Genomic DNA, 115,343 nt, shown 5'->3' with positions numbered 1-115,343 from the left:
AAAGGCACCATATCGGAATTGCCAAATATTAAGCAAAAAATAGGTGAGATGGAACTTCTGATTTTAGAATCTAAAAACTTCCTTTATTCGATTGCCAATAAGTGGGATGAAAGTGATGAGGTTACAAGATTAACGATGGGACCCGAATTGGGTGCCGTTAAATTATCAGTTGTTAATAAAGCTTTGGAAGTAGTTGACTTAGCGATGAGAATTGTTGGTGCAAGAAGCTTATCACAAAAAAGTGATCTCCAACGTTATTATCGTGATGTACGTGCTGGTTTACACAATCCACCGATGGACGATATGATTATTATGCAGCTTGCTGGAAAATCTATCTCTGATAAGGTCGAATAAATGCCAAAAACCAATCCCCGGTTTCCAAACCGGGGATTTAACAAAATTTATTTGAGTTGTACCTCTATCTCCATTTCATTTAAAAAGTACCTTTATTTAACCTTCGTTGCAATTCTTTTACTACTAATGAAGATGGTCTGCTTAAGGCGCCGTCAACCGGGGTACCGAGATATCTTTGTAATTTTCGTATGGTCTCTGGTCCTAAATAACCATCTGCATTAGCACCAATTTTCTTCTGTAACGCTTTAATAACTAAACTCCCGCCAGAACCAAATGTGACACCGCCATATAACGCATTTGTCACGCTATTTCTCAACTGCTTACTTATCACACCATCTACGACTGTGCCTAATGCTTTTTGTAATGCTCTCGTAGTTGATGGACCCCATTTACCGTCTACAGTTAAATTAGCTTTAGCTTTAGGGGCAGGAGCAGTAGCTGGTTGAGATTTAGCATTAGCTTTTGTTTTAGGAGCGGGAGCAGTAACTGTTTGAGATTTAGCATTTGACTGTCCTGTTGGTTTAACTGCTGCGGTTCCTTTTTCAACATCCATTTTGAACTGTGCTCTAGAAATGCCAAAGGATGCTAGATAAGCATATGGGTCACTGTGAACTGTACCACCAATATTCCTTCTTATCCAATCGTGTGTTTTAATCCCTTTATCTGTAACCCTTGAACCAGTATCTAACTTTATCGGTATTCCTGCATCATTAGCAAGCTTTCGTAATAACCATACATATGCAGCGTAATCTTTTTTAAACGTTTCTATATTATTTGTTCTCGCTAATTCTACTTGAGCATAAGCATAGGGATTGGCTTTCGGACCAGCTCCATACTGTAATCTACCCACTTCAGCTACTTGAACAATTCTTCCTCCACCGCCAACCCAATGGGAAACAAAAGCGTTTTTCCAATTTCTAGTCATGAAATTAACTTCTCTTTCCAAAGAACCTGGTGTGACATTGCTAGGATTACCAGAATCATGAGCAACTATAAAGTTAGGAGCGATTAAACTTCTTTGGTTTAGCCCCGGGATGATTTTCTTCTGAATATTATAAGGCATTCAAATCCTCCCCTCCTTTACTATATATCTATTTTTTCGCAATCCTTTTCGATTGGTCGAATAAACCACTTCTGAGAAATCCAATCATTAGCCCGTACATAATTTTTTTAATAAGTTTCCCTTGAAAAAAAATATCCCTGCTACTAAGCCAAGTAACAGGGACATAACGAATAGGTAAAAAAATAAAAGTCGTTTAACCATCAAAAATGACAGTTAAACGACTTTTTTATAAGTATTTAATTCCGAATCATATAATCAAATGCACCTAAAGCGGCTGTTGCACCTGATCCCATGGAAATGATAATTTGTTTGTATGCACTATCTGTACAGTCACCTGCTGCAAAGATTCCAGGAACATTTGTAGCGCCTGTCTTATCTACAACAATTTGACCGAATTTATTAAGTTCAACTTCACTATCTTTAAGGAATCCTGTACTTGGCACTAAACCAATTTGTACGAATACTCCTTCTAACTCAATATGATGTTCTTCCTCTGTTTCACGGTCTACATAACTAATACCGTTTACTGTTTCATCACCTGTAATTTCTTTTGTTGCTGCGTTTTTGATAACAGTAACATTAGGTAGACTGTAAAGACGATCTTGAAGTACGGAGTCTGCTTTAAGCTCTGGTAAAAATTCTAGTACCGTAACATGTTTGACAATACCCGCTAAGTCAATTGCAGCTTCGATACCAGAATTACCTCCACCAACAACAGCTACATGTTTACCTTCAAATAACGGACCATCACAGTGCGGGCAGTAGGCAACCCCTTTAGTTTCATATTCTTTTTCACCTGGGACACCTATGTTACGCCACTTAGCTCCTGTTGAAAGGATAGCCGTTTTACTTTTCAGAACAGCTCCATTTTCCAATTCTACTTCAACGAAATTATCTTTCTTCTCGATGTTTTTAACCGTTTGTAGATTCATTATATCAACATCGTATTCTTTCACATGTTCTTCAAGGCTAGCAGCGAGTTTCGTTCCTTCTGTATGTTTTACACTAATAAAGTTCTCAATAGCTGCTGTGTCTAGGATTTGGCCACCGAAACGTTCAGCGACAATACCTGTACGAATTCCTTTACGTGCGGCATAAATCGCAGCACTAGCTCCAGCTGGGCCACCACCTATAACAAGCACATCAAATGGATCTTTATTTTCTAACTCTGATGCATCCGGACCACTACCAAGTTTGGCAAGAATCTCTTCAAGTTCCATACGTCCATTACCGAAGGATTCCCCATTTAAGAAGATGGTTGGCACTCCCATGATGTTTTTACTATCTACTTCGTCTTTGAAAGCTCCACCCTCAATCATGGTGTGAGATATGTTAGGGTTTAGAACACTCATAATGTTTAGTGCTTGTACCACAACAGGACATTTTTCACAGCTAAGGCTGACATATGTTTCAAAATGATATTCGTCTTCAATTGCTTTAATTTGGTCAATTACTTTTTGTTCTACTTTTGGTGTACGGCCACTTACTTGAAGTAATGCTAACACAAGTGAAGTAAATTCATGACCTAACGGAACACCAGCAAAAGTAATTCCAGTGTCTTCCCCAATACGATTCACACTGAAGCTTGGCGTTCTTTCTAGTTGTGTATGTTCTATTTTTATTTTAGTAGAGATAGTAGCTAATTCATCTATTAGTTCGAGCATTTCTCTAGATACTTTATCAGAACCAGAGCTAACTTTTAGTAAAATATCATTTTCTAAAAGGCCTAGATACTGCTCTAACTGTTGTTTTATTTCTGCATCTAACATATTATAATCGCTCTCCCCTTAGATTTTACCTACTAAATCAAGACTTGGCTTAAGAGTTTCTTCTCCTTCTTTCCATTTAGCTGGGCAAACTTCACCAGGATTGTTACGTACATATTGAGCGGCTTTGATTTTATCAATAAGAACAGATGCGTCACGACCAATTCCTTCAGCATTGATTTCAACTGCTTGAATAACGCCATCTGGATCGATAATGAATGTTCCACGATCGGCACGGCCTTCTTCTTCTACTAATACTTCAAACATACGAGAGATTTGATGAGAAGGGTCACCAATCATAGCGTAAGTGATTTTACCAATGGCTTCTGAATGGTCATGCCAAGCTTTATGTGTAAAGTGAGTATCAGTTGATACGGAGAATACTTCTACACCTAGCTCTTGTAATTTTGGATATTCGTTTTGAAGGTCTTCTAATTCTGTTGGGCAAACGAAAGTAAAGTCTGCTGGATAGAAACAAACAACACTCCAATGTCCTTTAAAATCTTGTTCAGAAACTTCAATGAAATCTCCGTTTTTATAAGCTTGTGCTTTGAATGGTTCAATTTCTTTTCCAATTAATGCCATAGTTATATCCTCCTAAATATTTATTTATAATAATTTTAATTCAATACTTATTATTGTATATATTTGCCATTTAGTCAACTAATTAGGTTGCAATATTTTTGAACAATATCGTAATAATAACGGAATTTTCTCTCAATAATAATATTATCATTTACATATAAACAGAATAGATGCTATTTTTTTATTCTTTCTTTTTTTGTCTTATCTTTCCTACTATCAGAATAACCAACGGAAGACATAGTCCCATTGTAGCTGCGAAAAACACCCAATAATACGCAATCATTTCTTGATAATAAATAATATTCGGGTAAGATATTAACCCAAGAATAATCAGTATAAAACTTAATGGAGTAGAAAGGGTTGAGACATTTTTCAACTTAAAAAAGTGGCTAAAGCCTAAGGAAAGAACATAAAAGTTTACAGTAATTTTAAAAAAGATTGTGAAGAACCAAGCAATTGCAACCAAAATCTCGATTCGTTCTAAGAAATTGGCAATACTAATTTTTTTACCTAAAATATATGTCGGATAAACTTGTCTGCCGGTAAATTCAGCTCCTAATACAGCTAAACACATAAGAGTAATTAGCAATATCATAAAAGAAGCAACTATCGTGCCAATATAAAATCCCTTTTTAGCTTTTTTAAAGGCATTAACATATGGAATAATAGCGAGAAATACAATGAGTTCGAAATACGGGATTCCTAAAGTTGGAATGACGGTAGCAAATGCTGCACTCGCTCTATCTTCCAGAATTGGTTTAATCTTAGTAAAATCTGCTTCAGGAGATACTAAAACTATTAACAAAATTAACGAAACAATAGCATAAGGAAAAAAGATTTCACAACTTCTACCAATCACTTCTAGACCTAATTTTATTCCATATAAACTAGTTAAGGCAAAAAGTAACATAATAAATTGAATCGGAGTATCTACCATAATTTGAGTCGTCATAAAGTCACCAATTTGTCGTAAATTGGTTGCAGTAAGAAATAACATAAAGAATAAAAACAGTAAAATGACGACTTTACCAATAAATTTTCCCAATGCGAATTCCATTAATTCAAATAAATTCTTCTTTTCATCCATTGATGAAACTCGGATTAATAAAAAAACAATGCCAACCCCAATGATGGATGAGATAATGCATGTAATCCAAGCATCCATACTCGCATAATACGCGGTTAAGGATGGGTTTACAATAATACTTGTCCCTAAAGAATACATAAAAACTAATAACATGAATTGTCTGGCACTAATTCTTCCTTTTTCTAGCAATATTACACCATCCATTCTTAGCTCATTATGTGACCTTTTACAAATAACTTTCCAGTAATTTCCGTAAAGGGGTGGCTAGCGGTTCATAAATCCATTTCCATCCCTCTGTTGGATTTAGAAGAGGGACATCAAGGATATAGAGAAGAGTAATACTAAAGGCAATAACAGAAAAAACGAGATGAAATATTTTATCTTTCATGGAATTTGAATCTTTTTTTATTAAATATTTATCCAGTTTAAAAATCAATCCAGCTAAAATGATAATGAATATTGCCTTAACCACTTTACTCCTCCTCTTGATCCATATTACCTTCTATTTCTTCAAAAAAGGATTGATTGGTCGTCCCAGTTCTTCTGATTTGAACATCCACATTTATATCCACTTCTAATTGATCTGAAAAGACTTCATCCCATTCATCCTCAACTGTTTTCCAGTATTTAAAATTACTCATTTTAAACTTTTCGCCAAAACCAAATAGATCTACACCCATTTCCTGTATTTCTTTAATACTATCTCTCGTAGTTTTTTCTATATCTTTTTCATGCTTTTTCTCTAACTTGGTAATTTCATTTGGATCGGTTAGGTCTACCGTACAAGATACATCCGCTATATTAGATTCAACTCTTATATTCACTTCCATTTTCGGAGTATCACCTTTAACTTTCGCTTTCTTCTCCACTTTGGTATTAAACACTTCTAGACTCAAGTCCCCGTTTTTTCCACAAGGAATGGTAGTTACCGTACTTTGAACCTTACCGTTAATGTTGTTTACCGTTCTTGTTTGGGCCTCCGTTAACCAATCCACCAATTTATCATTTCGAAATGCACTTTCGTTATATGTTTCAATCCTCGTATATGGTAAAGATTTCTCTAAGTTAGTTAGTTTGGAACCAACCTCTGGGTCGTCAGTAATACTAAGTCCTGTAATGCTAGCCTCTTTCCCTTTGGAAGTAATAGAAGAAACTAAATCATCAATGTTTACGGAAGTAACCCCCGCCCAAATTTTTTCAGAGGTTTTGATCATCCCCCATATATTATTTCCAGGAATTTGTTCAAGAGGAGTTAAAATTTTCAACACGTCTTCCGCTGCGTAATCCTTGGCTACTGCGAAGAAGAAGTCAGTCCTCATCTCATGATCTCGCGAAAGAAAGTCTAATACTCCTCCAATCCCTTCTCTTGCAAATTCCTCTCCAAAAATAACAATTCGTAAATGACTTAAATATATTTTTCTAGGGGCAATACTAGTTAATCTTCTGATTGCTTCTATTAATGTATTTCCAGTTTCTGTGTACGTATTAACAGCAGGTTGAGTCGTTCCCGTATCCCCAGCAATTTCACCTGGGTTTAATATTTGTACGGTTACTTTATATTTATCATCTTCTTTATCAATACCTAGTATCGTGACAATCGATATATCGGTTAATTCTTTGGAATCCCAACAACCGGATAAAATTATGATCATGAATAGGATGATGCTAATTGGAATCATTCGCTTCAATGTCACTCACCATCACTTTCTATTTGGCGAAGGTTTATCCGTGTTTTCTCGAACAATATTTTTTTGATTCATTAATCTAGGCCTCGTACTTAATCTATATAACGGCAAACGAATAAAAGCATCTTTTTGATCTTGTAAAATCAATGGCCCCATTGGAGATAAGTATGGGATTCCAAAGGAGCGCAAACTCGCCAAATGCATAACCATAATAATCACTCCAATAATGATGCCAAGTAATCCAAACATTGCCGCTAAAGTCATAAAAGGGAATCGCAATAACCGAATAGAACTTGATAAATCAGGACTAGGAAAAACAAAACTACTAATAGCGGTTAATGATACAACAATAACCATCGCTGACGAAACAATACCTGCCTCTACAGCAGCTTGTCCTAACACCAAAGCCCCCACAATTGAAATAGCAGACCCTACCGCTCTGGGCATTCGTGTACCAGCCTCACGTAAAATATCGAACGTAATCTCCATGATTAAGGCCTCTACGAATGCTGGAAATGGGACCCCTTCCCTTTGTGCCGCTAAACTAATTAACAGTTGATTAGGAATCATTTCTTGGTGAAATGTTGTTAAGGCAATATATATAGATGGTGTTAACAGAGCTAAGAAAAATCCCAAATAACGTAATAGTCGTAAGAGCGAGCCAATATCCGCTCGTTGATAATAATCTTCACTAGATTGAAAAAAGTCTACTATGAACGTAGGAACAAGTAATACAAAGGGAGTACCATCCACAATGATTGCTACTTTTCCTTCAAGTAACCCCCCACAAATCGCATCCGGCCTTTCCGTATTGTACACCGTTGGAAACGGGGAATGGGGGTAATCCTGTATGTATTCTTCGATATAACCACTTTCCAAAATAGCATCCGCATCAATTGCATCTAACCGCTTTTTTACTTCTTTAACAATCTTGTCACTGACAATGCCGTTCATATAACAGATAGCGACGTCTGTTTGTGTTTTTTTCCCAATGACTTTACTTTCGATCCAGAGATTCGGATCTTTAATTCTCCTACGAATAAGGGAGGTATTCGTTCTTAACGTTTCAGTGAAACCTTCTTTCGGTCCTCTTATAACCGTTGTAGAGGATGATTCTTCTACTGATCTCGATTCATAGTCTTTTGAACCAATAGCAAAAGCTGTTTCATACCCATCCATTAAAATAATCGAATCCCCAGCAAGAATAAAACTAAATAGCTCTTGATAATCCTTACACTCCTCCACCTCACTATTCGCTAACGTTTGATCTTTCATCACTTTAAAAAGATCACTCTCTTGAGGATTAACTTTTGGCTTTATCCATTTTGCCTTTTTCCGTACATTTCCTTGATTTGGGGATGATCCCTTTCCGGAGCTATCTGCATTATTTCCAGTTGGTAAATCAGTTAGACGTAAATCAATCATCAATGTTTCCGTAATATAATCTTGAATGAACATTTTACTAGCCATGCCATCCATATAAAGTAAAGCAACCTTTACTAGTTGAGTCGAACCGATTTTAAATTCCCTTACTACAAAATCCGAGCTATTCCCAAGTATAGACTTCACATTTTCAATCGTTTGATCAATGTCTTTATGTAAGGGAGTAGCCAAATCTGAAGGTATATTCTCTACTTCCATTGGTTCTTTCTTCTTACTTAACCATTTCCTCATATACCAAAAGCTCCTAATCAAGATAATAATTTGTATATTATCTTTCCAAAATGTTGAATAATTATGTAAAGCACAAAGATGGAATTGCCGTTGAGTAGAAAATGGGTTTCATTTACTGAATATCGGGATTCACGTGATGGGTATCGGGATTTGGACCCGGGATATCAGCACTCATACAAGAGATTTCGGCGTTCGCACTCGGGATATCAAGATTCATACGAGAGATTTCAGCATTCAAACTCAGAATATCAGCATTCATGTACATAAGAAAAACCCGAATATCAGACACTTTTTATCGGTGTCCATTATTCGGGTTTCATTCTTCACCATATCAATAAAAACTCTTTTTCTAACATCTATAATTTAATTATTATCCTACTAGACTCTCCTTTTGCCAACATATCAAATCCTTCATTTATTTGATCCAGCTCGATCATGTCACTCATTAGCTTATCTACAGGTAAACGCCCTTGTTTCAATAAGTTAATGAATTTCGGAATATCCCTTTTCGGGACACAACCACCTACATAGGAACCTTTCAAAGTTCTCTCTTCCGCAGTTAAACTCACATATGGAAACGAGAAATGGTGTTTTGGATCTGGTAGTCCTGTTGTTACGGTGGTACCGCCACGTTTCGTAATTCCGTAGGCTACTTCCATTGCGGGAACGGCTCCAGCAGTTTCAAAGCTATATTCCACTCCTCCACCAGTTGCTTCACGTACTTTTTCAATTACATCCATATCTGTGGAATTAAATGTATCCGTCGCTCCCAATTCTTTAGCAAATTCCAATTTAGAGTCATTAATATCAATGGCAATGATTCGTTCCGCACCTGCAGCAATAGCACCGATAAGCGCACTTAAACCAACTCCCCCTAAACCGACAACTGCAACTGTACTACCTAGTTTAATATTTGCAGTATTAATTACCGCTCCTACCCCCGTAATGACAGCGCATCCAAATAAGGCTACTTTTTCAAAAGGAATATCCTTGTCCACCTTAATCAAGGAATTCCTAGATACAACCGCATATTCAGAAAATGCCGAAACACCTAAATGATGATTAATTTTTCCTTCCTCATTATGTAAACGTATATCACCGTTTAACAGTGTACCTTCCGTGTTAGATTTTGCTCCTTCTTCACATAAAGCTGGGCGCCCTTCTTGACATGGTAGACAGTGACCACAGCTAGGAACAAATACACATACTATGTGATCGCCAACCTCTAAATCATCTACCCCTTCCCCTACTTGCTCCACAATTCCAGATGCCTCGTGTCCCAAAGCCATTGGCAATGGTCTAGGTCGACTCCCATTCACAACAGATAAATCAGAATGACAGAGACTAGCAGCTTTTATTTTAATAAGCACTTCCCCATGTCCGGGTGGATCAAGATTAAGCGTTTCTATTTGAATAGGTTTACTTTCTGCATATGGTAATTGCTTCCCCATTTCACGTAATACAGCTGTTCTTACTTTCATATTGGCAACCTCCCCTAATAAAACGTTTTCTTTATTCTTGTATTAAGTGCTCTTCTAGTTGCAGTCTAATTTCATCTGGTATTGGTTCTGTGGCTTGCTTTTTACGATTAAAATTGACATATACAGCTCTTCCTTTTGCACAGAGTTCTTCATTTTGAAACATCTCTTCATACAAAGTAAAACTAGAATTCCCAATTTTCTCGACGTGCGTTTTTATGATTACATCTCTTCCGTAATAAATTTGTTTCAAATAGTCCACGTTCATGTTTAAAATAATACAACGCCAATCTTCAAAACTTAAATCACTAGTAAACATTTTGAAAATTTCATTTCTGCCGGCTTCGAACCATATGGGGATGGTTGTATTATTGATATGACCTACACCATCTGTTTCACTGACGCGTGGGGTGATGATAGTTTTTAGCAAGACATCTGCCCCTCTCCCTTTCATTTTGATTCTATTATATTATAACACATTGGAATAGGAATTTTCAGACTATTACTTCAATCTGCTAAGAACTAAATGACTTTACCGTTTTATTCCACCTAAGACGATAATACTCCGAGTATATTCATATATAATTAATTCTTATGAAATCGTTTTTTTATCTTGTCCACAATATATTCAGGCACTTTTTAAATACATTATTTAGAAACGGAGGATTTCAGATGCATGATGTTTTGGAAGTAATCCTTAGAAGTATCGGCGCCTTCTGCTTATTATTGATAAGGGCTAAAATTTTAGGAAAACAAACCATTTCAAAAATGACCACTTTCGATTTTGTTGCCTCGATATCACTAGGTGCAATTGCAAAAGACATTAATAAAGATGATGCAGCCTTATGTAAAACGTTCTGTAAGGAAAAATGGGGATAGGCAACCTATGCACTATCTCCATCTCACCTACATTTCACCATTTACATGTTCTTTTATCTTTCTTACATTATCCGGTCACTTCACCTCAAAACGCTTTTAGAAAAACTCCCTCCTTTTCCACCTTTCTATTATTTAGCAAGTTCCTTTTCACTTGCGTAAACAACTCTTCCATCCATTATTGTCATAATCACTTCTGTTTCTGGTATCATTTCGATTGAATTTTCAAATAAATTTTTATTTAAGACAACCATATCTGCTAATTTCCCTTCCTCAATGGTGCCCAGCTCGTTTTCCCTAAATGAGCCATATGCGGGAGTTGTGGTATATGCCTTGATAGCCTGCGCAAGACTTATCTTTTCAGATTCCTCCCATGACTGACCATTTAAATCTATTCTTGTCATTGCATGATAGATTCCTAACAAAGGATTTAAAGGTGCTACTGGGAAATCCGTTCCAAAAGTGATAGTAGCTTCTGTATCCATAATCGTCTTTACAGGAAAATATAAAGGTTGTTGTTGTTCACTTATTCTGCTTGTATATGCTTCCTTAGGCATTAAGGCAACATGGGACGGCTGAAATGATGCAATTACCCCTAGTTCTTGGAAACGTTGAACATCATCTGGATGGAGTACCTCTACATGTTCTATGACGTGTCTGGAATCTCTTTGACCGTTTTCTCTTTTAGCTTCCTCAAAAGCGTCCAACGCTAAGCGGACAGCTCCATTTCCAATCGCATGAAATCTAATTTGAAATCCATGCTTATCTGCCTGTTTAACCAATTGTTTGATTTCCTCAGGCTTCTTCGTAAGATCCCCTGCCGTCTCTGGACGATCTTTATAACTATCAAGTAAATAAGCCGTGTGACTAGTAACGACTCCATCAATAAATTGCTTAAGTCCAGAAAAAGTTAATTTATCTGACTGATATTTTTCTTTTAATCTATTTGCCTCTTCCATATCCTTTTGTAATTCTGGATAAAAATGAATGCGAGTCGTTAGAATTCCCTGTTCTTCAAGTTGGGAGTACACTTTTAGATCCTCTTCCTGTTTCGGCCCAATATTTCCACCAAACAAATCATTAACGGATGTAACCCCGTATTTTGCCGCCTCCTTGAGCAGGCCTTTAATCAATGACACTCTTTTTTCTTCTGAAAACCGGTAAGCAAATTCTGTCACATAACCAACCGCATCTTCAAACAAAAGTCCGGTTAACTCACCTTTTTCATCTTTTCCTATTTTACCGTAATCCGGGTCAGGTGTATCTTTCGTTATTCCACAAACTTCAATTGCTTTGCTATTGATCCAAGCATAATGAACTTCTGCATTAAACAGGATAACTGGGCGGTCCGGAATATATCTATCCAATACCTCCTTATGTGGGAATTCCTTATGTTGCCAGCTGGTATGATCCCAGCCAAGGCCGATAATCCACTCCTCATTCGGTCTCGATTCCGCATATGCTGCTGTCATTTTAGCGGCTTCTTCTGCCGACTCTGAATCATGTAAATGAACCATATCATTTTGCACTAAACTACCCATCATAAAATGAACATGGAAATCCTGAAATCCAGGAACAATTAGCTCATCCTCGAACTGATGGACAATAGTTTGTTCTCCAATCATTGGCTGTATTTCCTCTAACGTACCTACAGCAGCAATTTTATTATTAATAATGGCAATGGATGCCTTTTCAGTTGTCTCTTTCAATCCGGTAAATACATGATTACCAGAAAGAACTAAATCCGCTTTCACCATAATATCCCTCCTTGAATTTTAAACTACCTCATCATCTATTTGATCAATCGAAAGCTCCGGTGGTTTCTTGGTAAACATCTTCGTAATAATCAATAGCAACACAACACCGATAGCAAACCAACCTAGCCCTAATAGAAATGCATGTTGATCCAAACTGGTCCAAATCCATGCCGTAAAGGCCGCACCAATAAGTGGTAATATTAAATATTTCACTGTATCCATTCCCGTTCGTCGTTTGCCTTTGATATAATAATGAACGACTACAGATAAGTTAACAAACGTAAAGGCGACTAACGCCCCAAAGTTAATAAGAGAAGATGCTTGCACTAAATCAACAAACAGTGCAGATAAGGTGAATACGCTTACAATCAGTAAGTTTAAAGCCGGTGTACGAAACTTCGGATGGATATAACCAAATATTTTCTTTGGTAATACACCGTCCCGCCCCATCGCATATAGAAGCCTTGACACACTCGCGTGGGAAGATAAACCAGAAGCTATACCGCCTGTAATATAACCTGCTAAAAAGATAGACTGAAATAGGTTTCCACCAATATAAAACGCAATTTCTAATGCAGCAGAATCTGCATCTTGGAAAGAACCAAAGTTAGGAAATACAATATGACTGACATAAGAAACTAATATAAAAAATCCTCCACCAATCATCGCGATTAAAAATATAGCTTTCGGAAGCGTCCTTTTAGGATCCACAGTCTCCTCTGCAAATGTTGTAACGGCATCAAAACCAAGAAAAGACAAACATAATATCGAAGCCCCTGCCATTACCAATTCAAATGGAACTTCTCCATTTACAAAAGGGGAACTCATCAATAAAGTACCTGAACCCAGACCGTTCATAACACCTCTAACGGATAAGATGGAAAACAGGACAATAATAAGAAACTGACAAGAGATGAGAAGGATATTCACTTTTGTTGCTACTTTTACACCAACAATATTGACTACCGTTATGAGCGAGATAAAAGCAATTAACCAGACAGGAAACGGTACCTGTGGGAAATAGGCGTTTAAATAAATACCTATTAATAACCCATTAATCATAGGAAGGAATAGGTAATCTAAAAGAATAACCCATCCCACTATGAAGCCAACATGAGAATTAAATGCCTTTTGTGAATAAGTATAGGCAGAACCAGAGATTGGAAAAGCCTTTACCATCTGACCATAACTATAAGCGGTAAACAGCATCCCAATTAGCGCAACAATATATGCTGCTGGCACCATTCCTCTTGTTATTTCAGCAACAACACCATATGTGGAAAATACAGTGGTTGGAGCCATATACGCTAAACCGAATACAATTAGCGGGAAGACAGTTAATGTACGTTTAAGTTTCACATCCATATATCATTCAGCCCTTCTAAAATAAATCATGATTTTACCGTTATTTCCTTTGCTACCGCTTCTTCCGTTTTAATTTGATAAAGATCACTTCTCCTGTCATGTAAAGGAGTGACCGTACCATTTAAACGATTTCGTCGCAATAACTCCAGATCCACTTTTCCAACCACCATTGTTTCCACGTTAGGATCACACTCGCTAACCACACCATTCTCCGATAAATCATAATCAATTGGTGAATAGATTCCGGATTGTGCATTTTGACTATTCATATGATGCACTTGCGTTAGATTTCCTGTAGAACCAGCCGTAACGACAAAAACTTGATTTTCTATAGCTCTTGCTTGTGCACAGTGTTTCATTCTTAATGATTCTTGTTTATCAGGAGCCGTGAATGGTGTAACCAAGATATCTGCTCCACGGTCTACCGCCATTCGAGCTGCTTCAGGAAACAGTACATCGTATCCTAAGAGTATGCTAATTTTTCCACAATCCGTATCAAATACGTTTAATTCATTCCCAGGATGGATGCCCCACCACTTTTTCTCATAAGGAGAAATATGCAGTTTGTACTGTTTATCTACCTTCCCGTTTCGATGAAATAAAAAAGCTGCATGGTAGAGAGAATCATCTTTTTGAACAAAATTAGAACCCGCAACAATGTTAATACTGTAACGAATAGCCAAATCAGAAAAGAGTTCTTTATATTCATCGAGGTGCGATGTTAATTGACGTACCTGTTTACTTGGGACCTTTTCATTAAGGTAGGATTGAAGCTGCATGGTAAATGCCTCAGGAAAAACAATGATGTCGGAACGTATTTTCGAACTGGCATTCACATAGTACTCACACTGTGCCGCAAATTCCTCAAAGGATGAAATCGGATTTATATTGTATTGAACCGCCGTAATTCGTACTGGTAAAGATTTTTGATACCTTTGATTCGTATCCGCAATATATTCTGGATTTTTCCATTCCATCAATGTGGCATATTCCAATGATGCCTCATCTTTAGCTAAATAGTTTGGCATTACTTTTATCAGTTCAAAATCATTCATTAACTGAAAGGTTAGTACAGGATCATATAAATTCCGTTTGATCACCTGTTCCACATATTGTTCCGCGGTGAGGCGATTCGCATAATTATGATAATTCGGTATACGTCCCCCAAACAAAATACTCTTCAAATTAAACTTACGGCAAATTTCCCGCCGCGCCTCATACAAGCGGCGTCCGATTTTCATATGTCGGTAATCAGGATGAACAACGACTTCAATTCCGTATAAATTTTCCCCATTTGGATTGTGATTGCGGATAAAACCATCATCCGCAATCTGACTAAACGTATGATTCACCCCATAATCATCAAAATTTACAATAATACTGGAACAAGAGCCAATGATCTCGCCTTCATATTCAATACACACTTGACCTTCTGGAAAAATCGACAGTTGGCTTTCAAAATGTTCCCGTTTAAATGCTATTTCAGGATTTCCAAAGCCAAGCTGATTCATTTTTATAATACCTTCTATATCTTCATATCTTGTGTTTCGTACAATCAATTTTTTCTCAAATTCTGCAGTGTCTTCATTTGCCATGTGTCCTCTTCACTCCTTTAAAAATGCATTCCTCTTCCTCTGTCTTATTTTGTATTTACTGAAACAAGTTTCTCTTCCAAATAATCATCAAGGCCATACTTTCCGCCTTCTCTCCCCATACCACTTTCCTTCACTCCGCCAAATGGCGCTTGGACAGTAATAGGTGCAGCATCATTAATCCCTACAATCCCGTATTCAAGTTCTTCCATCATACGGAATCCACGACTTAAATCTTTCGTAAAGCAATAACCTGCCAAACCATAGGTAACGTGATTCGCCTTTTCAATCACTTCTTCTTCGGTTTTAAATGGAAAGATAGGCGCTACAGGACCAAATGTTTCCTCCTCTGCTATCTTCATCGATTCAGTGGCACCTTGAATTACCGTTGGTTCATAAAAATATCCTTGACCCTCATGATTCGAATAAACTTTTCCGCCACTTAACACCTTGCCGCCATGGTTAACAGCATCCTGTACATGGGTTTCAACTTTCTCCAATGCGTGCTTATTAATAAGCGGACCAACATCTGTACCTTCTTCCATTCCATTACCAACCTGTAGATGTGCTACTTTTTCAGCAAGTTTTTTACCGAATTCCTCTGCAATATTTTCTGCAACATAAACCCGATTCGTACTGATACATGTCTGACCAGCATTTCTGAACTTTGATGCCAATACGCCTTCTACCGCCATTTCAATGTCTGCATCTTCAAATACGATTAATGGGGCATGACCTCCCAATTCCATGGATACTTTCTTGACTGTGTCAGCACTGTCACGAAGCAGTTTTTTTCCAACAGCTGTTGAGCCTGTAAATGTAATTTTTCGAACATCCGGATTACTGGTCATTTCTGCACCAATCTCTTCTGCTGGCCCGATAACAAGATTCACTACACCTTTTGGTATTCCGGCCTCATGAAAGCATTCAAAAACCTTTATTGCTGATAGCGGTGTCGCTGGTGCTGGTTTTAAAACGACAGTACATCCTGCTGCAAGAGCTGGTGCAAGCTTACGCGTAATCATTGAAAATGGGAAATTCCAAGGTGTGATTGCTGCTGCAACCCCGACTGGCTGGCGAAGTACTAAAATACGCTTGTCAGGATGGGAAGCAGGAACTGTGTCTCCATAAACTCTTTTTGCTTCTTCGGCATACCATTCTAAGTACTTGATCCCACTAATTACCTCACCAGTTGCATCTACTAATGGTTTTCCATTTTCTTTCGTAATGGTTTCTGCTAATTCAGCTTGACGTTCTTTCATCAGTTCTACAACCTTCGCAAGATATTCGCCTCGTTTTTCACCAGTTTCTTTCTTCCATGATTTAAATGCCTCTTTCGCTGATTGAATGGCTTCCTTTGTTTCCTTTTGTCCTACGGATGCAACTGCTTCTATTACTTCACCTGTTGCAGGGTTGATTACATCTATTGTTTGATTGGACTCTCTCCATGCTCCATTGATATAGACCATTTCTCTTCACCTCACAAAATTTCTTCAAATTGACTTTCTGATGGTTTTCCAACACATAAGAACATTTTTCGTTTTGATAGATTCATAATAATCGAGAAGACCGTTTCCATTTGTCGATGTTCTGGTGCCATATGATTTGGAAAATGATTGATGGAATTTGGCTTATTGTATGTGTCTGCTAGCCAAGTTTTAAATAATTCCTCATCAAGTGTTTGATTTGAAGCCCTCGCTATTTGAATCAGCTGCTCCGCTCGAAACTTACGCAGCATGGAATCATCCTGACGAAATTCATTCATATCTTTTAAGTGTTCTTTGACAACGTTTGAACAAATATGATTTGTATGTACCAATGTACCATTATTCTCTGTCACATAATCCATTCCAAACGGGGATACCTCTCCATTTACAGCCATTCCATTTCCATTACCGTCATCACTTCCAATTAAAAAACTAGCAGCAGAAGCCATTTGTTCTCCTTTTATTTTTGAAATTGCCTCCGGTAACGAATGAGAATTCAGAACCGCGCGTAAACCCAAATGAATTGGAATGGCATCAGATTTTTTATCTGTTATTAAGGCATTAAAACAAACCCCAACACCTGCAGAGTTAAAGCCAATTTTTCCAATAATGCCGCCTTCCGTTACCATTTTTATGCTAGGTTTATTTTCACTGTGGATATCCAATAGCAGCAAGCTTTCCTTCTGCCGACCTTTCCAATCCCAGTTTTGTCCAATGATGGTCTCGGATGCCGCTGGTGGCATAACCCCAATTGCCGTACAGCCATCAGAAAAGGAGGTTCCCTTATATCCAGCAAGGGCTATTTCACTGCGCGCATTAAGAGCAAGAATATCCTCAAAGTCTACCCCCGCGCCAATTGCAATCCCTTCCATTTCTTCTATCATTTCTGCATCATAGCTTTCAATCGCCTTTAAATGAGGTAGTGCTCGTTCTCTGGCTTCTTTCCAGCTAATTCCCTGATAACCATGGAACAATTTTTCATAGGTTTCAAGACTTTGAAAGACTTGTTCCTTCCCCTCGCTCCCATGTGCTTTTCCTATTTCTTTTGAAGACCCCCGAAGTTCTAGTCGTTTAATCATGATTCACTCCTCTTTCTTTCATAATGGGAAGAATTATTCATTCCTCCCATCTATAATCACTAACCTAATTTTTTCACAAATGCTGTAATCGAATCATCAATAATTCCAATCATCTCTTCTATTTCCTGTTTATTAATAATAAGTGGTGGTGCTATGGCAATGATTTCTCGGTGCGACCCCAAGGTACGAAGAATCAATTTGCGGTCGAAACATTCATCCACCACTACCGTTGCTGGTTGAACAGCATCATCAAATAAAGTATTAGTTTCTGGATCCTCATATAGCTCAATTGCTGCTAATAAGCCAAGTGATCTCGTATTTGTGACATGCTTATGCTTATCTTCTAAATAACGGAATCCATCTTTCAGCACTTTTTCCATCGCCTGAACATGCTCAATGATATGGTCTCGTTCAAGGATTTCAATATTTTTCAAGGCAACTGCACATGCTGTTGGATGTCCGCTATACGTGAATCCATGACTTAATACTCCATCATACTGTACGAGCGTATTGCGAATTTCATCACGTAACATCACGCCACCTAATTGCGAATAGCCGCTTGAAATCCCTTTAGCCATACTCATTAGGTCTGGAACTACATCCCAATGATCTACTGCAAACATCTTTCCTGTACGGCCAAAGCCACAAATCACTTCATCTGCAATCATCAAAATACCAAATTCGTCACAAAGCTTGCGAACTGCTTGAATGTAACCTTCTGGTGGTATATGAACCCCGCCAGACCCTTGTACTGGTTCCAAAATGACAGCCGCAATAGTATCCGCACCTTCTTTTTCTATAATACCTCGAATGGAACCTTCATAATTCGGATCACTCTTATCCCCTAACTCACAATTAGTCAGATGGGCCTTCGCATGGTACACCTCACCAATATTAGATCCAGCAAAATTATGAAATGCAGGAATTCCCGTAGCAGTTTGCGCTGCAACTGTTACACCGTGATATGCATTATGAAGAGCTATAATTTTTCTCTTAGATGGCTTCCCTTTTAATTCCCAGTAAAATCTAGACAATTTGAAGGCGGTATCATTTGATTCTGATCCACCTGAAGTATAAAAGACTGAGTTTAAATCCCCTGGAGCAATTTCTGCCAACTTCTTTGAAAGTTCAATTGCAGGCTCATTGGAATATCCTTTAAACGAAGAAGAATAAGCCATGTTCATCATTTGATCATAAGCTGCTTGAGCAAGTTCTTTATTTCCATGTCCTAAATTCACGTTCCATAACATTGCTAGACCATCTAAATATCTTTCTCCATCTGTACTTGTAGCATAAACACCATTGCCACTTGAAAAAATAAGAGGCGATCCATCTGTAGCTTGGGCTTTTGCTGAAGTAGTTGGATGGATATAATGTTTCTTATCCCATTCTACTAATCTAGCCGTTTTATCTGTTGTAGTTTGTATATTTCTAGTAGTCATAATATAAAAACCTCCCAATTTTTATTGCTTGATAAAGTCCATCTCACATTTATATATGCAAAAACTATGCCAACAGAAGGTGTTTTTTCTTTAAAACCTTCTCAAATACCAATTAATTGGTATTTAAAAACTTTTTCTTTTAAAAAACATGCCTTTTCCTACTATTATAAATACTCTTTATTATGTAAAAATGCATACCATTATGCAGTGAAGCATAACGGTATGCATTCATTAGACAGGTCTTGATTGATTCTTACGTTCCTGAATCTTCTTATATTTACGACTAACTGCAGATTGACTTATTCCTAGTGCCCTAGCCGCTTTAGTTGTTGTTTTATACTGCTGGATTGCCAGTGTAATTAATTGTTCCTCTACATATTCTTGCGCTTTCTGGAGCGGCATTATCCCCGTAATCATTGGTTTAGACTTACCAGAAACATCGAACCGTAAAAATTGACTCACAACATCAGAAGTAATCACATCATCCTCCGCTGTAATAAATAACCGCTCAATTAAATTCTGCAACTCTCTGATATTCCCCGGCCAAGCATATAACTCTAGTAGACTAAGTGCATCTGGTGAAAAATGATATTTCTTCTGATACTTTTTATTTAGCTTTTGAATAAAATGATGAGCAAGTAAAGGAACATCTTCTGGACGCTCCCTTAACGGCGGAACGTTTAGTGGAATAACATTAATCCTATAATACAAATCCTCCCTAAAGGTTCCTTCCTCTACCATTTTCTCTAAATTCTTATTGGTTGCTGCGATAATTTGCACATCAATTGGAACCGGATCGGTACTACCAATTGGAACAACCTCATTTTCTTGAAGGACACGTAATAACTTCACTTGCAACTGCTGAGAAATTTCTCCAATCTCATCAAGAAATAAAATTCCACCATTCGCCCTTTGAAAATAACCGATTTTCCCGTTGTTATCCGCACCCGTAAAAGCACCTTTCGTATAGCCAAACAATTCACTTTCCAACAAATTTTCAGGTATAGCCCCACAATTTATCGTAAGGAAAGTATTCTTTGACCGGCTTCCACGTTTATGGACTTCCTTTGCAATCAATTCCTTACCAACGCCGGATTCTCCCTGAATAAGTACAGTGGAGGAGAATTTGGCTAGCTTTTCAATTTGCATGATGATCTTTTCCATTTTTTGACTGCTATAGATAATACGATCGGAAGGACTTTCTTTATTTTTCAAATGATTTAATTCTTCCTTATATTTATCTGACTTTTCTTTTGTCTTCTCAAGCTCCGACTTTAGCTTCGTATGTTCTGTAATATCCCTTGAAGCAATCACAATCCGAAGAAGTTCTCCGTCTTCGTTAAATATTGGATTCCCGATGGATAAGATTTTCAATCCGGAATCCGTCTCTTGAACTACCGAAACTTTTTCCCTTTTCTCCATTACTAGTCTCGTAACGGATGGAGTAAACAAGCCTGCCTGTTCTAAATCAAGTAAACTTCTTCCAATCAATTCCTTTAAATCGATTCTCCAAAAATCAGAAATATAATTTTCACTATGACGAATAAGCTCTCCTTCACCATTCACAATGAGAATTTCATCATAAATTGTAGCCAGAATAGCATTTAGATCGTGATTTAGGTTTTTGACAAAATCCATTTCCACAGCCATTTCTTCGACCATCGGTAAATCCTGGACAATAATGACCGCCCCGTCCACTTTTTCCTTTTCACCGTCTCGGACCATAACAGGGCTGTAATCGACTAGCACCCCCATTTCATCTGTAATGTGAATTTGGTTTAGCATGGTTTTCCCTGTTAAAAAAACACTATTTAAATGCTCCTCCGAAAATATGAACCTAGCATCGGCACCAAGAACATCTTCTTTTTGACTGCGAATCATTTTCAACCCAGAATCATTATAATTTACAATTTTATTATCCCGATCAACAATGAACATTCCTAACGGTATCGAAGTTAATAAAAGCTTTATAAAATCCCCATTCTGGTTCTCTCTTTTAAGCAACTCAATAAGAATATCCTCCCGATGAATATAGCCAATCAACTTACTATTTCTATCTTTAACCAAAATAATAGGTTGCCCTAACACTTGGAAAATAAAGGGGAAAGAGAGATCTTTTCCTTCATGAAAAATAACTAGTTCTTCTATCGGATTTGCATAGGATTGGATTTCTTCCCAATTCGCATCATATTGCACCTCTTTTGTATAAACATAAGCATAAAGCTCATGATTCCTTTCCAAGAAGACATAATCACTTTGATCATCGATGAGTTTTTCCTTTATTTTCTGATTTTCCGGTATGACGATTATCGGCTTTAATTTACTTTGAATGGCTTCGAACATTTTGTACAGTCCCCCATTTCTTGTACATAAAATGAAAAGTATCTTCATTTATTCAAAAGTGAATAGCTATGCTTTCTTGCATAAACATTAACAGAAAAATCATATTATTTGAAGTTATGTTTACAAATATATTATTCGTTATATTTAGTATTTTATCACAACCATCGGAAACCGCTTACAAATAACACTAATAAATTTGAATTTGGCATACTTTTTGCAAGAAAACTGTATAGGAAAATTTACGAGGGGGAACGAAGATGAATTCAGAAACACAAAAAAAGCCCACGCTTTATGTAGCATTGATTCCGATTATCTTTATGGTCATTGCTCTAATAGTCGGGATTGGAATCTATAAAACTGATCCACATATTCCTTTATTCTTAAGTGCCATTGTTGCATCCATTACTGCACTTTCTTTAGGATATTCTTGGAACACGTTAGAAAGAGGAATAATTAAAGGAGTTAGTTTATCATTACAAGCTATTTTAATTTTACTTGTAATCGGTATCATAATCGGAACATGGATTGCAGGCGGTATTGTTCCGACAATGATTTACTATGGGCTGGAAATTCTGTCACCAACCTATTTTCTATTTGCAGCCTGTCTAATTTCTTGTATTGTTGCACTTGCATCAGGAAATGCTTGGACTGCCGCGGGTACCATAGGAATTGCACTTATGGGGGTTTCAGAAGGACTAGGGGTTAACCCTGCTATGGCAGCTGGTGCCGTCATTTCTGGTGTCTACTTTGGAGACAAAATATCTCCGCTATCTGAAACAACGAATCTTGCGCCGGGAGTTGCTGGTTCTGAACTTTTCGAGCACATTAAACATATGTTATACACCACCATTCCATCATTAATTATCTCATTAATCATATACTTCATTTTAGGTTTCTTTTCATCTGGAGAGGGATCAGATATCGAACAAGTTGCACTTCTTCAGGAAAATCTATCACAAATCTATAATCTATCTCCATGGCTTCTCGTTGTGCCTGCAATCGTTATCATGATGATGATCCGTAAAATGCCAGCCATGCCAGCACTAGCCATCGGTTCACTTATGGGAGCTGTTTGCGCAATTCTCGTACAAGGGATATCTATTGAAGAGACCCTTACAACCATGTATTATGGATACTCTATCGAAACAGATATGGAGGTTTTAAATAATCTACTGAATAATGGTGGTGTAGAAGCCATGCTATGGACTGTATCATTAATTCTAATCGCCATGAGCTTTGGAGGAATATTGGAAATAGCAGGATTTTTCGCCGTTATTGTAGAAAGCCTAATGAACCTAGTAAAATCTACTGGAAGTCTTATTACAACAACAGTCGGAACATCGATCGCCTCCAATATTGTTGGCTGTGACCAATACCTATCCATCATTATTCCTGCAAGAATGTATGCAGCAGAATATAAAAGAAGAGGGCTCAAGCTAAAAAATCTATCACGAACTGTGGAAGACGCCGGAACCATGACATCCCCACTTGTCCCTTGGAATACCTGTGGTGCCTTTATGTTTGCAACACTGGGAGTCAGTGCCCTTAGCTATGCACCGTTCGCTTTTTTATGCCTTTTAAGTCCAATCTTCGCTATTATTTATGGATTCACAGGTTTTACGATAGAGTATGAAGAAGGTCATCAGGAACAAGAAAAGAAGGCTTTAAGTAATGTTCAGTAACTATAAAAAAGAATCCGTTTTGAAAAAATGTTCAAGACGGATTCTTTTTTTGTTAAGGTGAATACCATTTTAACAGGACCACCTCGATTTTCTTTTATTTTAATGCATGTCATTAAAATATAACAACTTAAGAAAGTGCAATTTTTCCTATAAAGGCAATTCGGCCCCTATTTTAAGTGGCTGTAAACCTTTAGACAAAATCCAAAGGGGTAAAGAGTTCTATCTCAATATCAAAACCACATTAATATGACCATTTGCTCTTTGTACATTTTATAAGCAACATTAATATACACTATCTCCATCTTACCTAATTTCCACCATTCAACTTTTCTTTTATCTTAATCCATTTTTTACACTTATTCCCGATAATTCCGCAATTTGTTCAACGGGCAGGACCTTTTTCAGCATGTTTTGAACTACTTTTTCTCGTTCGTTTTCTTTACCTATTTCAATCCCCATTTCCAAATAAGAATTAGGTAATTCTAGAAAGCGATCCGCTTCTTCTTTTGGTAATTTCGCAACTTCCTCATTCATTTGTTTTTCCCCTTTTCGTTTAACTTCAGGTAAGTTTCGAAAAATCCATAAATTAACTCCATCTTTGCTGGGTTTAATCCCATTTTACATAGGAGTGCTGCTACTACTGGATTTTGCTTATCGATAAAAGTATCGGGCTTACACCTGCAATAGCTAAACCAATGGCAATCATCATGACTGGCAAACCAATAGAGCTTAGCTAGAGTTGTCTATTCGAGATTAGGTCCACTCATAACTTATCCATATCGAGGGAATAATGGTGGTACACAAAATGTTGGAGGAGTCCGATTATGCCAGAATTACCCGAGATGGAAACGTACAAATCTTTACTACAACCATTAATTGGCGGCAAAAAGATCACAGAAGTAACGATTAATCGCGAAAAATCCATTAATGTTCCAATCAACCAATTTAAAGCTCAAGTAGAAAACCAGAAACTAAAAACCATTCAAAGACGGGCAAAGTATTTAATATTTAAGCTTCAAAATGGGTCATGTTTACTTTTACATCTTATGCTAGGTGGAAAAATGTTCTACGGAGATGGACATGATAAGCCAGATCGGACGGTACAAGTGCGGTTATCTTTTGGAAATCAGCATCTTTATTTTATAGGTCTTAGGCTTGGTTACTTGCATCTTTTATCACAAGAAATGGTTGACCAGGAATTTCAAGACATTGGATTTGAACCACTTAATCCTAATTTTTCTTTGGATTTATTTAGGGACATGATGAATAACAAAAGAGGCAAACTAAAATCTACACTGCTAAATCAGGAGTTTATAGCCGGTATCGGAAATCGTTACTCCGATGAAATTCTTTGGCATGCACAATTATTGCCAGATAAAAACATACCAGATTTAGATGTAGCTCAGATTAACAACCTATACGAGTCAATGCGATATATCCTTCACCTTGGCATCCAGCAAGGTGGGTACATGGATCCCCTTTATAAGGAAGATAATAAAACAGGTGGTTATCAAATGTTCGTTCATAACCGGGAAGGAGAAGCATGTCCACGATGTCATGCACCCATTGTCCAAAAAGAAATATCATCACGAAAAACATACTTTTGTAACAACTGCCAGCATTAAACAAGGAGAATAGATATGAAATTTGGTTGTCATCTTTCCATTGGAGACGGATATTTAGGAGCAGCAAAAAAGGCATTCAAAATGGGGGCTGCAGCATTTCAATATTTCCCGAAAAACCCACGAAGTCTGTCCATCAAAGACTTTAATCAAGATGATGCTGCTTTATGTAAAACGTTTTGTGATGAAAATAATATTTTATCTGTCAGCCATACACCATATCCAACGAGTATAACTCCCCATGACGCGAAAAAGCGTGAGCAGGTTATCCGTTCCCTCTTAAATGATTTGGAAATAACAGAAGCCTGTGGTTCGATAGGTGCAGTTGTTCATTTTGGTAAACACCTTAAAAACAAAACGTTAATCGAAAGCTATCAATTAATGATCGAAGTACTTAATGAAGTTTTATCCGAGTGGAATGGACAGGCTAAAGTATTGCTAGAAAACAACGCAGGAGTGCCAGGAACAATTGGTACGACATTAGAAGAGCTCGTACAAATTCGAAAACTTTGTGATTACCCAGAAAAGATTGGATTTTGTTTGGATACATGTCATGCCTTTTCTTGTGGTTTATGGAATGGAGATAATTGGGCGGAAGTTATTCAAAAAGGAAAGGACTTAGGCTATTTTGATGAACTAAAAGTTATTCATCTTAACAATTCCAAGTATCCAAGCGGAGAAGGAAAAGATCGTCACGCTCCTATTTTTCAAGGTGGGTACATTAAAGAAGACCAATTTGATCAATTAATGAAAACCCCTAAGTTGAAAGGAATTCCCTTTATTTTGGAAACTCCTAAAGAAGTAGTGCCGCATGAGAAGGAGATTAAGCAATTGCAGGAAAAATGGGGATAGGAAACATTTGGGCTAGTCCTTCCCCTTATCCCACAACGACATCTTACAGTTTAGGTCAATCTTATAGGAGTAACTCTCCATATTGCTTTTCTTCTCTTTTTCTGTCATTATGTATAATCGGAGCAGAAAGAAGGTTAATAGCGGGTTTGATACGATTAAATAGTTAAATAGAAATATAGTGTCCAGCCTTTCAATGAAAATGGTACAGATCAAAGGTAAAGCCATTATAATTAAAACTAATAAAAACTAAGCATAATCTTAGTTTTATAGATTAAAGAAAAGGAAGTGTGTTGTTTGCTACGCCGTTTTTTCTCGTATTACAAGCCGCATAAGCGGTTATTTATTATAGATTTTACAGCTGCAGTCATTGTTGCGATTTTGGAACTGGCATTTCCGATTGCTGTACAGTGGTTTATTGACGAACTGCTACCAGGGAATGACTGGAATCTGATTGTAACGGTTAGTGTTTTATTGTTGCTCGTCTATTTATTAAGTAAATTTTTACAATATATTGTAACGTATCTTGGTCATAAACTTGGCGTGAACATCGAAACAGACATGCGAGAGGACTTGTTTCGCCATGTTCAGCGACAGTCATTCCGATTTTTTGATAATACCAAAACTGGACATATTATGAGCCGCATCACCAATGATTTATTTGATATCGGTGAGCTCGCACACCATGGGCCAGAAGACTTTTTCATTGCTATCATGACTTTTGTCGGTACATTTATTATTATGTTTACCGTCAACCCATTACTTGCTTTCATTATATTAATTGCCGTTCCTATTCTTATTTTCCTTATCGCTTTTAGTAATATAAAGATGAACAAAGCATGGAAGAAGATGTATGAGAAGATAGCCGGTGTTAATGCCCGTGTGGAGGATGCGGTGTCTGGCGTGAGAGTTGTCCAATCTTTCACGAATGAAACATTTGAAATGGACCGTTTTATAGAAGATAACAATAGTTTTCGAAAAACAAAAATTGGAGCATATAAAGTGATGGCGCTCGTCCATTCCAATATCTATATGCTGATGCGTCTGATTACACTACTCGTCCTTGTCGTTGGAGCATGGCTAACCTTTAATGGACAACTATCCTACGGGGGACTTGTCAGTTTTGTATTATATGTTAATGTACTATTCAATCCTATCCAAAAAATCACCGCGTTATTGGAATTGTATCCGAAAGGGATGGCTGGCTTTCAGCGTTTTGTTGATTTACTGGACGTTTCCCCGGATGTGAAAGATAAAGAAAACGCGAAAGAAGTTGAAACGTTAAAAGGAGACATTTCCTTTCATAATGTGACATTTGGTTATGAAAAAACGCAAGCTCCCGTGTTGAACGAGCTGAGCTTTGACATTAAAGCAGGACAAACCATCGCCTTTGTAGGATCTTCCGGAGCTGGAAAAACAACAATATGCTCGCTGATTCCAAGATTCTATGATGTCACAGGAGGTAGCATCACCATTGACGGGATCGATATTCGTGATATAACGAAAAAGTCATTGCGGCAGCAAATTGGTGTTGTCCAGCAGGATGTCTTCTTGTTTACAGGTACCCTTCGTGAAAATATCGCCTATGGAAATCTACATGCGACAGATGAAGAAATTGAAGCCGCAGCAAGACAGGCACATATGGAGGAGTTTATTAGGGAATTACCAGATGGATACGAAACACAGGTCGGTGAGCGTGGTTTGAAACTGTCTGGTGGCCAGAAACAGCGGATTGCCATCGCCCGCATGTTTTTAAAGAACCCGCCTATTCTAATCCTAGATGAAGCAACATCTGCATTAGATACGGAAACAGAAACAATCATTCAAAAAGCACTAAGTGATTTGGCAAAAGACCGTACAACCTTAGTCATCGCCCACCGGCTGGCAACGATCAAGAATTCCGACCGCATTATGGTGGTAAGCAAAGATGGAATTGAGGAAGAAGGCAGTCATGAAGAACTACTTGCACGTGATGGGATGTTTGCACACTTGCATCATGTACAGATGAGTTGATATAAGAAGAGAATTTCCTACATAAATAGGAGATTCTCTTTTACTATTACTCTAATGTCTGTGACAACAATCATTTTTTAAGCAACTGAAAACTAGTCAATGGCCCTATTCGAGCGGTGGCAAGCACTACTTAAAAGCACGGGGACAGGATCCATATTTCAAAATATTTCTTTAAGGTTTATTTCTAGTCCTCCAAAAAAATAAGATTTTATATCGTCTTCTATCGTAAAGAAGAGTGGCTTACCATATTGATTTTTACTATCCAAATAATAAACTTCTATAAGTTTGTTCAGTATATCTACTATCCAATATTCCTTTACGTTTGCCTTCTCATACAAATTCCTTTTCACTATTTTGTCCATTTTTACACTTGAAGGTGAAAGAATTTCAATAATGAAGTCTGGTGATCCTATACATCCTTGGTCATCAAGCTTATTTGTATCACAAATAACAGAAATATCTGGCTGCACAACATTAAATACCTCGTCATTCTTTTTCCCTTTAGAAAATAATCGTACATCAAATGGGGCAGCAAACACCTGGCAATTTCTCTCTTTAAAGAAATTCATAAGTTGAAAAGACAAATTCATAGATACCTGCTGATGTTTTGTAGAAGGTGCAGGGGACATGTTGTAAGGGATACCATCAATAATCTCAATACGTTCTTCATCATCCCATAATAAGTAATCAGAATATGATAGTTTTCTATCAAATTGGGGAGTACTCATGAGTTTACCCTCCTTAAAAGATAATAAATCATAAGGATGAAAATAAAACCACTCAGAAGATTCGTTTAGTGAAAAAACAATATTTATTGTTTACCACATCTACCATATGCTTTTATTGTAATGCAATACAATAAAAAATGACAACTTAAGAAATGGATTTTTCTAAGGAATAATGATTAGTTGTATACACCTAGACTTCTTTCCAAAAATCATTCGTTGGTTTGGTTGTCATGTTGACCTGTGGATTTTTTAGGGAAATGCGCTTCCCATTTTTACTCCAACCTTCGTGGATTACCGCATGATGGACTTCATGACTTGTTTTTTTAGACCCACCTTTTTATTAATAATCCACTATTAAAAATCCATAAAAGAAAAGAGAGAATACCCTTTATCATGTATTCCCTTAAAAAATACCTTAATAGATCTAATTATATTTGAACTTTTATAGAATACGGATCTTTTTCTAAACCTCATTCTTGTAGACATTAATAGTATTTTTTAATCCTTTATCATAAGGTGTTTTCGGAATCGGAGCGATATGCTCTTCAAACTTTCGTCCATCTAAAACAACAGGATCTTCGTTTAAATACTGCATTTCCACAAATTCACGCATCTGCTTATTAAATAATCCGATAAAACGGAGCATATTTTTGGTTACTAAACCTACCTTCTTCGTATATCCTGTTGTTTCGCGAATTAGCTTAATAATTTCCTCTCCTGTAATCACATCATATGCAGGAATATTCCAACACTGCCAGTAGGAATCCTCACGTAAAGCAAGCTCAACAATAGCCTTTGCCCCATCAGGTGTATAAATATGCTCTCGTAATACATCTTGTTTTCCTATAAATCTAGCCTTTTTACCAGCTACGATTTGTCTAATCATATAATTAAGTTGCGCGTTTTCGGCATATGGCCCGTAAAAGTCCGGAAAATGCGCTATTACGTAAGGAACCCCGGAATTTTTATATAACTTTTCCATATCTAATCGCAATTTCCCTTTTCTTGTATTCGGCCTTTTTGTAGTAGTTTCAGATACTTTATCACCATTACTTTTACCGTAGGCATAAATATTATCCACAATTGCAACTTTAGCTGAGACTTTCTTAGCAGTGGTAATAACATTTTCATTTAATGGTATTAGATTCGATTGCCAATCACCATATGGAATATTTATAGCTTGAAAGATTACATCTACGTCACTTGCAACATTTTCTAATTGTTTTCGATTAAAAACATCCCCGGATTGAATAACTATATTGGGGTCTGCCTTAAACATTTGTGTTAACTTTTCTTTATTACGTGCAAAGGCCACAACTTTTATTCCTCGACTTGATAATTCATTGACTATGGAATATCCCATTCCACCTGTAGCCCCTAATACTAATGCCCTTCTCATTACTTATTCCTCCCTTTAATTAACCACTGGTCAATTTTATTTGAAAATAAGGTATGGTACCTTATTTTTTCGTCCATCGTAGAAGCATGTTTACGTGAAACCGTGCTGCGCTTTTCACTTCATCAAATGTTGTAATATGCCCTAGGTAATGTGTAACAAACCCATGCAATGAAATAAAGATTGACCATATTTCTCGAATGGTCATTTGCTTTTCACTTAGCTTACTAACTTGATTGGCAAATTTTTGGTATGTCACCATTGGGCTTTCATTAATAAAATTTCTTACTTCATCGTCTTTAGTTAAAAACATAATTTCATAATGATTTTGATGTGTTAGCCCAAACTCAATATACCCGAAAAAAAGCTGCCCTAGTTTTTCTTCATTAGAGGCTTCATCATTAACAATCTCTTCTATTTTCTGATCAAGCATCAGAAAATGATTTTTGACTAACGCATAAAACAATTCTGCCTTGTTTTTAAAATGATAGTATATTGCTCCATGACTATAATTCAATTTCTTTGCAATTTGTCTCATTGAAACTTGTTGATATCCTTTTTCTACAAACAAATCTCTAGCTGCATCCATAATCATGTCACGAGTTAATTCTTTTGCCACTGCTTTTCTAGCCGCCATATTCACTATCTCTCCATTTTATTAACCACTGTTCAATTAATAGTATACAAAATAAATTGAAAAAACGCAATGGAATGATAACGGAGGGTAGCTATTACAAGATTGAATCGAAATTCTCTCCACATCACCTAAATACTATACAATACTATTCAAACATAACCATAATTTTCAAACAAGCTTACAAGTCATCCAGTCCATTTTTCTTTCCAATAGTTAAAGCTGTTTCGTTATTTTGTAAAAGTTTTCTAAGTGCTGCCTAAGAAATTTAACCAAAAACAGAACAAATGTTCCTTTATCGTGATATAATAAAAGAAATACTTTAAGGGGGACAATTATGTATAACCTAGATGAAGTTCAATTTAACATTTTAGTTGCAAGTATAATAGGAGATGGTGAAATTACTAAAATTTATCCCAACAGTCGAAGAATCAATAATAGTTACCGTGAACATTATGGTACTGAACAAAAGGATTATAGATTATGGAAACAAAACTTCCTACCTGATTTGTTATACATTACACCTAGAAGTAATACATTAAGATCCAAATCTTGTAAACTATTTACTAATTGGTATTCTTTGTTCTATGACCTAAACGGTAATAAACAGATACCTCATGAACTGGTTAAACAATGCACACTCCAACATTTTCTTGCTATTTTATACATGGACGACGGATCATTAGTATTATCCAAACGTATTAATCATCAAAAGAAAAATATATTTCTTACACCACATATATATCTTTACCTACAAAACTACAAACCAAATGATTTGGATATATTAAAGGAACATATACAAAAGTATTTCAACATCAATCTTAAGAAATGCAAAAGAAACGATGGATATGGCTATATTTTAAGAACAACCTCTGTTAAAGAAACTTTTAATTTTTTAGAACAAATAAAAGAAGTTACTGCAACCTGTCCTTCGATGTACTATAAAACTAACTGGGATTTCAGACTAAAGAAAGAGAAGGACAAATACAAACAATTATATCCTAATTACAATCTGCTTATAAGTAGCTCAAACCGTTCAAGAACATATTCTGAAGAAGAAATAAAGCTTCTAATTAAACTAAAAAAGCAAAATCAAACAGATCAATCTATTGCAGAAAGTATTGGTCGTTCATATTGGTCCGTGGTTTATAAACTTTCGGAGTTGCGAAAAAATGGGGAAATATAAATAGGATATAAAACATTAAAGACTTCAAATTTATTTGAGGTCTTTAATGTTTTATATCTCAAAATTAATGTTCTCATTTAGATGTGATTGAGTAGATATTGAATTTTAACTACCTAAGATGAGTTTAATAGTAAGCTCCTACTCAAATACCCAAATAACAGGAATTATCCCACATTCACTTTATCACTTTAAAGCAGTAGCATACTAACAGAAGAACACCAGATTCTGAACTTCCCTAACAATGAAAATAGCTACTACCCCACTAGTAGAAGTAGTAGCTTAAGTTGGGTTGTTACTTAAAAACTTCTAGTGCCCAAGAACAAACATTCAATATATGATTATAATATATCTCAACGTTCAGTTATTATAAGTTAAACATTAGAGAATTTGCTTAGTTGCTTTAGTATTTCCTTGTGTGTATTAATCGTAATCAGCTGGAATTCGGGGCACAATCGACTTTCCCTATCTTCCTTAAAATAAGGAAGATAGCAACTGTTTGAAAAGGACAAAAAACTTCAGTTAATTTTCGTAGCTCACCACCCCGTACTTTACTCTTTAATATTTCTAAGAAATCTGTTATAAATTCCATGAGAAACTCTCGTTACGGATTTATTTTCCAATATAGCGTATAACTCCTGAAAAATGTTATCTGGAATCACATTCCAATATAAAAGATATTGTAAGGCCTCCCTAGGATCTATATTTTCATCTAAATTTTCTTCACCAACTTCTAAGTATGTTTCTATAATCAGTATAGCAATTTTATTGTCTAAATATCTTTCAACTAACTCCATCTTTGATCCCTCCCTTTTGTTTAAATACAACAGAAAAGACCCTAGCAATGCTAGAGTCCTCTTCAATAATTTAAAATTAACGAAGAAGTTGTAAAACTCCTTGTGGTTGTTGGTTCGCTTGCTTTGCGACTGCACCTTTCAGTTACAGAATAGACTATATCTTCATCCACGTTTTCCATGGAGCTGGGCACTTCGAACAGCTTTTGCTGCCCTACGAGATTCATAGTCATAGCAATTGCCTTAGACCGTGTTCTCTAGTCGTTGAACCTTCTCCAAAGTTTCCTCACAGGAGCTTGGCTGCTGATTATCCATTGTTTCATCCTCATCATTTTCATACCCTCACGCCGACCGTTTCCAGTTACGTTGTGGTTGATGAAGCTTTAGGAAGTCCCAGCAATTCACCCAGTGATGCTCTTATCCATTACTAGATAAGACGCCCTTTCAATAATTACCGTAAAAGTTGTAAAACATTTTGAGGTAATTGTTGAGATTGAGCCAACATTGCTTGTGATGCTTGTGCTAAGATTGAGTTCTTAGTTTGTTCCATCATTTCTTTCGCCATCGTGCGAACATTTACTTTCATAAATGACTAGACTATATCTTCACCTTCTAGCAATCTAGTAAGGGTCGGGCACTTCGGTTTCACAATTCTGATGGTCATTGTTTCACCTATGGATTTCATCATCATAAGCTTAGCCTTTAGACGGTTTATCCTAGTCGTTGAACCTTCTCCACTCTTTCGAGACAGGAGCTTGGCTGCTGATTGCCCATATCTTTTCTTTTTTTAAACCCTCACGCTTGCCGTTTCCAACTGCGTTGTGGTAAGAAAAGCTCTAAGGGGTTTCCAGCAATTCACCCGATTATAATCTCTAGCCGTTACCAGCTAGGACGACTGTGCTTGTCACTGCCTAAGCAGCTAAAGCATAATCTACGTCACGGATACGAGATTCCGCAGCAGTTAGGTTTTCAGAAGATGTGTTTAGGTTATTTATAGTATGGTCTAAACGGTTTTGCACAGCACCTAATTTAGAACGCTCAGCAGATACATTGTCGATTGCACTTTGAATTGTTGTAATCGCGCTATCTGCGCTTTTTTGATTTGAAATGTTAATACCTACTGTAACCGTATCACCTTCAGCAAGTTTTTCATCAGCTTGAAGAACAAGTTTGTTGTCACTATCGTAGTACCCTGCTTCAGTTCCTTTAATCGTGCCGGTAGCACTATCATCAAGCGCTTTATCGGCGGCGAGAACTAAATCATTACCATTGTAATAACCCGCCGCTTTAGTTACGTTACCATCTTCGTCTTTTTCTTCAGCTTGCCAAGTTGCCTTAGAATTATCTGCAAGAGTGATAATTTTAGCCTTTCCATTATCAGTTGAAGCTGTATATGACTGTTCAGCTACTGCAGCTTGATAATTTAATTCTTTTCCACCAGCTGCTGTTAGTTTAGTTCCATCATTGTTAGTAGTATATTTATCAGCAACCCCTAATTTATTACCACTCATATCCCCAATCGATACTTTTAGGTTTTGCCCTTGATTGGCGCCAACGTGGAATGTTCCCTCAAACTCTCCATCAAGCAATTTCTTTGTATTGAATTCAGTATCTTTAGAGATATCATTTAATGCACTTGCTAATTGGTTAACTTCTTTTTGAAGCTCTGCGCGGTCAGTATCGGTATTCGAGTCGTTTGAAGACTGAACAGCTAACTCACGCATACGTTGAAGAATAGAGTGTGTTTCGTTTAAAGCTCCTTCAGCTGTTTGGATTAATGAAATCAAATATGTTATCGCAGTGGTTTTTTATCCTCTACTTCTTTATGTTTCCATAAAGTTCAGGTCATATCTTCATCCCAATAGGATGCCCCGCGCTCGTGGGTGGGTTATTGGTACGGTTCCTCACCACCTGACCGTCACACCTTCCTAACTACTAGTTTACCGATTCATTAGGCTTGGCTCGGTATTGCCCACCATCCACATAAGCTGGTTTGGGGTTCCACCGAATTCACGAAGTTTTCATCTAGACATTACTGTTTAGAGCGGCATTTCTAGTTTACCGTCTTGAGCATTCTTAGAAGCCATATCTAATCCACGAATTTGTCCACGCATTTTTTCAGAAATAGCTAGACCAGCCGCATCATCTGCTGCATTGTTAATACGAAGCCCAGAAGATAATTTCTCCATTGATTTAGATTGTGCATTGTTTGCCGCACCCAACTGACGATAAGTATTAAGCGCCGCAATATTGTGATTAATTCTCATTTTTTCTACCTCCATGTGTTTGTTTTTAGCAAGTCACGTCCTTGTGTCTCGCTTTAAATTTATAATAACTCCATCAAATGGAATTACTACCAAAATAAAATTTGCTTCAAAAAAGGATTTCTTGAAGACTTCTACTTGAAATTACCGGTGTTTCCTAACGTTAGGCCATTGTAAACATCTTCCTGACGTCTACACTATTATTATCGGAGGAGTTTTAATAAAGTTTAACAGTTTTTATAAAATATTATTTAAAACCTAAAATCCCCTCTGTATTAACTCTTTACACTCCTTCCAGAACCGCCTAAACAAAAAATGCCTCCCTCCCACCAAGGAAGAAGACATTCTAAAATTCCTATTTATTAACCACAGGCGCTTGCACATTCGGAGTCCCATATTTAAAATACGTATCCGGCAACGGTTCTCCATAGAAAATAATCGCTCTTTCTACTTGCTCTTCTGTCCACGTTACTGGTTTCCAATCTGGATCAAAGATTAAATATCCAGAATCCCCGAACAGTTCAACACGGTTACCACCTGGTTCAATGACATACATACACATTGCTTGGGATACCCCATGTTTTAATGGACCAGCTTCGATTTGAATTCCATTTTCAGTAAGTACTTCCGAAAGATCGTGTAAATGTTGTGGAAATCCGTACCAGAATGCAACATGGTGAAGTTTCCCAAGGCCTTGCTCTGAAGTTGATGCATCACCCATAAACGCCAACTCATGAACGAGCGGGCTAACACTTAACCAAGAGCCAATTTCTGACCCATCATTTCTTACTACATGCTCTCTTAATCTAAAACCAAGTTCATCCATCATAAAGTTCTTATTTCTTGTTACATCACTAGACATTAAGTTCACATGATCAAGTCGGCGCACCGGAACAGGAGTAACGAATTGATATGCTGCACCATGACCTAGGTCACCATCAATCCAACCTTTACCCGCTCCTGATTTCTCTAGTTCCTTCACACGTCTCTCTAAAGCTTCTTTAGAACTAGCCCTCCAGCTAATATGACCTAAACCAGGCTCATTTCTTTCCGTCACTTTTAATGTATGATGATAAAAGTCTTCATAAGCACGAAGGTAAACAGATTGCCCATCTCTAGCCGTTTCTTGCATACCTAATAGTTCTTTAAAGAACCATAGTGTGCCATCTGGATCTGGAGTAGGATTTCCACGTGAGCTAATTGTGCAACATCAAACTTTTTCAATTCCTTTTCCATTCTAAATTCCCCCTTATTATAAAATTTCAATCATTTGATAACGTTTTCATTAATTTTCAAAAGTTAATTAAACTGCTTGATTCGATTATAATGGTTAAACAAGTAATAAAAACCCAGTAGTTCCTCTATGCGCAACACTCTAAAGTTTCTACCGATAAATTACAAATAGTTACCATGATAGGAGACCCTACATTAGAATCTCCCCATCTCTCAACTACCTACCTAAATTCTTAGCACTTGTACCACCTATAGCCCAATGTGTTTTCGGTACTTCCGTTACAACAACACGAACATTTTCTTTCGGTGCATCCAGTGATTCGCTTACCGCAGTGGTTACATTTTTCAACAGAGCATCAATTTTTTCTTGAGGTCTACCTTCCATAATAGAAATTTGAACGATTGGCAAATCAATCCCTCCTATCTTGATAGTTAATTATTCTTTCACAAAGAAAGAAACATCACCAATCCCACCAACTTTTACATTTACGAAATCACCAGGAGATAACATAACAGCCGCTGTAAGTCCACCTGTTAAAATTGGTTCTCCCGCTTTTACTTTTTCCCCTTTTTTTGCTAACATGTTTGCTAGTCTAGCAACCGAATTAGCTGGGTGACCAAGTACTGCAGCACCAGCACCTAAAGCTTTAATTTCACCGTTAATCGATAGTGTTACACCAACTACATCTAATTCCAAATTGTCAGGTCTTTTCAAAGTGGTACCGAATACCGCTCCTGCTGCAGATGTATTATCTGCAATAACGTCTGGCAATGTGAAGTTAAAATTTTCATAGCGACTATCAATAATCTCAATTGCTGGGAATACATATTCTGTTGCGGCAAGAACATCTAATGCTGTTACATTCGGACCTTCCAAATCCCTTGATAAAACAAACCCAATCTCAGGCTCTACTTTTGGATGAATGTAGTCTGATATCGAGATAGAATCCCCTTCATTAACTACCATGTAATCAAAAACATAACCATAAATCGGATCATCCACATTCATTTGTTTCATTTTCGCTTCACTCGTAATACCCATTTTCGGTCCTACAATTTTCTTTCCTTCTTCTAGCTTTTGTCTTACTAATTCTTCCTGGACTAAATATGCCTCTTCAATTGAAAGCTCTGGGTACAAATCAGCAGTAATTTTTGTAATCTCTCTTTTTTCTTTTTCTGCGCCATGTGTATAATTCGCAAGTTCCTTAATTAAATGTGTATCCATTTTAGTAACCATTTTCAGCCTCCTGATTGTATTAAACCAACGATTTTGCTTTCGCTAATTCCGCCGCAACATCGATAATCATATCTTCCTGTCCACCGACCACTTCTCGTTTTCCTAATTCTACTAAAATATCGCGGGAGTCAATGTTGAATTTCTTTGCAGCACGGTTTGCATGTACTTGGAAACTAGAATAAACACCCGCAAAGCCTAATGTTAAACTATTTTTTGTAATTTCTTGTGGCTGTGGTAAAATCGGTGCCACGATATTTTCGGCAAGATCCATCATCTTGTAAAGGTCAATTCCCGTATCAATTCCCATTTTTTCAAGAACAGCCACCAATACTTCTGTTTGAGTATTCCCAGCACCCGCTCCTAGGCAACGAACACTACCATCAATCCGGGTAGCACCCTCTTCAATTGCAGCTAATGTATTCCCCATCGCAAGGGAAAGGTTGTTATGAGCATGGAATCCAATTTCCACAGACAACTCTTGTTTGAGTGCTTTGATTCTTTCTTTTACCTCATGCGGAAGTAGTGCTCCAGCTGAGTCGGTTACATAAACGACATCCGCACCATAGCTTTCCATTAATTTCGCTTGTTCTACCAGTTTTTCCACTGGTGCCATGTGACTCATCATTAAAAATCCAACTGTTTCCATCCCTAATTCTTTTGCCGTTTCAATATGTTGCTTGGAAACATCCGCCTCCGTTACATGAGTTGCAACCCTTACCATTTTTGCTCCAAGATTTTCAGCAACTTTTAGATCCTCAATAGTACCGATTCCCGGTAACAGCAATACCGAAATCTTAGAAAAATCAGCAACGCCAACTGCTGCTTCGATTAATTTTAATTCGTCCGTCCTTGATAACCCGTATTGTAAAGAAGATCCTCCAAGTCCGTCTCCATGTGTTACTTCCACATAAGGAACACGTGCTTCATTTAACGCTTTCGTAATGGATGTTACTTGTTCTACTGTAAACTGATGACTAATCGCATGACTTCCATCTCGTAATGCAACTTCTGTAATTTTTAAATTGGACATATTCATCCTCCTCCCCGCTACTTATTTCGTTGTGACGTTCAATCTACTTTTCGCAAATTCTTCCGCTACTTTCACTGCTGCAGATGTCATAATATCCAAGTTCCCTGCATATTTCGGTAGATAGTGTCCTGCACCTTCCACTTCTATGAACACGGTTACTTTATTTCCATCAAAAATTGGATCTGTACGTAATTTATATCCTGGAACATAAGACTGTACTCTTTCTGCCATTTGTACAACAGAATCCGTAATTGCCTTTTCATCAACAGCCCTAGGATCTACAATCGCATGAACCGTATCACGCATCATGATTGGTGGTTCGGCAGGGTTTAGTATAATAATTGCTTTTCCTCTTTTCGCCCCTCCTACTTGTTCAATCCCTTTTGCTGTCGTTTCGGTGAATTCATCAATGTTCGCTCGTGTACCGGGGCCTGCACTCTTACTTGAAATCGTTGCAACAATTTCTCCATACTCGACTGGCGCCACTTGATTAATCGCATGGATAATAGGAATCGTCGCTTGCCCTCCACAAGTAATGAGGTTCACATTATCTGCATCCAAATGAGAACCTAGGTTTACTGTTGGAACGATAAATGGGCCTATTGCAGCTGGGGTTAAATCTATCATTTGTTTTCCTAGTTTTTTAGCCACTTCCGCATTAGCGATATGCGCTTTAGCACTTGTCGCATCAAAAATAATATCTACTAAATTAGGATTATCTAGTAAACCGTCTATCCCGTTATCAAACACTTCCAAACCGATTTCCTTCGCATGTTTCATCCCTCTTGATGTCGCATCAATTCCCATCATGGTTGTAACTTCTAGTAATTCGGATTTTCTTAATTTCACCATTAAATCGGATCCGATATTTCCAGAACCGATAATTCCAACTTTTACTTTACTCATGTTCATCCCTCCTCTTTACTCTGAAAATGAAACTTCCACGGAACCTAATTCAGCAAATTTCACATAAAAATGATCGCCTGGTTTTGCTTCTACCATGGCAGACAATGCTCCGGATAAAATAACTTCACCAGCTTTAAGCGTAATCCCGTAGTTTGCTAGTTTATTAGCCAACCAAGCAACACATTTCGCAGGATCTCCTAATGCTGCCGCACCAACTCCCGTGTTTTGAAGTTCGCCATTCTTATATAAAGCCATTCCAATTTGCTTAATATCTAAATTTGCCGGTTTTTTAAATGTTTCTCCAAGCACATAAAGTCCTGATGATGCATTGTCGGCAACCGTATCTGCTAAAGTGATTTTCCAGTCTTTAATCCGACTGTCAACGATTTCAATTGCTGGCACAATGACATCTGTCGCTTTTAACACATCTAAAGAAGTGACATTTGGACCAACTAAATCTTCTTTTAAGATAAAAGCAAGTTCGCCCTCAATTTTTGGTTGAAGAACACGGTTAAAAGGTACGGTACCTTTATTTTCCACATGCATATCATCTAATAAATGTCCATAATCCGGTTCCCCAACTCCAAGCATTTCTTGGACTGCTTTAGAAGTTAATCCGATTTTTTTACCTGTAATACGTTTCCCATTTTGCAAATATCTGTTAATCGTGTGCAATTGCACTTGGTACGCTTCATCAATGGAAATGTCAGGATCCAGCTCTGTAATTGGCTGAACCCCTTGTCCATTACTCCATGCACTTGCTAAATGTTTGGCATGACTTTCTGTTTTAGCTGTCGTTTCTATATTCATCTGGATCCTCCTATAGTTTTAGCGTGACATTCGTTATTTCAGAATAGAAATCAAAACTATGTGCTCCACCTTCACGGCCAATTCCACTACGCTTCGCACCACCAAATGGGGTACGTAAATCACGTAGGAACCATGTATTGACCCATACCATTCCCGCTTCAATTTGTGCAGATAATCTTGCCGTACGTTTTACATCGCCAGTCCAAAGACTTGCACTTAATCCGTAATGCGTATCATTAACTTGTTCCATGACCTCTTCCTCTGTATCGAATGGAAGAACGGTTACAACGGGACCAAAGATTTCTTCACGTACACAACGAGAATCTCTTCCCAAACCGGTTATAATCGTTGGCTCTACATAGAAACCTTTTTCCATATCCGCTTTCTTACCACCAGTTAAGAAGGTACCTCCCTCTTCTTTTGCAATAGCTAAGTAGCTAAGCACCTTATTATAATGTTCCTCACTTACTAGTGCTCCGACTTTTGTATCTTCAGCAAAGGGATCGCCAACTTTTAATTCTTTTGTTTTTGCAACGAAACGCTCTAAAAATTCATCATAGATAGCACGTTCTACATAAATTCTTGACCCGCAAAGACACACTTCCCCTTGGTTGATGAAGCTTGATTTCAATGTAGTCTCAATTACATCATCTAAATTTGCATCCGCAAAAATAACATTTGGGTTTTTTCCTCCTAATTCAAAAGATAATTTCTTCAAAGTTGGTGCAGCAGATTTCATAATAGCACTACCAGTAACCGTCTCCCCGGTAAAAGCAATGGCATCTACATCATCATGAGATGTAAGGGCGGCACCTGTATTTCCAAAACCATGTACCATATTAACCACACCTTCTGGTACACCTGCATCTGTACAAATTTGTGCTAAAACAGTCGCTGTCATTGGTGTTACTTCTGATGGTTTCATAACTACTGTATTTCCCGCCGCAAGTGCTGGAGCCAATTTCCAAGTCATTAGTAGTAATGGTAGGTTCCAAGGATTAATTAATCCAACCACTCCAACTGGACGACGAACAGAATAATGAATCGCAATATCATCCTGTTGATAAGATTCATTGCCAACTGTTGTCATAAAATCCGCGAAGAAATGAAAATTGTATGCCGCTCTTTCAATATCAACGCTGTTTGACAACCATATTGGTTTACCGGTATCTAATGTTTCCAGTGTCGCTAACTCTTGTTTTCTTTCTAAAATTAAATCCCCAATTTTACGGATAATAGCAGAACGCTTGCGAACTGGCATGTTCCCCCATTCACCTTTCAATGCCTTTCTCGCTGCTTCTACCGCCTCATTAACGTCTTCTCTTCCTCCTTCCGCAACTAACCCTATAACTTCCTCTGTTGCAGGATTGATATTTTTAAAGGTTTTTCCACTTTTTGATTCTACGTATTTCCCTCCAATATAATGGGAACAATTAATTGGTTTAATCTCTACCTTTTGTTCAGTCGTTTGCATGTAAAATTCCTCCCTAACATATTTCTTATTTCATCGCTTAACAGTTATCTTTTCTTTACAAATTCATTATAAAATCGAAAAGTGGAATTAAAAAGGTCGCAGTTCCTCTATACGCAACAATAGTTAAAAAATTTGGATTATTTATAGTATAATAAAAAGTAACCGTTACCAAGGATTGATAAAAATAGCATTTCATCATGAGTTTCACAAAAAATGATTGTTCTTATAGACAGAACATGTATTGGAGGAGAAATGATGAAAAAGAAGAATAGTGATCCACAAATCCTTTCATCTGTTAAAAATGCATTACGAATACTAAAAAGCTTTTCCACATTTGAACCAACACAAAAAGTAAGTGATCTTGCTGAGGAATTAGGTTTAGCAAAAAGTACGGTTAGTAGACTCCTTTCTACGCTTGCTAGTGAAGGATTTGTAATCAAGGATGAAGGAACGCGAGATTATCGGTTAGGGTTATCGGTTTTAACACTTGGAGGAATTGTAACGAACAACCTAGAGATTCATAATGAAGCCGCCCCTGTTCTCAATCGATTAGTGAATGATACTGGTGAAACTGCACATTTATCTATTTTGGATGAACTAGATACCATTTATATTCATAAAGAGGAGTGTCATCATCCTGTCCGTATCTTGACGCATATTGGTCGACGCAACCCCTCTTTTTGCACGGGATCTGGTAAAGTATTACTGGCATTTAATGACGATAATATTTTAGAAAGGGTCATCGAAAAAGGATTAGTCTCTTATACCGAGAATACGATAACGGATCCAAACAAACTGAGAAGAGAAATGGAAGTAATCCGAAAGCAAGGTTATTCGATTTGTACAGAAGAGCTAACAGTTGGGACAAGATCTGTTGCTGCACCAATACGGGATTACACAGGAAAAGTAGTTAGTTCCATTTCTGTTGTAGGACCGATTCAACGAATGAAGGAAGGTAAAATTCCTGATATCATAAATAAAGTAGTAAACGCAGCAAAAGATGCATCCGAGCGTTTAGGGTATGATGAACGATACTTTAGACAGCGTTCAAGGGTATAATAGAACAGGCTAGTCCGTGCGTGAAAGACTAGCCTGTTCTTTTTCATTTATCCTGTTAAAGATGGTAAAAACGTTACAATACCAGGGAAGATAATTAAGATAATCAAAAAGATAATCATGACCCCAATTGCCGGTAAAACACCTTTAAAAATTTGTTCGATCGGAACATCCTTCACCACACCACTAATAATATACACACTTAGTCCTAGTGGTGGGGTCAGCACACCGATATTAATCATTAATACCATGATAATACCAAACCATAAACCATCAAATCCTAACGAAGTGATTATTGGAAATACGATTGGTAATGTTAATGTCATGATCGCAATACCCTCTAAGAACATCCCTAAGAATAAATAAACGAATAAAATTAACGTTAGAATGACATATGGTGATACATCCATGGATACGACCGCATTGGTAAGATGCGCGGGTATCCGACTTAAAGCTAGGAAACTCCCAAATAAATTCGCACCAATAAAGATTAGAAAAATCATCACGGATAATCGTAAAGATTCATCAAGGGATTCTACCATACCTTTGATATTTAATCGTTTCATAATAATCGTTACGATAAATGCTAGAAACGCTCCAATTCCACCCGCTTCACTTGGGGTAAATACACCCATGTATATACCACCAATACTAATAAGAAAGATTAGTAGAAATGGCCAAATGGATTTTAGTGAGGCAAACTTTTCTCCCAACGATACCGATTCCGCTTTGACTGGCGCTATGGAAGGTTTTAGTCTAACTTGTAGATGGATTAAAAGAATAAACAAAATAGCTAACATGATCCCAGGAATAAATCCACCGATTAATAATGGACCTATTGGCACATTGGTTAGTGCACCATATATAATTAATAGGACACTTGGTGGTATTAACGCCCCTAACGTACCACCTGCTGCTACAGCTGCTGTAGAAAAAGTTGTCTTATAGTTATACTTATCCATTTCCGGTATACTAACCCTTGCTAACGTCGCGGTCGTTGCATTGGAAGATCCCGAAATAGATGAAAATATAGATGAGGCACCGATTGTAGCAATCGCAAGGCCTCCACGCCATTTTCCAAACCATGTATTTACTGAGCTAAATAAATCATTTCCTAATCCAGAATAGGACAAGAACATCCCCATTAAGATAAATAATGGAATAACACTTAGCCCATAGTCATTGGACGTCCCAAACGCCGCCATTGATAATTGTGCTAAACCTACTGTACCGTCTGTTATCCAAGATACTCCTAAAAATCCAATCAAAAATAAGGATAGACCAACAGAAACTCGTAGGAATATAAGAACAAGTAATAATATAATACCTAAAACCCCTGTCACCTCAGGACTCATCTGGATTCACCACCTTTAATAGAGAGTTAAAGCCATCCAATAATAATGTGAGTGCAAATGAGAAAGAACCAATAATCGTAAGGCCAGAGAAGATATACAATGGTAAACCAAGGTCACCACTTGTTTCCCCGCCAATCCAAACCCTTACAGAATACTCATATAGTTGCCATGTTGTTAAACATAGTAGAATAAATAATACGAATGACGATATGCTATAAAGAATGTGTTGGCTTTTAGCAGACATTTTTCTAGTGAAGAAGTCAATTTCAATATGATTTTTCTTTAGTTGCCCTGCGCCTAAACTATAAAAGATCATTAAAGCAAGTAATAAACCTGTTAACTCATAAGTTCCGATAATTGGAGCGTTGAAAAAAAATCTTCCAGCTACATCGGCTGTTGTTAAAAACATTAACGCCATCAATAAGACACTAGAAATTTTGTGCAATACATCATTTAAATGAACTGTAACTTTTTCTAAAGCCCTTGTAAATTTGACCAGACTGGACGTTTGATCAATCGTAGCATTTAGTTGTTTTTCTTCATTTAATTGTGGACTCATTCTCCCAAACTCCTTTCTATTCATTGATTTCTTCTATTAAACGAACTGCTTCATCATAAATTTCTTGTCCTGGAATCCCTCGCTCTTCCATTCTGTTAATCCAGTTTTCGGCAACATGTTGGGATGCATCTTTAAATTTATTCACTTCTTCTTCCGATAGCTCGATGAATTCTACCCCCGCTGCTTTTGATTCCTCTACTGCTTTTTCTTTTTGTTCGTCGAACGTTCTTCCCGCTAAAGCTGCCATCGGTAATCCAAGCAATTCTTCCTCTAGTAATTTCTGTTCATCTGTAGTGAATTTTTCCCAACTATTTTCATTCATAGAAACATAGAATAAATTCGTATTAAAATAACCTATCGTTACATAATCTACGAGATCCGTTAAATTAAAGTCTTTGATTGCTGCAATTGGTAGAACCCCACCATCAATAACTCCTTTTTGAATCGCATCATAAATATCTGGTGCCCCCATCGATACAGGAGTTGCTCCCCACGCCTCTAGCATTTGACTACCTTCTTCAGATGGCGTTCTTAACCGAAGTCCTTTAACGTCTTCAAAACTACGAACTGCTTTACCCTTTGTGATAATTGCATACGGATCTGCCGCATGAATCCATAAAGATTTTACATCCCAGTACTCATCTTGTATTTCCGGAAACGTGTCATATAATTTCTGGGCAACGATACTTAACTCTTCACCAGTACCCTCTGCCATAAAAGGAAGATTTAGCACAGACTGCACTGGATACCTTCCAGCATTGTATCCGTGAATTCCTCTCCCAACATCCATTAAGCCAGTTACAATATTATCGAGCGTTTCATTTGGCCCTCCTAACGAACCACCCATATACATGCGAAAGTCTACCCTTCCGTCTGTTAACTGTTCCACTTTTTCAGCAAATGCTGGGAAAGTAACTGCATTTTGTACGTGTGGTGGACCATCCATGCTACCAAAATTAAGTGTGACGCTTTCACTTTCTTTCACTGAACTAGCAGAACATCCGGCTAACACGATGAGACCAACCATAGTAAAAATAAAAACGGATATCCATTTCAACCTTGTTCTGATCATATTCTTACTCCTTTCTATATAAATCCGTTTCATACATTAACTGAATATTGGCAATATTCAATAAACTATGAGTGTACGACTACGTTTTTTAAGGTTAACCTGCCACCATTTATGGTAGCAGATTATTATTAACATTTACTCTACATAATTTGGCACTTTAGGAAATTCCACTTTTAAGTCCGCATAATTTTCAGCTATTGTTTTAGATGTCGCTTCTGATGAAGAAATATATTCTAATTCCGCAAGTTGCACTCCATTTTCAAAGTCTGATTTCTGATCATGATGATGAAGCAAATTCGTCATCAGACTTGCAAATCGTTGGGCTCTCCATACACGGCGTACGCATACCTCAGAATATTGTTCAAGTGCTCGCTCACTACCTGTTTCATAAAAATATTTAAGTACTTCTGCTAATACGCGGATATCCCCTATCGCAAGGTTCAATCCTTTCGCTCCAGTTGGTGGTACAATATGTGCTGCATCGCCAGCAAGGAATAAACGTCCGTGTTGCATCGTTTCACAAATGTAGCTTCTCATCGACACAATATTCTTTTGAAATATTGGTCCTTCTTCAATTTTCCAATCATCTAAATCCACTCGTGCGTGTATCTCATACCAAATCCGCTCATCAGACCAGTTATTAATATCGTCATTAGGATCCACTTGCAAATAATAGCGCTGTACTTCTGGTGTCCTTGTACTTATAAGGGCAAACCCGCGTTCATGATACGCATAGATCAACTCTGGATTGGCTGGTGGTGTTTCTGTTAGAATACCTAACCATCCAAACGGGTGGACAAATTCAGATTCCTTTAAAAGCTCCTCTGGTATTGCTTTACGACTTGGTCCATGGTATCCATCACAACCTGCGATGAAGTCACAAATCAATTCTTGTTCTTCCCCGTCATACTCAAATCTTATTTTTGGCTCTTTCGCATCAATATCGAAAGGGCTTACATTTTTAGAATTAAATAGAATCCTTCCTCCTGTATTTAAGCGTGCTGCGATTAAATCCTTTAATACCTCATGTTGTGGGTAAACCATAATTTTCTTTCCACCTGTAAGCTTTTCAAAATCGATGCGATGACGTTTCTTATTAAATTGAAATTCGATTCCTTTATGAGGATCACCAAGTTTCATCATACGCTCGCCGACACCAGTTTCATTTAATAAATCCATTGTACTTTGTTCCAACACACCTGCACGAATAGTACTTTCAATTTGTTCTCTCGATTTCTTTTCAAGAATAACAGAATCTATCCCTTGTAAATGTAAAAGGTGAGATAACATTAACCCCGCAGGTCCTGCTCCAATAATCCCTACTTTTGTACGCATTTAAAACTTCTCCTTTACTATGATTTCCCTATAAAGCTAATTATCCTCTCATCTATGCAAGGACAATCTTAGGTGACTCAGCTAGGTGAGAGTAATCCTTTTCAGCAAATGTAATTAATGCATTCCAACTTCCAGATGATTGACCATCTGCTAAATAGCTTGGTATCCATCGTTTATCAAGCATACTAAATAGCATTGCAATGTGGCGGCCACCGGATTCTACTCTTGCCATTCTTGCATACTCCGGAAGCATATTGTAAGCAGATTCATAGTCTTTCTTTTTCACTAAATTAACAAACTGTTTATCCAATGCATGTTCAGAAACAGTTGGAACATTATGTCGTCCTCTCACTAGATTATGGGATAAAGCACCACTGGAAAGGAAGACGTATTTCTTATCGCTTTCTTTTAAGACTTTAGCGATAACTTGCCCCCATTTATTTGTTTCTTCTAAACTTGCCGCTAAGGTTACGGATAAATTCACAATTGGAATATTCTCTTTTGGTGTTAAGTAGCGGAGTGGTACAACACTACCATAATCCCAAACATAGTAAGGATCATCTACACCTTGAACTTCTAGATTTGCTGCTACTCCTGCTTCTACTAACTGATTTCCTAATTCTGGTTCCCCTGGGAAGTAATAAGGAACATCCTTAATTAAGTCAGGTGCTTCTGTCGCTGTTAGGGAACCTTTATGAACAGGTGTACAATCAACATAGTGAAAGAAAGTAGATGGCCAATGACAAGAAACAAGGATAATGGCATCTGGCTTAATTTTATCGATTTCCTTACTTATCTTTTTCATCGCATTTACCATTTCTCTTTGAAACTCAGGAACTTTCTCCTCATGTGTAATACTAGGTACATGTGGAACCAATGCTGCCAATTCAATAGTCATGTGAATAACCCCCTAAATTTTTTATAGTTTAATTGTGATATTCGATAACTCAGTATAAAAATCAAGACTATGCATTCCTCCGGCCCTTCCAATACCACTTTGATTCGTTCCTCCAAATGGCGTTCGTAAATCCCTTAAGAACCAAGTATTCACCCAGATAATCCCAGCTCGAATGGATTGTGCTACACGATGAGCACGTTTGATGTCATTCGCCCAAATGGTGGCACTTAAACCATAATGGGTATCATTTGCTTGCATAATCACTTCTTCTTCCATATCAAATGGGGTAATGGTTACAATTGGGCCGAAAATTTCTTCGCGAATACAACGAGAGGTTCTTTCTAGTCCAGTAATAATGGTCGGCTCGATATAATAACCTGAATCTAAATCTTCCGGACGGCCCCCACCTGTTACTATTTCTCCACCATCGTTTTTAGCAATTGCCAAGTAATTTATAACGCTTTCATAATGTTCCTTACTAATTAGAGCGCCAATATCTGTATCTTCATGCAACGGATTCCCTACTTTTAATTCTTTTGTTCGTTCAGCAAACTTCCTGACAAATTCTTCATAAATTGGTCGTTCTACATAAATTCGGGATCCACATAAGCAAACTTCACCTTGGCTAATGAAACTTGATTTAATCGTAGTTTCAATTACCTCATCAACGTCTGCATCCGCAAAAATGATATTCGGATTTTTTCCTCCTAATTCAAATGACAGCTTTTTCAATGATTCCGCACCAGATTTCATAATTGCCTTACCTGTTTTCACTTCACCGATAAATGAGATCGCATCAACATCCGGGTGTTTAGAAATTGCTTCACCAGCAGAATCCGCACCATAACCATGAACTAAATTAACTACTCCATTAGGCAACCCCGCTTCCTGACAAATTTCCATTAATACAGTAGCAGTTAATGGTGTCCACTCAGAAGGTTTAATAACGGTTGTATTTCCTGTAGCAAGCGCTGGGGCTAACTTCCATGTTAAAAGGAGTAACGGTAAATTCCATGGTTTAATCAGTCCAACTACCCCAACTGGATGTCGATAGGAATAATGAAACGCTTTCTTATCTTGTTGATAAGCTTCATTTCCTATTGAGATCATGTAATCCGCATAAAAATGAAAATTATATGCTGCTCGAGGAATATCTATTTTTTTCGCCAAGGATAATGGCTTTCCTGTATCTAATGACTCTAAATACGCTAGTTCTTCTACTCTTTCTAAAATCAGATCACCAATTCGTCTAAGAATCCTCGAACGCTCCTGTAGTGTGTAATCTTTCCACGGACCATCTAAAGCTCTTCTCGCAGCTGCAACAGCATAATTTACTTCTTCTTCCCCTGCTTGAGCGACCGTACCAATTAATTGTTCTGTTGCAGGATTAATATTTTGGAAAGTTTTTAGATTCTGAGAATCAGTAAACTGGCCATTAATAAAATGTCGGCAATGAATCGTTTTTATTTTCGTTTCCATCCGCAAGCGCTTCCCCCCTAATAAAAAATATATCAATCTATCTAAATTAAAGTTACCAATGAAAAATTCCAGTTTCAACTTCCAGTTCCTCTATACGCAACTATGTTCTTTTTTTTGCAAAAATTTAGTATAGAATGATAAATAACAATTATGTTTTAATGAGGAGGTAAGGATAGTTGTTCGATTTTCATACACATTTTATTCCTAATCACGTTTTAACTTGGTTACAAGATCATAAAAAAACAGTCCACGCAAGGTGGGAAAAGAAATTACCTGATAAACATAAGTTTTTAACTGTAAATGGAAAATGGGGATTTGAATTAAAACCAGCATTTTACGATTTAACCTTATATAAACAAGAATCTGTTGATGTTGGTGTTACTCATTCTGTTTTATCACCTATCCCCCAATTATTTATGTACGACTTTAGCCCGGAAATAACTACAGAGGTTTCACAAATCTATAATTCTTCTTTAGCAGAAATTGTAGGCAATTCACCTGATCGTTTTTCTGCTCTTGGAACCTTACCACTAACTGCACCTGAAAAGGCTGCAACTATTTTAAACGAAGCAATGAATCAGGGTTTAAAGGGAGCTATCATAGGCCCAGGATTAGGAGAGAAACTCCTATCTGATAACTTCTTCACTCCTTTATTTGAAGAGGCCAACCGATTAAAAGCGATTCTTTTTATTCATCCACTTTTAAGCACAGATCCTAGAATTAAGTCGAAAAAAATGCCGAATTTAATTGGGGTACCTTGGGAAACAACCGTGACTGCAACAGATATCATTTTAAGTGGACTCATTGACAAATACCCAGACATAAAAATCGTCTTTGCTCATGGAGGAGGCTTCCTTCCATATCAGTTAGGAAGAATGGATAAAGGATATGATCAATGGAAAGATGTATCATCAAATCTAAGTGCAGCACCATCTGAATACGCAAAACGTTTCTGGTATGATACGGTATTATGGAATTCAAATAGTTTAGATTTGTTAATAAAAACAGTCGGAAAAGATAAAGTCGTTCCAGGCTCAGACTTTCCTTTTGATCTCTCAGTGTGGCCACCGGAAGTTAATAGTGAAAAAGGAAGTCAATCCTTATCGGGATTAATAAATATGAATTTCTAATGTTGATATTGTTGTTAAATCCGTACGAGTAAACGAAAAATGAGTGAGATACCCCATCCCACTCATTTTTCATTACTATTAATACACTTTATCTCCATTAAATATAGAATTCTTTACAACTACATAGTCAACATTTCGTATCGCTTTTAGTTCTTTTCCACCTGCATAAGAGATAGAAGATTGTAAATCCTGTTCCATTTCGTCTAAGGTGTCTTGTAGGCTTCCTTTATACTCTACATACATCTTCTTACCTTCCACGTTTTTCTTTTCACCTTTTTGAAATTCGGATGCGGATCCAAAATATTCTTTAAACACCTTTCCATCTCTCTCCACTGTTTCACCTGGCGATTCTTCATGACCTGCAAATAAGGATCCAATCATGACCATCGACGCACCGAAGCGAATGGATTTTGCAATGTCACCGTGCGTGCGAATTCCACCGTCAGCAATAATTGGTTTTGTGGCTGCTTTTGCACACCAGCGAAGCGCCGCTAATTGCCAACCTCCAGTACCAAAACCTGTCTTTATCTTTGTAATACATACCTTACCAGGCCCGATTCCAACTTTAGTTGCATCTGCCCCCGCATTTTCTAATTCTCGAACCGCTTCTGGTGTTCCAACATTCCCAGCAATAACAAAGCTTTCTGGTAAATGTTTTTTAATGTGTTGCACCATGGCAATAACCTGATTGGAATGACCATGCGCAATATCAATCGTAATATATTCAGGGGAAAGTCCCTCTTCTTTCATTTGTTCAACAAAACGATATTCTTCCTCTTTTACCCCGACACTAACAGAAGAATACAATCCACGCTTATTCATATCTTTAATGAAATCTATTCTTCTTTCTGGTTGGAATCGATGCATAATGTAAAAATAACCTTTTTCTGCCAAATAAATTGCAAGTTCTTCATCTATAATGGTTTGCATATTTGCTGGAACCACCGGTAATTTAAAAGTACGATTTCCTAACCTTACAGTTGTATCACATTCGGAACGACTTTCCACAATACACTTTGCAGGAATTAATTGAATATCTTCATAATCGAATACATTTTCCATATCTCCACCCCTAAAACACAAATATTATTTATATACAACACAAAAACATACGTTTATATACTAACAACTTACCTAAATTATGATTATTTGTCAACAATCATCCATTAAATCGCGAATATAAACAACATTTCTGATGCATGAAATACCTATTTTCAATTATCAATTATTCCACTCCGTAAATTAGAATATTTTGCTTATTCATGATAGGCTTAAGTTTAGAGAAATTACTTTGAGAACTTAGGATTTAGGAAAAGATTGGGGGCATGAATATGAAAAGAAAAGGAAAAATGATTACGAAAGAAATAGACAGCAAGTATTTAAATGAAACTAAGGAAATTAAAATATACCAACCAGAAAGCTTTTCACCACTATATAAATACAATATTTGCATGATGCAAGATGGAAATGACTTTTTCCAAATGGGACGTGTCGCTACATTAAGTGATCGACTTCACGACGATGGAGAAATAGCAAATACCGTATTTGTCGGAATCCATTACAAAGACAGAGCAGATCGACGGAGAAAATATCATCCAAATGGAGAAGAATATGAAGCATACACAAAATTCATTGTAAAGGAAGTCATTCCCCTTTTAGATGAAATAGTTCCGACCCTCATGCTAGGAAAAACTCGTGCACTCATGGGAGATTCACTTGCAGGAACATTCGCACTCGTGACAGCATTAAGATATCCGAATACATTTGGAAAAGTTATTATGCAATCACCATATATCGATGAATCCGTACTAAACATTGTGAAAAAATCTGAAATAAATTTTTCCTCTCTTGATATTTATCATACAATAGGAACAAAAGAAGACGAAGCACCATTATCTGATGGAACTATAGAAGATTTACTCACTCCAAATCGGGAATTAAATAACCTTTTAAATGAAAAAGGTGCAAATTGCACATATTATGAGTTAGAAGATGGTAACCACACTTGGAAATACTGGCAAAAAGACATGCCACGAACATTAATTTCTATGTTTTCCGAATAGGAAAGTTTTGATATAATGTTATAAAATTCAAACGTAAATAATGAGGAGGATCTAGCATGAAATACGGGATTGCAATCTTTCCATCAAAGAACATTCAGGATGAGGCAAATTCATTTAGAAAACGTTATGATCCACACTATGCCTTAATTCCACCACACATCACATTGAAGGAAGCATTCCATGTGGAGGAAAATGAGTTGAAGGATATGGTTACAGAACTAAAACAAATTGCAAACGAAACAAAACCATTTACCATTAACATTAATAAAGTAAGTACGTTTGCGCCTGTCACGAACACCATTTATTTTAAGGTAGAACCAGTTCCAGCATTAATGGATTTACAGAAAAAGCTGCAAGAAGGTACACTTACAAATAATTTGACGCATTCCTTCGTTCCACATATCACCATCGGACAGCAATTAATGGATGATGAGTATTCAGATGTCTTTGGTACTTTGAAAATGAGTAAATTTACGTTTGAAGATACGATAGATCGTTTTCAACTTTTATATCAGTTAGAAAATGAATCTTGGACCGTTTATGAAACATTTGTTTTCGGAAAGGAATTTATATGAACGTCAAAATTGTAGAATCAGAAGAAGAATTACAACAAGCCTACGATATACGAATGATCGTATTTGTAGAAGAACAAAACGTACCTCCTGAAGAAGAAATAGACGATCTTGAAGGCAGTTCAATCCATTTCATCGGTTATGATCATGAAAAACCAGTTGCCGCAAGCCGTCTTCGCTTTGTAGAGGAATATGGGAAATTAGAGAGGATTTGTGTGTTAAAAGAGGCTCGTGGGAAATCCTTTGGCAAAGAAATCATACAAGCAATGGAAAAAGTTGTGCAAGAAAAAGGTTTTAAAAAAGCTAAATTAAATGCACAAACACACGCTGAAGGTTTCTATCAAAAACTTGGCTACCACACTATATCTGGAGAGTTTATGGACGCGGGTATTCCACACGTTACAATGATTAAAGAATTATGATTTAAAGCACTACATCAATAGATGTAGTGCTTTTTATTTTGGTTCGAATGACTTTTCATACAATGGATACACTAATTATTAAACGGTTTTAACTGGGGGATTGAATATATGACAGATTATTTATCCATGTCCATCGATCTTATTTTTGGGTTTATTGCCTTATTCATTGTAACTAAAGTATTAGGAAAAACCTCGATGTCACAAATCACACCATTTGATTTTGTATCTGCTGTTCTACTGGGAGAACTCGTCGGTAACGCTTTATTTGATAAAAAAGCAGGTGTACCTGAAATAGCCTTTGTTGTGGCATTATTCGGAATTCTGATGTGGCTTTCGGAAAAAATAACACAGAAATTCAAACGAACAAGAGCACTTATCGAAGGTTCTCCTTCTGTCGTTATCCATAAAGGAAAATTGTATAGAGATTCTTTGAAGAAAAACAATTTAGATTTAGATCAATTGCAACATTTATTAAGAGTGAAAGATGTGTTTACTTTACAAGAAGTAGAATTTGCAATTTTAGAAGCAAATGGTGAATTATCTGTTTTGAAAAAATCTGATTACCAAACTCCTACACGGAAAGATATGAAATTAAGTCCAAAAGAAGTGAATCTTCCGGCCGCTCTTATTAATGACGGGGAGCTTATTGAGGATAATTTGAGGGAGAAAAATTTAACAAAAGAATGGGTCATGGAGCAAATTAATGCGCAAGGGTTTGATCGTATAGAAGATGTGTTTTACGCTGAATACGAGAAAGGTGAAGATTTATTAATTTATCCTTTTTTAAATCGAAATCATATGAAATGGGATGGCTAATGGACATCCCATTTCTGTCGTCCAGCTCCAGCGATAAAGCTGTAGCAAGACTTCCTTCACTTTTGTACGATAAAGAAGACTTGCCGATTGGTGAAACCAGAGGCTTAGTCGCACTTATACCCTTGTGGTGAAAGTCAACATCGACTCAGTCCGTACGTCGCTAAACGGACGCTTGCGCTTTCGTTTTTAGACGAATGCATGAAAATGCTTTCCTTTATAATCGTGCTGTACTTTCTTTCTAGGAGTTGTTGAGGTGGTATCGGGGTGATAACGTTCGTAATTATTACGGATTTCTTGATGGTGCTTTTCCAGGACAGTTTTATAAGGACTTTCTACACTCGTTGCACCTATTCGTTTTATAGAATTCACTATGTGTAAAATAGTTCTCGAGGATTTGAAACTAAATTCTAGAAAAAAAAGAAAAGGCACTCTATCATTAATGTATGCTACCAGGCAAATACATTAGAAAGAGGCCTTTTCATGAATACAATTATATCAAAAATAAGTGATTTATTAAAGGGTACAAATAATTTAATTGACTTTGAGGAACAAGTTCAAATATGTTTATATGATCTTCTTACAACACTGATGGGTAACGTTTTTACACAGCTTAATCAAACAATTAAAAGAGAATTGCAAAGTAAGGGTTGGACAGTGGAACGAGAGGATGAAAAGACGATTCAGTTTATCTTTGGGGCGGTTCGTTTTACTCATACATTAATGCACGATGAGAATGGGAAGGCACATTATCCCTTTGATGAGTGGATTGGATTTAGAAAGTACCAACGACACAGTCCTTTGGTTGAAGTAAAAGTGGCAGAGTTGGCTAGTGAGAGTACGTATCGAGAAACGGCACGTATATTAAGGGAATGGACTGCCGTAAACCTAAGTCACACAACTGTGGGAAGTATAGTGAAACGTGTAGGAGAAGCACAAGCAAAAGCCGATGAGGAAATGTTAGTTGAATTAGAGGAGGCTGCCTATTTACCAAAAGGAGAAGAATTAGACTTTTTATTTGCCGAGGCAGATGGTGTATTTGTGCGTGGAACAAAGAAAAAGACAAGTCACGAAGTCCATCATGCGGTACTCCACGAAGGTTGGTGTAGAAATGGAAAGCGCATTTCACTAAAGAATCCACAGGTCATCATGACAACCAAACCAACGAATGATTTTTGGAAAGAAGTCCAAGCGTATACGGCTAATCATTATTCCTTAGAAAAGACTCAAGTGGTTACGAATAGTGATGGTGGCCAAGGCTATACTGCAGAACGTTTTCAAGAAGCTTTCTCACAGTCCGAATATCCAGTTTTAAATCAATTGGATTCCTTTCATATTTCCAAGGCGTTGAACCGAACTTTTGGAGCTAAAAAGAGCCAGTTTAAGGATGGTGTACAAAAGGCAATCAAAGAGCACAATCTTGATGATTTTACACGTTGGATGGATACATTTGAGAGTACTTTAGAAACGGATAAACAACTGGAAAAAGCAGAGGTTTTTCGTAAATATATTGGCGGTAATTGGGATCGGATTTTTGATTGGAGAAAGAAAGTTGAGAATCCACCTAAAGACGCAAGAGGCATGGGCGCAATGGAATCCAACCAACGCCATATTTCATTCCGAATGAAAAAGCGTGGAATGCATTGGAGTTCAGAAGGTAGTGAAGCAATGGTGAAAATTAAGCAAGGGATTCTAAATAAAACATTACGATCTGTATATCTGAAGGATCAAAAACGAAGTGTTAGAAAGCAGCGTGACGTGAAAAAGACGGTTCGTATGACAGAATTCCTACGCCAGGTGACACAACCATCAATAGGAGTAAAACAAGGCAAAATAAGCCTAAATACAGCTCATTCATCAGCTATTGGACAGTTAATAAAAAGTTTTAGTTAACTCCCTGATTTTTAGGTAAGGTTCTTGGTTTTTAGAACGTTACCTAAAAATTGGGGACAGCAAGCGACGGAGGTCGCGCGGTAGCCGAAAAAGTGTACAAAAATAGAGTGCCGAAGATATTGGTGTGAAAGACACACCGAGAAAAACTTGACACATACTAGAATTCATACGTATTTGATTATCATAATGATTAATAGGTAAAATATATCCCATACGCAACCCCCTCCTTTTTAATTTTCCGACTATTTTAATTATACTTATATTTTATTTAGCTGTCCATTTATATAATCTATACCCCTCTTTATTATCCCTCAAACTCCTTTTCTAAACGTTTCATAACAGATTCTATTTGCTTGATTTGTTTTAGGAAGGAATCATTCCACTTATTTGCATTTTTTTCAAAGGTTCTTATTTTCTCCTCTGGCTTTTGAAACCACTTCTCATTTTTTTCCAAGTGCTTACCTAAGATCCCAACATTTTCTATCCAAGGGGTCACCTTTCGTTTATTCATGTTTCACCATCCCTTCTTCTAACGCTTATTTGTATTTTATGTAAAAAAATAGCGCAGGAATCGATGATTTAACAAATTAGGCGCCCAACCTTTTCTTAACGTTTTAATTGTTGGTGAAATAGGTAGAAAATAGGCATGTATTATACAAAAAAGAGCCAAATATTGATATATGCCCACACCAACAGCGTAGTCCCACATATTCTATTAGGGAAAAGTAACAAATTATGAAAGGAGATATAAATCATGGGTTGTGGAAAAAAATTTGACTCAGGTAATTGCGTTGCTGATATCCTAAGAGATATTGTTGATGCGCAAAATGATATTGTTGAAAACTGTTGTGATACAGGTTGCGAACAATCAATAGGTGATTTATTAGGTGAAACGGACAATGGAAATGGGCTAGATACGGTACCTGTTATTCTATATTGCGACTGCAAACCTTTTAAAGGGTTCGGTGCTGAGAGGAAAACGAAGCATGGTCACTTTGGAATGGGTGAAATCGTATCGAGCTTCGTCTTCCGCGTGAAATCTGTAGATAAGGATAACTGTGCTGTATTAGAATTACTATTATCAGATGGCCAGGGCTGTGGTCACGATAGTCTGAAAGATCCGACCGACCAGGTAACGAAGCAATTAGAAGCAACTGGAATTTGCATCACTGTAGATCTTGACTGCTTCTGCCATGTAACATGCTTACCAGCTATTAGCGTTTTTAACAATGACTAATTTCGTCATTTAAAATAAAATTCACCTAACCATCGAAAAGGGAACACCATGAGAACAAATCATGGTGTTCTTTATTTTAAAATCCAAGTAATCGAACTGATCTTATTTCCTCAAAAGGTATCTGCTGCATTCTTTTTCCGCTTTGGAACGTAACTTCTTCATCTTTAAAAGAAACAATAATTCCACGAAACGTTCTTTGTTTCGTCTTTACTTCACATCTCATTTTTGGTGCATATTCCGATGTATTTGCAAAATACTCTACTCGCTCACGAATGCTCATGTCTCTAAATTGCTTTCTCTCTCTAACCGGTTGTTGTTCTTCTTCCGTTTCATTCGTCACTTCGCTTTTCGTTTCCGTTTTTTCATCAGGAACTAGCTCCTGGTCTAAAGAATCAACTGTGTCTTTTTCACCCTTTTTAGATGAATATTTCTTTTTAGGAGTTTCAACCGATTTCTCTTCTATCGCATCTTCCATGGTAACTTCTTCTTCCATAACAACTTTCGGTTCTTTTCCTTTACTTATTACTTCTTTTTTTGGCTTTGCCTTTTTCTTCGGGGTAATATAGCTCTCCTGCATAGGTGCCATAGGAAACGTTATGCCTTTATTTTGCTGTATAAAAAGCAATGGTTCATTCGCATATTTTCCCTTGCTCATACTAACCTCTCCCTTATAACAATTTACAATCTAATATATGTTATTCACCCATCGAGTGTGTTTTTGCCTATAAAATCGTGGTGGGATATTGGGGATTATAAGAAAGAGTGAGTATATTGTATTCACATCGTTAAAACGTTGAAACCACAAAAAAAAGCATGAACCCCATCATGGTCCATGCTCTTCTATTCACGAAACTAAATAACCCATAAATGTAGTTGCCATTCCAAAATAAATTAAAATAGAAATAATATCATTAATGGTTGTTATAAATGGCCCAGACGCTACCGCAGGATCAACGTTTAGGCGATCCATTAGGATAGGTACAAGTGCCCCGGATAATGTCGCAACAATTAAGGATGCCATAATAGACACACCTACAATAATGCCAAGGTAAATATCTGCTTTCCAAAAATAAATAACAATAGCAATAGCGACTCCACAAACAACTCCTGTAATTAATCCAGTGGTTGTTTCTCTAGCAATGAGTCGCATTTTTCCTTGGTTCCCGTATTCTCCATTAGAAAGTCCACGAATCGCTACAGCAAGTGCTTGTGTTCCTGTATTTCCAGCCATCCCGCCAATGAGTGGAATAAAGATAGCTAACACGGCAACTTGATTTAACGTATCTTCAAATTGACCGATTAAGCTCGCGGTAAACATTCCTAAAAACAAAAGAATAATTAACCAAGGCAGACGTTTTTTTGCCGCATCGAATGCACTATCATCTGGTTTAACTTCTTCTGAAATACCAGCCAATTGGGAGAAGTCTTCACTTGCTTCTTCTTCCATAACGTCCAAAATATCATCAACGGTAATAATTCCTAATAAATGATCTTGAAAATCTACAACTGGAAGTGCTAAGAAATCATAATCACGGAACATTTGCGCGATTTCTTCTTGGTCTTTTGCAACAGAAACTTTGACTATCTTTTCACTCATGATTTCTTCTATTTTCACCTGATTATCTGCCACGATTAGATCACGTAAGGATAATACGCCAACAATTCGTTTATCTTCATCAAGTACATATAGGTAGTAAATGGTTTCCGCTCCGGGCGCTTCTTCTTTCAATTGTTGCATCGCTTCGACGACTGTTTTTGTTTTGTATAATGCAACAAATTCAGTAGTCATAATACTACCGGCTGTTTTCTCCTCATAATGAAGTAGTTGCTTAATTTCATCCGCATCTTCTTTGTCCATCATCGTAAGGAAGCTAACAACCTCTTCTTTATGCATGTTATTTAAAATATCCACCGCATCATCGGCTGGCATTTTGGATAGAACCATCGCCCCTTGCCTTGGGTTCATTTCTGTAAAATAGCTAGGGGTATTCTCTAAATCAATATTTATCATAATTTCCGCTAATTCATCAGGAGATAAATAGGCATAGATTCTAATTCGATTTTCTTGGGATTGATCAACGAAGAACACGGACTGATCGTATGGGTGCATTTCGAGGAAATTTCCCCTAAACTCATCTGTCTGTTCTTCGCTTAATGCTTCATACACTTTATCCCAATGTGCTTTATACTCTTCTTCATATTTTTCTTCGTAATTATTTTGTCTCTCTTCCATAAGGATACTTCCTTTCTCTCACGAAACCATATAAAAACCTATTCCCCGTTTCGCTAATTCGAAACTTTTGCTTACGATTTTTCACAAGACTTGGTTTTCCTATCCGCTAAGAATTTCTGTTTTTGAATAAAACTCATAAACTTAATCAATGATAAACTTATACATATCTAATAACCTATAGTAAGGAGGAGTTTTATGAAAATAGACGTTATTGGCGACATCCATGGTTGCATCGATGAATTGCATGCGCTATTTGAAAAACTCGGTTACCAAAAGGAAAATAATATCTACGTTCACCCTGAAGGTCGTATCCCAACATTTGTTGGTGATTTAACAGACCGAGGCCCGAATTCATTAGCAGTTATTAGACTCGTTTATCAAATGGTTGTCGAGCATAAAAAGGCAAAATACGTCCCAGGTAATCACTGTAACAAATTATATCGTTTTTTTCTAGGGAACAAAGTCCAACATAAGCACGGTCTAGAGACAACGGTCACGGAATATGAGGCATTATCTACTAGAGAACAAAAAATAATAAGTAAACAGTTCAGAACGCTTTATGAACAAGCTCCATTATATTTAGAAATCCCAGAGGTTTCTACAGTTGTTGCCCATGCAGGAATACGCGAAGATTACATAGGCAGAAACGATAAAAAGGTTAAGACCTTCGTATTATATGGTGATGTTTCTGGTGAAGTTCATCCAGATGGCCGCCCGATTCGCAGGGATTGGGCCAAGGACTACCATGGTGACCGATGGATTGTCTATGGTCACACCCCTGTCATGGAGCCACGTATTAAAAATAAGACGATCAACATTGATACCGGTTGTGTTTTTGGTAATAAGCTGACCGCTTTTCAACTGCCAGAAGAAAAGATAGTGGCAGTCCCATCCGAACAGCCACTAGTCGAAGAAAAATTTAGTCATTTCGATAACAATTAAAGAAGTTCCTTCATATCACCAGGTAAAGTGGATTTAAGCTCGATACATTCTTTCGTAAATGGATGCTTAAATGCAAGCTTATAACAATGTAAGGCATGTCTCTTCATATGATCCGTTTTCCCGCCATATAAATCATCCCCCGCTAACGGATGATTTATATGGGAGAAATGGACACGAATTTGGTGTGTTCTCCCTGTTTCTAGTTGAACATTTACAAGGGTATGTAAGGGGAGTCGTTTTTCCACTTTAAAATGAGTGACCGCTCGTTTTCCAGTTTCCTTCACCGTTCTTTCGATAATGGATCCTTCTTTCCGATCAATGGGAGCATCTATGGTTCCATTATCTTTCTTTAAATTTCCTTCCACCAATGCCTTATATCTTCTCTTTACTTTGCCCGCTTTCTGTGCTGTAGACAATAAGGAATGACTATAACGATGTTTGGCTATTAATAATAGACCAGATGTATCCCGATCAAGTCTAGTTACGACATGAACCGTATAAGGGATAGCATGTTTTTCGTAATATCCTAAAATCCCATTAGCAACGGTACCTGTTGGATGATGGAGAGACGGAATGGTAGCAATTCCAGCAGGTTTGTCCACCACAATAATTGAATCATCTTCATATACAATGGACAAATCCATTTCCTCTTTAATCATGTACTCCCCTATCTGCTCTTTAGGAAATGAGATTTCTAGTAAGTCCCCTTCCTTCAAGCCATACCGGACCGTTTGTGGAATACCGTTAATAAGGATCTTTCCTTCCTGCTTCACAGCGATTAAGATTCTTCTAGAAAAACGGTGATACTCCATTAAGTAATCCCGAATCGTCATCCCTACATGTTCGGAATGAATAGTACATTTCATCACTACTTCGCCTCATTTTTATTTCCCATCTTCCGTTACAAAGGAATCTCTTACCCGATTCCAAAATGGAAATTGTCTAAATCTAGCAAATCGCACTCTTTCTTTTGCCACCCGACATTGAATCGATTTCACATCCGTATAGGTTCTAGTAAAATGATCAATGGAAATTAGGAAGCTTTTGTCCTTCTTCGGTTCCAGTAAACAGGTATGATGTTTTGGCAAAATTAAAGGAGATCCTATCGTACGGAAAACTCGATTATTAATAGAAGCCATTTCTGTTAATTGAATTGCTTCAATGGCTGGGTGTATGATGGCACCACCTAATGCCTTATTATATGCAGTACTTCCGGAAGGTGTAGAAATACAAATTCCATCTCCACGGAACGTTTCAAAATACTCCCCTTTAATTTTAACATCAAAGACAACAGAGCCCTCCGCTGTTTTAATCATGGATTCATTTAAGGCGAGAAAACGATCCCTTTCACCGGAGTTTTTTCTTATAATCACTTCAAGTAATGGATACTCAACAACTTGAAATGGAGTTTTCGCAATTTCTATCACTAATTTTTCGATTTCATCTGGTGTGTAATCTGCATAAAACCCAAGATGACCTGTATGGACTCCAATAAAAGCCGTTCGATTTAAACGATGGACGTAGCGATGAAAGGCCTCCAGAAACGTTCCATCTCCTCCAACAGAAATAACGATTTCAGGTTCCTCTCGATCGTATTCCAATTCAAAATCTGTTAAATATTGTTTCATCGTTACTTTTATTTTTTCTGAACGCTTATCCTCTCTAGATACAATTTTAAATTTCAAGTTGTTCGTCCCCTTTAATAAAATTAATTATATTTCCTATTAAAGATTCGCCGCGCTTCTTGAATTTCATGTTTTATTTTTGACATTTCTTCATCTAATTTAAAAGCCGCTTCAGCAGCATTCTGCAATCTTATTTGGATATCATCAGGAATACTACCTTTATATTTATAATTCAATGAATGTTCATTCGTCGCCCAAAAGTTCATTGCTAGCGTACGTATTTGGATTTCGGCTAAGACTAGTTTTCTCCCCCGAACCATTTCTACTGGGTATTGAATAATCATATGATAGGAGCGATACCCACTAGGCTTTTTATTCGTAATATAATCTTTCTCTTCTACAATTGAAAAGTCATCGCGGTTACGAAGCATTTCAACAATAGCATAAATATCATCTACGAATTGACACACGACCCGAACACCAGCTATATCATATATTTCTTTTTCAATATTTTCTAATGGGACTCCCCTAATTTTCGCTTTTTCTAAAATACTTTGGACTGGTTTTACTCTTCCGGTAACAAATTCGATTGGCGAATGAGATGATTCGTATTCAAATTGTGATCGCGTTCCTCTTAATTTTACTTTAAGCTCATCAACCACCTGTTTATAGGGGGCAAGTAAATATTCCCAGTTCATAACAAACACACTCCTACACTTAACTGTAACATGAATCTTTCACCATCGTTATTTAGAAAACTTGGCATTTTCTCCAAAAGCTTTAATCATTGTCTCCGCTACACTTTGTGGGAAGAAAACATTGTATTTCCTAGCCTGCAATCAAAGACAAAGTCCACTCAAATTATAGCTTATATTCGTGTAACATACTAGCTTGATTCCTTTTCTTTGCAAATTTATCCTATATTGGCGATAATCATTAATAATATATTTTTACATGATAATTGGAGGCCAAATTTTTTATGGCACAAGAAATAGAAATTGAATTTAAAAATTTGTTAACAGAAGATGAATTTAACATTTTATTGGATAAATTGCCATTCCCTGAATATAGTGTAAAACAAACGAATTTTTATTTTGAGACAAAAGATCTTTCATTAAAGGACAAGGGATGCGCACTCAGAATTCGGGAAAAACAAGGGAATTATCGTCTAACATTAAAAGAACCGCATGAATTAGGCTTACAAGAAACACACGACACGTTAACAGAAGAAGAAGCAAAACATTGGTTAAATGGAAAAATCATACCAAAACCTGAGACAACCCGGCAATTGCAAAACATAGGCGTTGATCAAGAGGAATTAGTATATTATGGAAGTCTCACAACAGAGCGCCGAGAGGTTGAGTACCAGGATGTCCTCATTGTTCTAGATGATAGTACTTATAATGGTGTTCAAGATTATGAATTTGAATTAGAAGCAAAGGATCAAAAAGTAGGACTTACAAGATTTCATTCTATTTTAGATCAATTTGAAATTAAGAAGAAGGAAACACCTAATAAAATAGTACGTTTTTTTAATACAATACCTAAATAGGAACCACTTAATCAGATTTGTTGCCCATTCCATCATCCACTTGTAAAATTAAAAGCAGGAAAATGATATTATATATGTTTTGGTAAACCATAAATAAGGAGAAGCAGATGGAAATAAAACATGGAACGATTTATGAAGCAATTGGTGGCTTTGATACAATTGACAGATTAGTTACTGCTTTTTATAAACGAGTTGGGAAACATCCTGATTTAATTCCTATTTTCCCAGAGGATTTAACGGAAACGGCAAGAAAACAAAGATTATTTTTAACCCAATTTTTTGGAGGTCCTAGACTTTATGAGGAAGAACGTGGCCAACCGATGATGAGAAGACGCCACTTACCATTCCCTATTACACCAACAAGAAGAGATGCATGGTTAAGTTGTATGAAAGAGGCGCTTGACGAAGCTGAAATCGAAGAACCGTATCGTTCGGTGATATTTGAAAAATTGACCCTTACAGCAAATCATATGATGAATAAACTAGATTGATAGAAGAAGTTGTTCAAAAAGTGCGTCACCCTCCTTTTTGAACACGCACTAGAAAGGAGAATTCGATGTGAGTTGGGATCAAACTGAGCTAAAAAAGTTTAATAAGTCAAACACATCGGAAAGCTGCAACTATCTTGACAGTCATTCTAAACCGATTGAAATGTATGTGTTTATAGACCCACTTTGCCCGAACTGCTGGTATTTTGAGCCTTATATAAAAAAGTTTTCGCTTGAATATGGACGATTTTTCACTATCCAACAAATTTTAAGTCCTTCTATAAATCGTGATCAACTGTCTTGCAGAAAATCGTCTTATTCATCTAATAATTTTACTGTTTCTAATCCTTGGATTGTATCTTTTGCTATTAAAGCCGCCGAGATTCAAGGAAAAAGAGCAGGAAAAACATTTTTGAGAAAACTACAAGAACACCTCTTTTTGCGAAATCTTGACATTTCCAATGAACAAATCCTAATGGAAATTGCCCGTGAAGCAAAATTAGATTTAGAAGAGTTTGTAGAGGATATGCACTCCGCCACCGCTAGGAAAGCTTTTCAAAGTGATGTACAGCTTAGACATGAAATGGAAATAGATATAACACCAACTGTTGTCTTTTTTAACCATTCAAATGATGACCAAGGGATTAAAATAGTAGGTCTTTATCCATATGAAGTGTATGAATTTATATTACAGGAAACCTTACAAATTACCCCAATTCCATCAGAGAAACCACCATTAGAGGAATTTTTAAAACGACATAATATGGTAAGAAGCAAGGAAATTTCCATTGTTTATGATTGGAGTTTATCGAAAACAGAGAAAGAATTGAAAAAGCTGCAATTCAGACAACGTGTAAACCGAGTAAATGAAAACGAAAGATGTTATTGGAAATATAAGGAATAATAGTTCATTGCAAAAAAAGGATATGCGGGGCAGCGCATATCCTTTTTCATTCTTTGTATAAATACAAAGGGGGATGGGAGAAAGTTTCATGATCAAACAAAAGGGGTATTTGTTTGTGTAATTAACTTACAAATTAATAATAACAAGGATTTTATTGTTTGACAACCCTCTGTTCATAATTTCACAAAATGTTCAATTCTATTATTTTCTTTGTTGCATATACTTGATATAAAAATGAATTCTATGTAAGGAGGGTCTCTTCGTGCAACTACTCTTTCCTCTCTTCTTCTTCGTCTTAGCACTCATTGCATTTGGCTTAAATATTTTAGGAATCATGCAATTAATCCCTATTTATATTACATTACCAATTTTATTTATTGCAATTTATCTCACCATCTATTCATTGTTCAACCAAAATACATACCGTCGGAGAAGAGTGAGATAACAAGTATTTTAAATTATGTTGTAAGTTTGGGGTTTGGGGGCGTCCTTAAATGTCGTGACAAAGCGTATCGCGGACAAAAGCAACAATAAACACTCGTGATTTGGCCGTGACCATCCTTATCACGGACAAAAACTACGATTAACACTCACGATTTGGCCGTGACAATCACTTTCACGGACAAAAACTATGATTAATACCCGAAATTTGGCCGTGACAACCTCTTTCACGGACAAAAGCAACGATAAATACTCGTGATTTGGCCGTGACACTCTGCACCTGGTTCTGTCAAGTAGACAGTACTGAAGTGTCTCTAAATTTTTACTCAATACATTGTCTTACCAAATATTTGAGCTCTTATCATATCCACCACCCTTGCCAGGCATTTGGGTTCGTGGTGGTGAATAAAGTGGCGAATCGGGAAAAATAAAGCTATTAAAGCTCCCTATTCGCACACACAGCGTACCACGAACCATCTCTTCTAAGCTCTCGTTGGTCGGGGCCCCTATCCCCAACACAACGAATCGCCAAGAAGAGGCATGCCTGGCAAGGGCAAGCAGCTCCGCTGTGGCTCCCTGCATGCATTTTTAACTGGCATAACGCTTGATGTATTTTACGGGACTTGTTTGTAATTTTGTGTTGATTCGATTATGATTAAAGTAATGGATATATTGGTTTGCCGCATTTTGAACTTCAAATACATTCTTTGCATTTTCAAAGAAGCATTCTATTTCACACTTGTAATGACTAAAGAAGTTCTCAATGCATGCGTTGTCCCAGCAATTGCCTTTGCGAGACATAGATGGGGTGAGGCCCATCTCTTTGACACGCATTTGATAACCAGCGTTTGTGAATTGTGTGCCTTGATCACTATGTAGAATGGCACCTTTCACAAACTTTTTTTCTTTTAAACGATTTAATGCTTCGTACACAAGTTCTATATCTTGACGATGACTAATTGCATACGCCACAATCTCGTCATGAAATAAATCTTTAATCGCACACAGATAAATATATTTGTTTGGTCCCTTTTCCACTGGTAAATAGGTAATATCAATCGCAAACTTTATTCCAGGTTTCTTCGCTTGAAAGTTGCGGTTTAATAGATTAGGTACTTTTTTATTTATTTCGTTACGCTTGACAGAACGCCTTTGACGGATTTTACAACGAATACCATATTTCCGCATGATCTTGGATACACGCCTCTCTCCAACCTCAATGCCATATTCATCTTTTAATGCCATTTTCATTCTTTTTCTCCCCAACGTACCACGATGTTTATGATGTAATTTGATGATGTAGTTGTATAATTCTTCATCCCTTTGTGCCTGAACACTACCCCCTCCACGTTTTTTCCATTTATAATAACCAGATCGTGATACATCAGTCAGTTGAACTAACATCGTAACAGGATAATCTTTCTCATTCGCTTCTATAAAGGAAAATTGTACCTCTTTCTGCTTTCTCACATCCTTTCCAGCTCCAAAAGCTTTTTTAAATATTCAATTTGTAATGCTTGTCTTTCGATAATTTCATCTTTGGTTTCCTCTTCTTTTCGTTTCTGTTTACCTATGCTTTTCATACCTCTTGTATCTTTTAACGCTTCATAACCTCCTTCACGTACTTTATTAACCCAACGATTCGCTACTCGAGGTGCACTAATGTTATATTCTTTTATCAAATCACGGATCGCGTGCCCCTCGAAATATTTTTCAACTACTGTTTTCTTTAATTCATAACTGTATCTTTTTAGTTGTCTTGCCATATTCATCCCCTAATTTCTATCTTTTTCTACTATAAGATTATCAAATGAATAGGACACTTTCTAAAATTGTCTACTTTACTGATACAATAACACTCTTTCATGGACAAAAGAAATAAAAAACGCCCCTGAATTGTCCGTGACAAGGATATCATAGACAAAAGGAGCGAAATCTAACTTATCTCTAAAATTTTTATAAAAGAAAAAAGGATATGCGGGGCAGCGCATATCCTTAGTCCGTCTTTGTATAAACAAAGGGGGGATGGGAGAAAGTTTCATGATCAAACAAAAGGGGTATTTGTTTGTATTAAACTTACAACTATATAATATCAAGTTCATGTCGAATTTTCAAGGTTTTTGTTCATGCATTCACAAAAAGTTCAATTTTTTATTTAAAAAGGAGCAGGTACACCTGCTCCTTTGCTTAATTAATTTAATAATAGTTTTTCCATTTCATTTAACTTCTCTTCGAAGACATCCAAAGCACCTAAAATGGGCTGTTTCGATGTCATGTCTACCCCTGCTTTTTTCAATACTTCAATTGGGTCGTCACTACTTCCTGCCTTCAAAAATTCTAAATAACGCTCTACAGCAGGATCGCCTTCTGTTAAAATTTGATTTGCTAGGGCTGTTGCAGCGGAATATCCTGTTGCATATTGGTACACATAGTAATCGTAGTAGAAATGCGGAATTCTTGCCCATTCTAAACCAATTTCTTCATCGGATACAACAGCATCACCATAATATTTTTTATTAAGTGCATAATAAATTTCCGTTAATTTATCTGCTGTCAATGCTTCCCCATTTTTTGCCTGAACATGAATATCGTGTTCAAATTCAGCGAACATCGTTTGACGGAATACAGTTCCTCTAAAGCCTTCTAGAAAATGATTTAATAAATATAATTTTTCTTTTTCATCTTCTAAGTTTTTTAACATGTAATCATTTAATAATGCTTCATTACATGTAGAAGCTACTTCAGCAACGAAAATGGAATAATTTCCGTAACGATATGGTTGATTTTTTCTTGTGTAGTAACTATGCAAGGAATGTCCAAGTTCATGTGCTAATGTAAACGTATTATTTACATTGTCTTGCCAGTTTAACAGGACATACGGATTTGTTCCATACGCACCTGAAGAATAAGCCCCACTACGTTTACCTTTATTTTCAACTACATCAATCCAACGATTTTCAAAGCTTTGTTCAAGGATCTTTCCGTACTCTTCACCTAATGGTTTTAGTCCTTTAATAACGTAATCTTTCGCCTCATCATAGCTTATTTTCATCTCCACATCCTTTACTAATGGAGTATACATATCGTACATATGAAGTTCATCCACACCAAGAACTTTTTTACGAAGTTCGATATAGCGATGTAGTAATGGTAGTTTATCATTCACCGCTTCAACTAGGTTATCATAAACTTCTTCTGGAATATTATTGTTATCCAATGCAGATTGTCTTGCAGAGTCATAATTTCGCACTTTCGCTGAAAAATTATGTGTTTTCACTGTTCCGCTTAAAGTGGATGCGAATGTATTCTTGAATTGGCCATACGTATCATACATTGCTTTAAACGCATCTTTACGGACTCTTCTATCTTTTGATTCCATGAAGCGGCTATAACGACCATGTGTTAAATCGATTTCTTCCCCATTCTCATCTTTAATTGCTGGGAATGGTAAATCCGCATTATTTAACATACTAAAGGTCTGAGAACCTGTTGATAACGCTTCAGAAGCCTCTGCTAATAGAACTTCCTCTTTTTCGCTTAGGACATGTGGACGTTGGCGGTTAATTTCATCTAGAACCTTTTTATATTCTTGTAATTCCTTCTTTTCTTGTAAAAAGGATTCCAATTTCGTTTCATCCATCGTAAGAATCTCAGGAACTACATAACTCATTGAACTTGATGCAAGCGTCAATACCGTTTCTGCTTGAGCATTCATTGCTTGGTAAAAGGAATTCGTCGTATCTTGGTCATAGCGCATATGAGCGTATGTATATAACTTCCCTAATCGTTCTCCAAGTTCATCTTGCAGTTTGAATAGATTATAAAGAGTGTCCGCCGATTCGGATAGTTTTCCTTGGAACCTCGTAATTTCAGGAATATCTTTTTGTAATTGTTTAAACTCTTTTTTCCAAAGATCATCGGTTTCGAATATATCTTCTAGTTTCCATGTTTTTTCTACAGGTACTTCTTCACGTTTTGGTAATTGTTTTGTTGATTGTGCCATTACAAATTCCTCCTTTAATTCCTTCTCATAAATAATTCTAGATTTACTAAAATATTCCTTTTAAGGACGTTCAAAAAGTCCGGTGAAAATGACACTTCGCATTTCTTCGTTGGCTTGCTTTTCGGATACTCACGTATTGTTGCATACGTTCCGTTCCTCAAAGCTGCGCCGCCTCGAACTGCGACGCACAGGACGTGCTAGTGTCGGCGTTGCAATAGGACGTTGCGCATTTAGCCGACCTCGGTCCTTTTCATCCTCCTTTTTTGAACACGCATTTTTATTCTCTCCTATTTACTTAGTATATCGAAATACAGTAGATTCATGCTCGGATTTTGTTTCCTTCCTTCATTATTAATTGCTTGATTAACGCCTTATCTCCGTTTACCGCCTCTTCTACGTGAGTATATAACGAAAGCTGCTGATTCATTTTATAGGTATGGTTGGGCAAGATGGATAATATATTTAGTTTTTCTAGAATTTGAAGGTACTCTTTAATTGGGTCATCCTGGTATTGGATTAAAGGATAGGAAGATGTAGGTTTCATTTGTTTTCTTAGCTGATATTGGATGGAATGAAAGGAAATGATACTTCCAATTTCTAAAGGTTGTAGGAGATTCATGCAAATTCTACTTTGCCAATCCCATGGTGGTGATTTCATTCGGTATTGTGCGGACACAGGTAAATATACAATGGAAGGAAGACTTTCTACATGAACTTGTTTCAAATATAACCACTGATACCAAGCTAATTCCATCCCATATAAATTATTTCTTGGTTTAAGACGGAAGTGTAGCTTACGTTTTTCCCACAATGAATAGATTTCTTTTTTCATAAAATACGAGAGTGCAAACAATTCTTTAAAATGAAATTTCCTAATATCTATTACTTTTAACTTTCCAATTGCTTGGGTTTTTGTAGTAAAAAAGAGATCTTGGATAAAAATAAACTGAAGCGTTTGAGGACAAAAATAATATAATACAGAAGGCATTTCGTGGGAAAATCGATGTATAAATTGTTGAGTGAAGGAGTTGATTTTAAAGGCGTTTTTTCCCTGTCTTTCTAATAGGTTTGCTCCTAAAATCCATATTGGGGTTATTCCAAGCAATTTATATCCCCTATTGCGCTTGTTAATTTCCTCTACTGGGATCCTTGCACATTGATATTCTATTGCAATTTGTTTTTTATTAATTTTCAACAGGATGTCTGGTCGTTGACGAATGTCGGGGATATATTTTTCTAATGTTACTTCTAAACGTTGTTGCTTTAACCATTGATAAAGTAAAAATTTTCCTTGTTCATGATATATTCCCTCTCCTCCTTCACCTGCAGGACATTGATTCGCTGCATAATGAGCAAAATGAGGAATCTTTTGATTACCGGCTTTTATTAAAACGGCTTCATGACAAGATGGACAATAAAACTTCACTGCCTTTTGCTTTAAGCGTTCAATTTCTTTTCTTGTTAAATTCATTAACGTAATCATTTTTCCACTTTTTAATTTTGCTTGTAGCATATTGTTCACCACCTCCACTACAAACATTCGACAAACATTTACAAAATCCTTTATCAAATCCCTAAAAAAACAAAAAAATAGGCGCCCGTTTTATTTAACGAGCACCTATACTTGTGCAGGAAAGTAGGAACGAATTTGTTCAAAGGCGTTATATTCAAAAAGCTTCTTCCCATATTCCTCCAATACATGAATTGACATATCCGAATCATTCGCAAACTCCAATACTTGACTAATCAAGTCTTCTTGTAAGTGATCATCTAATAGGTCTGGTGAGAATTCCAAATAGAGATAGTATTTATTATGATAAGAATAAACTGTTTCTTCTACACTATCCGTATCATCTTGGAAGTAATGACTTAGTTGAATGGCATCTTCGAAATTATCAAATTCAGCAATAATCCACATCCCATCCTCTATAAAATCATTGTCTTCTTCATCATCTTGGCCTAAGTTCTTCCCAAACTTATCTTCAAGGAAATTCTCAAGCTTATCTTCAAAGTGACCGTTTAGCATTCCATCCGTTTGTAACTCGCCATTGCTACCTATTTTGGCTTTAGTCACAATAATCTCTAAACCTTTTTCAAGAGCTTGAACTTGAATCCACAAAGGACCATCTATGTTAAAATCCTCTTCCTTGTAATTTACTTCGTCCATCATTTGCCAGAAAAGCTGTTCACTTCTTTCCCGATCATACCAAATTTCCTCACGTTCAAAGCCAAGGTCTTCAATGTCTAGATAAGAAATATAAAATTTAACTGTATTTTCATTTATTCTCTCTATATCCATCCTTCTTTCTCTCCCTTCATCATTAGATAAGCAATTGGCTTGCTTTCTAAAAATTCTCTATAAAGTAATAAACAGTTAGGTGGAAGAGATTACTTCACCATATCTATATATTGAAAAAATGAAATGCTTTCGTTATCAATTGCTAATTAATCCACTCTGTTAATTCTATTGTATGATAGTGTACGGAATAATGGAAATTAATATGCCTATATATTTTTATAAATTTTAAAATTGATTCATTAGTTCCTATAAGTCTCATTTTGGCATAATTCCATACACTCAAAGTAGAATGGTTAATACATTATTGTAACGGATTTAAGTAATTTTGTCACGGTAAAATTCGCTATATAGAATAAAAACGCAGAACTATATATCATTCTGCGTTTTTATCATCTATTTATATGCAATTATTCCTTGAATTAATTAACCATTCTTTGTGCTTCACGTAGTTGGAATGTACGTACAGTTCTTGGTAAGAATCTACGAATTTCATCTTCATTATATCCTACTTGAAGACGCTTTTCGTCTAGAATAATCGGTCTTCTTAAAAGACCAGGATTTTTCTGAATTAATTGGAATAATTCTTTCATTGGCAATTGTTCAATGTTAACATCCAATTTTTGAAAAACTTTAGAACGTGTTGAAATAATCTCATCAGTTCCATCTTCAGTCATACGTAATATTTCTTTAATTTCATCTAATGATAAAGGTTCAGAGAATATATTACGCTCTTTATATGGTATGTTATGTTTTTCCAACCATGCTTTTGCTTTTCTGCAAGATGTGCAACTTGGTGAGGTATAAAGCGTTACCATGTAACTTCACTCCTCATTTCTAAGTATATATATTTCTAAAAAAATTAGCCTATGAAAACTTATTTCATTATTAAATTAAAATAAGTTTAAATAACTCCACTACCTAGTATACTACAATTGTCAAGTTAAAGGTAGAGGTTTTTTAGAAATAACAGGTAATTTTCACTGTTATTGACAATCGCATTTCCAACTACTACATAAGATACCCTATTCCTTTTCCAATTAAACCAAGTAATTGAAATAAATTAAATATGTAACCTAAAAAACAAGCATTTTCCTTTATAATCTATGGGCATTTTAAAAAGCAGACCTCCCTTTTTAGGAAATCTGCTTAAAATCCATACCTTTTCCATTTGTTTAGCTACCAATTAAATAATCTACATCTTGTGTATATTGATTCCCTGCGTTCCATAATAGGAATTCATTAATACCATTTTTATAAAGTGCGCGAATTTGCGCTTCTACTTCTTCCACACCATATGCTTTCGTTTTCCCATCTGTATACAACCATGGCGCCTCAAAATCTTGGATCCACGGCCTTGAAATTGGAGGGTTGTCCAATTTACTAAGAACACCGTTTTCCACTTTCGCGTACTCATCCACTAAGCGAAAAGGTTCTTTGTCAGGGATAGGTATTCCAAAGTAATTGTTTGACCAATGGCTTGGGTAAATCATCGATGAAATAACATCTACATTTTCTGATATTCGGGAAAAATTTTGACCGATTCCTGGCGCCTCTTCAATCGTTGCCGCATAACCAAAAATATCAACAGATACGTCTACATCATACTCTTCTAATTGTTCTTTCGCATAAGCAACAAAATCCGATACTGCTTCCACCCGTTTTTTCACGTTATTCATCTTTAAACTTTCATAATCTCCTGTTGAATATTGCAATATTTTATCCTTTTTCTCAAACCCTTCTGGAAATCGTACGTAGTCAAACTGAATTTCTTGGAACCCCATTTCTGCCGCCATCTTAGCAACGCCTATATTATAATCCCACACTTCTTTCTCAAATGGATTTACAAATGCCTCTCCATTCTTATTTGTCCATACTTGTCCATTTTCAGTAAAAGAAAGATCTGGCCTTTGTTTCGCTAGCATGGAATCCTTAAATACCACTACCCTAGCTATAGGATAGATGTTTTTCTTTTCTAATGTTTCCATCAACGTTTTTGGGTTAGGTATATCATTCGTAGCGACGGAATGATATGGGGAATCTTTGTCTACCTTAAACGACAAATTTCCATAATCATCCTTTACATCGATTACCATCGTATTTAAATCCGTTGATTCAACCATGTTAATTAAGGAGTTAAAACGGTCAGAACCTACAGCTTTTCCGGAGACATATATTCCTCTAACTGCATCAGGGTACGTAAAATCGTATTCCTCTGATTCTTCACCGTTCATAACATATGGGAAAATTAAACTCGTTATTGTCGTGAATAAAATAAAGTTTAATAAAACTTTTTTCATCATCTGTACCAATCTCCTTTGGATAAAAATTATCGATTGGAAGATGCTAAATGGTGGTTAATGGTGAAATTTATTTAATCTTATTATATGAATGCCTAGGGTTAAATATAGTTTGTAATTAAAGGTTAAAAAGACTGGTATTCACATTTCTTCCATTAAAAACCATTATTAAAAGCCTCCCAATGAAATTGGAAGGCTTATCTACCATTAATCTTCAAATATGTTTTTTAAATCAACACGAAAATCATTTAATACCTTTGATGTAATTTCTCCTGTTTCTTTTTTAATATCATGTTGTTCATACATTTCTTCATCATTTAAGGTATATACTGTTATGGTTTCCAGCATCGGATTGATAATCCAATACTCTTTCACACCATAATCCATATAAAGATTTAGCTTCGTTACTAAGTCGTGTGATTGGTTGGATGGGCTTAAAATTTCAACAATAAGCTTGGGAATCCCTACATATCTAGCATCTGTAAAACCAGTTTTATCACAAATAATACTAATGTCAGGTACAACGATTTTGGTACCTTCTATGTTGTCATTCTTTAATTCGATATCATACGGGGCTGAAAATACCTCGCAATTGCTACTAACTAAAAAATTTCCGAATTTTATTTGTAACTTACTCGATACACGCTGATGCTTTGTAGATGGTGAGGGTGACATGTAAACAAATCCATCAATATACTCCAATATTTCCTCTGATTTTTCACGAACTTGAAAATACTCTTCAAGCGACATAGAACTATTACGGTACAGATACATTTGTATTCCCCTCCATTTCATTCACTTATTGGTTTTTATCCTTCTTATTTGTTCCACGAAACACTCTTGCACTTCTTGCATACTCGACATCAGGAACATTTAATCTTGAATTAATAACACGTGCTACTGCAAATAAATAATCTGAAAGTCGATTGACATATTTTAAAGGGACTGAAGATATTTCTTCCTCTTTCATAAGCGCAACAATCATTCTCTCCCCTCTTCTTGCCACGGTTCTTGCAATATGAATCGTTGCAGATGCATCAGAACCACCAGGAAGAATAAACTTCTCCAGTTCCGGTGCCTCATCAATAAGTTCATCAATTTTGTTTTCCATATACGTAATCGGTTCTTCAGATAATGTCTGTTTTTTATTTTTGGATACATTGGATAATTCAGTTCCACAATCAAATAGTTCATGCTGTATTTTTTCAAGATCATCGATAATATCATGAAAAAGTTTTTTATCACAGCGGAGCTCAGAAATGGCTTTACCTATAAAGGAATTCAATTCATCTAATGTACCATAAGCCTCCACTCGAATATTATCCTTATCGACTCTACCGCCAATTAAACTGGTCTGGCCTTTATCCCCTGATTTTGTATATAAACGCATACGTTCTCCCCTCTCCTGTTCCTATTGCTAATTATCCTAATTATAGCAAAAGAAATATAGACAATCGAATAATCCATTGCCTTATTCAGACGTTTTTTACTTTCTCACTTAAAACCTGAAATCTCATGGGACTTCTGGCAAAGATAAAAATAGGAGCAATACAGAAGCCCCTATGTTTTTAAAGTGTTTTTACTATTCCCTAATTATAAAACGACTTCACCTTCATTAAATGATAGAGTGTTCGCGCTTGTCGTCCCTTTTGGGTATATGGATTAATTTTAGGCTCTAGGCGACGAAGAAACACCTGGTCACAGGCGTGTCTATTTCCGTTCCTTCTGTAGCATTCATCATGTGCTTTACAAATAGCATCGACATCATTGATTGGCGCACCAGGACCACTACATCCTGGTCCACACCATCTGTAGCCAGGAAAAACACAAAACCGAATACCTCTATTTCGTTTATGAGGTATCATATTTCTCCCCCCCTTTACAAAATGAATAATTTGTTTCTACTATAGAATATTCGGAGGGTTTTAGAATGGTATGAACGATTACCTACTTTGCCTTTGGCTGATAAAGAAAACTTCCATCAGTCGGCTTTTTCCTTCATCCCCCACTGATGTTATCGGATCTTTACGGGCAGTTGATCTCCCACCTACCTTCCTTTGGGTAGGATAAAAAATAGAAAATATAATGTAATTAAATATCGGTTGGGGGACTGTTGAGTAAGTGATTAACTAAAAAAGTACTTCAGATTACTTTTTTCATATTACAAATGGGGTGAACTGTGTTTGACTCATTTAACGAAAAGATATTTATTTATGAAGAACTAAATATATAATTTAAATCAACACGAAAACCATTTAGGAATTTGGAAGATATTTCTCCTATATCTGTTTTGATGTCATGTTGTTCATACATTTTCTCATCATTCAAGGCATATACCGTTATCGTATTTAACATCGGGTTAACTATCCAATACTCTTTGACACCATAATTCATATAAAGATTGAGTTTTGTTATCAAGTCATGGGATTGATTAGAAGGGCTTAAAATTTCAACAACCAGACTAGGAATACCTACATATCTAGCATCAGTAAATCCGCTTTTATCACAAATAATGCTAATGTCTGGAATGACAATTCTTGTTCCCTCTATTTTGTCGTCTTTTAATTCAATGTCATACGGTGCAGAAAATACATCACAAGACTCCCCTTCCAGGAAATTTCCAAATTTAATTTGTAACCTGCTAGATATCCGTTGATGTTTTGTTGATGGTGATGGTGACATGTAAATAAATCCGTCGATATATTCAAGTAGTGAATCCGAATTTTCACGAATCTGAAGGTACTCTTCCATTGAAACAGATTCATTTCGATACCGGTACATTTCATTACCTCTTTCCGTCATTGTTTTAGCCTTATTTTACCATATTTACTAAAAATATAGACAGACGTTTTTAAGATATTGGATAAACAAAAAGCCCCATCTCTCACCTGTAAGATGAGGCTTTCTATACGTTCTTTGCCCATCAGCGGAGATTTTCCTTCATCCCCCACTGATGTTATCGGACCTTTACGGGCAGTTGATCTCCCACCTACCTTCTTTGTTCCTCGAAAGCTTGGGGGGGTAATTGGAGATTAGGGAGCAAATAATTTATTCCTTATCTAAAAAATGACAAACAATATGCCCCACTGATTTAGCTGCAACAAGCATCGCATCTTCGTCAATATCAAATTTCGGATGGTGGTTAAAGTAAGGTTGCTGAACTCCCTTTGGGGTACAACCGATATAGAAATAAGAACCAGGGATTTTTTCCAGATAGTATGCAAAGTCATCTGATGGCGACAGTTTAGGGAATTCTTTCACTTCTTTGATGTCACTATCTTGTATCCCATTTAGGGTATCGGCAACAAATGATGTCAATTCAGGATCGTTATACAATGGTGGATAGTCCGGTGTATACGTAAGTTCACAAGTAACATCGAATAATTCTTCCAGTCCCTTCACAATCCTTTTGAATTCTTTGTCAATCACTTCCCGCGTTTCATCATTAGAATAACGTACGTCCCCCTCAAGTTCAATGCTATCTTTAATTATATTAAAGCTTCCTTTTCCGTCGAATGATCCAATGGTTACAACACCAGCTTCCATTGGATTTACACGGCGACTAACAACTGTTTGTACCGCTGTTACAAAGTAGGAACCCGCAACTATTGCATCATTTGCTTTGTCAGGAGATGATCCATGTCCACCTTTTCCTTGAATTTTCAATTTAAAATAAGTTCGACCATTAAAAGAATATCCACTATGATATCCAACTGTACCTGCTGGCGCCACTGGTAATATATGAATACCAAAGATGGCATCTACATCATTGAGTTTTCCAGATTCCATAATACTTTTTGCACCACCAGGAGGCTGCTCCTCTGCATGTTGATGAATTATTTTTATCGTCCCTTTTATTTGATCCTTTAGTTGGATCAGACAGTCAGCCAAAATTAACAAATATGCTGTATGAGCATCATGTCCACAAGCATGCATGACACCTTCATTTTTCGACCTAAATGGAACATCCGCTTTTTCCGTGATTGGCAGAGCATCAAAATCCGCGCGAAGGCCAATTGTCTTTCCCTCCGATGCTCCTTCTATCGTTACAATAATTCCATATCCGTTTCCTACATTCGTTTCTATTTCAACATCTTTTCCTTTATAAAAATCAGCAATGTATGCTGCTGTTTTTTCTTCTTTAAATGAAAGTTCAGGATGTTCATGTAGATATCGACGTATTTTAATCATCTCATCTTCTCGTTCTTCAAGCATTTTCATTAATTCATCTTTCATCATGTAAATCTCCTTTATAACATTGATTTTACACCTTTATTGTTAGTCGATGCCGCTACAACTGTATTAAAGACTTTGCCGTAAAATAATTTTCCCGATATTGCGATTTTCTTCCATATAATTATGCGCTGTTGCTACTTCTTCGATCGGAAAGACAGTATCAATAATAGGTTTTATATTTCCACGTTCTAAATGTGGCATAACAACTTCAGCAAATTCCTTGGTTAAATCAGCCTTATATTCATCACTTCTTGGAGTTAATAATGTCCCAGATAGCTGCACATACTTAGCCATTAACTCCATTAAATTTACTTTTTCCACAACGCCTCCACCAAGTACTCCGATTAGCACCCATCTTCCGGCCTTTTTGATGCTTGCTAAGTTTTTCTCCCAGTAACTAGCACCAATAAAATCTAAGATAACATCGACCCCTTCTCCATCTGTTGCTTGTAAAACTTCTTCATCAAAGGATTGTTCTTTATAATTGATCAATGTATCAGCACCAAGTTGTTTACAGAATTCCAGTTTCTCTTTGGAACCGGCTGTTACAATAACCTTTGCATCGGAAACTTGCTTGGCTAACTGGATAGCTGCTGTCCCCACACCACTCGCACCTGCATGAATAAGCACTGTTTCATGTCGCTTAAGTTTTCCAATCCAGTAAAGTGTTTGGTACGCTGTTAAAAAGACTTCAGGAATAGCCGCCGCCTCCTCAAATGAAAGGTTATCCGGAATTTTTAACGCCCGGTTAGCTGGCATAACGGCATACTCTGCATAGCCACCTCCATTTACTAATCCCATTACACGGTCACCAATTTTAAAGTGGCTTGTTTCGGAAGTTTTTTCAACTATACCAGCCACCTCAACTCCCAATATTGCACTTTTGGCATAACCTGATTTTCCCTCTCTTGTTACAATATCGGTACGATTTACAGCGGCGGTCTCGACCTTTATTAATAGTTCCCCATCCGATAAAGTTGGAATCGGTAAGTCCGTTAATTCTAGTTGATCAGATCCGCCTGGCTCCCTGACAATAATTCCTTTCATTTTCATTTAAATTCTCCTTTCTATCTTTTCATTGCTCTGTAGGTACTATTTAAAACTTACGCCTATTGGCAAAAATTAGTCAAATAATAAATTTATAACTTTAAAGATATAGTCCATCGATGTTTGTTAGTCAAGGTAAACACAAGGGTCAGCTGGGCCATTGACGTAATAAGTCATTATTTGCATGACTAGTATAGGTATTTTGGTTGTTAATTATTAACCGTTGGGAATGGGATTACATCAGAAGAGTTGTTTATTTTCATCACGACTATGTGTATAAAGATGGGAAAAAACAAAAGGAAAATCGTAATATAATGTCAATGAAATTACAACGATTTAACGGTGAAGGAATTCAACTTTTTGATTATAAAAAGATGAAAGCGATGGAAAGAATAAATGATGATTTTACTACAAATAAAATAAAATTTCTTCTTTAAAAGATACATAAAACTATTCCTTCATTCAATTTGGATGAAGGGAATTTTTCAGCAAAAAAATCCTGCACAATCATAAACTTACTTCACTCTTTCAGTTTCTTTTTTGGAATTCTTCACCTACAATAAAGGAGCAGTTTATAAAGACGCCTCATTTGTTTTGGTTAAGTATGGTATAAATTGAGCAAATTAGTATATGAATCCGGATTCTCTAAATAGAGAAGATCCAACATCGTCTCCACCTCTTTTTCGTTATTTTGGCGCCTACGGTAACTAACTGATCGCATATCGATATTTCAATCTGTGTCCTGATAACGATTTTTTCATTTCTAGGAATTTAGCAAATAAGGATAACCCTTGGGCTACCCTTTGTAACTTTTTGGTATATTGTCAATGATATAGACATCATTTTCGATAAGTATTTTGAAAAGATATAGAGTCAATTTGAAAATGAATGTGTCTACCGCGTTTTCCTCTTTTAGTTCAAAGTCCTAAGTTTAATGGTAATAGTCACTATAAAATCAGTGTTTTTCCTTTGGGTGAAGAAATATCATGTGGTGATACTGAGGTATAAATTCTCCAGATTCCCCATGTTGTCACCGATATACTCTAAACTATTATTGTATATTATTCCAACCTCGTCAGCTAACTTTTCACCTAAACCCATAATATGAGTGGAAAGTAAAATTAAACAACCTGTGTTAGCCAATTCTCTCAAAACATTTCTAAATAAAACAATCTGTTTCGGATCGAGGCCATTTGTTGGTTCATCCAGCAATATTATTTTAGGCTGATGAATAACAGAAATAATAAATGCAACCCTTTTTTTTGTGCCTTGGGATAAGGAATCCATAGGCTGGTTACGATATTCCATTAAATTAAAAGTATCTAGCCATTTTTCTATCTGATTCTCTAAAAATCCTTGTTCCAGGCCTCTTAACTGCCCTACCAATCTTATCATTTCTATAGTAGTCAAAAATGGATAAAAATACGGGTATTCCGTTAAATAACCTATATTTTTATTAAGGAATTCCTTATCTTCTTTTCCAAAAGAATTAAACAAAGTAATAGTACCTAATGTAGGTTTTATCGAACCCGCTAATAAATTAAGAAAAGTAGTCTTTCCCGCACCGTTCGGTCCTAAAAGTACATATATTTTCCCAGAACTAAGTGTCCAATTTATATTATCAAGAGCAACTTTTTCTTCATAGGAATGAGAAAGGTTGTTTATTTGTATATTGAAACTATCAAACATAGAGTACACTCCTAACTGTTTTTTCATGATAAAAGACCCTCACAAAAATAATTCCTAATATTATAGCTTCTATTAAGAGTAACTTACCAGAAATAAGGAGGCTTCCAAATACTGACAACATGCTTATACCCGAAATTATTACCCCTACCATATTTATACGATAATACGTGCGCGAATTGAAATCAGAAAACTTTAGTCCAATAAAAATATATATTATACTGATTACAAAGTTAAACATTACAAGTTGAAATATATCATTAGTAATATCTACGACGGATAGATTGTAATAAATACTCCAGAACAGATAAATACTTAAACCAAATAAAAATACCAGTGAAAAGCAAATAAACCATTTCTTGACAATAAGCTTTTTAGAAGATACTCCTGTGTATTTATATAAGTAAATTGTTGACTCTTCTAGGCCAATAATATTTAAAGTCCATGCATCATGCATTAGAGTCACCAAAATTAAAGTTACTAGTAAAATAACATTGAATGGTAACTTCGATTCTAATAAGAAACCTATTTGTCCTACTACCAATAATATTGTTAGGGGCACAATTCTTTGGGGATTAAATAGTAATATTAATTCCTTTTTTATAATAGGATTCCCCGACAAAATGGTCCCCCGTTTCTTTCGTTTAAATTTATTTATTTCATAAAGACGTTTTTCCCAACTCTTTTTTGAACACCAATAAAAAAAGAAAGAAAAAAGAAAACTGGCTATTATCTTAATTCCTAAATGCCCCTCAAGTAAACTCGTTATAACAATTAATAAGGTACCTGCTAAATGAATTAACTTCCACTTTTTATCTAGATGAAAGGTTAAAAATATATAAGGTCCCAGGAACCCCCCCAGAATAACTTCTGTTTGGTACTCAAATATACGACCAAGGTAATTTGAATAGAATATTAATGAACCAAATAAAATAATACTTATTAAAATAATGGGCATGGCCAACTTTAAAATGTAATACCAGGTAATAATACTTACTTTATAAGTTGTAAGATATAAAAAGGATACTTCTTCGCTATCATACTGACTAAAACTAATAAATACTCCTATTATGATACCTATTAAAAGGGACGTTGAACTAATGATAAGCGGCTGATTGAATTGTAAGATAATAGGATAAAAACTTCGGAGGGAATATGCTAGCCCCAAAATAAAAAGCACAACAATGGCCAAGTCGGTTCCCTTCCAATTTCTTATTTTTCCTTTAAACAGTTTTTTGAATAAGTATAGGGCGATTCGTAAATTTTTTGTCATAGTTACCCCAAAGTATACTTCTCCTTTTTAAATAATTGAATAAATATCATCATTAATAGAATAGTGTAAAAAATCGTAGATAAAATCGAAATAGATATAAAAGATGTAGATATCTCATTGATCAATATGCTCTTTATAGATAATACACTATTAACTACAGGGATCAATGCTAGTTTTAAATCTGTACCCTTTTCCATCATTGTACTTATAAACCCAACAAATATAATAACTATATATAGAGGCATAATATATGAATTGGCTTCTTTAACGTTTTTGGAAAAAATCCCTAGAATTAAAATTATATTACTGAAAAACAATGATATTGGGAATAATATTGTCAACAATAGAAAGAAATTCACAATATCAATATTAATTAGATTTTCCATATCTAACATATTTGCTGAAATTAAAGATCCCACTATAAACCCTGTTATAGTTAGTAAGGAGGTTATTATACCAAAAAAACTGGTAGATAGAACCTTGCCCAATGCTATTTCACTACTACTTTGACTTGAGGTCAATAATGTAACTAAGGTATTCCTTTCTTTCTCGCCAGCAGTATTATCAACACCAATTCCCATTATACCCGCGATAACACCAATCAGTATTATGTATGGGATTATAGAAACCAATTGACTACGTTGACTCTCGGGTGTAACATCCGTTGATTGAAATTTAAAATCATATAAACTTGTTGTGTCTATATTTTCTAAGCTATTTATAAAATCATTTAACTGATTCTTTTCTATTAGAGAAAACCATGCTTTTACCTTTTCATAACTTGCCAATGATTTTGGAGAATTTGCCTTATATTGATAACTTACCTTGATTTTACTTCCATTTCTAGCGAGATTCATAATGCCTTCTATCTCATCATCTAACAAGACCTCTTTTTTTCTGTCTCCCTCATATATTATAAATGGTATAGTCTGAAAATTTTCCCGAATAAATCGAGCATCATTCTTTTCTAGTGCTATAGTAGGTATATTCGATTGAGCAGCATCTAAACTTTTTTCTTGAAAGTAAGTAACACCAATCATTAATCCAGGATAAAATACTAATGTACTAATAACAATAGTTAACATAACTCTAAAATCTATCAATGAATGCTTTACTTCTTTTTTAGCTAATATATAAGATTTGAAAATTTCCAATTTAAAAATCACATTCCCATTTTAACATTTTTATTATAACGTGTAACATCAAAAAATAAATCCTCCAGTGAATTGTAATTATTAATTACATCCATTGTGTTACTTTCATAAACTAAGTTTCCTTTGTTTAAAACAATCAACCGATCACACATTTTTATATCAGTGATAATATGTGTTGAAATAATAATAGAAGTCTGAGTTTGTTTTAATTTTTTTATTATTTCTCGAACGTAATAAGCAGCTATTATATCTAACCCGTTGGTTGGTTCATCAAGTATAAGTAAATGTGGTTTATGTAATAATCCTCGCGCAATAGAAATCTTTTGTTTCATTCCTGTTGAAAGATGACTGATTTTTTTATATAGATAATAGTCAAAATCTAACAAACTTGCCAATTCTGTTATCCTATTAAAGGCCTCTTTTTTGCCGTAACCATGCACTCTACCAAAATAATACAGGAATTCAAAAGATGTCATGGACCCATATAAACCGGTTTCTACTGCGACATATCCAATGTCATCTTTAATTCCTCTGTTATGAGTTGAGGTGTAATTATTATTAATTTTAATTGTACCTTCAGTAGGTAGTGTAAGTGAAGCTATCATTCGTAACAAAGTAGACTTTCCCGCACCATTAGGGCCAACTATCCCTAAAATTTCTCCACTATTTAGTTTAAAGCTAACATCATTTACAGCCTTAATTTGTTTTTTCTTACTCGAAAATACTTTGCTAATATTATTTACAGTTAACAATTTTAATTTACCTCCATTAAATGGAACAAAAAAGCCACTAAGTGGCTTTTGACTTTTTCATTAATTTCTATTAATAACTTATTAAACATTCTATTTCCCTATGAAAATTAAAAACAAATTTTTGATTACACTGGACGAACAGAACAAAAGGTTATTACTTCAGTTTATAAGCAAAACTGCCCTTAAAATATTCTGTTCGCCAAAGACCAACTCACCTCTATGTGTAAAATAGTTCTCGGGGATTTGAAACAAAATTCTAGAAAAAAAAGAAAAGGCGCTCTATCATAAATGTATGCTGACCGGCAAATACATTTGAAAGAGGCCTTTTCATGAATACAATTATATCAAAAATCAGCGAATTATTAAAGGATACAAATGATTTAATTGACTTTGAGGAACATGTTCAAATTTATGTATATGATCTCCTTACTAAACTGATGGGGAGCGTATTTACACAACTTAATCAAACGATAAAAAGAAGAATGCAAAGTAAGGGTTGGACGGTTGAACGAGAAGATGAAAAGACAATTCAGTTTATCTTTGGGGCAGTTCGTTTTACGCATACATTAATGCACGATATCAATGGGAAAGCGCATTATCCTTTTGATGAGTGGGTTGGATTTAGAAAATATCAGCGACATAGTCCTTTAGTTGAAGTAAAAGTGGCGGAGTTGGCTAGTGAGAGTACGTACCGAGAAACTGCACGCATATTAAGTGAATGGACTGCCGTGAATCTTAGTCATACGACAGTGGGAAGTATGGTGAAGCGTGTAGGAAAAGCACAAGCGCAAGCTGATGAAGAATTGTTAGCTGAATTAGAGGAAGCTGCCTATTTACCAAAGGGGAAAGAATTGGAATTTTTATTTGCCGAGGCAGATGGTGTATTTGTGCGTGGGACTAAGGAAAAAACAAGTCATGAAGTACATCATGCAGTGATCCATGAAGGTTGGATTAAAAATGGAAAGCGCGTATCCCTAAAGAATCCACAAGTTATTATGACAACCAAACCAACAAATGATTTTTGGAAAGAAGTCCAGGCGTTTACAGCTAGTCATTATTCCTTAGAAAATACACAAGTTGTCACCAATAGTGATGGTGGTCCCGGTTATACGGCAGAACGTTTTCAAGAGGCTTTCTCACAGTCTAGTTATCCTGTTTTAAATCAATTGGATTCCTTTCACATTTCTAAAGCACTGAATCGAACTTTTGGAGTTAAAAAGAGCGAGTTTAAAGAAGGTGTACAAAAGGCAATCAAAGAACACGAACTGGATGATTTCATACGTTGGATGGATACATTGGAGAGCACTTTAGAAACGGATAAGCAGTTAGAAAAGGCCGAGGATTTTCGTAGATATATTGGCGGTAATTGGGATCGAATTTTTGATTGGAGAGAAAAAGTTGAGAATCCACCAAAAGAGGCAAGGGGCATGGGTGCAATGGAATCCAACCAACGACATATTTCATTCCGAATGAAAAAGCGTGGAATGCATTGGAGTTTAGAAGGTAGTGAGGCAATGGTGAAGATCAAACAAGGGATTCTAAATAAAACATTACGATCCGTCTATTTGAGAGACCAAAGGCGAAGTGTAAGAAAACAACGAGACGTGAAAAAAGTGGTTCGTATGACTGAATTTCTACGCCAGGAAACCCAGCCGTCAATTGGAGCAAAACAAGGTAAAATAAGCCTAAATACAGCTCATTCATCAGCTATTGGACAGTTAATAAAAAGTTTTAGATAACACCCTGATTTTTAGGTAAGGTTCTTGGTTTTTAGAACGTTACCTAAAAATTGGGGACAGCAAGCGACAAGGGTCGCGCGGTAGCCGAAAAAGTGTACAAAAATAGAGTGCCGGAAATATTGGTGTGAAAGACACACCGAGAAAAACTTGACGCATACAACTCACCTGAAAACTTTCATAATTGCTTTTCTAATCTATATTATTTATTAAAAGCAATTATTTAATGAACGGTACTAGGGTTTATAAGGACTCCACCAATAACAATTAACCCACCAACAATCCAAACCATTCTTTCATCCCCCTTTTTTGTTAAATTTTTCCAAAAATTCCTTACATAATAAATGGTAGGATATTCCTTCACAGAAGTCAATACCTATTAAACAACTTGTTTGGAGATGAGTACTCTAATTTAGTAGATTATGAGTTACCTTTCCCTTATTAAGCCTATTGGATTATATTATTTTTTTCTCCAGTTATCTTGATTCCAGATAAAATTCCTTCCAAATTAGCCGAAAGACATAAGAAAATGGCAGACCATTTATTGTCATTGCACATAACCGATTCTCCCTACAAACAGATTCCCAAATATGATTATCGACAACTCCGAAAGGGAATTACCTGTGCAAAATGCCATTCGTTTTCCGTTACTTTAGAAAGCAGGAAACTTGTATGTCATGAATGCAAAGAAGAACTTGTTGCTGATGCTGTAATAAGAAGCGTGAATGAATTTCGGATTTTATTTCCAAATGAAAGGATAACAACGAATATCATTCATGAATGGTGTCAGATCATACCTTCACAAAAAAAGATTAGAAGAATTATCTCAAGCAATTTCAATAAGGTAGGCGAGCATCGCTGGTCTTACTACGAATAAAATAAGAATAAATTATTAGTCCTTCATTCATTTGGGTGAAGGATTTTTTTTGTTTTGGGGAATCCATTCTATCTTTTGATCGTTTGCTTCGCTCTTACAGTTTCTTTTTCTATGTCACGGACTTTTCCTCAACAATTCCCGGTTCTTTTGGCCGTGATAACACGCGTCACGGACTTTTCCTCAACGATTCCCTGCTATTTTGTCCGTGATAACTTGATATTGTATCTATAAAGTAGACAATTTTAGAAAGTGTCCTATTCATTTGATAATCTTATATATAGAATTAGATAGAAAATAGGGGATGAATATGACAAGACAACTAAAAAGATACAGTTATGAATTAAAGAAAAAAGTGGTTGAAAAGTATTTTGAGGGGTATGCAATCCGAGATTTGATAAAGGAATATAACATTAGTGCACCTCGAGTAGCGAATCGGTGGGTTAATAAGGTACGTGAAGGAGGTTATGAAGCGTTAAAAGATACAAGAGGTATGAAAAGCATAGGTAAACAGAAACGAAAAGAAGAGGAAACCAAAGATGAGCTTATCGAACGACAAGCATTACAAATCGAATATTTAAAAAAGCTTTTGGAGCTGGAAAGGATGTGAGAAAGCAGAAAGAGGTACAATTTGCCTTTATAGAAGCAAATGAGAAAGATTATCCTGTTACGATGTTAGTGCAACTGACTGATGTATCACGATCTGGTTATTACAAATGGAAAAAACGTGGAGGGGGTAGTGTGCAGGCACAAAAGGACGAAGAATTATACAACTATATCATCCAATTACATCATAAACACCGTGGTACATTGGGAAGAAAAAGAATGAAAATGGCATTAAAGGAGGAATATGACATTGAGGTTGGAGAGATGCGTGTCTCTAAAATCATGCGGAAATATGGTATTCGTTGTAAGATCCGCCAAAGGCGCTTTGTTAAGCGTAACGAGATAAATAAAAAAGTACCGAATATATTAAATCGAAACTTTCAAGCAAAGAAACCCGGAATGAAGTTTGCGATTGATATTACCTATTTACCAGTGATAGAGGGGCCAAACAAGAATCTTTATTTGTGTGCGATTAAAGATTTATTTCATGACGAGATTGTGGCGTATTCTATTAGTCAACGTCAGGATATAGAGCTTGTATACGAAGCGTTAGATCGTTTAAAAGAAAAAAAGTTTGTGAAAGGTGCCATTTTACATAGTGATCAAGGCACACAGTTCACAAACGCTGGTTATCAAATGCGTGTCAAAGAGATGGGCCTCACCCCATCCATGTCCCGCAGAGGCAACTGCTGGGACAACGCATGCATTGAAAACTTCTTTAGTCATTACAAGTGTGAAATAGAATGTTTTTTTGAAAACACAGAGACTGTATTCGAAGTTCAAAATGCGGCAAACCAATATATCCATTACTTTAATCATAATCGAATCAACACAAAATTACAAACGAGTCCTGTAAAATATATCAAGCGTTACGCAAGCTAAAAATGCACCGCAGGGAACCACAGCGGAGCTGCTTGCCCTTGCCTGGCATGCCTCTTCTTAGTGATTCGGTGTGTTGGGGATAGGGGCCCCCGACCAGCGAGAACTTAGAAGAGATGGTTCGTGGTACGCTCTGTGTGCGAATAGGGAGCTTTAATAGCTTTATTTTTCCCGATTCGCCACTTTATTCACCACCACGAACCCAAATGCCTGGCAAGGGTGGCGTATATGATCATAGCTCAAACTATCGGAAACAAAGGTATTGTGAAAAGTTTTTTGAGACACTTTGGTACTGTCTACTTGACAGAAGCAGGTGTAACTCGCATCACGGACATTTCTTCAATGATTTCATATTTATTCGTCCGTGATAATTCCATGACTAATTGGAACAGCTGTTATTATATATGCATCATGCAAAACAAGCCCTGCTTATTACACAAGGCTTGTGCATACTTTAGTGTAAATTTTTATCGACATACTTCCCATAATCTGGTACAGCAATACTATCAAAGTGTAAAATTAACTTTTCTAAGCTCTCAGATAATTCCTCACCAAACATAGAAAACCCATGTCCAGTAACGGCAACCGATGGATTCAACGCTGCTAATTTTTTAACTGACTCCTTTGCGGCTTTCCAATCTGTTGTCAGATATCGCGGTGGTCCACTTATTTCCTGTTCCTGTGTTAAAACTTTATATAAATATTCTTGCTTAACGGTAACAAATGCATCTCCCGCTATTAATGCTCTGTCTTTTTCTCTAAATAAGGAAACATGACCTGGTGCATGTCCCGGTGTATGAATCCATTTAAATTCAGGCATGTGAGGGACTGATCCATCGGAAGGAAGCGTTTCAATATGATTCCCTAAGTCAATTGGTTCATTTGGGAATATGGGTGACATTTTTGAAACCATGCCACCTTCTACCGTTGGATCTGGTTCTGGATAAGCCTTCTGACCTGTTAGAAAAGGCATCTCTAATTCATGTGCATACACAGGTACTTGCCAATGCTCAACCAATTCAATAATAGCCCCAACATGATCAAAATGACCATGTGTTAAAATAATCGCTTTTGGACGACTGTTTTCACCAAATCGTTCTTCTGTAGTGGAAATAATTTTCTCGGCAGAATGTGGCATTCCTGCGTCAACTAAAACGAATTCGTTTGATTCCGGTTTCCCAACTAAATGAATGTTAACAATTTGGACTGTATGACAATATAAATCCGGTAATACTTCTATCCCCATTCCACTTTGTATGGATGTTGTAGGTATATATTTATAATCACTACCGTAATTCATATCTTGATCCATTTGTATTCCTCCTTAAGAATTCTTCTGTTCAAACGTATTGTTCCCGCAGTTGAGTAAAATACTTAAATACGTCCTACTTTGCGAATGTTCCCATCCCAACTACGTTAATCTAGATTTTTGGCCGTATGAAGTATGAATAGCGGAGCATTGATTTTTTCCTTCCATTCCGGCACTCAAAGGGATTTACTTTGGATAAATTCAAACAAATATGAAAAGAAGCTGGGACATAACTAAAGGGTTTATTTCCAAAGTCGAACAACGCACTACCTTAGTGGAGGAAATATACAGACATAACGTTGATTAAATATAAAAGATTTTGGAAGACTATATTATTATGTAAAAAAACTTTTCTATATTATGCACAATTGCCAAGGGGAAAGTGATGGTGTTGAAAAAAGTGAATGAAACCCCTTTATTTCACACAATTTTAACAACCTTTGGGATAAAGAATCTCCATTCACAATAATTTCATAATGTATTAGCTAAATTGTCATAAGTTGCCAATTTATCAATTGTAATTTCATCTATAATAATATCAAGTACATTTACACCTTGAACATAGTGTTTACTTTAAATTTCAGTAGGCTACATGCTCAGGATTACACTTAATTTATATGAGAGTTAAAGGGGGAATTATAACTATGTTATTTGAGGATCCGGTCATAGCTAGTCGATTTTTAACATTACTTACTCTTTCTTTTCACATTATTTACGCAACGATCGGAGTAGGTGTTCCACTTATGATTATGATTGCACAGTGGATCGGAATTAGAAAGAACGATGAACATTATATTTTAATGGCTAGACGGTGGGCAAGAGGATTTGTTGTAACCGTTGCAGTTGGTGTAGTTACAGGAACTGTAATTGGACTTCAGCTTTCACTGCTTTGGCCAAACTTTATGGAATTAGCAGGTCAAATTATAGCACTTCCTTTATTCATGGAAGTATTCGCGTTTTTCTTTGAAGCCATATTTTTAGGTATTTACCTATACACATGGGACCGATTTGAAGATCAGCGAAAACACTTCTTCCTGTTAATTCCAGTTGCCCTTGGTGCGGGTATGTCAGCTTTTTTCATTACCGTAGTAAATTCTTTTATGAATGCACCACAAGGGTTCGATATCATTAATGGACAACTGGTTAATGCAAATCCAATTGCTGCCATGCTTAATCCAGCAATGCCGACAAAAGTATCCCATGTCCTTGCAACTGCTTATATGACTGTCGCATTTATGCTTGCAGCTATTGCCGCTTACCATTTAATAAAAGGTTCTAATCACGTATATCACAAAAAGGCACTTCATTTAACCATGAAAGTTGGATTAATTTTCGCCATTGCAGCAGCGATTATTGGAGACTTTTCTGGAAAATTTTTAGCAGAGTATCAACCTGAAAAACTTGCTGCAGCAGAATGGCACTTTGAAACCGAAGAAGGGGCACCTCTATTAATGTATGGGGTACTAGATGAAAATAATGAAGTCAAGGGTGCTATTAAAATACCTTTTGCCTTAAGTATATTGGCTTTCAGTGCTCCTACAGCAGAAGTCATTGGATTAAATGAATTTCCTGTGGAGGAAACACCTCCCCTTATTGTCCATTATTACTTTGATTTAATGATTACCATTGGTGTCTTTATGATTGTTCTATCACTTGTTTATTGGATAGGAATAAAGCGTGGTTGGGCTTTTGTAAAAGCAACATGGTATCGTTGGTTAATTGTCCTAGGAGGCCCATTATCCTTTCTTGCTATCGAAGCAGGCTGGTGGTTGGCAGAGGTTGGGCGACAGCCGTGGATTCTTCGTGGGATCATGACTGTAGAAGATGCAGCCACATCGAGTGACTATGTAGGATTCATGTCTATCCTATTTATTCTTTTATATATCATATTAGGAATTGGTACGGTTGTTGTACTTCGTCGAATGTTTAAGAACAATCCAGTGGAGAAAGAGCTTAAAGCCTCACAAGGTGGTGATAACGCATGACACTTGAAATTTTGGGTATAACGGTACTCTGGACATTTTTGTTCGGTTACATCATTATAGGCTCAATTGATTATGGTGCTGGATTCTTTAATGCATACAGTATCATCACACGGAAAGATCATATTTTATCTAATGTTATTCAGCGTTACCTGTCCCCTGTTTGGGAAGTTACCAATGTATTTTTCGTGTTTTTCTTTGTAGGGATCGTAGGATTCTTTCCGGATACAGCCTACTATTTTGGTACCATTTTTCTCATACCGGGTAGTATTGCGTTAATCTTACTGGCAATACGTGGGTCATATTATGCATTTGAAACATACGGAAGTAAAGGACATAAGGGCTATGCGTTTATGTATGGCTTATCTGGGCTTCTTATTCCGGCTTCCCTTTCCATAGTGCTCACGATATCTGAAGGTGGGTTTGTCTTTATAGAGGATGGAAATCCAGTTCTTGATTATTGGGCATTATTCACAAGTCCATTATCATGGTCGATTGTCATTTTAAGTATTGTCGCGGTGCTTTATATTTCAGCTGTATTTCTTACTTGGTATGCAAATAAAACAGGTGATGTAAAAGCTACAAATTTAATGCGCAGATATGCACTGATTTGGGCATTGCCTTTAATCATTACTGCTAGCGGAATTGTTTATGAGTTAAAATTTCATAATCCCGAACATTATGAGCGCATTATAGACCTATGGTGGATGTTTGGTTTATCCTTTATATTATGGATTGCAGCCGTTTGGTTCATTTGGAAACGAAAAAAGTATGGAACTGCCGTTTGGCTAATGTTTGGTCAGTTTGCACTAGCTTTTTATGGATTTGGAATTTCCCATTATCCATACCTGTTATATCCATATTTAACAATTTACGAAGGATTTACCAATCAAGCAATGGCCATTTCACTCGTTATTGTATTTATTCTTGGGTTTGCATTGTTAATCCCTTCTCTCTATTTATTATTTAAATTGTTCCTGTTTGATAAAAATTATCTAAAAGGAAGACAAAAGAAGGAGTGAAAGACATGCTAACAGATTTTCTAATTTTTGTCGCTCCATTTATTATCATCATTATGGCACTGATACTAGCATTTTTAGTAGCTTTCAAGGATGAGTCCGTGACCAATAAGGAAAAGTAATAGTTGGCTTCTTAATTATCAAAAAAGAGCTTTGTCATCGTGACAAGGCTCTTTTCTTTTGTTTATGAAGTAAGAAAGTATAAAAATTTAGCTGATTTAATTTTTGTCTTAAGAAAGGCCGCGTCCAGCTCCAGCGTCCAGCGACTAGCGAGACTTCCTTCTCCTCCGTACGATAAGTCAACATCGACTCACTCCGTTCATCGTGTTTCCTTTATCTTCTACGGCTCAGTCCAGTCCGTACGTCGCTAAACGGGCGCTTCCGCTTTCGTTTATACATTTAAAAATACACTTTGCTCAATTTGTTTCATTTCATAAAAATACCCTTTTTTCTCCATCAGTTCGTCAAACGTTCCTACTTCAACGATTCTGCCGGATTCCATTACAATTATCTGATCCATACTTTCTAATCCTGTCAAACGATGGCTGATAAGTACTACTGTATTTTCTTTTGCTTCTTCAAAAAGATAGTCATAAATATGTTTCTCGGTCAATGCGTCAATCGATGAGGTCGGCTCATCCAAAAGCCAAATCGGAGCCTTCTTTAGCAAAACTCTAGCAATTGCGAGTCGCTGCTGCTCCCCTCCTGAAAGGTTTTCTCCCTTTTCTAGCACTTGGTCATTTAAGGAAAAATGGTGGAGTTTTACTTTTTCTAATGCATTTTCCATCTCTTCATCCGACAATTCGTTCTTGGCAATCATCAAGTTTTCACGAATGGTTCCGTAAAAGAAATGATTCTTTTGCAGTACAACGTTCGTGCTTTTCCAAATGCTTTCTTGCGATAGGGAATTCATCGATTTATTATTTATACATATTTCGCCTTGATTAACCGGATATATTTGTAATAATAGTTGCATCAACGTTGACTTTCCAGATCCACTCGGCCCAACAATCGCTGTTTTGGAACCGGGGGGTAAAGTAAAGGTTATATCTGATAAAGTATTCCTTGATTCATTAGGAAACGCAAATGATACCTCATTCACGCTAATGTATGGAGATTTCTTAATGGACAATTTTTCTTTACTTTCTTTCAGAATTTCCTGTTCTTCCTCCATACCAACAACATTATTCAGTCTTGTTGCTGCTTGTCTGCTATCCTCCAAGTAACTTGGAAATACCGACATAGGGGATATATTCTCAAATGCAGTTAATGATACCATCACAAGCATCGCAAGGAAGATTCCATCTAATTGTTCCGTAGAGACTAAATAAGCTCCATAACCTAGAACGGTGAACGACACAACTAAGGATAAGAAAGTATTGGATGACTCACTGAATAAATTATAAACACTTTCATGTTCTTGTTCTTTTAAATAAACATCAGCAGAATGACGTAATTTACTCTCTTTCATCTCTAGTTTTTGGTATATTTTTAGGTCGCGAAATCCAAATAGAAATTCAGATACTTCTGTGGACAGTTCTCCTCGATTTTCCCTGACTCTTCGCTCTACTTTTCTTTGTCTTAATGCGATGACCGCTGGGAAAATAAACGTTGTCAAAATAAAACCGACGAGTATAATCCATGTTATCTCAATTGAAAAAAAGACCGTGAAGAAAATCGTACACAAAAAGACCAACAGTAAAACGATTGGTGGGTAAAATACACGTAAAAAGAAATTTTGTAGTGTTTCTACATCACCAACAATCCTTGAAAGGAGGTCCCCACTCCTATATTTATGAAAGATAGTTGGTGCTAATGGCTCTAGCCTCTCGTAAAAGGAAACACGTAAATTACTTAACATCGTAAAAGTCCCACGATGCGAAAAGTAACGCTCTCCATAACGACTTAATGCTGAAATAATTCCTAGGATTTTAACGGAAGCAACAAGAATCATCAACGTATAAATAGGTGGTACTAGGGCGGACTTTGAAATTAAATACCCACTTAATGCAAATAAACCAATAGCTGTTATTCCAGCAATAAATCCACAAAGAATCGAAATGACAATATCTCTTTTCTCCACAAACATTACCTTGGTAATTGTGATTAAATCTCTCATTCTAATGACCTCCCTGCTGTACCGATACCATATTACAATACGTTTCATTTGATTGTACCAATTCATTATGTGTACCGGATGCTATTATTTCCCCATTTTCCAAGAACAGAATTTGGTCAGCATTTTTAATCGTATGAAGACGGTGTGCAACCGTTATAACTGTGGATTTCTTCGATAATTCTTTCATTGAAGACTGCAAGATATGTTCTGTCTTTAAATCTAAGCCTGTTGTCGGCTCATCAAATAAGATAATGGAAGGGCTTTTTAAAAAAGCTCTAGCAATAGCGATTCGCTGTTTTTCTCCACCGGAAAGCCCCCTTCCCGCTTCCCCTATTGGTGTATCGTATCCATTAGGTAGCGATTGGACTAACTCGGAAATTCCGGCCTTTTGAGCGGCTTCTACGATGTCTTCCCTCGTAGCATTCGTGTTACCGCCGACCGCAATATTCTCGGCAATAGTACCCGAAAAAAGATATGGATTTTGTGAAATATAGCTAATTCTGTCAAACCAATCCTTTACACTATACATGTTTCGTGTACTTTCATTTATGAGTACTTCTCCTTTAGTAAGTGGAACAAGCCCAGCAATTACATGTAATAATGTTGTTTTTCCAGATCCAGTTCTGCCAACAATTGCAACTTGTTCAAACGGTCTTATGAATACATTCATGTTTTTTAAGGCAAATGTATCGCTTTCTCCGTAGCTAAACACTGCTCCCCGTAATTCAATGGTAGGTGGTGTAGTACTATTTAAGCTTCCTTCTCCCCATTCAACAGGTTTTACAGAAGTAGCTAACTCATTTTCTAACTTTTTAGCCGCACCCATACTTCCTCTTCCTGTATGAAAAGCACTTCCTAAGTCCCTCAATTTCGTATAAAACTCTGGAGCCAACACTAACATAAGAAATCCGGTATAAAAGGAAAGATCCTGAAAAATAATCATACGAAAAGCAACTTCTAATGCAACGAGTCCAATGCTTAACATGGAAATAAATCCTAATGCTAAGGAATTTTGGAAAGCAATTTTTAACACATCCATTGTTGCCTCCCTAAATCCTAGACTACTCTTTCGAATCGCTTCTTTTTGCTCTGTTGATTGACCAAATAATTTCAACGTAGTTAGCCCTTGTAACGTATCAAGGAATTTACCGGAAAAAGCGGACATCTTATCTAATTGTTCTTCTGTTTTATCTTTGGTTTTAAACCCAATTACCATCATGAATATAGGAATAAATGGAGCTGTTATTAAAATGATAGCCCCTGTAGCAACATGCTCTGTGAAAATAACAAGGAGAATCATAAGTGGTATAATACTTGCCTGAAACAACTGTGGAATATAACTGCTAAAATAGCTATCCACTTCATCTACCACTTCCATCATTACACTAACCTTTTGACCTGATTGCCCCTGGATAGATGTCTGCACTGGATTAGTAGAGTATTTATGTAATAGAGAATTTCTAAGGTCACGTTTCACCTTGGAAGCCATCTTAATTCCTGTTCTTCCACTTAAATATTGGAATAGTGTTCTGGCAAAAAGAACTGCCAATAGCCCAAGTAATAAGGGAATAATTTCACGGAATGAATAATCTTTTAGAAAAATACGGTCCACGATGGTAACAAATAAATAACCCTGTCCAATAATTGACATACCTGATAATATGGCAAAAATTCCTAAGAATACCAACTTTTCTTTCTGCTTTTTTGCCATATCTTTAAGCCCAACCATGATTTTGCCTCCCGATTATAATAGTGAACTCTTTCACAAAATTATACATAACTAGCTGGATGGTTGTAAAATAATAGGGATGTAGTTAACATAATTGTCATTTTTCATTAAATAAAACTGTCGTGTTTGCTTCCAGATCCATCTCTAACATTGAATTTCATAGATTATCTCTTATAATTGAATTAGATTATGTAAAAAAAGGAAGTGAAACTATGGTCTATAAATCACGAACTAAATCAAAGGAATTAGCAATTCTAGAAATATTAAACGACCGAATGCAATTAGCAAGGAAAGATAAGCAACACTATTTTAATTTAAAAAAAGGCTATGAAGGAGAAGTGATTTTTGATTCCTTAACAGAGAAATTACAATGCGAATGCTTGATATTAAATGATTTATTATTCGAAGTTAACCATACTATTTTCCAACTTGATTCCTTGATTATTGTCCAAGGAAAGATTCTATTTTTTGAAGTAAAGAATTTTGAAGGGGATTATTATTACGAATCAGATAAACTTTACAAGAAGCCTAAATTAGAGATTATCAATCCACTTCTCCAATTGAGTAGAAGTGAACCACTACTACGCCAATTACTTCTCAACCATGGATTCAACCTCCCAATTGATGCTTCTGTTGTTTTCATCAATCCAAAATTCACCTTATACCAAGCACCTCTCTATAAACCATTTATTTTCCCAACCCAAATTAAAAATTACTTAGCTGATTTAAATGCAACACCCTCAAAATTAACCCCCCAAAATAAAGAACTTGCGGATATGTTACTATCTTTGCATATAACCGAATCCCCGTATGAAAAGTTGCCTTCTTACCATTATGATCAATTGCAAAAGGGAATTAGCTGTACACGATGCCATTCCTTTTCAATAACTGTCAGTAATAAGTATTGTTTTTGTATGAAATGTCAGTATCAAGAGCTACTTGATGAAGCTGTATTAAGAAACATAAAAGAATTTAGACTTTTATTCCCCAATAAAAAGCTTACAACTAGAACCATTCATCATTGGTCTCAAGTAGTACCAGAAAGAAGAATCAGAAACATTCTTTTACGTACATTCACTAAAATGGGAGACCATCGATGGTCATACTTTGAGTAGTATAAATAGATATAATATTTTTGTCCTCCGTTTCATGGGAAGGACTTTTTTTATTCTTATAAAGCTTTATCACGGTCGTATTAATGTTACAGATTGACCGTGATAACACTTCTCTCGGTTGATTGCTTCCACTCTCCATTCCGAATCGACGTAAGCGTCAAATAGCCCACACCTAGTATTAAGGTATGGGCTATTTTATACTCTAACTAAGATTTAATTTGAACTTTGACAGTTAATGGAATAGTCGTTGACCAAGGTAGGAGTTGATCCATCGCTTCTTCGTTTGTTGAATCAATGTTTGGCAACTGCTCAAATAGATACTTCAAATATTCAAATGGGCTTAGCCCATTCTCCTTTGCAGTTTCTACTATACTATAAATAATTGCGCTCGACTCAGCACCCTTTGGTGTATTACTAAACAAGAAATTTTTTCTTCCGATCACGAAAGGTTTAATAGAGCGCTCACTTCGGTTGTTATCAATTTCTAATCGCCCATCCTCTAAAAAGACGGTTAATTTATTCCATTGGTTTCGACAATATTTAATTGCTTTACCGAGGGCACTTTTCGGCAAGACTTTTGGTGTTTGCATTTTTAGCCATGTTGAAAAAGCCTCCAAAATTGGTTGGCTGCGTTTGATTCGTATTTCATAACGTTCCTTTGGAGTCTTATCCAGACACTTGCGTTCAATCGCAAATAATTGGTTACAATATTCCAATCCTTCGGTTGCAGTAACCTTTGATTTGTCTGCCTCTTTTGGCAAGGATTTTAATGCCTCATCAAACTTTCGCCTTGCATGGCTCCAACAACCAGATAAGGTGACATTAGGAAGACTATCGTAACCACCGTACCCATCGACATGCAAGTATCCCTTGAATTCCGATAGGAATCTTTTTGGATGTTTACTTGCTCGTGATCGTTGGTATTCAAATAGAATATTCGGTGGACGGTCACGTCCATTACGATAGAGCCACATATACGATTTCGAATCGGCTGATCGTCCTGGTTCTCGTAAAACTTGAACCGTAGTCTCATCTGCATGTAGAATATCTTCCTGCAAAAGATGATACTTCATTCGGTCATATATTTTGGACAACCAACGGTTGGCCCCCTCTACCATCCAATTGGCTAGTGTTTGACGAGAAAGGTTAATACCTAGATATTTTAATTGGCTTTCCTGTCGATATAAAGGTAGGCCTTCGGCATATTTTTGATTCATAATATAAGCAATAATTGAAGGTGAAGCATAGCTTTTCGGAAAAACAGGCAATGGCATTTTTGCCGTCACGATAGGAGTTTCTATCTCATCCTTTTCACATTGACGACAAGCATACACATGACGGACATGCCTTACGACTTTTACCTGAGCAGGTATCACTTGTAGTTCTTTTCGAATTTCTTCGCTCATTTTGTGTGTTTTATTACCGCAACACGAACAAACCTGTTCCTCAGGAGATAGTTCATATTCTATCGTCTCTATTGGCAGGTTTTCCATCAATTCTTCTCTTGTTTTCCGAGACTTCTTGCGTTGATATGTAATAGTATCAAGCGTAGGTTCTTCAATATTTAAATCAGCTGTATCTTCCGCCTCATTAAACAATGGTAGACTCATTTGATCGTCATTCGTTTTTTCACTGGAAACACCATATTTTTGTTTTTGAAGTAAGCGAAATTGCTCCTCATACCATTTTAGTTTTGCTTCCAACTCTTGATTGCGTTCTTTATAATATTCAATTGTGTGCTCATTATTGTTCTCTACTATTTTTTCCATAAATTAAGTATACGAAAAAGAACCCAACTTGACTAGTCGAATTCTTCCTATTTTAATAGATTATTTAATCTATAGAATGGTACGTGCTTTCACCTCTGGATGCGCCTGTTTTTGTTGTATAGGTAGTCCATCTAGTAACCAACGAAGTTGACGATAACTAATGTGCATTGGGGCCTCGTCCTTGTCAGAGGGCCAGTGGAATTTCCCACGTTCCAACCTGCGATAATGCAGCCAAAATCCATTATGTTCCCATTGAAGGATTTTTAATTTGTCTCGTTTTCGATTGCAAAATACAAATAGGCAAGGAGAGAAAGGATCGAGATCAAATCCCTCCTTGACAAGTACAGCTAATCCATCAATAGATTTTCGTAAATCAGTACTTCCACGCGCAAGATAAACACGCTCAATATTTGTCTCATTTAACATCTATTCTTAATGCCTTTACTACTTCTGAAAGAAGAGATGGATCAAATCCATGTTTAATTTCAATAGATGCTTGTCCTAATTTTATAAGGATAGAAGAATCTGGATTATTATCGTACTTATCTACCTCAACTGACAGCCACTTAGATGAAGTGTTATCAACTTTTGGATCAGTATTTAGTTTCTTCTTCCAGTAATAAAACTGGCTTTCATGTACATTATTCTCATCGCACCATTTAGCAATGCTTAGTCCACTTTGTTTGTACGAAGAAATGCGTTCTTCCCAAACTAGCCTTTTCTCTTTGCGTGTCATGAAAAAATCCCCCTTAAAGATTTTCTTAAGGAGATTATTACATAGCCCAATTAATATTAGAAGGTGGTCTATATTTGACGCTTCCGAATCGACCGTGATAACACTTTTCTCGGTTGATTGCTTCCACTCTCCATTCCGAATCGACCGTGATAACACTTCTCTCGGTTGATTGCTTCCATTTTCCATTCCAAATCGACCGTGATAACACTTCTCTCGGTTGATTGCTTCCACTTTCCATTCCGAATCGACCGTGATAACACTTCTCTCGGTTGATTGCTTCCATTTTCCATTCCAAATCGACCGTGACAACACTTCTCTCGGTTGATTGCTTCCACTTTTAATTCCGAATCGACCGTGATAACACTTCTCTCGGTTGATTGCTTCCACTTTTAATCCCGAATCGACCGTGACAACACTTCTCTCGGTTGATTGCTTCCACTTTTAATTCCGAATCGACCGTGATAACACTTTTCTCGGTTGATTGCTTCCACTCTCCATTCCGAATCGACCGTGATAACACTTCTCTCGGTTGATTGCTTCCACTTTCCATTTCGAATCGACCGTGATAAACTTTTTTTGGGTTGACCGCCTCCACTTTCTCTTCTAACCCAACCGTAATAAGCCCCAGTATTACTATGAATATGAAATAAAACTATACTATCTATTTAGCTTTCATCATCTAATTTTATTTCCATCAACATTGAAATTTCTTGAAAACCAAGCTTTTGATAGAGTTGATTTATATGGTTTCCTGAAAAAACATTCAATTGGACTTTCGTATGCCCTTCTTCTTTCAAACACTTCAGCGCTTCTTGACACAGTTTTTCTGATAACCCTTGTTTACGATATTGCGGAAGAACATAGAGTTCAGGAATAATTCCTACTGTATCATCTGTATAATAGTCAATGGTACTAGCAACAGCAATCCATCCCTTCATAACATTATTTTCAATTGAAACAAGATAATAACCATTAGATAAAAACGGTAAGACCATTTGTCGTGCTTTTTCCTTTGTCGGAATCACATAACCCATGCTTGCCTCTTTTAGTACCTCTAATGAATGATCCAGTATTTTTTGTGTTTCACGATAAGTGGCTTTTCGAATAGTCATTTTTTTACCTCCCCTTGCAAATAAACTTGCAATTCATTCTACTTACAGCACCTAAAAACTCTAAAACCAAGGACATCCTTGTAAATTTCCGTTAGGTGTTGATGCTTTTCTAATACTTCAAAATAGTTACCATCAATATCTTCTGAAAGTGTAAAATCCGCACCAAGTTCCAAATCAATTTCATCTATTTGTTGCATATCCTTTTCAACCTGTACATGTTTGAAGCCAGATTTTTTCAATAGATTGCACCACTCTGATTCAGTAAGTAACTGGGGAATTCCATAAAAAGTAAGGAGCGATGTTAATTCTTTTTTAGTGATTGGTTTTTCTTGTACCATTTCGATTGCAAGTAATACTCCATCTGTTTTTAATACTCGATTAGATTCTTGAAGTGATAAGGGGACATCTGTGAAGGTAGTTACCGATTCTGAGAGAATAAAGTCAAATAATTCCTTATCAAAGGGAAGATTTTCAGTGCTCCCGTGTTTAACTGTGATTGGTAATTGTAAGGATGAAAACCTTTTTCGTGCTTTATCCAACATCAATTTATTGTAATCCAAAGAGGTAACATGACATTTGTATTCTTCTGCAATATAGGCGGATGTTTGACCAGTTCCACTACCAGCATCAAGAATGGACATTGTTTCATTTATTTCTTCCTGGGATAAAATCTTTTTAGTTAGTTGGAGACCCCCTGGGTGAGCGCCTCCAACACCAAATAATGCCAAACAATCAAGATATTTATTACTCAATTATAGCCCCACTCCTTTGTGCGAAATAATTATTTTCACAATATGTGGTTGAAAAATATCGGTTACCTCCTATATACGGATTTAGGCGGGTAACATTTAATTGCAATGCACATATTGTATGTAAGAAATAGCCATATAAGGAGTATTGCTATGAGTGTGATTAGAACTGATAAATGGTTGCTAGATTTGTATGACAAGCCAATTGAATTATGTAAAAAGCTAGTAAAACACTTTGACGATGTTTATGCCGACGAAATTTATAACCACTTGATTTTCCATGGTATGTACCGTCACCCCTTAAAGAATGGGAAAGAATTAATACAAAAATTGCAAGATAATAAAGTTTGGGAACTTGTGGAAACGGAAAAACAACAACTCCGAAAATTATGGGGTGGACCGGATATCCCTATTTTTATCTTTCCCTCCGATCCCAATAACCGAAAAATGAAACGGGACCAAAACGGAAAATCTGGTCTTGCCTTCCAAGATAAGCTATTTTTATTCATTTCAAAGGATAATGTGGAAAAGGAAATTAGAGCACTGTTTACGCATGAGTATAACCATGTTTGTCGTCTATCTCGTTATTCCAAAAAAGAAAAAGATTACGTATTGTTGGATAGCATTATTTTAGAGGGATTGGCTGAAAATGCAGTACTTGATAGATTTGGTGAAAAATATGTAGCTAATTGGACAACGTATTATTCAGAAGATCGGTTAGAGGAATTGTGGAAAGAGTTAATTCTCCCAAATAAAGATATTTTAAAAATAGAACGTAAACATCAGGACATTTTGTATGGATTTCGTCGCTATCCTAAAATGATTGGATATTGTGTTGGATTTTATCTAGTGAAAAAATATCTAAAAACAAACGGAAAAACAACGAAACAGTTGCTGGAGATTAAGCCCGAGGCGATTGCACAGGTATAGTAGGAAAGAACAACCCATACAGGAAAAGTGATATATATTCCAATCTGCCAAGGATGATAAAACAGACGAAAAGTTTCATCTGTTTTACCTTATTACCTATTTCCACAATAATAATTTTTTACAAACTACCAGAAGAAAAATGGAAGTAAAGCTAATCCAACAATGGCACCTAATGCAAGCCCATATCCGAATCCACCATATCCATAACCGTAACCATATCCATAACCAAACCCACCTATATTTCTATTACGTCCAAGTGGTTGTATATACACCCTATTGTTACCAACACGCTGAATAATCCCCCTATGGCGTCTTCCGTCACGGGTTCTTATTTCAACCGCTCTACCTCTATATTTTTGGCAAAGTTCATGATAATGACCAACTGACATTTTTTCACCCCCAAATCTAATTAAGAGCTATGACATTGTATGTATTGGGGGGAATTATAGTAAAGGACAAATTCATCAGGAGGTTTGTGGAGATTGAAAAAGGGCTTAAATAAGGGAAATCCTACATAGAATAACCATCTTACCTATGGGCAATCATCCCAATACAAATATTAAGGTCAAAGAAAGCTTGGATACAAAAATCCAAGCTTTTTTTAATCATCAATATGCTGGTAGTACCACTCCTGTAAAAGGAGGATTTTATTATCTGACCGCCCCTTAATCAATTAAATAAGGATACAGTTAGTTTTTGCACTAAGCACTAGGGTTTTGCCCCGTAGAAACAGCAAACTCAACACTATTCCTCCAAAAGACTAATTGAATAATACAAAATCTCCAAACCATCATGATAACCCCAACCAATTCCATCTGATTGAAGCACTACTTCGTACAATCGATCTTTAAGTTCTTGGAATAGTTTTTCATCCTTTTCACATTCCTTAATGACTTTATTGTACATCGACAACATACTATTATAAAATCTCTCGTCTATATCCCCATATGTATTTGTGAATTCTGTTCCCACTTCTACATAAAACAGCATTAAGTCAACTGTTTTAAGGTGATCATTTGTTAACTTTTTGAAGTTTGTAATTGCACTTTTTGCTTTGGTCAAACGCATCTTCCCGAATCCCTTATCTGGAAAAAATTCATCTTCTATTTCTGTTTGAGCATTTTCATATAAATCTTGAATCGTTTCCTCACCTAAAAACTTTACGGATAAATAACTTTGTATATTATGATCCTGTTTATATAGATCTGTAACTAACCTGACCAGCTCACTTTGATTATATTCTTTTAAATGTTTCTTTAATTCCGGAATTTTAAGCTTCGTAATATTAGCCATTTACTGTATTCCCCCTCGAGGTTAAAATCATTGAATATTAATCATTCGTACGTTAATTCATATAATCTATCTTCTATGATATCACGATCATACGTATTTGAAGCACTTTCGATTGCTTTTCTATATAAATATATGGAGCGTTCCTTATCTGGACAGATGGAATGCATTTCCGGATTATATAAATCACCCCAACGAATATACACCCACACGTTGTCCGAATGTTTCTGGACATAATCTTTGAAAACAGCTTCTGCTTCCTCAAATTTTCTTAAGTGAAATAATGCCTCTCCCTTTGCAACTATCATATTTTGAATAAGCAGTGAATTGGAATCAGGGAATTTTTCCAAAAACTCATTAGTAAAATTTTTTCTCGCCATAGCATACCTACTATCATATCTTCTAGCATTTGCTAAAATCATTTCAAAGTCTTGAACCCAGTTGCTGTACAATTGACTCATTATTGGACTTGTCATATCATCCAATGCCCCAATATCGGTTAGCTGCTTATCTCCTATCCACTGTAAAGTTTTCTTCCATACTTCCATCCATTTTTCAACAGCTCGTTCATCATGATTTAGTTGTTCTTCATAATAGCCTTCTTGCATCAAATCATCTATCTGTTCTAATAACAGATGATTTGGTGTGTGCCGGGAAGCTAACACTTTGATTGCCAAAAAGGTAAAGTCTATCATTGGATCTTTAATATTTAAACGATATAATATCTCCCATTTACTTAGTAATTCTTCAACTGAATCAACATTTCTTACCTCACTCTTAAAGGTGTCCAAAGATATTGGAATACCAAACCTTATTAGATGCTCCAAAATGGAATCCGAATTCAAATCGTACACTGTTTCCTCCGTCCATCGGTAGTTTAAAGGTACTTGTAGATTCCTTGTAATATTTTCTTGTTTATGCAAACAACATTTTTTATACTTTTTTCCACTTCCACATGGACAAGGTTCATTCCTTCCAAATTTCATCGTATTTTACTCCTTCTTTTCTTTTTTTGTACGTATATAATGAGTCGAGTACAACTCTTCCATATATGGATTGCCCGATTTAGAGAACCGTAAACTTTTCTTCGACCCTTTTCCCCATGTTTATAGATCGTAATGGAGGGCTTTAGGTTTTGCTCCATTGCAAACTTCTTTAACACTTGTAAAGCGTAATTTAGTTTTCCAAGGTTTCCATATTATTAATACCGTAGCATGTCGCCGTACACTTTGGTTCAATTTTTTTCTTACTCATCATTACATTCCTTTTTATAAGATATATATTTAAATTATAGTATTTATAAAATCATATCACATTGTGAAAGCTACATTTCCCCTTGTCAACAAATAACTACATCCGATAAAGTAAAACTCACAGTTGGGGTTTTCTTTCACCCCTACTGTGAGTTGAACATAGTGGTTTATCGATGGTCCTACTACTATTAATAATAGCTAAATTAAAAGAGGGCTTTAAGTTCTTTTAATTGTCCTTTATATATTTGATAAAAGAATTTTTTCTTGGATCTTTTGAGCCTTCCCGTCTGTGATAGCCATTCTAATGGTCGGGTGCAACTTCTTTTCGCGTGCTTCTGGTCGTGATAGCCTGTCTCTCGGTCGAGGACAACTTCTTTTTGCGTGTTTCTGGTCGTGACAAGACTCAATGCAAACTTTATCGCCTATGTGTAAAATAGTTCTCGGGGATTTGAAACAAAATTCTAGAAAAAAAAGAAAAGGCGCTCTATCATAAATGTATGCTGACCGGCAAATACATTTGAAAGAGGCCTTTTCATGAATACAATTATATCAAAAATCAGCGAATTATTAAAGGATACAAATGATTTAATTGACTTTGAGGAACATGTTCAAATTTATGTATATGATCTCCTTACTAAACTGATGGGGAGCGTATTTACACAACTTAATCAAACGATAAAAAGAAGAATGCAAAGTAAGGGTTGGACGGTTGAACGAGAAGATGAAAAGACAATTCAGTTTATCTTTGGGGCAGTTCGTTTTACGCATACATTAATGCACGATATCAATGGGAAAGCGCATTATCCTTTTGATGAGTGGGTTGGATTTAGAAAATATCAGCGACATAGTCCTTTAGTTGAAGTAAAAGTGGCGGAGTTGGCTAGTGAGAGTACGTACCGAGAAACTGCACGCATATTAAGTGAATGGACTGCCGTGAATCTTAGTCATACGACAGTGGGAAGTATGGTGAAGCGTGTAGGAAAAGCACAAGCGCAAGCTGATGAAGAATTGTTAGCTGAATTAGAGGAAGCTGCCTATTTACCAAAGGGGAAAGAATTGGAATTTTTATTTGCCGAGGCAGATGGTGTATTTGTGCGTGGGACTAAGGAAAAAACAAGTCATGAAGTACATCATGCAGTGATCCATGAAGGTTGGATTAAAAATGGAAAGCGCGTATCCCTAAAGAATCCACAAGTTATTATGACAACCAAACCAACAAATGATTTTTGGAAAGAAGTCCAGGCGTTTACAGCTAGTCATTATTCCTTAGAAAATACACAAGTTGTCACCAATAGTGATGGTGGTCCCGGTTATACGGCAGAACGTTTTCAAGAGGCTTTCTCACAGTCTAGTTATCCTGTTTTAAATCAATTGGATTCCTTTCACATTTCTAAAGCACTGAATCGAACTTTTGGAGTTAAAAAGAGCGAGTTTAAAGAAGGTGTACAAAAGGCAATCAAAGAACACGAACTGGATGATTTCATACGTTGGATGGATACATTGGAGAGCACTTTAGAAACGGATAAGCAGTTAGAAAAGGCCGAGGATTTTCGTAGATATATTGGCGGTAATTGGGATCGAATTTTTGATTGGAGAGAAAAAGTTGAGAATCCACCAAAAGAGGCAAGGGGCATGGGTGCAATGGAATCCAACCAACGACATATTTCATTCCGAATGAAAAAGCGTGGAATGCATTGGAGTTTAGAAGGTAGTGAGGCAATGGTGAAGATCAAACAAGGGATTCTAAATAAAACATTACGATCCGTCTATTTGAGAGACCAAAGGCGAAGTGTAAGAAAACAACGAGACGTGAAAAAAGTGGTTCGTATGACTGAATTTCTACGCCAGGAAACCCAGCCGTCAATTGGAGCAAAACAAGGTAAAATAAGCCTAAATACAGCTCATTCATCAGCTATTGGACAGTTAATAAAAAGTTTTAGATAACACCCTGATTTTTAGGTAAGGTTCTTGGTTTTTAGAACGTTACCTAAAAATTGGGGACAGCAAGCGACAAGGGTCGCGCGGTAGCCGAAAAAGTGTACAAAAATAGAGTGCCGGAAATATTGGTGTGAAAGACACACCGAGAAAAACTTGACACATACCTTTATCGCGGTCCTCTTGCATTTAAACAAAAGAATTTATATAATATTACAGAAACTAACATATTTAGCGTAGACATAGAAAAGTACAATTACCCTTGTTTTGTGTGGGTGCTTGAGAATCTTGAGAACAGGTTCCAAGATATATCGGGATTGGGATTTAGTAAAATTATTAATCTAAATTAATCTTACATAACTAATTAGAGTTCATTCATCACTTTTTCTATGGGAGAATGGCCTTTTTTAAGGGAATTCAATAAAATGGAGTGAGATAAATGGAAAAGATTTTTTCTGGTATACAACCTAGTGGTACATTAACACTTGGTAATTACCTAGGAGCAATTAAACAATTTGTAGAGTTACAAGATGATTATGAGTGTTATTTCTGTATTGTGGACGAACATGCGATAACCGTCCCACAAGATCGATTGAAATTACGTAACAATATTCGTTCACTGGCAGCGCTTTATCTGGCTTCAGGAATTAATCCAGAAAAAGCAACACTATTCATTCAATCTGAAGTACCAGCACATACTCAATTAGGATGGATTCTACAATCGATGAACTATGTTGGCGAATTAGAACGAATGACACAATATAAAGATAAGTCAGAAGGAAAAGAAGCTGTATCTGCTGCTCTTTTCACTTATCCTTCCCTAATGGCTGCAGATATTTTATTATACCAGTCAAATATTGTTCCGGTTGGAGACGATCAAAAACAACACCTTGAATTGACAAGAGACTTGGCGCATCGGTTTAATAATCGCTACGAAAATGAAGTGTTTACGATTCCTGAAATTCGTATTCCAAAAGTTGGAGCAAGAATCATGTCTTTGCAAGATCCAATGAAAAAAATGAGTAAATCTGATGAAAATGAAAAAGGATTTATTTCCATGCTTGATGATCCTAAACGCATTGAGAAGAAAATAAAAAGTGCTATTACAGATTCAGATGGTATCGTTAAATACGATAAAGAAAACAAACCGGGAGTATCTAACTTATTAACGATTTACTCTAGCTGCTCTGGTGAATCCGTTGAAGCTTTGGAAGCGAAATACGAAGGTAAAGGTTACGGCGAATTTAAACAGGATGTAGCTAACACTGTGATCTCTGTCCTACAACCAATCCAAGAAAAATATCAAGAACTTATCGATTCTGACATTCTCGATGATATTTTAGACCTAGGGGCAGAAAAAGCTGCTATTCCAGCAAATAGAACATTAGCAAAGGTTAAAAAAGCAATGGGACTAGGCAGAGTAAAGAAGAAAAAATAACTTAGAAAATAAGGAATTCGCTATTACCCTGGCGAATTCCTTATTTTCACTAATAAAGTGAAACTCATTCAGTGGGCTCTTACTACCAGTTCATGCCGGATAAATTTTGCTAGCCACGAAGAAAGGTCATTCTACTTAAATAGAATGACCTTTTCATTATTGACTAGAAGTGTTTTGCGTTTGACCATTTTCCACTTCCCACATTTTTTCAAGAAACGGTTGGCCTTTAATTAACTTTCCACATAAATCTTCGTGCTCCTGACTCCAACCATCTTTTACCCCATTATACAACGTATCCCAAGCTCTCTCTTCATCCATGTATTTAATATAAGGATACTGCTTCGGATCCCATTCTGTTAACCAATAACGTAACTCCTCCAAATTATTAGACGTACGTAATTGATCCAACCCTATCATTAACAAATGTTTTAATTGACGTTCTTTTCTTGTCAGACCAAAAACGAGTTCCGGTGACATAGAAAGTAAATGATATTCTTTTCCGTAATTCTCCACATCAAAACCAAATGATTGTGGTTTTGTTTTCTTTATCATATCGTATACTAACTGCTCTTGCCTTGGAATTAATCTACTTTTGCGAATAGGAATGTGATATCCAGCTGTATCAATAGCCAAAATATCCTCCCCATTTGTGACGACACATGCATACTCCAGAACGGTTCTTTCATGCCCTTTTCTAATGTAAGCACGCTTATAGATGGCATCTGTTAAATCTTTCGGTAAATCATGCATGTCATTTTCAATATAATCAAATAATCCTGATGTTATGTACAATAGAGGAACCTGGTCTAGTAATTCAATCCCATCATCTTTTCGCCATTCATGAAAATGACAAACATTATACCCGTTTTCTTCTCCTTCAAACCAATTCACCCAAACATCATGCAAATATAACATAGACAACCCTCGCTTTAAATAAAACTTAATTATTAGAAAAACTCACATTCGCTCGTCTTTTAGCGAACGTTTAAATTTTAGCTTCTTCGAGTTCGCTTTTTGCTAAAATTTTATAATTTCCTAACCTATAAAATCAGTCCGTCTTTGATAGATGACCATTTGCTTCAGCTGAACTAAATGGTTAACTTACCATACATTATGACCAATCCTGTAAAAAATATTCTCTTCCAATGCGATTATGGGTTGTTTGAAAATCGATAAATAACCAACCATATGATAAGCAGTCCTATCGGTAAGAAATAACATTCGATTCTAGTAACGATGAAAGCAAAATAATCTGACCACAATAATCCTGCTGGTAAAAAGTTCAAATAGAATATTAATGAAATTCCACCTGTAATAGCTAGTCCAAATCCAACTAAAAAGAGAAAAACTGCTCCCATATTATTCACCTACACCTTGTCCACTTTAAAAATATATATGCTTGTCCATTGGCTTGATATGTCCTAAATAAATAAAAAAAGTAGCTGAACCCACTTATCGGGATTCAACTACTCCTAATTTCTATTATCCATTATATTTTTTGAAAATTAAACTTACATTATGTCCACCAAATCCTAGTGAATTACTCATTACGATATTCACTTCTTGTTCACGAGCTTTGTTTGGTACATAATCTAAATCACAATCGTCATCAGGTGTTTCGTAATTTATAGTTGGTGGTACGATTCCATTTTGAATAGCTAACAGTGAAATGACAGCTTCAATTCCACCTGCTGCTCCTAATAAATGACCTGTCATCGATTTAGTAGATGAAACAACTAAATTACGGGCGTGTTCAGCAAATACCGCTTTAATTGCTTGTGTTTCATATTTATCATTTAATGCGGTACTCGTTCCATGTGCATTAACATAGTCTACATCTTCTTTGTTAATACCCGCATCAGATAATGCATGGTTCATCGCACGGGTTGCACCTTCTCCATTTTCTGCTGGAGCTGTTATATGATATGCATCACCAGTGGCACCGTAACCAACAATTTCGCCATAAATTTTAGCTCCACGTTCTAATGCTTTATCGAGGGCTTCTATTATTAGAATCCCTGCTCCTTCTCCCATAACAAATCCATCACGATTCTTATCAAATGGACGACTTGCAGTTTTAGGATCTTCATTTGTTGATAAAGCCTTAGACGATGAGAAACCAGCAAAGGCCATATCGGAAATAGGTGCTTCCGTTCCGCCTGTAATCATATAGTCTGCATCACCACGTTGAACTGCTTTAAATGCGTCCCCAATGGAGTTTGCGCCTGAGGCACAAGCAGTAACGGTACAAGAGTTGATACCTCTAGCACCGAGCTGAATGGATACCTGGCCCGCAGCCATATCTGGTATCATCATTGGAACGAAAAACGGACTAACACGACGAGGTCCCTTTTCCATTAAGATGGTATGTTGGTCTTCCCACGTTTTCATTCCACCAATTCCAGAGCCAATCCACACGCCAATACGGTCTCGGTTTTCATCATTTATATCTAATTTAGCATCTTCCACCGCCATTTTCGCCGCTGCTACCGCATATTGGGTAAATGGATCCATTTTCCTTGAATCTTTTTTATCCATAAATTTAGTTGGGTCAAAGTCTTTTACTTCTGCGGCAACTTTAGCAGGATATTTATCTTTATCAATCTTCGTTACAAAATCAATTCCTGATTTTCCATTAACAATGCTATCCCACATACTTTGAACATCATTACCAACGGGAGTAATTGCCCCTAAACCTGTAATTACAACTCGTCTTTTGTCCAATACGGATCCTCCTAACAATTCTCTATTTTCCCCAGCGTATAGCCATGGATCCCCATGTCAAACCACCGCCAAAACCTACTAAAACAATAATATCATCATCTTTTATTTTACCTTCTTTAAATGACTCTGATAGCGCAATGGCGATGGATGCTGCAGATGTATTTCCATATTTCTTAATTGATTGATTCATCCTATCCTCAGAAATTCCTAACCTTTGTCTAGCAGCTTCCATAATACGAATGTTCGCTTGATGAGGAATTAAATAATCTACATCTTCTTTCTTTAATCCCGCTTTTTCAATTACATTTACGGATGCTTCTGGCATTTTACGTACTGCGAATTTAAATACTTCACGGCCATTCATAAAAATATGGTTATTTGGATCTTCATACAGATGTTTTCCACCCGTTCCATCAGATCCTAGTTCATGCGCAAGAATCCCTCTTCCTTCCGATACTTCTCCAAGTACCGCCGCGCCAGCACCGTCCCCGAAAAGAACACATGTTGATCGATCGGTCCAATCCGTGATTTTAGACAGCTTTTCTACGCCAACTACTAGAATTTTTTTATAGGTTTTCGTCTCGATAAATTGTTTAGCAGTTGTTAGAGAGTAAATATATCCTGAACATGCTGCACTTACATCCATAGACGCTGCATTCACTGCACCAAGTTTCTCTTGAATCATACATGCTATAGATGGAAAAGGTGTATCCGGTGTAACCGTAGCAACTAGGATAAGGTCAAGTTCCTCCGCTTTTACATTGGCATCTTCTAATGCACTAGCAGCAGCGTGAAATGCCATATCCGAAGTTTTTATATCATCATCTGCTATTCTTCTTTCCTCTATACCTGTTCTTGTACGTATCCATTCATCATTCGTATCCACTATTTTTTCTAAATCATGATTGGTAACAACTTTTGGTGGAACATAATGTCCTAAACCTAAAAAACCAACTCCCATTTTCACCGCTCCTTAAAAACTTGATAAATATATATCAATTCATACAATCAATTATTATGACTTGGTACTAATTTTAATATATAAGGGTACACTTGGCAAGAAAAAATCATTAATAGCGGATAAGAAAACCCCCTCTTGTATGATACATACAACTAAGGCATTCGCCAAACTTAAAGCAAATGCCTAGTTTTCTAACCGCTCATTAGGAAGTAAAGAACTTTCTTTATAGTCTTCAACGGTTTTATTTAAGGTCTCAATAAAATCCTTAGGAATAACCTTATTAAATTCCCCTAGAGAAATTACTCCATCTTGAAAATCAAAAGTTAGAATATCACCTTCTAATTTTCCTTTATTGAATTTCTCCGCGGTAATCTCATAGAGCTTGTCCACTTGTTGAATCGTACTGGTTAAAACTGCATTTGGAGCAAATTCTAATTGATCTTCTACATAACCAATAGCATATAAGCCATCTTTTTCTACTTGTTTAATAACTTTTTCACTATATGCATTTCCAACCGGATAAAAAACATCTACATTTTCATTCTTCATTTTTTCATACATCGAATAAGCGGTCTCTATATCGTCCCAGCCTTTAATATAATCAATTTCAACCTCTGCGTTTGGGTTTTGGTATTTTACCCCTTCATAAAAACCTTCTATTTCTGGTTGCCACAAAAATGCTGCTATTACTCCGACTTCATTTGTCTTCGTCATTTTCCCTGCAACCATACCACCAAAAAATCCCATTGCATGAGAATTAAAATTAAGACTTGTAATATTCTCTCCGTAGATTCCACCATTAAAATAAACAAAGTGAACATCGGGATAATAATGGGATAAATCAGAAAAATAATCCCCATACAAACTACCATGGCCAAAAATAAGATTAACACCGTCATATACAAGTTCATCGACTGCTTTTCTTATTTCTTCTTCCGTATCAATATTTTCTTTATAATAAACGTCCGTATCATATTTCTCACCGATACGAAGTAGACCTTCATATCCACTTTCATTCCATGCATTGCCGTCAATCGTACTATCTAAAAGCATACCAACATTTTGAATTTGCCCTGATTCAAAATAGCTGCATCCAGATAAAAATAGGAACGTTAGGCAGATAAACAAAATACTTTTAAACGCTCTCAAAATATTGGCACTCCAATCTAAGAATCACTTATCCTATCTTATTATATTTTATAACCTAAATACATTCGAGTAAACACCGGCATTATGAATAGTAAAACTTTTTATATCGTTTGTAATGTTTTTTCAAATCTGCTACGTATTTCTCTTTTGGTTCACTTTCCCTAATGTATATAGCATTCTTCCCAGGACTCTTCCTCTTTTCATGCCTTGAATGGACATAGAGTTCATGCGTTTCGCTAGGATTTTGAATCAACTGTAACAATACTGGAGTAAAAGAATGAATAGATAGAGCATTATTCTTAAATTCCTCAGAATCAAATGTTATCAACTTATTATGATGATAGATACCATTTTCATTCATTGGCATCCACTCCCCGAATAAAATTGGAGTATGAATAATAGTTAGGTCTGATGTCTCTTTTTTCTGAATCCCATTAATTGGTAGAAGCCATTTATTTCCGGCCTTAAAATCTTGAGCCTTTGGATGATCACCTATTATAATACATGTCTCATATTCCCTTTTTTCATCATTCACCATTTGAAAATCACTATTTCTACCAAAAAACATCAATAAATCGTCTTGCAAGTTGGGGTTAATCATTCCGTCTATGTTAAAATCGTGTTCCAGTAATGTATTTACAATATGGAACCCAATCCAATGATTACAATTCACAACCAATATCGACATTTCGATATACCTCCTCTAAAGTTTTTACTTTGCAGGTAGGAAAGTATAAAAATCTTTCCCGTCTGGGGATCCGATTACTCGCCCACCGTAAAGATTTGCATAAGTGCAACTAAGGCATTTGCCCAACCTAAAGCGAACGCCAAGTTTTCTAATCTTTATTTTAATAGAAATAAAGCTTTTCCTTTATGCTCTCTTTTGATAAACTAGATTTATAATTGCAAAATAAAAAAACTAGAACTAAATAGTTAATTGTGGGGTGTAATCATGCGATACATAGCATCTATTGTTTGGGCAATTTTAATCAGTTTTGCTATTTCTTATGTATTGTCAAGTATGGGTGGAGAACCATTTGTACTTTCTCATTCATTGATTTTAGCTGCATTATTCTCTATAGCGGTCTTTATTTTAGGAGACGTAGTATTAAAAGAGGATAATTAACCTTTAAAAGAATGACTAAAGAGTAATTAAATGGAAACCCTTGCCGCCAACTGGCAAGGGTTTTGATTTGTTTTAGTACCACGGTAATGCAGTAAGGGCAACTAAGGCAGCTAATGGTAGTACAAGTCTTGAAAATCTCCTTCTAGGATACGGATATCCATATCCAGGAAATCCGTATCCATAATAACCGAATTGTCTCATTTCTTCCTGTTCACCATACATTTGTTCATGAGAATTGTTTCGGAAGTTACCGTGGGTATGTTCATTCATCATTCCTGGATGAGTCGAATAACCCTGCATATTCCCCATCATTCCAGGCTGATGTTGATGCTGATGATGTGGGTAGTCTGCCATTTGTCCCATATTCCCTTGTTCAATTGGAATAGCGAAATAAGCATATTCCTCATCAAGGCCTGTTAAAATACCGTCAAATCTTTGACCATCGTTTGTTTCAGCTAGCACATAGGAGTGCATATGCTGTTTGCACAAATCATACATA

General features: G+C 36.4%; 110 protein-coding genes and 3 pseudogenes (2 of these 113 running past the window's edge). 32 read left to right on the top strand and 81 right to left on the bottom strand.

Translation table 11 applies throughout. From position 1 onward, the window contains the following. Window positions 1-354 carry the 3' portion of an acyl-CoA dehydrogenase family protein gene (locus tag MHI02_RS08165; protein ID WP_047186230.1) on the top strand. 804 nt of this gene lie to the left of the window's left edge, so only the last 354 of its 1,158 coding nucleotides appear in the window; the start codon falls outside the window, past its left edge; the stop codon is at window positions 352-354. 79 nt (window positions 355-433) lie between these two features. Here MHI02_RS08165 and MHI02_RS08160 read toward each other — a convergent pair whose 3' ends face one another. The 9 genes from MHI02_RS08160 to MHI02_RS08120 form a co-directional block, all read right to left on the bottom strand. Next, window positions 434-1,417, bottom strand: a complete 984-nt coding sequence (locus MHI02_RS08160) for a peptidoglycan-binding domain-containing protein (RefSeq protein WP_052771779.1) — start codon at window positions 1,415-1,417, stop codon at window positions 434-436. A 236-nt stretch (window positions 1,418-1,653) separates the two neighbouring features. After that, window positions 1,654-3,186, bottom strand: a complete 1,533-nt coding sequence (gene ahpF, locus MHI02_RS08155) for an alkyl hydroperoxide reductase subunit F (RefSeq protein WP_047186231.1) — start codon at window positions 3,184-3,186, stop codon at window positions 1,654-1,656. Window positions 3,187-3,204: 18 nt separating this feature from the next. Next, window positions 3,205-3,768 carry an alkyl hydroperoxide reductase subunit C gene (gene ahpC, locus MHI02_RS08150; RefSeq protein ID WP_047186232.1) on the bottom strand — a complete coding sequence of 188 codons (564 nt, stop codon included), beginning with the start codon at window positions 3,766-3,768 and terminating at the stop codon, window positions 3,205-3,207. Between the two features lie 181 nt (window positions 3,769-3,949). Continuing rightward, entirely contained in the window at window positions 3,950-5,059 is a 1,110-nt protein-coding gene (locus tag MHI02_RS08145) for a GerAB/ArcD/ProY family transporter (protein ID WP_052771780.1), read from the bottom strand. Between the two features lie 22 nt (window positions 5,060-5,081). Further along, window positions 5,082-5,327, bottom strand: a complete 246-nt coding sequence (locus tag MHI02_RS08140) for a hypothetical protein (RefSeq protein WP_047186233.1) — start codon at window positions 5,325-5,327, stop codon at window positions 5,082-5,084. 1 nt (window position 5,328) lies between these two features. Then, window positions 5,329-6,534 (bottom strand): Ger(x)C family spore germination protein, encoded by a 1,206-nt coding sequence (locus MHI02_RS08135; RefSeq protein ID WP_341166106.1) that lies wholly within the window; start codon window positions 6,532-6,534, stop codon window positions 5,329-5,331. Between the two features lie 21 nt (window positions 6,535-6,555). Next, a complete protein-coding gene (locus MHI02_RS08130) occupies window positions 6,556-8,214 on the bottom strand; it encodes a spore germination protein (RefSeq protein WP_052771781.1) in 1,659 nt (552 codons plus the stop codon). Window positions 8,215-8,570: 356 nt separating this feature from the next. Further along, window positions 8,571-9,695, bottom strand: a complete 1,125-nt coding sequence (locus tag MHI02_RS08125) for a zinc-dependent alcohol dehydrogenase family protein (RefSeq protein ID WP_047186235.1) — start codon at window positions 9,693-9,695, stop codon at window positions 8,571-8,573. Between the two features lie 31 nt (window positions 9,696-9,726). Then, the gene (locus MHI02_RS08120; RefSeq protein WP_111014489.1) at window positions 9,727-10,122 is read right to left on the bottom strand and encodes an acyl-CoA thioesterase; all 396 of its coding nucleotides are present in this window, start codon (window positions 10,120-10,122) and stop codon (window positions 9,727-9,729) included. A 242-nt stretch (window positions 10,123-10,364) separates the two neighbouring features. Here MHI02_RS08120 and MHI02_RS08115 point away from each other — a divergent pair. Beyond that, window positions 10,365-10,508: pseudogene (locus MHI02_RS08115) on the top strand (DUF421 domain-containing protein); the annotation flags it as partial. A gap of 191 nt (window positions 10,509-10,699) precedes the next feature. Here MHI02_RS08115 and MHI02_RS08110 read toward each other — a convergent pair. The 7 genes from MHI02_RS08110 to MHI02_RS08080 form a co-directional block, all read right to left on the bottom strand. After that, entirely contained in the window at window positions 10,700-12,325 is a 1,626-nt protein-coding gene (locus tag MHI02_RS08110; RefSeq protein WP_047186238.1) for an amidohydrolase, read from the bottom strand. A gap of 18 nt (window positions 12,326-12,343) precedes the next feature. Then, window positions 12,344-13,690 carry an APC family permease gene (locus MHI02_RS08105; protein ID WP_047186239.1) on the bottom strand — a complete coding sequence of 449 codons (1,347 nt, stop codon included), beginning with the start codon at window positions 13,688-13,690 and terminating at the stop codon, window positions 12,344-12,346. A gap of 26 nt (window positions 13,691-13,716) precedes the next feature. Further along, window positions 13,717-15,285, bottom strand: coding sequence for a bifunctional GNAT family N-acetyltransferase/carbon-nitrogen hydrolase family protein (locus tag MHI02_RS08100; RefSeq protein ID WP_047186240.1), 1,569 nt, complete (start codon window positions 15,283-15,285; stop codon window positions 13,717-13,719). A 44-nt stretch (window positions 15,286-15,329) separates the two neighbouring features. Then, window positions 15,330-16,751, bottom strand: coding sequence for an NAD-dependent succinate-semialdehyde dehydrogenase (locus MHI02_RS08095; protein WP_145543076.1), 1,422 nt, complete (start codon window positions 16,749-16,751; stop codon window positions 15,330-15,332). Between the two features lie 11 nt (window positions 16,752-16,762). After that, window positions 16,763-17,848 carry a C45 family autoproteolytic acyltransferase/hydolase gene (locus tag MHI02_RS08090; protein WP_047186242.1) on the bottom strand — a complete coding sequence of 362 codons (1,086 nt, stop codon included), beginning with the start codon at window positions 17,846-17,848 and terminating at the stop codon, window positions 16,763-16,765. Between the two features lie 59 nt (window positions 17,849-17,907). Then, window positions 17,908-19,290, bottom strand: coding sequence for an aminotransferase family protein (locus MHI02_RS08085; RefSeq protein ID WP_341165840.1), 1,383 nt, complete (start codon window positions 19,288-19,290; stop codon window positions 17,908-17,910). Between the two features lie 231 nt (window positions 19,291-19,521). Next, window positions 19,522-21,633, bottom strand: a complete 2,112-nt coding sequence (locus MHI02_RS08080) for a sigma 54-interacting transcriptional regulator (RefSeq protein ID WP_341165839.1) — start codon at window positions 21,631-21,633, stop codon at window positions 19,522-19,524. Window positions 21,634-21,890: 257 nt separating this feature from the next. On the opposite strand from MHI02_RS08080, the gene nhaC reads away from it, so the two are divergent. Next, the gene (gene nhaC, locus MHI02_RS08075; protein WP_341165838.1) at window positions 21,891-23,315 is read left to right on the top strand and encodes a Na+/H+ antiporter NhaC; all 1,425 of its coding nucleotides are present in this window, start codon (window positions 21,891-21,893) and stop codon (window positions 23,313-23,315) included. A 333-nt stretch (window positions 23,316-23,648) separates the two neighbouring features. Here the strand turns inward: nhaC and MHI02_RS08070 are convergent, their stop codons facing one another. Beyond that, window positions 23,649-23,849 carry a hypothetical protein gene (locus MHI02_RS08070; RefSeq protein WP_341165837.1) on the bottom strand — a complete coding sequence of 67 codons (201 nt, stop codon included), beginning with the start codon at window positions 23,847-23,849 and terminating at the stop codon, window positions 23,649-23,651. Window positions 23,850-24,139: 290 nt separating this feature from the next. Here MHI02_RS08070 and MHI02_RS08065 point away from each other — a divergent pair, with 290 nt between their 5' ends. The 3 genes from MHI02_RS08065 (at window position 24,140) to MHI02_RS08055 (ending at window position 27,799) form a co-directional block, all read left to right on the top strand. Beyond that, window positions 24,140-24,940: an Fpg/Nei family DNA glycosylase gene (locus tag MHI02_RS08065; RefSeq protein ID WP_341165836.1), complete on the top strand. Its 801-nt coding sequence runs from the start codon at window positions 24,140-24,142 to the stop codon at window positions 24,938-24,940. Between the two features lie 15 nt (window positions 24,941-24,955). Then, window positions 24,956-25,789, top strand: a complete 834-nt coding sequence (locus MHI02_RS08060) for a deoxyribonuclease IV (RefSeq protein ID WP_341165835.1) — start codon at window positions 24,956-24,958, stop codon at window positions 25,787-25,789. Between the two features lie 294 nt (window positions 25,790-26,083). Further along, entirely contained in the window at window positions 26,084-27,799 is a 1,716-nt protein-coding gene (locus MHI02_RS08055; protein WP_341165834.1) for an ABC transporter ATP-binding protein, read from the top strand. A gap of 158 nt (window positions 27,800-27,957) precedes the next feature. On the opposite strand, the gene MHI02_RS08050 is transcribed toward MHI02_RS08055, so the two are convergent. The 3 genes from MHI02_RS08050 to MHI02_RS08040 form a co-directional block, all read right to left on the bottom strand. After that, the gene (locus MHI02_RS08050; protein ID WP_047186249.1) at window positions 27,958-28,527 is read right to left on the bottom strand and encodes a Uma2 family endonuclease; all 570 of its coding nucleotides are present in this window, start codon (window positions 28,525-28,527) and stop codon (window positions 27,958-27,960) included. Window positions 28,528-28,990: 463 nt separating this feature from the next. Continuing rightward, window positions 28,991-29,926: an SDR family NAD(P)-dependent oxidoreductase gene (locus MHI02_RS08045; RefSeq protein ID WP_047186250.1), complete on the bottom strand. Its 936-nt coding sequence runs from the start codon at window positions 29,924-29,926 to the stop codon at window positions 28,991-28,993. A gap of 61 nt (window positions 29,927-29,987) precedes the next feature. Beyond that, window positions 29,988-30,560, bottom strand: a complete 573-nt coding sequence (locus tag MHI02_RS08040; protein WP_047186251.1) for a TetR/AcrR family transcriptional regulator — start codon at window positions 30,558-30,560, stop codon at window positions 29,988-29,990. 334 nt (window positions 30,561-30,894) lie between these two features. Between MHI02_RS08040 and MHI02_RS08035 the strand changes: the two genes are divergently transcribed. Then, window positions 30,895-31,743 (top strand): DNA endonuclease, encoded by an 849-nt coding sequence (locus tag MHI02_RS08035; protein WP_047184476.1) that lies wholly within the window; start codon window positions 30,895-30,897, stop codon window positions 31,741-31,743. Between the two features lie 548 nt (window positions 31,744-32,291). Here MHI02_RS08035 and MHI02_RS08030 read toward each other — a convergent pair. From MHI02_RS08030 to MHI02_RS07980, 11 genes and pseudogenes are all read right to left on the bottom strand, one after another. Beyond that, entirely contained in the window at window positions 32,292-32,537 is a 246-nt protein-coding gene (locus MHI02_RS08030; RefSeq protein ID WP_341165833.1) for a hypothetical protein, read from the bottom strand. A gap of 448 nt (window positions 32,538-32,985) precedes the next feature. Further along, on the bottom strand, window positions 32,986-33,087 hold the full coding sequence (locus MHI02_RS08025) for a flagellin (protein WP_341166105.1): 102 nt from the start codon (window positions 33,085-33,087) through the stop codon (window positions 32,986-32,988). Between the two features lie 370 nt (window positions 33,088-33,457). Next, window positions 33,458-34,318, bottom strand: a pseudogene (locus MHI02_RS08020) (flagellin N-terminal helical domain-containing protein); the annotation flags it as partial. Window positions 34,319-34,594: 276 nt separating this feature from the next. Continuing rightward, window positions 34,595-34,801: pseudogene (locus MHI02_RS08015) on the bottom strand (flagellin N-terminal helical domain-containing protein); the annotation flags it as partial. Between the two features lie 352 nt (window positions 34,802-35,153). Then, entirely contained in the window at window positions 35,154-35,930 is a 777-nt protein-coding gene (locus MHI02_RS08010) for a VOC family protein (RefSeq protein ID WP_341165832.1), read from the bottom strand. Window positions 35,931-36,248: 318 nt separating this feature from the next. Then, entirely contained in the window at window positions 36,249-36,440 is a 192-nt protein-coding gene (locus MHI02_RS08005) for a 4-oxalocrotonate tautomerase (protein ID WP_204798170.1), read from the bottom strand. A gap of 27 nt (window positions 36,441-36,467) precedes the next feature. Beyond that, a complete protein-coding gene (locus MHI02_RS08000; protein ID WP_204798182.1) occupies window positions 36,468-37,256 on the bottom strand; it encodes a 2-keto-4-pentenoate hydratase in 789 nt (262 codons plus the stop codon). 31 nt (window positions 37,257-37,287) lie between these two features. After that, window positions 37,288-38,298 carry a 4-hydroxy-2-oxovalerate aldolase gene (gene dmpG / locus MHI02_RS07995; RefSeq protein WP_204798169.1) on the bottom strand — a complete coding sequence of 337 codons (1,011 nt, stop codon included), beginning with the start codon at window positions 38,296-38,298 and terminating at the stop codon, window positions 37,288-37,290. A 21-nt stretch (window positions 38,299-38,319) separates the two neighbouring features. Then, window positions 38,320-39,204 (bottom strand): acetaldehyde dehydrogenase (acetylating), encoded by an 885-nt coding sequence (locus tag MHI02_RS07990; RefSeq protein WP_204798168.1) that lies wholly within the window; start codon window positions 39,202-39,204, stop codon window positions 38,320-38,322. Between the two features lie 15 nt (window positions 39,205-39,219). Beyond that, window positions 39,220-40,014, bottom strand: a complete 795-nt coding sequence (locus MHI02_RS07985) for a 2-keto-4-pentenoate hydratase (RefSeq protein ID WP_341165831.1) — start codon at window positions 40,012-40,014, stop codon at window positions 39,220-39,222. Between the two features lie 10 nt (window positions 40,015-40,024). After that, window positions 40,025-41,488 carry an aldehyde dehydrogenase gene (locus MHI02_RS07980; protein ID WP_216883772.1) on the bottom strand — a complete coding sequence of 488 codons (1,464 nt, stop codon included), beginning with the start codon at window positions 41,486-41,488 and terminating at the stop codon, window positions 40,025-40,027. Between the two features lie 255 nt (window positions 41,489-41,743). On the opposite strand from MHI02_RS07980, the gene MHI02_RS07975 reads away from it, so the two are divergent. Continuing rightward, window positions 41,744-42,547: an IclR family transcriptional regulator gene (locus MHI02_RS07975; RefSeq protein ID WP_257457325.1), complete on the top strand. Its 804-nt coding sequence runs from the start codon at window positions 41,744-41,746 to the stop codon at window positions 42,545-42,547. 47 nt (window positions 42,548-42,594) lie between these two features. On the opposite strand, the gene MHI02_RS07970 is transcribed toward MHI02_RS07975, so the two are convergent. The 6 genes from MHI02_RS07970 to MHI02_RS07945 all read right to left on the bottom strand — a co-directional run bounded on the left by MHI02_RS07970 (window position 42,595) and on the right by MHI02_RS07945 (window position 49,242). After that, window positions 42,595-43,899 (bottom strand): TRAP transporter large permease, encoded by a 1,305-nt coding sequence (locus MHI02_RS07970; protein ID WP_216883770.1) that lies wholly within the window; start codon window positions 43,897-43,899, stop codon window positions 42,595-42,597. Further along, window positions 43,889-44,458 (bottom strand): TRAP transporter small permease, encoded by a 570-nt coding sequence (locus tag MHI02_RS07965; RefSeq protein WP_216883769.1) that lies wholly within the window; start codon window positions 44,456-44,458, stop codon window positions 43,889-43,891. The genes MHI02_RS07970 and MHI02_RS07965 overlap by 11 nt, the downstream gene beginning before the upstream one ends. A gap of 16 nt (window positions 44,459-44,474) precedes the next feature. Beyond that, a complete protein-coding gene (locus MHI02_RS07960) occupies window positions 44,475-45,530 on the bottom strand; it encodes a TRAP transporter substrate-binding protein (protein WP_257457322.1) in 1,056 nt (351 codons plus the stop codon). Window positions 45,531-45,665: 135 nt separating this feature from the next. Next, window positions 45,666-46,865: a 4-hydroxybenzoate 3-monooxygenase gene (locus MHI02_RS07955; protein WP_341165830.1), complete on the bottom strand. Its 1,200-nt coding sequence runs from the start codon at window positions 46,863-46,865 to the stop codon at window positions 45,666-45,668. Window positions 46,866-46,917: 52 nt separating this feature from the next. Next, complete coding sequence (locus MHI02_RS07950) at window positions 46,918-47,763, bottom strand: DODA-type extradiol aromatic ring-opening family dioxygenase (protein ID WP_341165829.1); 846 nt, start codon at window positions 47,761-47,763, stop codon at window positions 46,918-46,920. A gap of 21 nt (window positions 47,764-47,784) precedes the next feature. Beyond that, window positions 47,785-49,242 (bottom strand): aldehyde dehydrogenase, encoded by a 1,458-nt coding sequence (locus MHI02_RS07945; protein WP_341166104.1) that lies wholly within the window; start codon window positions 49,240-49,242, stop codon window positions 47,785-47,787. A gap of 176 nt (window positions 49,243-49,418) precedes the next feature. Between MHI02_RS07945 and MHI02_RS07940 the strand changes: the two genes are divergently transcribed. Beyond that, entirely contained in the window at window positions 49,419-50,372 is a 954-nt protein-coding gene (locus MHI02_RS07940; RefSeq protein WP_204798159.1) for an amidohydrolase family protein, read from the top strand. 78 nt (window positions 50,373-50,450) lie between these two features. Here MHI02_RS07940 and guaC read toward each other — a convergent pair whose 3' ends face one another. Then, window positions 50,451-51,434 carry a GMP reductase gene (guaC, locus tag MHI02_RS07935; protein WP_047184474.1) on the bottom strand — a complete coding sequence of 328 codons (984 nt, stop codon included), beginning with the start codon at window positions 51,432-51,434 and terminating at the stop codon, window positions 50,451-50,453. A 269-nt stretch (window positions 51,435-51,703) separates the two neighbouring features. On the opposite strand from guaC, the gene MHI02_RS07930 reads away from it, so the two are divergent. The 5 genes from MHI02_RS07930 to MHI02_RS07910 all read left to right on the top strand — a co-directional run bounded on the left by MHI02_RS07930 (window position 51,704) and on the right by MHI02_RS07910 (window position 56,135). Further along, window positions 51,704-52,435 (top strand): alpha/beta hydrolase, encoded by a 732-nt coding sequence (locus MHI02_RS07930; protein WP_047184473.1) that lies wholly within the window; start codon window positions 51,704-51,706, stop codon window positions 52,433-52,435. 56 nt (window positions 52,436-52,491) lie between these two features. Next, window positions 52,492-53,010, top strand: coding sequence for a YjcG family protein (locus tag MHI02_RS07925; protein ID WP_060668587.1), 519 nt, complete (start codon window positions 52,492-52,494; stop codon window positions 53,008-53,010). Continuing rightward, a complete protein-coding gene (locus MHI02_RS07920) occupies window positions 53,007-53,429 on the top strand; it encodes a GNAT family N-acetyltransferase (protein ID WP_047184471.1) in 423 nt (140 codons plus the stop codon). Before MHI02_RS07925 ends, MHI02_RS07920 begins: the two co-directional genes overlap by 4 nt. A gap of 108 nt (window positions 53,430-53,537) precedes the next feature. Continuing rightward, a complete protein-coding gene (locus MHI02_RS07915; RefSeq protein WP_060668588.1) occupies window positions 53,538-54,245 on the top strand; it encodes a YetF domain-containing protein in 708 nt (235 codons plus the stop codon). A 480-nt stretch (window positions 54,246-54,725) separates the two neighbouring features. After that, entirely contained in the window at window positions 54,726-56,135 is a 1,410-nt protein-coding gene (locus MHI02_RS07910; RefSeq protein ID WP_341165774.1) for an ISLre2 family transposase, read from the top strand. Between the two features lie 304 nt (window positions 56,136-56,439). On the opposite strand, the gene MHI02_RS07905 is transcribed toward MHI02_RS07910, so the two are convergent. Then, window positions 56,440-56,646, bottom strand: a complete 207-nt coding sequence (locus MHI02_RS07905; RefSeq protein ID WP_257457313.1) for a hypothetical protein — start codon at window positions 56,644-56,646, stop codon at window positions 56,440-56,442. A 243-nt stretch (window positions 56,647-56,889) separates the two neighbouring features. Between MHI02_RS07905 and MHI02_RS07900 the strand changes: the two genes are divergently transcribed. Continuing rightward, window positions 56,890-57,372 carry a CotY/CotZ family spore coat protein gene (locus MHI02_RS07900; protein WP_216883761.1) on the top strand — a complete coding sequence of 161 codons (483 nt, stop codon included), beginning with the start codon at window positions 56,890-56,892 and terminating at the stop codon, window positions 57,370-57,372. Window positions 57,373-57,448: 76 nt separating this feature from the next. Here MHI02_RS07900 and MHI02_RS07895 read toward each other — a convergent pair whose 3' ends face one another. Both MHI02_RS07895 and mgtE read right to left on the bottom strand, forming a co-directional pair. Then, window positions 57,449-58,027: a CotO family spore coat protein gene (locus MHI02_RS07895; protein WP_047184466.1), complete on the bottom strand. Its 579-nt coding sequence runs from the start codon at window positions 58,025-58,027 to the stop codon at window positions 57,449-57,451. Between the two features lie 189 nt (window positions 58,028-58,216). Then, window positions 58,217-59,605, bottom strand: a complete 1,389-nt coding sequence (mgtE, locus tag MHI02_RS07890) for a magnesium transporter (protein ID WP_257457312.1) — start codon at window positions 59,603-59,605, stop codon at window positions 58,217-58,219. Window positions 59,606-59,800: 195 nt separating this feature from the next. Between mgtE and prpE the strand changes: the two genes are divergently transcribed. After that, a complete protein-coding gene (gene prpE, locus MHI02_RS07885) occupies window positions 59,801-60,547 on the top strand; it encodes a bis(5'-nucleosyl)-tetraphosphatase PrpE (RefSeq protein WP_257457311.1) in 747 nt (248 codons plus the stop codon). Here prpE and MHI02_RS07880 read toward each other — a convergent pair. From MHI02_RS07880 to MHI02_RS07870, 3 genes are read right to left on the bottom strand one after another with little or no spacing between them, the layout of a single operon-like run. Then, entirely contained in the window at window positions 60,544-61,413 is an 870-nt protein-coding gene (locus MHI02_RS07880) for an RluA family pseudouridine synthase (protein WP_257457309.1), read from the bottom strand. The genes prpE and MHI02_RS07880 overlap by 4 nt on opposite strands. An 18-nt stretch (window positions 61,414-61,431) precedes the next feature. Continuing rightward, window positions 61,432-62,232 carry an NAD kinase gene (locus MHI02_RS07875; protein ID WP_341165828.1) on the bottom strand — a complete coding sequence of 267 codons (801 nt, stop codon included), beginning with the start codon at window positions 62,230-62,232 and terminating at the stop codon, window positions 61,432-61,434. Window positions 62,233-62,255: 23 nt separating this feature from the next. Further along, the gene (locus MHI02_RS07870) at window positions 62,256-62,870 is read right to left on the bottom strand and encodes a GTP pyrophosphokinase (protein WP_341165827.1); all 615 of its coding nucleotides are present in this window, start codon (window positions 62,868-62,870) and stop codon (window positions 62,256-62,258) included. 281 nt (window positions 62,871-63,151) lie between these two features. Between MHI02_RS07870 and MHI02_RS07865 the strand changes: the two genes are divergently transcribed. The 4 genes from MHI02_RS07865 (at window position 63,152) to MHI02_RS07850 (ending at window position 65,561) form a co-directional block, all read left to right on the top strand. Further along, entirely contained in the window at window positions 63,152-63,724 is a 573-nt protein-coding gene (locus tag MHI02_RS07865; protein WP_341165826.1) for a CYTH domain-containing protein, read from the top strand. Window positions 63,725-63,831: 107 nt separating this feature from the next. Further along, complete coding sequence (locus tag MHI02_RS07860) at window positions 63,832-64,215, top strand: globin domain-containing protein (RefSeq protein WP_060668598.1); 384 nt, start codon at window positions 63,832-63,834, stop codon at window positions 64,213-64,215. A 67-nt stretch (window positions 64,216-64,282) separates the two neighbouring features. Continuing rightward, window positions 64,283-65,116 carry a ClpXP adapter SpxH family protein gene (locus MHI02_RS07855; protein WP_341165825.1) on the top strand — a complete coding sequence of 278 codons (834 nt, stop codon included), beginning with the start codon at window positions 64,283-64,285 and terminating at the stop codon, window positions 65,114-65,116. A gap of 262 nt (window positions 65,117-65,378) precedes the next feature. After that, window positions 65,379-65,561 carry a hypothetical protein gene (locus MHI02_RS07850; protein WP_341165824.1) on the top strand — a complete coding sequence of 61 codons (183 nt, stop codon included), beginning with the start codon at window positions 65,379-65,381 and terminating at the stop codon, window positions 65,559-65,561. A 584-nt stretch (window positions 65,562-66,145) separates the two neighbouring features. Here MHI02_RS07850 and MHI02_RS07845 read toward each other — a convergent pair. From MHI02_RS07845 to MHI02_RS07785, 13 genes are all read right to left on the bottom strand, one after another. Continuing rightward, a complete protein-coding gene (locus tag MHI02_RS07845; RefSeq protein ID WP_052771788.1) occupies window positions 66,146-67,027 on the bottom strand; it encodes an IS3 family transposase in 882 nt (293 codons plus the stop codon). Next, window positions 67,024-67,323: a helix-turn-helix domain-containing protein gene (locus tag MHI02_RS07840; RefSeq protein WP_052771711.1), complete on the bottom strand. Its 300-nt coding sequence runs from the start codon at window positions 67,321-67,323 to the stop codon at window positions 67,024-67,026. The genes MHI02_RS07845 and MHI02_RS07840 overlap by 4 nt, the downstream gene beginning before the upstream one ends. Before the next feature lie 425 nt (window positions 67,324-67,748). Beyond that, a complete protein-coding gene (gene pepF, locus MHI02_RS07835) occupies window positions 67,749-69,560 on the bottom strand; it encodes an oligoendopeptidase F (RefSeq protein ID WP_060669331.1) in 1,812 nt (603 codons plus the stop codon). 319 nt (window positions 69,561-69,879) lie between these two features. Beyond that, window positions 69,880-71,073, bottom strand: coding sequence for a competence protein CoiA (locus MHI02_RS07830; protein ID WP_341165823.1), 1,194 nt, complete (start codon window positions 71,071-71,073; stop codon window positions 69,880-69,882). A gap of 105 nt (window positions 71,074-71,178) precedes the next feature. Continuing rightward, entirely contained in the window at window positions 71,179-71,859 is a 681-nt protein-coding gene (gene mecA, locus MHI02_RS07825; protein ID WP_060669329.1) for an adaptor protein MecA, read from the bottom strand. 419 nt (window positions 71,860-72,278) lie between these two features. Further along, on the bottom strand, window positions 72,279-72,674 hold the full coding sequence (spxA, locus tag MHI02_RS07820) for a transcriptional regulator SpxA (protein ID WP_047184075.1): 396 nt from the start codon (window positions 72,672-72,674) through the stop codon (window positions 72,279-72,281). Window positions 72,675-73,031: 357 nt separating this feature from the next. Then, window positions 73,032-74,159, bottom strand: coding sequence for a putative glycoside hydrolase (locus MHI02_RS07815; RefSeq protein WP_341165822.1), 1,128 nt, complete (start codon window positions 74,157-74,159; stop codon window positions 73,032-73,034). 204 nt (window positions 74,160-74,363) lie between these two features. Continuing rightward, entirely contained in the window at window positions 74,364-74,930 is a 567-nt protein-coding gene (locus MHI02_RS07810) for a Uma2 family endonuclease (protein WP_047184077.1), read from the bottom strand. 25 nt (window positions 74,931-74,955) lie between these two features. Continuing rightward, entirely contained in the window at window positions 74,956-75,546 is a 591-nt protein-coding gene (locus MHI02_RS07805; protein WP_047184078.1) for a cob(I)yrinic acid a,c-diamide adenosyltransferase, read from the bottom strand. Window positions 75,547-75,745: 199 nt separating this feature from the next. Further along, entirely contained in the window at window positions 75,746-76,021 is a 276-nt protein-coding gene (locus MHI02_RS07800) for a phospholipase A2 family enzyme (RefSeq protein ID WP_047184079.1), read from the bottom strand. 346 nt (window positions 76,022-76,367) lie between these two features. Then, window positions 76,368-76,937: a Uma2 family endonuclease gene (locus tag MHI02_RS07795; protein ID WP_341165821.1), complete on the bottom strand. Its 570-nt coding sequence runs from the start codon at window positions 76,935-76,937 to the stop codon at window positions 76,368-76,370. Between the two features lie 267 nt (window positions 76,938-77,204). Next, complete coding sequence (locus MHI02_RS07790) at window positions 77,205-78,392, bottom strand: amidohydrolase (protein ID WP_047184081.1); 1,188 nt, start codon at window positions 78,390-78,392, stop codon at window positions 77,205-77,207. A 66-nt stretch (window positions 78,393-78,458) separates the two neighbouring features. Next, window positions 78,459-79,439, bottom strand: coding sequence for an NAD(P)H-quinone oxidoreductase (locus MHI02_RS07785; protein WP_047184087.1), 981 nt, complete (start codon window positions 79,437-79,439; stop codon window positions 78,459-78,461). A 206-nt stretch (window positions 79,440-79,645) separates the two neighbouring features. Here MHI02_RS07785 and MHI02_RS18550 point away from each other — a divergent pair, with 206 nt between their 5' ends. Then, complete coding sequence (locus tag MHI02_RS18550) at window positions 79,646-79,876, top strand: DUF3994 domain-containing protein (protein WP_047184082.1); 231 nt, start codon at window positions 79,646-79,648, stop codon at window positions 79,874-79,876. A 547-nt stretch (window positions 79,877-80,423) separates the two neighbouring features. Here the strand turns inward: MHI02_RS18550 and MHI02_RS07780 are convergent. From MHI02_RS07780 to MHI02_RS07765, 4 genes are read right to left on the bottom strand one after another with little or no spacing between them, the layout of a single operon-like run. Next, window positions 80,424-81,128, bottom strand: a complete 705-nt coding sequence (locus tag MHI02_RS07780; protein WP_047184083.1) for an ABC transporter ATP-binding protein — start codon at window positions 81,126-81,128, stop codon at window positions 80,424-80,426. Further along, complete coding sequence (locus MHI02_RS07775; RefSeq protein ID WP_341165820.1) at window positions 81,121-82,398, bottom strand: hypothetical protein; 1,278 nt, start codon at window positions 82,396-82,398, stop codon at window positions 81,121-81,123. Before MHI02_RS07775 ends, MHI02_RS07780 begins: the two co-directional genes overlap by 8 nt. Window positions 82,399-82,400: 2 nt before the next feature. Beyond that, complete coding sequence (locus MHI02_RS07770; protein WP_204798146.1) at window positions 82,401-83,552, bottom strand: ABC transporter permease subunit; 1,152 nt, start codon at window positions 83,550-83,552, stop codon at window positions 82,401-82,403. Window positions 83,553-83,560: 8 nt separating this feature from the next. Continuing rightward, complete coding sequence (locus MHI02_RS07765) at window positions 83,561-84,304, bottom strand: ABC transporter ATP-binding protein (RefSeq protein WP_047184086.1); 744 nt, start codon at window positions 84,302-84,304, stop codon at window positions 83,561-83,563. 329 nt (window positions 84,305-84,633) lie between these two features. On the opposite strand from MHI02_RS07765, the gene MHI02_RS07760 reads away from it, so the two are divergent. The 3 genes from MHI02_RS07760 (at window position 84,634) to MHI02_RS07750 (ending at window position 88,402) form a co-directional block, all read left to right on the top strand. After that, a complete protein-coding gene (locus tag MHI02_RS07760; RefSeq protein WP_047183902.1) occupies window positions 84,634-86,043 on the top strand; it encodes an ISLre2 family transposase in 1,410 nt (469 codons plus the stop codon). 1,181 nt (window positions 86,044-87,224) lie between these two features. Continuing rightward, entirely contained in the window at window positions 87,225-87,524 is a 300-nt protein-coding gene (locus tag MHI02_RS07755) for a helix-turn-helix domain-containing protein (RefSeq protein WP_052771789.1), read from the top strand. Further along, window positions 87,521-88,402 (top strand): IS3 family transposase, encoded by an 882-nt coding sequence (locus tag MHI02_RS07750; protein WP_052771790.1) that lies wholly within the window; start codon window positions 87,521-87,523, stop codon window positions 88,400-88,402. Before MHI02_RS07755 ends, MHI02_RS07750 begins: the two co-directional genes overlap by 4 nt. A gap of 451 nt (window positions 88,403-88,853) precedes the next feature. Here MHI02_RS07750 and MHI02_RS07745 read toward each other — a convergent pair whose 3' ends face one another. Then, entirely contained in the window at window positions 88,854-89,711 is an 858-nt protein-coding gene (locus MHI02_RS07745; protein ID WP_047186422.1) for an MBL fold metallo-hydrolase, read from the bottom strand. Window positions 89,712-90,352: 641 nt separating this feature from the next. Here MHI02_RS07745 and MHI02_RS07740 point away from each other — a divergent pair. The 3 genes from MHI02_RS07740 to cydS are packed head-to-tail and all read left to right on the top strand — an operon-like array spanning window position 90,353 to window position 92,831. Further along, on the top strand, window positions 90,353-91,693 hold the full coding sequence (locus MHI02_RS07740; RefSeq protein ID WP_341165819.1) for a cytochrome ubiquinol oxidase subunit I: 1,341 nt from the start codon (window positions 90,353-90,355) through the stop codon (window positions 91,691-91,693). Then, entirely contained in the window at window positions 91,690-92,712 is a 1,023-nt protein-coding gene (locus MHI02_RS07735) for a cytochrome d ubiquinol oxidase subunit II (RefSeq protein WP_047186424.1), read from the top strand. Before MHI02_RS07740 ends, MHI02_RS07735 begins: the two co-directional genes overlap by 4 nt. A gap of 5 nt (window positions 92,713-92,717) precedes the next feature. Then, the gene (cydS, locus tag MHI02_RS18545) at window positions 92,718-92,831 is read left to right on the top strand and encodes a cytochrome bd oxidase small subunit CydS (protein WP_445668982.1); all 114 of its coding nucleotides are present in this window, start codon (window positions 92,718-92,720) and stop codon (window positions 92,829-92,831) included. Between the two features lie 269 nt (window positions 92,832-93,100). Here the strand turns inward: cydS and cydC are convergent, their stop codons facing one another. Both cydC and cydD read right to left on the bottom strand, forming a co-directional pair. Beyond that, on the bottom strand, window positions 93,101-94,828 hold the full coding sequence (gene cydC / locus MHI02_RS07730; RefSeq protein WP_341165818.1) for a thiol reductant ABC exporter subunit CydC: 1,728 nt from the start codon (window positions 94,826-94,828) through the stop codon (window positions 93,101-93,103). A 1-nt stretch (window position 94,829) separates the two neighbouring features. Next, window positions 94,830-96,557 (bottom strand): thiol reductant ABC exporter subunit CydD, encoded by a 1,728-nt coding sequence (gene cydD / locus MHI02_RS07725; RefSeq protein WP_341165817.1) that lies wholly within the window; start codon window positions 96,555-96,557, stop codon window positions 94,830-94,832. A 212-nt stretch (window positions 96,558-96,769) separates the two neighbouring features. Between cydD and MHI02_RS07720 the strand changes: the two genes are divergently transcribed. After that, window positions 96,770-97,672, top strand: coding sequence for a nuclease-related domain-containing protein (locus MHI02_RS07720; RefSeq protein WP_341165816.1), 903 nt, complete (start codon window positions 96,770-96,772; stop codon window positions 97,670-97,672). Between the two features lie 206 nt (window positions 97,673-97,878). Here MHI02_RS07720 and tnpC read toward each other — a convergent pair whose 3' ends face one another. The 7 genes from tnpC to MHI02_RS07685 all read right to left on the bottom strand — a co-directional run bounded on the left by tnpC (window position 97,879) and on the right by MHI02_RS07685 (window position 102,041). Further along, window positions 97,879-99,441, bottom strand: coding sequence for an IS66 family transposase (gene tnpC, locus MHI02_RS07715; RefSeq protein ID WP_060669374.1), 1,563 nt, complete (start codon window positions 99,439-99,441; stop codon window positions 97,879-97,881). Window positions 99,442-99,510: 69 nt separating this feature from the next. Continuing rightward, window positions 99,511-99,867: an IS66 family insertion sequence element accessory protein TnpB gene (tnpB, locus tag MHI02_RS07710; protein ID WP_047185468.1), complete on the bottom strand. Its 357-nt coding sequence runs from the start codon at window positions 99,865-99,867 to the stop codon at window positions 99,511-99,513. After that, the gene (gene tnpA, locus MHI02_RS07705; RefSeq protein WP_047185469.1) at window positions 99,857-100,177 is read right to left on the bottom strand and encodes an IS66 family insertion sequence element accessory protein TnpA; all 321 of its coding nucleotides are present in this window, start codon (window positions 100,175-100,177) and stop codon (window positions 99,857-99,859) included. The genes tnpB and tnpA overlap by 11 nt, the downstream gene beginning before the upstream one ends. A gap of 68 nt (window positions 100,178-100,245) precedes the next feature. Continuing rightward, entirely contained in the window at window positions 100,246-100,512 is a 267-nt protein-coding gene (locus MHI02_RS07700) for a hypothetical protein (protein WP_341165815.1), read from the bottom strand. 2 nt (window positions 100,513-100,514) lie between these two features. Then, window positions 100,515-100,772: a hypothetical protein gene (locus tag MHI02_RS07695; RefSeq protein ID WP_128723435.1), complete on the bottom strand. Its 258-nt coding sequence runs from the start codon at window positions 100,770-100,772 to the stop codon at window positions 100,515-100,517. Window positions 100,773-100,842: 70 nt separating this feature from the next. Further along, window positions 100,843-101,289: a GNAT family N-acetyltransferase gene (locus tag MHI02_RS07690; protein ID WP_047186429.1), complete on the bottom strand. Its 447-nt coding sequence runs from the start codon at window positions 101,287-101,289 to the stop codon at window positions 100,843-100,845. 38 nt (window positions 101,290-101,327) lie between these two features. Next, on the bottom strand, window positions 101,328-102,041 hold the full coding sequence (locus tag MHI02_RS07685) for a class I SAM-dependent methyltransferase (protein ID WP_341165814.1): 714 nt from the start codon (window positions 102,039-102,041) through the stop codon (window positions 101,328-101,330). Between the two features lie 150 nt (window positions 102,042-102,191). On the opposite strand from MHI02_RS07685, the gene MHI02_RS07680 reads away from it, so the two are divergent. Then, window positions 102,192-102,968: a DUF2268 domain-containing protein gene (locus MHI02_RS07680; RefSeq protein ID WP_047186431.1), complete on the top strand. Its 777-nt coding sequence runs from the start codon at window positions 102,192-102,194 to the stop codon at window positions 102,966-102,968. A gap of 125 nt (window positions 102,969-103,093) precedes the next feature. Here the strand turns inward: MHI02_RS07680 and MHI02_RS07675 are convergent, their stop codons facing one another. The 3 genes from MHI02_RS07675 to MHI02_RS07665 form a co-directional block, all read right to left on the bottom strand. Further along, the gene (locus MHI02_RS07675; RefSeq protein WP_047186432.1) at window positions 103,094-103,357 is read right to left on the bottom strand and encodes a hypothetical protein; all 264 of its coding nucleotides are present in this window, start codon (window positions 103,355-103,357) and stop codon (window positions 103,094-103,096) included. Window positions 103,358-103,712: 355 nt separating this feature from the next. Further along, window positions 103,713-104,261 carry a DUF6155 family protein gene (locus tag MHI02_RS07670; RefSeq protein ID WP_047186433.1) on the bottom strand — a complete coding sequence of 183 codons (549 nt, stop codon included), beginning with the start codon at window positions 104,259-104,261 and terminating at the stop codon, window positions 103,713-103,715. 41 nt (window positions 104,262-104,302) lie between these two features. Then, the gene (locus MHI02_RS07665) at window positions 104,303-105,244 is read right to left on the bottom strand and encodes a tetratricopeptide repeat protein (RefSeq protein ID WP_047186434.1); all 942 of its coding nucleotides are present in this window, start codon (window positions 105,242-105,244) and stop codon (window positions 104,303-104,305) included. Between the two features lie 801 nt (window positions 105,245-106,045). Between MHI02_RS07665 and MHI02_RS07660 the strand changes: the two genes are divergently transcribed. Beyond that, entirely contained in the window at window positions 106,046-107,455 is a 1,410-nt protein-coding gene (locus tag MHI02_RS07660; protein ID WP_047183902.1) for an ISLre2 family transposase, read from the top strand. Window positions 107,456-107,885: 430 nt separating this feature from the next. Continuing rightward, window positions 107,886-108,884, top strand: coding sequence for a tryptophan--tRNA ligase (gene trpS / locus MHI02_RS07655; protein ID WP_341165813.1), 999 nt, complete (start codon window positions 107,886-107,888; stop codon window positions 108,882-108,884). A gap of 156 nt (window positions 108,885-109,040) precedes the next feature. Here trpS and MHI02_RS07650 read toward each other — a convergent pair whose 3' ends face one another. The 6 genes from MHI02_RS07650 to MHI02_RS07625 all read right to left on the bottom strand — a co-directional run bounded on the left by MHI02_RS07650 (window position 109,041) and on the right by MHI02_RS07625 (window position 114,406). Beyond that, entirely contained in the window at window positions 109,041-109,799 is a 759-nt protein-coding gene (locus MHI02_RS07650) for a YjbA family protein (protein ID WP_341165812.1), read from the bottom strand. 236 nt (window positions 109,800-110,035) lie between these two features. Further along, a complete protein-coding gene (locus tag MHI02_RS07645) occupies window positions 110,036-110,242 on the bottom strand; it encodes a hypothetical protein (protein ID WP_047186437.1) in 207 nt (68 codons plus the stop codon). A 124-nt stretch (window positions 110,243-110,366) separates the two neighbouring features. After that, window positions 110,367-111,608: a beta-ketoacyl-ACP synthase II gene (gene fabF, locus MHI02_RS07640; RefSeq protein WP_047186438.1), complete on the bottom strand. Its 1,242-nt coding sequence runs from the start codon at window positions 111,606-111,608 to the stop codon at window positions 110,367-110,369. Between the two features lie 22 nt (window positions 111,609-111,630). Then, window positions 111,631-112,569 carry a beta-ketoacyl-ACP synthase III gene (locus MHI02_RS07635; RefSeq protein WP_047186439.1) on the bottom strand — a complete coding sequence of 313 codons (939 nt, stop codon included), beginning with the start codon at window positions 112,567-112,569 and terminating at the stop codon, window positions 111,631-111,633. 183 nt (window positions 112,570-112,752) lie between these two features. Further along, window positions 112,753-113,718 carry a BMP family ABC transporter substrate-binding protein gene (locus MHI02_RS07630; RefSeq protein WP_341165811.1) on the bottom strand — a complete coding sequence of 322 codons (966 nt, stop codon included), beginning with the start codon at window positions 113,716-113,718 and terminating at the stop codon, window positions 112,753-112,755. 82 nt (window positions 113,719-113,800) lie between these two features. Further along, window positions 113,801-114,406, bottom strand: coding sequence for a hypothetical protein (locus tag MHI02_RS07625; RefSeq protein WP_341165810.1), 606 nt, complete (start codon window positions 114,404-114,406; stop codon window positions 113,801-113,803). A gap of 264 nt (window positions 114,407-114,670) precedes the next feature. On the opposite strand from MHI02_RS07625, the gene MHI02_RS07620 reads away from it, so the two are divergent. Then, window positions 114,671-114,844, top strand: a complete 174-nt coding sequence (locus tag MHI02_RS07620; protein WP_083452449.1) for a DUF2929 family protein — start codon at window positions 114,671-114,673, stop codon at window positions 114,842-114,844. 72 nt (window positions 114,845-114,916) lie between these two features. Here MHI02_RS07620 and MHI02_RS07615 read toward each other — a convergent pair whose 3' ends face one another. Next, window positions 114,917-115,343 carry the 3' portion of a hypothetical protein gene (locus tag MHI02_RS07615; protein ID WP_204798139.1) on the bottom strand. It continues 14 nt past the right edge of the window, so only the last 427 of its 441 coding nucleotides appear in the window; its start codon lies off the right edge, out of view; the stop codon is at window positions 114,917-114,919.

The organism is Oceanobacillus sp. FSL K6-0118 (assembly GCF_038006665.1).
GTDB lineage: Bacteria > Bacillota > Bacilli > Bacillales > Amphibacillaceae > Oceanobacillus > Oceanobacillus caeni.
This window is presented reverse-complemented; position numbering and strand designations above follow the sequence as displayed.

Excerpts from the sequence above, each read along its gene's own strand:
- MHI02_RS08030 (WP_341165833.1), bottom strand. The coding sequence starts at position 32,537 with ATGGAGTTAGTTGAAAGATATTTAGACAATAAAATTGCTATACTGATT.
- MHI02_RS08035 (WP_047184476.1), top strand. The coding sequence starts at position 30,895 with ATGTATAACCTAGATGAAGTTCAATTTAACATTTTAGTTGCAAGTATA.
- nhaC (WP_341165838.1), top strand. The coding sequence starts at position 21,891 with ATGAATTCAGAAACACAAAAAAAGCCCACGCTTTATGTAGCATTGATT.
- prpE (WP_257457311.1), top strand. The coding sequence starts at position 59,801 with ATGAAAATAGACGTTATTGGCGACATCCATGGTTGCATCGATGAATTG.
- ahpF (WP_047186231.1), bottom strand. The coding sequence starts at position 3,186 with ATGTTAGATGCAGAAATAAAACAACAGTTAGAGCAGTATCTAGGCCTT.
- MHI02_RS07840 (WP_052771711.1), bottom strand. The coding sequence starts at position 67,323 with ATGGCAAGACAACTAAAAAGATACAGTTATGAATTAAAGAAAACAGTA.
- MHI02_RS07955 (WP_341165830.1), bottom strand. The coding sequence starts at position 46,865 with ATGCGTACAAAAGTAGGGATTATTGGAGCAGGACCTGCGGGGTTAATG.
- MHI02_RS07665 (WP_047186434.1), bottom strand. The coding sequence starts at position 105,244 with ATGAAATTTGGAAGGAATGAACCTTGTCCATGTGGAAGTGGAAAAAAG.
- MHI02_RS07810 (WP_047184077.1), bottom strand. The coding sequence starts at position 74,930 with ATGTATCTGTACCGTAATAGTTCTATGTCGCTTGAAGAGTATTTTCAA.
- MHI02_RS07625 (WP_341165810.1), bottom strand. The coding sequence starts at position 114,406 with ATGTCGATATTGGTTGTGAATTGTAATCATTGGATTGGGTTCCATATT.
- guaC (WP_047184474.1), bottom strand. The coding sequence starts at position 51,434 with ATGGAAAATGTATTCGATTATGAAGATATTCAATTAATTCCTGCAAAG.
- MHI02_RS07870 (WP_341165827.1), bottom strand. The coding sequence starts at position 62,870 with ATGAACTGGGAATATTTACTTGCCCCCTATAAACAGGTGGTTGATGAG.
- MHI02_RS07830 (WP_341165823.1), bottom strand. The coding sequence starts at position 71,073 with ATGCTACAAGCAAAATTAAAAAGTGGAAAAATGATTACGTTAATGAAT.
- MHI02_RS08010 (WP_341165832.1), bottom strand. The coding sequence starts at position 35,930 with ATGCAAGAAACGGCTAGAGATGGGCAATCTGTTTACCTTCGTGCTTAT.
- MHI02_RS07650 (WP_341165812.1), bottom strand. The coding sequence starts at position 109,799 with ATGTTATATTTGCATGATGTTTGGGTGAATTGGTTTGAAGGAGAAGAA.
- MHI02_RS07970 (WP_216883770.1), bottom strand. The coding sequence starts at position 43,899 with ATGAGTCCTGAGGTGACAGGGGTTTTAGGTATTATATTATTACTTGTT.
- MHI02_RS07755 (WP_052771789.1), top strand. The coding sequence starts at position 87,225 with ATGACAAGACAACTAAAAAGATACAGTTATGAATTAAAGAAAAAAGTG.
- MHI02_RS07620 (WP_083452449.1), top strand. The coding sequence starts at position 114,671 with ATGCGATACATAGCATCTATTGTTTGGGCAATTTTAATCAGTTTTGCT.
- MHI02_RS07675 (WP_047186432.1), bottom strand. The coding sequence starts at position 103,357 with ATGTCAGTTGGTCATTATCATGAACTTTGCCAAAAATATAGAGGTAGA.
- MHI02_RS08085 (WP_341165840.1), bottom strand. The coding sequence starts at position 19,290 with ATGACTACTAGAAATATACAAACTACAACAGATAAAACGGCTAGATTA.
- MHI02_RS08160 (WP_052771779.1), bottom strand. The coding sequence starts at position 1,417 with ATGCCTTATAATATTCAGAAGAAAATCATCCCGGGGCTAAACCAAAGA.
- MHI02_RS08130 (WP_052771781.1), bottom strand. The coding sequence starts at position 8,214 with ATGAGGAAATGGTTAAGTAAGAAGAAAGAACCAATGGAAGTAGAGAAT.
- tnpC (WP_060669374.1), bottom strand. The coding sequence starts at position 99,441 with ATGGAAAAAATAGTAGAGAACAATAATGAGCACACAATTGAATATTAT.
- MHI02_RS07720 (WP_341165816.1), top strand. The coding sequence starts at position 96,770 with ATGGTCTATAAATCACGAACTAAATCAAAGGAATTAGCAATTCTAGAA.
- mgtE (WP_257457312.1), bottom strand. The coding sequence starts at position 59,605 with ATGGAAGAGAGACAAAATAATTACGAAGAAAAATATGAAGAAGAGTAT.
- MHI02_RS08145 (WP_052771780.1), bottom strand. The coding sequence starts at position 5,059 with ATGGATGGTGTAATATTGCTAGAAAAAGGAAGAATTAGTGCCAGACAA.
- MHI02_RS07790 (WP_047184081.1), bottom strand. The coding sequence starts at position 78,392 with ATGAAAGATGAATTAATGAAAATGCTTGAAGAACGAGAAGATGAGATG.
- MHI02_RS07680 (WP_047186431.1), top strand. The coding sequence starts at position 102,192 with ATGAGTGTGATTAGAACTGATAAATGGTTGCTAGATTTGTATGACAAG.
- MHI02_RS07815 (WP_341165822.1), bottom strand. The coding sequence starts at position 74,159 with ATGATGAAAAAAGTTTTATTAAACTTTATTTTATTCACGACAATAACG.
- MHI02_RS07660 (WP_047183902.1), top strand. The coding sequence starts at position 106,046 with ATGAATACAATTATATCAAAAATCAGCGAATTATTAAAGGATACAAAT.
- pepF (WP_060669331.1), bottom strand. The coding sequence starts at position 69,560 with ATGGCACAATCAACAAAACAATTACCAAAACGTGAAGAAGTACCTGTA.
- MHI02_RS07865 (WP_341165826.1), top strand. The coding sequence starts at position 63,152 with ATGGCACAAGAAATAGAAATTGAATTTAAAAATTTGTTAACAGAAGAT.
- MHI02_RS08000 (WP_204798182.1), bottom strand. The coding sequence starts at position 37,256 with ATGGATACACATTTAATTAAGGAACTTGCGAATTATACACATGGCGCA.
- MHI02_RS08070 (WP_341165837.1), bottom strand. The coding sequence starts at position 23,849 with ATGAATGAGGAAGTTGCGAAATTACCAAAAGAAGAAGCGGATCGCTTT.
- MHI02_RS08025 (WP_341166105.1), bottom strand. The coding sequence starts at position 33,087 with ATGATGGAACAAACTAAGAACTCAATCTTAGCACAAGCATCACAAGCA.
- MHI02_RS07760 (WP_047183902.1), top strand. The coding sequence starts at position 84,634 with ATGAATACAATTATATCAAAAATCAGCGAATTATTAAAGGATACAAAT.
- MHI02_RS07780 (WP_047184083.1), bottom strand. The coding sequence starts at position 81,128 with ATGTTTGATAGTTTCAATATACAAATAAACAACCTTTCTCATTCCTAT.
- MHI02_RS08065 (WP_341165836.1), top strand. The coding sequence starts at position 24,140 with ATGCCAGAATTACCCGAGATGGAAACGTACAAATCTTTACTACAACCA.
- MHI02_RS07990 (WP_204798168.1), bottom strand. The coding sequence starts at position 39,204 with ATGAGTAAAGTAAAAGTTGGAATTATCGGTTCTGGAAATATCGGATCC.
- tnpB (WP_047185468.1), bottom strand. The coding sequence starts at position 99,867 with ATGTTAAATGAGACAAATATTGAGCGTGTTTATCTTGCGCGTGGAAGT.
- tnpA (WP_047185469.1), bottom strand. The coding sequence starts at position 100,177 with ATGACACGCAAAGAGAAAAGGCTAGTTTGGGAAGAACGCATTTCTTCG.
- MHI02_RS07880 (WP_257457309.1), bottom strand. The coding sequence starts at position 61,413 with ATGAAATGTACTATTCATTCCGAACATGTAGGGATGACGATTCGGGAT.
- MHI02_RS08135 (WP_341166106.1), bottom strand. The coding sequence starts at position 6,534 with ATGATTCCAATTAGCATCATCCTATTCATGATCATAATTTTATCCGGT.
- MHI02_RS07895 (WP_047184466.1), bottom strand. The coding sequence starts at position 58,027 with ATGAGCAAGGGAAAATATGCGAATGAACCATTGCTTTTTATACAGCAA.
- MHI02_RS07775 (WP_341165820.1), bottom strand. The coding sequence starts at position 82,398 with ATGACAAAAAATTTACGAATCGCCCTATACTTATTCAAAAAACTGTTT.
- MHI02_RS07740 (WP_341165819.1), top strand. The coding sequence starts at position 90,353 with ATGTTATTTGAGGATCCGGTCATAGCTAGTCGATTTTTAACATTACTT.
- spxA (WP_047184075.1), bottom strand. The coding sequence starts at position 72,674 with ATGGTAACGCTTTATACCTCACCAAGTTGCACATCTTGCAGAAAAGCA.
- MHI02_RS07645 (WP_047186437.1), bottom strand. The coding sequence starts at position 110,242 with ATGGGAGCAGTTTTTCTCTTTTTAGTTGGATTTGGACTAGCTATTACA.
- MHI02_RS08105 (WP_047186239.1), bottom strand. The coding sequence starts at position 13,690 with ATGGATGTGAAACTTAAACGTACATTAACTGTCTTCCCGCTAATTGTA.
- MHI02_RS07980 (WP_216883772.1), bottom strand. The coding sequence starts at position 41,488 with ATGCAAACGACTGAACAAAAGGTAGAGATTAAACCAATTAATTGTTCC.
- mecA (WP_060669329.1), bottom strand. The coding sequence starts at position 71,859 with ATGGATATAGAGAGAATAAATGAAAATACAGTTAAATTTTATATTTCT.
- MHI02_RS08095 (WP_145543076.1), bottom strand. The coding sequence starts at position 16,751 with ATGGTCTATATCAATGGAGCATGGAGAGAGTCCAATCAAACAATAGAT.
- cydC (WP_341165818.1), bottom strand. The coding sequence starts at position 94,828 with ATGAGAGATTTAATCACAATTACCAAGGTAATGTTTGTGGAGAAAAGA.
- MHI02_RS08045 (WP_047186250.1), bottom strand. The coding sequence starts at position 29,926 with ATGAGAAGGGCATTAGTATTAGGGGCTACAGGTGGAATGGGATATTCC.
- MHI02_RS07915 (WP_060668588.1), top strand. The coding sequence starts at position 53,538 with ATGACAGATTATTTATCCATGTCCATCGATCTTATTTTTGGGTTTATT.
- MHI02_RS07930 (WP_047184473.1), top strand. The coding sequence starts at position 51,704 with ATGAAAAGAAAAGGAAAAATGATTACGAAAGAAATAGACAGCAAGTAT.
- MHI02_RS07925 (WP_060668587.1), top strand. The coding sequence starts at position 52,492 with ATGAAATACGGGATTGCAATCTTTCCATCAAAGAACATTCAGGATGAG.
- MHI02_RS07985 (WP_341165831.1), bottom strand. The coding sequence starts at position 40,014 with ATGAATATAGAAACGACAGCTAAAACAGAAAGTCATGCCAAACATTTA.
- MHI02_RS07735 (WP_047186424.1), top strand. The coding sequence starts at position 91,690 with ATGACACTTGAAATTTTGGGTATAACGGTACTCTGGACATTTTTGTTC.
- MHI02_RS07800 (WP_047184079.1), bottom strand. The coding sequence starts at position 76,021 with ATGATACCTCATAAACGAAATAGAGGTATTCGGTTTTGTGTTTTTCCT.
- MHI02_RS07965 (WP_216883769.1), bottom strand. The coding sequence starts at position 44,458 with ATGAGTCCACAATTAAATGAAGAAAAACAACTAAATGCTACGATTGAT.
- cydS (WP_445668982.1), top strand. The coding sequence starts at position 92,718 with ATGCTAACAGATTTTCTAATTTTTGTCGCTCCATTTATTATCATCATT.
- MHI02_RS07920 (WP_047184471.1), top strand. The coding sequence starts at position 53,007 with ATGAACGTCAAAATTGTAGAATCAGAAGAAGAATTACAACAAGCCTAC.
- MHI02_RS08090 (WP_047186242.1), bottom strand. The coding sequence starts at position 17,848 with ATGATTAAACGACTAGAACTTCGGGGGTCTTCAAAAGAAATAGGAAAA.
- MHI02_RS07950 (WP_341165829.1), bottom strand. The coding sequence starts at position 47,763 with ATGACTATTGAATTGGCAGCATTGGTTCCACATGTACCTAGTATTACA.
- MHI02_RS07795 (WP_341165821.1), bottom strand. The coding sequence starts at position 76,937 with ATGTACCGGTATCGAAATGAATCTGTTTCAATGGAAGAGTACCTTCAG.
- MHI02_RS07785 (WP_047184087.1), bottom strand. The coding sequence starts at position 79,439 with ATGAAAGGAATTATTGTCAGGGAGCCAGGCGGATCTGATCAACTAGAA.
- MHI02_RS08050 (WP_047186249.1), bottom strand. The coding sequence starts at position 28,527 with ATGAGTACTCCCCAATTTGATAGAAAACTATCATATTCTGATTACTTA.
- MHI02_RS07745 (WP_047186422.1), bottom strand. The coding sequence starts at position 89,711 with ATGGATCAAGATATGAATTACGGTAGTGATTATAAATATATACCTACA.
- MHI02_RS08100 (WP_047186240.1), bottom strand. The coding sequence starts at position 15,285 with ATGGCAAATGAAGACACTGCAGAATTTGAGAAAAAATTGATTGTACGA.
- MHI02_RS08040 (WP_047186251.1), bottom strand. The coding sequence starts at position 30,560 with ATGGCGGCTAGAAAAGCAGTGGCAAAAGAATTAACTCGTGACATGATT.
- MHI02_RS07860 (WP_060668598.1), top strand. The coding sequence starts at position 63,832 with ATGGAAATAAAACATGGAACGATTTATGAAGCAATTGGTGGCTTTGAT.
- MHI02_RS07900 (WP_216883761.1), top strand. The coding sequence starts at position 56,890 with ATGGGTTGTGGAAAAAAATTTGACTCAGGTAATTGCGTTGCTGATATC.
- MHI02_RS07975 (WP_257457325.1), top strand. The coding sequence starts at position 41,744 with ATGAAAAAGAAGAATAGTGATCCACAAATCCTTTCATCTGTTAAAAAT.
- MHI02_RS07910 (WP_341165774.1), top strand. The coding sequence starts at position 54,726 with ATGAATACAATTATATCAAAAATAAGTGATTTATTAAAGGGTACAAAT.
- trpS (WP_341165813.1), top strand. The coding sequence starts at position 107,886 with ATGGAAAAGATTTTTTCTGGTATACAACCTAGTGGTACATTAACACTT.
- MHI02_RS07670 (WP_047186433.1), bottom strand. The coding sequence starts at position 104,261 with ATGGCTAATATTACGAAGCTTAAAATTCCGGAATTAAAGAAACATTTA.
- cydD (WP_341165817.1), bottom strand. The coding sequence starts at position 96,557 with ATGGTTGGGCTTAAAGATATGGCAAAAAAGCAGAAAGAAAAGTTGGTA.
- MHI02_RS07690 (WP_047186429.1), bottom strand. The coding sequence starts at position 101,289 with ATGACTATTCGAAAAGCCACTTATCGTGAAACACAAAAAATACTGGAT.
- MHI02_RS08060 (WP_341165835.1), top strand. The coding sequence starts at position 24,956 with ATGAAATTTGGTTGTCATCTTTCCATTGGAGACGGATATTTAGGAGCA.
- MHI02_RS08125 (WP_047186235.1), bottom strand. The coding sequence starts at position 9,695 with ATGAAAGTAAGAACAGCTGTATTACGTGAAATGGGGAAGCAATTACCA.
- ahpC (WP_047186232.1), bottom strand. The coding sequence starts at position 3,768 with ATGGCATTAATTGGAAAAGAAATTGAACCATTCAAAGCACAAGCTTAT.
- MHI02_RS07905 (WP_257457313.1), bottom strand. The coding sequence starts at position 56,646 with ATGAATAAACGAAAGGTGACCCCTTGGATAGAAAATGTTGGGATCTTA.
- MHI02_RS07805 (WP_047184078.1), bottom strand. The coding sequence starts at position 75,546 with ATGCGTTTATATACAAAATCAGGGGATAAAGGCCAGACCAGTTTAATT.
- MHI02_RS07945 (WP_341166104.1), bottom strand. The coding sequence starts at position 49,242 with ATGGAAACGAAAATAAAAACGATTCATTGCCGACATTTTATTAATGGC.
- MHI02_RS07960 (WP_257457322.1), bottom strand. The coding sequence starts at position 45,530 with ATGATCAGAACAAGGTTGAAATGGATATCCGTTTTTATTTTTACTATG.
- MHI02_RS08080 (WP_341165839.1), bottom strand. The coding sequence starts at position 21,633 with ATGTTCGAAGCCATTCAAAGTAAATTAAAGCCGATAATCGTCATACCG.
- MHI02_RS08110 (WP_047186238.1), bottom strand. The coding sequence starts at position 12,325 with ATGGTGAAAGCGGATTTAGTTCTTTCTGGTAATCATGTATTTACCGGA.
- MHI02_RS07635 (WP_047186439.1), bottom strand. The coding sequence starts at position 112,569 with ATGGGAGTTGGTTTTTTAGGTTTAGGACATTATGTTCCACCAAAAGTT.
- dmpG (WP_204798169.1), bottom strand. The coding sequence starts at position 38,298 with ATGTCCAATTTAAAAATTACAGAAGTTGCATTACGAGATGGAAGTCAT.